Origin of the sequence: Agrobacterium sp. D14, from assembly GCF_001526505.1 — a bacterium.
GTDB lineage: Bacteria > Pseudomonadota > Alphaproteobacteria > Rhizobiales > Rhizobiaceae > Agrobacterium > Agrobacterium leguminum.
Genome location: NZ_ASXX01000063.1, coordinates 114,711 through 230,053, shown reverse-complemented (window position 1 = coordinate 230,053; position 115,343 = coordinate 114,711). Strand labels below are relative to the sequence as shown.

At 60.7% G+C, this 115,343-nt stretch carries 98 protein-coding genes, 1 tRNA gene, 3 pseudogenes and 1 riboswitch (2 of these 103 cut by a window edge); of the genes and pseudogenes, 44 read left to right on the top strand and 58 right to left on the bottom strand.

All coding sequences use genetic code 11. The features are described from left to right. Window positions 1-474 carry the 3' portion of a L,D-transpeptidase gene (locus L901_RS23990; protein WP_059760722.1) on the top strand. The gene continues 303 nt to the left of window position 1, outside the view, so the window shows 474 of its 777 coding nt (coding positions 304-777); its start codon lies off the left edge, out of view; it ends in the stop codon at window positions 472-474. 250 nt (window positions 475-724) lie between these two features. Then, window positions 725-1,396 (top strand): outer membrane beta-barrel protein, encoded by a 672-nt coding sequence (locus L901_RS23985; protein WP_059760720.1) that lies wholly within the window; start codon window positions 725-727, stop codon window positions 1,394-1,396. Between the two features lie 210 nt (window positions 1,397-1,606). Here the strand turns inward: L901_RS23985 and glcF are convergent, their stop codons facing one another. The 3 genes from glcF to L901_RS23970 form a co-directional block, all read right to left on the bottom strand. Then, entirely contained in the window at window positions 1,607-2,908 is a 1,302-nt protein-coding gene (gene glcF, locus L901_RS23980; protein WP_059760718.1) for a glycolate oxidase subunit GlcF, read from the bottom strand. Window positions 2,909-2,911: 3 nt separating this feature from the next. Beyond that, a complete protein-coding gene (gene glcE, locus L901_RS23975; RefSeq protein ID WP_059760717.1) occupies window positions 2,912-4,126 on the bottom strand; it encodes a glycolate oxidase subunit GlcE in 1,215 nt (404 codons plus the stop codon). A gap of 241 nt (window positions 4,127-4,367) precedes the next feature. Next, window positions 4,368-5,801: an FAD-binding oxidoreductase gene (locus L901_RS23970; RefSeq protein ID WP_059760715.1), complete on the bottom strand. Its 1,434-nt coding sequence runs from the start codon at window positions 5,799-5,801 to the stop codon at window positions 4,368-4,370. A 110-nt stretch (window positions 5,802-5,911) separates the two neighbouring features. On the opposite strand from L901_RS23970, the gene L901_RS23965 reads away from it, so the two are divergent. Further along, a complete protein-coding gene (locus L901_RS23965) occupies window positions 5,912-6,811 on the top strand; it encodes a LysR family transcriptional regulator (RefSeq protein ID WP_059760713.1) in 900 nt (299 codons plus the stop codon). A gap of 146 nt (window positions 6,812-6,957) precedes the next feature. On the opposite strand, the gene L901_RS23960 is transcribed toward L901_RS23965, so the two are convergent. After that, window positions 6,958-8,232: a DUF3422 family protein gene (locus L901_RS23960; RefSeq protein WP_020812658.1), complete on the bottom strand. Its 1,275-nt coding sequence runs from the start codon at window positions 8,230-8,232 to the stop codon at window positions 6,958-6,960. Between the two features lie 397 nt (window positions 8,233-8,629). On the opposite strand from L901_RS23960, the gene L901_RS23955 reads away from it, so the two are divergent. The 7 genes from L901_RS23955 to L901_RS23925 all read left to right on the top strand — a co-directional run bounded on the left by L901_RS23955 (window position 8,630) and on the right by L901_RS23925 (window position 16,249). After that, window positions 8,630-9,403, top strand: coding sequence for a FadR/GntR family transcriptional regulator (locus L901_RS23955; RefSeq protein WP_059760711.1), 774 nt, complete (start codon window positions 8,630-8,632; stop codon window positions 9,401-9,403). A gap of 103 nt (window positions 9,404-9,506) precedes the next feature. Then, a complete protein-coding gene (locus L901_RS23950) occupies window positions 9,507-10,853 on the top strand; it encodes a glycosyltransferase family 1 protein (RefSeq protein WP_162144093.1) in 1,347 nt (448 codons plus the stop codon). After that, complete coding sequence (locus L901_RS23945) at window positions 10,850-11,620, top strand: HAD family hydrolase (RefSeq protein WP_059760709.1); 771 nt, start codon at window positions 10,850-10,852, stop codon at window positions 11,618-11,620. Before L901_RS23950 ends, L901_RS23945 begins: the two co-directional genes overlap by 4 nt. 273 nt (window positions 11,621-11,893) lie before the next feature. Then, entirely contained in the window at window positions 11,894-12,334 is a 441-nt protein-coding gene (locus tag L901_RS23940) for an NUDIX hydrolase (protein WP_059760707.1), read from the top strand. Window positions 12,335-12,496: 162 nt separating this feature from the next. Beyond that, entirely contained in the window at window positions 12,497-14,002 is a 1,506-nt protein-coding gene (locus L901_RS23935; RefSeq protein ID WP_059760705.1) for an inorganic phosphate transporter, read from the top strand. Between the two features lie 17 nt (window positions 14,003-14,019). Further along, the gene (locus L901_RS23930; protein WP_059760702.1) at window positions 14,020-14,757 is read left to right on the top strand and encodes a 16S rRNA (uracil(1498)-N(3))-methyltransferase; all 738 of its coding nucleotides are present in this window, start codon (window positions 14,020-14,022) and stop codon (window positions 14,755-14,757) included. Between the two features lie 118 nt (window positions 14,758-14,875). Further along, on the top strand, window positions 14,876-16,249 hold the full coding sequence (locus L901_RS23925; RefSeq protein ID WP_004432797.1) for a glutamate--cysteine ligase: 1,374 nt from the start codon (window positions 14,876-14,878) through the stop codon (window positions 16,247-16,249). 325 nt (window positions 16,250-16,574) lie between these two features. Here the strand turns inward: L901_RS23925 and L901_RS23920 are convergent, their stop codons facing one another. Then, window positions 16,575-16,868, bottom strand: coding sequence for a DUF1127 domain-containing protein (locus L901_RS23920; RefSeq protein WP_059760700.1), 294 nt, complete (start codon window positions 16,866-16,868; stop codon window positions 16,575-16,577). Window positions 16,869-17,071: 203 nt separating this feature from the next. On the opposite strand from L901_RS23920, the gene L901_RS23915 reads away from it, so the two are divergent. Next, entirely contained in the window at window positions 17,072-18,022 is a 951-nt protein-coding gene (locus L901_RS23915) for a LysR substrate-binding domain-containing protein (protein WP_004432791.1), read from the top strand. Between the two features lie 107 nt (window positions 18,023-18,129). Here L901_RS23915 and L901_RS23910 read toward each other — a convergent pair whose 3' ends face one another. Continuing rightward, window positions 18,130-20,568: a DUF1217 domain-containing protein gene (locus L901_RS23910; RefSeq protein ID WP_059760698.1), complete on the bottom strand. Its 2,439-nt coding sequence runs from the start codon at window positions 20,566-20,568 to the stop codon at window positions 18,130-18,132. Window positions 20,569-20,934: 366 nt separating this feature from the next. Here L901_RS23910 and L901_RS23905 point away from each other — a divergent pair, with 366 nt between their 5' ends. Further along, complete coding sequence (locus L901_RS23905) at window positions 20,935-21,501, top strand: DUF6101 family protein (protein ID WP_003503226.1); 567 nt, start codon at window positions 20,935-20,937, stop codon at window positions 21,499-21,501. A gap of 78 nt (window positions 21,502-21,579) precedes the next feature. Here L901_RS23905 and ubiA read toward each other — a convergent pair whose 3' ends face one another. From ubiA to L901_RS23885, 4 genes are all read right to left on the bottom strand, one after another. Beyond that, window positions 21,580-22,533, bottom strand: a complete 954-nt coding sequence (gene ubiA, locus L901_RS23900; RefSeq protein ID WP_059760697.1) for a 4-hydroxybenzoate octaprenyltransferase — start codon at window positions 22,531-22,533, stop codon at window positions 21,580-21,582. Between the two features lie 121 nt (window positions 22,534-22,654). Then, the gene (locus L901_RS23895) at window positions 22,655-23,455 is read right to left on the bottom strand and encodes a MipA/OmpV family protein (RefSeq protein ID WP_031234593.1); all 801 of its coding nucleotides are present in this window, start codon (window positions 23,453-23,455) and stop codon (window positions 22,655-22,657) included. Between the two features lie 284 nt (window positions 23,456-23,739). Beyond that, window positions 23,740-24,996, bottom strand: coding sequence for a cyclopropane-fatty-acyl-phospholipid synthase family protein (locus tag L901_RS23890; protein ID WP_059760695.1), 1,257 nt, complete (start codon window positions 24,994-24,996; stop codon window positions 23,740-23,742). 168 nt (window positions 24,997-25,164) lie between these two features. After that, a complete protein-coding gene (locus tag L901_RS23885) occupies window positions 25,165-27,483 on the bottom strand; it encodes a Tex family protein (RefSeq protein ID WP_059760693.1) in 2,319 nt (772 codons plus the stop codon). Between the two features lie 213 nt (window positions 27,484-27,696). Here L901_RS23885 and purD point away from each other — a divergent pair, with 213 nt between their 5' ends. From purD to L901_RS23870, 3 genes are all read left to right on the top strand, one after another. Next, the gene (gene purD / locus L901_RS23880) at window positions 27,697-28,968 is read left to right on the top strand and encodes a phosphoribosylamine--glycine ligase (RefSeq protein WP_059760691.1); all 1,272 of its coding nucleotides are present in this window, start codon (window positions 27,697-27,699) and stop codon (window positions 28,966-28,968) included. 157 nt (window positions 28,969-29,125) lie between these two features. Beyond that, complete coding sequence (locus tag L901_RS23875) at window positions 29,126-29,635, top strand: plant virulence effector HPE1-like domain-containing protein (RefSeq protein ID WP_059760861.1); 510 nt, start codon at window positions 29,126-29,128, stop codon at window positions 29,633-29,635. Window positions 29,636-29,961: 326 nt separating this feature from the next. Next, window positions 29,962-31,785, top strand: a complete 1,824-nt coding sequence (locus L901_RS23870; RefSeq protein WP_020813615.1) for a methyl-accepting chemotaxis protein — start codon at window positions 29,962-29,964, stop codon at window positions 31,783-31,785. 117 nt (window positions 31,786-31,902) lie between these two features. Here L901_RS23870 and L901_RS23865 read toward each other — a convergent pair. The 11 genes and pseudogenes from L901_RS23865 to L901_RS23815 all read right to left on the bottom strand — a co-directional run bounded on the left by L901_RS23865 (window position 31,903) and on the right by L901_RS23815 (window position 42,644). After that, window positions 31,903-32,399: pseudogene (locus tag L901_RS23865) on the bottom strand (DUF523 domain-containing protein). Between the two features lie 232 nt (window positions 32,400-32,631). Then, window positions 32,632-34,784 (bottom strand): annotated as a pseudogene (glyS, locus tag L901_RS23860) (glycine--tRNA ligase subunit beta). Between the two features lie 100 nt (window positions 34,785-34,884). Then, window positions 34,885-36,822 (bottom strand): DUF2207 domain-containing protein, encoded by a 1,938-nt coding sequence (locus tag L901_RS23855; protein ID WP_059760689.1) that lies wholly within the window; start codon window positions 36,820-36,822, stop codon window positions 34,885-34,887. A gap of 21 nt (window positions 36,823-36,843) precedes the next feature. Next, window positions 36,844-38,121 carry a 3-phosphoshikimate 1-carboxyvinyltransferase gene (gene aroA, locus L901_RS23850; protein ID WP_059760688.1) on the bottom strand — a complete coding sequence of 426 codons (1,278 nt, stop codon included), beginning with the start codon at window positions 38,119-38,121 and terminating at the stop codon, window positions 36,844-36,846. Between the two features lie 87 nt (window positions 38,122-38,208). Beyond that, a complete protein-coding gene (locus L901_RS23845; RefSeq protein ID WP_059760686.1) occupies window positions 38,209-38,760 on the bottom strand; it encodes a LemA family protein in 552 nt (183 codons plus the stop codon). Window positions 38,761-38,879: 119 nt separating this feature from the next. Further along, the gene (locus tag L901_RS23840; protein ID WP_236000807.1) at window positions 38,880-39,260 is read right to left on the bottom strand and encodes a hypothetical protein; all 381 of its coding nucleotides are present in this window, start codon (window positions 39,258-39,260) and stop codon (window positions 38,880-38,882) included. 110 nt (window positions 39,261-39,370) lie between these two features. Further along, a complete protein-coding gene (locus L901_RS23835) occupies window positions 39,371-40,333 on the bottom strand; it encodes a glycine--tRNA ligase subunit alpha (protein ID WP_059760683.1) in 963 nt (320 codons plus the stop codon). A 100-nt stretch (window positions 40,334-40,433) separates the two neighbouring features. Continuing rightward, complete coding sequence (locus L901_RS23830) at window positions 40,434-40,628, bottom strand: NfeD family protein (protein ID WP_003503256.1); 195 nt, start codon at window positions 40,626-40,628, stop codon at window positions 40,434-40,436. Window positions 40,629-40,648: 20 nt separating this feature from the next. After that, the gene (locus L901_RS23825) at window positions 40,649-41,515 is read right to left on the bottom strand and encodes a S49 family peptidase (RefSeq protein WP_020813605.1); all 867 of its coding nucleotides are present in this window, start codon (window positions 41,513-41,515) and stop codon (window positions 40,649-40,651) included. Between the two features lie 91 nt (window positions 41,516-41,606). Further along, entirely contained in the window at window positions 41,607-42,407 is an 801-nt protein-coding gene (locus tag L901_RS23820; RefSeq protein WP_059760681.1) for a tRNA1(Val) (adenine(37)-N6)-methyltransferase, read from the bottom strand. Window positions 42,408-42,413: 6 nt separating this feature from the next. Next, entirely contained in the window at window positions 42,414-42,644 is a 231-nt protein-coding gene (locus L901_RS23815; protein WP_020813603.1) for a DUF2007 domain-containing protein, read from the bottom strand. A gap of 111 nt (window positions 42,645-42,755) precedes the next feature. On the opposite strand from L901_RS23815, the gene L901_RS23810 reads away from it, so the two are divergent. From L901_RS23810 to moaB, 4 genes are all read left to right on the top strand, one after another. Next, window positions 42,756-43,772, top strand: coding sequence for a polyprenyl synthetase family protein (locus L901_RS23810; protein WP_035261923.1), 1,017 nt, complete (start codon window positions 42,756-42,758; stop codon window positions 43,770-43,772). A gap of 189 nt (window positions 43,773-43,961) precedes the next feature. Then, complete coding sequence (locus tag L901_RS23805) at window positions 43,962-45,809, top strand: tetratricopeptide repeat protein (protein ID WP_082710813.1); 1,848 nt, start codon at window positions 43,962-43,964, stop codon at window positions 45,807-45,809. Window positions 45,810-45,815: 6 nt separating this feature from the next. Continuing rightward, on the top strand, window positions 45,816-46,706 hold the full coding sequence (locus tag L901_RS23800) for a 4-(cytidine 5'-diphospho)-2-C-methyl-D-erythritol kinase (protein WP_059760676.1): 891 nt from the start codon (window positions 45,816-45,818) through the stop codon (window positions 46,704-46,706). 26 nt (window positions 46,707-46,732) lie between these two features. Further along, complete coding sequence (gene moaB, locus L901_RS23795; RefSeq protein WP_059760674.1) at window positions 46,733-47,278, top strand: molybdenum cofactor biosynthesis protein B; 546 nt, start codon at window positions 46,733-46,735, stop codon at window positions 47,276-47,278. 272 nt (window positions 47,279-47,550) lie between these two features. Here moaB and L901_RS23790 read toward each other — a convergent pair whose 3' ends face one another. From L901_RS23790 to L901_RS23770, 5 genes are all read right to left on the bottom strand, one after another. Next, the gene (locus tag L901_RS23790; protein WP_059760671.1) at window positions 47,551-48,426 is read right to left on the bottom strand and encodes a dienelactone hydrolase family protein; all 876 of its coding nucleotides are present in this window, start codon (window positions 48,424-48,426) and stop codon (window positions 47,551-47,553) included. A gap of 118 nt (window positions 48,427-48,544) precedes the next feature. After that, window positions 48,545-49,573: an alcohol dehydrogenase AdhP gene (gene adhP / locus L901_RS23785; RefSeq protein WP_004440101.1), complete on the bottom strand. Its 1,029-nt coding sequence runs from the start codon at window positions 49,571-49,573 to the stop codon at window positions 48,545-48,547. 149 nt (window positions 49,574-49,722) lie between these two features. Beyond that, on the bottom strand, window positions 49,723-50,124 hold the full coding sequence (locus L901_RS23780; protein WP_059760669.1) for an MAPEG family protein: 402 nt from the start codon (window positions 50,122-50,124) through the stop codon (window positions 49,723-49,725). A 112-nt stretch (window positions 50,125-50,236) separates the two neighbouring features. Next, window positions 50,237-51,742: an IMP dehydrogenase gene (guaB, locus tag L901_RS23775; RefSeq protein ID WP_059760667.1), complete on the bottom strand. Its 1,506-nt coding sequence runs from the start codon at window positions 51,740-51,742 to the stop codon at window positions 50,237-50,239. 284 nt (window positions 51,743-52,026) lie between these two features. Then, the gene (locus tag L901_RS23770; RefSeq protein WP_059760665.1) at window positions 52,027-53,028 is read right to left on the bottom strand and encodes an MBL fold metallo-hydrolase; all 1,002 of its coding nucleotides are present in this window, start codon (window positions 53,026-53,028) and stop codon (window positions 52,027-52,029) included. A gap of 209 nt (window positions 53,029-53,237) precedes the next feature. Between L901_RS23770 and L901_RS23765 the strand changes: the two genes are divergently transcribed. Further along, a complete protein-coding gene (locus L901_RS23765; protein WP_035236057.1) occupies window positions 53,238-54,635 on the top strand; it encodes an MDR family MFS transporter in 1,398 nt (465 codons plus the stop codon). Here L901_RS23765 and L901_RS23760 read toward each other — a convergent pair whose 3' ends face one another. From L901_RS23760 to L901_RS23735, 6 genes are all read right to left on the bottom strand, one after another. Continuing rightward, complete coding sequence (locus tag L901_RS23760; RefSeq protein ID WP_059760663.1) at window positions 54,636-55,376, bottom strand: RlmE family RNA methyltransferase; 741 nt, start codon at window positions 55,374-55,376, stop codon at window positions 54,636-54,638. After that, the gene (locus L901_RS23755; RefSeq protein WP_059760658.1) at window positions 55,373-57,001 is read right to left on the bottom strand and encodes a Ppx/GppA phosphatase family protein; all 1,629 of its coding nucleotides are present in this window, start codon (window positions 56,999-57,001) and stop codon (window positions 55,373-55,375) included. Before L901_RS23755 ends, L901_RS23760 begins: the two co-directional genes overlap by 4 nt. A gap of 217 nt (window positions 57,002-57,218) precedes the next feature. Next, a complete protein-coding gene (locus L901_RS23750) occupies window positions 57,219-57,986 on the bottom strand; it encodes an SDR family oxidoreductase (RefSeq protein ID WP_059760655.1) in 768 nt (255 codons plus the stop codon). 11 nt (window positions 57,987-57,997) lie between these two features. Continuing rightward, window positions 57,998-59,197 (bottom strand): mandelate racemase/muconate lactonizing enzyme family protein, encoded by a 1,200-nt coding sequence (locus L901_RS23745; protein WP_035236078.1) that lies wholly within the window; start codon window positions 59,195-59,197, stop codon window positions 57,998-58,000. Between the two features lie 179 nt (window positions 59,198-59,376). Continuing rightward, window positions 59,377-60,525 carry a galactonate dehydratase gene (dgoD, locus tag L901_RS23740; RefSeq protein WP_059760859.1) on the bottom strand — a complete coding sequence of 383 codons (1,149 nt, stop codon included), beginning with the start codon at window positions 60,523-60,525 and terminating at the stop codon, window positions 59,377-59,379. A 54-nt stretch (window positions 60,526-60,579) separates the two neighbouring features. Beyond that, the gene (locus L901_RS23735; RefSeq protein WP_059760653.1) at window positions 60,580-61,611 is read right to left on the bottom strand and encodes an L-idonate 5-dehydrogenase; all 1,032 of its coding nucleotides are present in this window, start codon (window positions 61,609-61,611) and stop codon (window positions 60,580-60,582) included. A gap of 222 nt (window positions 61,612-61,833) precedes the next feature. Here L901_RS23735 and L901_RS23730 point away from each other — a divergent pair, with 222 nt between their 5' ends. Continuing rightward, window positions 61,834-62,595, top strand: a complete 762-nt coding sequence (locus L901_RS23730; protein WP_035263179.1) for a GntR family transcriptional regulator — start codon at window positions 61,834-61,836, stop codon at window positions 62,593-62,595. Between the two features lie 46 nt (window positions 62,596-62,641). On the opposite strand, the gene L901_RS23725 is transcribed toward L901_RS23730, so the two are convergent. The 5 genes from L901_RS23725 to L901_RS27865 are packed head-to-tail and all read right to left on the bottom strand — an operon-like array spanning window position 62,642 to window position 66,852. Continuing rightward, window positions 62,642-63,802 carry an ABC transporter ATP-binding protein gene (locus L901_RS23725; RefSeq protein WP_059760651.1) on the bottom strand — a complete coding sequence of 387 codons (1,161 nt, stop codon included), beginning with the start codon at window positions 63,800-63,802 and terminating at the stop codon, window positions 62,642-62,644. A 15-nt stretch (window positions 63,803-63,817) separates the two neighbouring features. Then, window positions 63,818-64,648 carry a carbohydrate ABC transporter permease gene (locus L901_RS23720; protein ID WP_004432685.1) on the bottom strand — a complete coding sequence of 277 codons (831 nt, stop codon included), beginning with the start codon at window positions 64,646-64,648 and terminating at the stop codon, window positions 63,818-63,820. Then, window positions 64,645-65,562, bottom strand: a complete 918-nt coding sequence (locus tag L901_RS23715; protein ID WP_059760857.1) for a carbohydrate ABC transporter permease — start codon at window positions 65,560-65,562, stop codon at window positions 64,645-64,647. Before L901_RS23715 ends, L901_RS23720 begins: the two co-directional genes overlap by 4 nt. A gap of 46 nt (window positions 65,563-65,608) precedes the next feature. Continuing rightward, complete coding sequence (locus tag L901_RS27870; protein WP_256381362.1) at window positions 65,609-66,202, bottom strand: extracellular solute-binding protein; 594 nt, start codon at window positions 66,200-66,202, stop codon at window positions 65,609-65,611. Then, on the bottom strand, window positions 66,199-66,852 hold the full coding sequence (locus L901_RS27865) for an ABC transporter substrate-binding protein (protein ID WP_256381361.1): 654 nt from the start codon (window positions 66,850-66,852) through the stop codon (window positions 66,199-66,201). Before L901_RS27865 ends, L901_RS27870 begins: the two co-directional genes overlap by 4 nt. Before the next feature lie 327 nt (window positions 66,853-67,179). Beyond that, a riboswitch (guanidine-I (ykkC/yxkD leader) is annotated at window positions 67,180-67,289 on the top strand. 73 nt (window positions 67,290-67,362) lie between these two features. Between L901_RS27865 and L901_RS23705 the strand changes: the two genes are divergently transcribed. The 7 genes from L901_RS23705 (at window position 67,363) to atzF (ending at window position 77,071) form a co-directional block, all read left to right on the top strand. Then, complete coding sequence (locus L901_RS23705) at window positions 67,363-68,436, top strand: putative urea ABC transporter substrate-binding protein (protein ID WP_059760649.1); 1,074 nt, start codon at window positions 67,363-67,365, stop codon at window positions 68,434-68,436. 60 nt (window positions 68,437-68,496) lie between these two features. Further along, entirely contained in the window at window positions 68,497-69,315 is an 819-nt protein-coding gene (locus L901_RS23700; protein WP_035263172.1) for an ABC transporter permease, read from the top strand. Continuing rightward, window positions 69,312-70,058, top strand: coding sequence for an ABC transporter ATP-binding protein (locus L901_RS23695; protein WP_059760647.1), 747 nt, complete (start codon window positions 69,312-69,314; stop codon window positions 70,056-70,058). Before L901_RS23700 ends, L901_RS23695 begins: the two co-directional genes overlap by 4 nt. Window positions 70,059-70,221: 163 nt before the next feature. Beyond that, complete coding sequence (locus tag L901_RS23690) at window positions 70,222-71,037, top strand: urea amidolyase associated protein UAAP1 (RefSeq protein ID WP_082710803.1); 816 nt, start codon at window positions 70,222-70,224, stop codon at window positions 71,035-71,037. 16 nt (window positions 71,038-71,053) lie between these two features. Then, window positions 71,054-71,704 (top strand): urea amidolyase associated protein UAAP2, encoded by a 651-nt coding sequence (locus L901_RS23685; RefSeq protein WP_059760643.1) that lies wholly within the window; start codon window positions 71,054-71,056, stop codon window positions 71,702-71,704. 4 nt (window positions 71,705-71,708) lie between these two features. After that, on the top strand, window positions 71,709-75,245 hold the full coding sequence (gene uca / locus L901_RS23680; RefSeq protein ID WP_059760641.1) for an urea carboxylase: 3,537 nt from the start codon (window positions 71,709-71,711) through the stop codon (window positions 75,243-75,245). Next, on the top strand, window positions 75,245-77,071 hold the full coding sequence (gene atzF / locus L901_RS23675) for an allophanate hydrolase (protein WP_059760639.1): 1,827 nt from the start codon (window positions 75,245-75,247) through the stop codon (window positions 77,069-77,071). The genes uca and atzF overlap by 1 nt, the downstream gene beginning before the upstream one ends. Window positions 77,072-77,297: 226 nt before the next feature. Here atzF and L901_RS23670 read toward each other — a convergent pair whose 3' ends face one another. The 4 genes from L901_RS23670 to L901_RS23655 all read right to left on the bottom strand — a co-directional run bounded on the left by L901_RS23670 (window position 77,298) and on the right by L901_RS23655 (window position 80,295). Next, window positions 77,298-78,086: a transporter substrate-binding domain-containing protein gene (locus L901_RS23670; protein ID WP_059760636.1), complete on the bottom strand. Its 789-nt coding sequence runs from the start codon at window positions 78,084-78,086 to the stop codon at window positions 77,298-77,300. A 123-nt stretch (window positions 78,087-78,209) separates the two neighbouring features. After that, window positions 78,210-78,866, bottom strand: a complete 657-nt coding sequence (locus L901_RS23665) for an amino acid ABC transporter permease (RefSeq protein ID WP_004432660.1) — start codon at window positions 78,864-78,866, stop codon at window positions 78,210-78,212. A 5-nt stretch (window positions 78,867-78,871) separates the two neighbouring features. Continuing rightward, window positions 78,872-79,675, bottom strand: a complete 804-nt coding sequence (locus L901_RS23660) for an amino acid ABC transporter ATP-binding protein (RefSeq protein WP_059760635.1) — start codon at window positions 79,673-79,675, stop codon at window positions 78,872-78,874. After that, window positions 79,672-80,295, bottom strand: coding sequence for a DUF1989 domain-containing protein (locus tag L901_RS23655; RefSeq protein WP_059760633.1), 624 nt, complete (start codon window positions 80,293-80,295; stop codon window positions 79,672-79,674). Before L901_RS23655 ends, L901_RS23660 begins: the two co-directional genes overlap by 4 nt. 419 nt (window positions 80,296-80,714) lie before the next feature. Between L901_RS23655 and L901_RS23650 the strand changes: the two genes are divergently transcribed. Next, entirely contained in the window at window positions 80,715-81,893 is a 1,179-nt protein-coding gene (locus tag L901_RS23650; protein WP_059760846.1) for a Xaa-Pro peptidase family protein, read from the top strand. 80 nt (window positions 81,894-81,973) lie between these two features. On the opposite strand, the gene L901_RS23645 is transcribed toward L901_RS23650, so the two are convergent. The 8 genes from L901_RS23645 to pxpB all read right to left on the bottom strand — a co-directional run bounded on the left by L901_RS23645 (window position 81,974) and on the right by pxpB (window position 88,869). Beyond that, on the bottom strand, window positions 81,974-82,387 hold the full coding sequence (locus L901_RS23645; protein WP_004432652.1) for a VOC family protein: 414 nt from the start codon (window positions 82,385-82,387) through the stop codon (window positions 81,974-81,976). 47 nt (window positions 82,388-82,434) lie between these two features. Continuing rightward, on the bottom strand, window positions 82,435-83,601 hold the full coding sequence (locus L901_RS23640) for a Xaa-Pro peptidase family protein (protein ID WP_120356989.1): 1,167 nt from the start codon (window positions 83,599-83,601) through the stop codon (window positions 82,435-82,437). 100 nt (window positions 83,602-83,701) lie between these two features. Then, entirely contained in the window at window positions 83,702-84,340 is a 639-nt protein-coding gene (locus L901_RS23635; protein ID WP_059760629.1) for a GntR family transcriptional regulator, read from the bottom strand. 12 nt (window positions 84,341-84,352) lie between these two features. Beyond that, a complete protein-coding gene (locus L901_RS23630; RefSeq protein WP_059760627.1) occupies window positions 84,353-85,594 on the bottom strand; it encodes a Zn-dependent hydrolase in 1,242 nt (413 codons plus the stop codon). Then, on the bottom strand, window positions 85,591-86,538 hold the full coding sequence (locus tag L901_RS23625) for a hydroxyacid dehydrogenase (protein ID WP_059760625.1): 948 nt from the start codon (window positions 86,536-86,538) through the stop codon (window positions 85,591-85,593). The genes L901_RS23630 and L901_RS23625 overlap by 4 nt, the downstream gene beginning before the upstream one ends. Continuing rightward, the gene (locus L901_RS23620; protein WP_004432638.1) at window positions 86,535-87,179 is read right to left on the bottom strand and encodes a GntR family transcriptional regulator; all 645 of its coding nucleotides are present in this window, start codon (window positions 87,177-87,179) and stop codon (window positions 86,535-86,537) included. Before L901_RS23620 ends, L901_RS23625 begins: the two co-directional genes overlap by 4 nt. Then, window positions 87,176-88,147 carry a biotin-dependent carboxyltransferase family protein gene (locus L901_RS23615; RefSeq protein ID WP_059760623.1) on the bottom strand — a complete coding sequence of 324 codons (972 nt, stop codon included), beginning with the start codon at window positions 88,145-88,147 and terminating at the stop codon, window positions 87,176-87,178. The genes L901_RS23620 and L901_RS23615 overlap by 4 nt, the downstream gene beginning before the upstream one ends. Next, a complete protein-coding gene (pxpB, locus tag L901_RS23610) occupies window positions 88,144-88,869 on the bottom strand; it encodes a 5-oxoprolinase subunit PxpB (RefSeq protein WP_059760620.1) in 726 nt (241 codons plus the stop codon). Before pxpB ends, L901_RS23615 begins: the two co-directional genes overlap by 4 nt. A 174-nt stretch (window positions 88,870-89,043) precedes the next feature. Between pxpB and L901_RS23605 the strand changes: the two genes are divergently transcribed. The 6 genes from L901_RS23605 (at window position 89,044) to L901_RS23580 (ending at window position 94,976) form a co-directional block, all read left to right on the top strand. After that, a complete protein-coding gene (locus tag L901_RS23605) occupies window positions 89,044-89,817 on the top strand; it encodes a LamB/YcsF family protein (RefSeq protein ID WP_059760618.1) in 774 nt (257 codons plus the stop codon). A gap of 15 nt (window positions 89,818-89,832) precedes the next feature. Continuing rightward, entirely contained in the window at window positions 89,833-90,687 is an 855-nt protein-coding gene (locus L901_RS23600) for a D-amino-acid transaminase (RefSeq protein WP_035263057.1), read from the top strand. Window positions 90,688-91,016: 329 nt separating this feature from the next. After that, window positions 91,017-91,997, top strand: a complete 981-nt coding sequence (locus L901_RS23595) for a TRAP transporter substrate-binding protein (RefSeq protein WP_059760617.1) — start codon at window positions 91,017-91,019, stop codon at window positions 91,995-91,997. An 81-nt stretch (window positions 91,998-92,078) separates the two neighbouring features. Continuing rightward, complete coding sequence (locus L901_RS23590) at window positions 92,079-92,612, top strand: TRAP transporter small permease subunit (protein WP_059760615.1); 534 nt, start codon at window positions 92,079-92,081, stop codon at window positions 92,610-92,612. Window positions 92,613-92,615: 3 nt separating this feature from the next. Beyond that, window positions 92,616-93,917 carry a TRAP transporter large permease gene (locus tag L901_RS23585; RefSeq protein ID WP_059760613.1) on the top strand — a complete coding sequence of 434 codons (1,302 nt, stop codon included), beginning with the start codon at window positions 92,616-92,618 and terminating at the stop codon, window positions 93,915-93,917. Between the two features lie 132 nt (window positions 93,918-94,049). Next, entirely contained in the window at window positions 94,050-94,976 is a 927-nt protein-coding gene (locus L901_RS23580; protein WP_059760611.1) for a dihydrodipicolinate synthase family protein, read from the top strand. Between the two features lie 164 nt (window positions 94,977-95,140). Here the strand turns inward: L901_RS23580 and L901_RS23575 are convergent. Next, window positions 95,141-95,217: transfer RNA gene (locus tag L901_RS23575), tRNA-His, on the bottom strand. A 316-nt stretch (window positions 95,218-95,533) separates the two neighbouring features. Here L901_RS23575 and L901_RS23570 point away from each other — a divergent pair. The 3 genes and pseudogenes from L901_RS23570 (at window position 95,534) to L901_RS27275 (ending at window position 101,228) form a co-directional block, all read left to right on the top strand. Further along, window positions 95,534-99,312 (top strand): annotated as a pseudogene (locus tag L901_RS23570) (ATP-binding protein). Between the two features lie 80 nt (window positions 99,313-99,392). After that, complete coding sequence (locus L901_RS23565; protein ID WP_059760609.1) at window positions 99,393-101,057, top strand: iron ABC transporter permease; 1,665 nt, start codon at window positions 99,393-99,395, stop codon at window positions 101,055-101,057. Next, entirely contained in the window at window positions 101,058-101,228 is a 171-nt protein-coding gene (locus tag L901_RS27275) for a hypothetical protein (RefSeq protein ID WP_156430063.1), read from the top strand. A gap of 140 nt (window positions 101,229-101,368) precedes the next feature. Here L901_RS27275 and L901_RS23560 read toward each other — a convergent pair whose 3' ends face one another. From L901_RS23560 to L901_RS23540, 5 genes are all read right to left on the bottom strand, one after another. Further along, entirely contained in the window at window positions 101,369-102,181 is an 813-nt protein-coding gene (locus tag L901_RS23560; RefSeq protein WP_004432617.1) for an ABC transporter permease, read from the bottom strand. Between the two features lie 4 nt (window positions 102,182-102,185). Beyond that, window positions 102,186-103,094, bottom strand: coding sequence for an ABC transporter permease subunit (locus L901_RS23555; protein ID WP_059760607.1), 909 nt, complete (start codon window positions 103,092-103,094; stop codon window positions 102,186-102,188). An 11-nt stretch (window positions 103,095-103,105) separates the two neighbouring features. Further along, entirely contained in the window at window positions 103,106-104,263 is a 1,158-nt protein-coding gene (locus tag L901_RS23550; protein WP_059760605.1) for an ABC transporter ATP-binding protein, read from the bottom strand. A gap of 165 nt (window positions 104,264-104,428) precedes the next feature. Continuing rightward, a complete protein-coding gene (locus tag L901_RS23545) occupies window positions 104,429-105,526 on the bottom strand; it encodes a polyamine ABC transporter substrate-binding protein (RefSeq protein WP_004432613.1) in 1,098 nt (365 codons plus the stop codon). A gap of 152 nt (window positions 105,527-105,678) precedes the next feature. Beyond that, on the bottom strand, window positions 105,679-107,094 hold the full coding sequence (locus tag L901_RS23540; RefSeq protein ID WP_059760603.1) for a short-chain fatty acyl-CoA regulator family protein: 1,416 nt from the start codon (window positions 107,092-107,094) through the stop codon (window positions 105,679-105,681). A gap of 254 nt (window positions 107,095-107,348) precedes the next feature. Here L901_RS23540 and aceA point away from each other — a divergent pair, with 254 nt between their 5' ends. Together aceA and L901_RS23530 are read left to right on the top strand one after the other, a co-directional pair. Continuing rightward, window positions 107,349-108,638 carry an isocitrate lyase gene (aceA, locus tag L901_RS23535; RefSeq protein ID WP_004432607.1) on the top strand — a complete coding sequence of 430 codons (1,290 nt, stop codon included), beginning with the start codon at window positions 107,349-107,351 and terminating at the stop codon, window positions 108,636-108,638. A gap of 84 nt (window positions 108,639-108,722) precedes the next feature. Continuing rightward, a complete protein-coding gene (locus tag L901_RS23530; RefSeq protein ID WP_004432604.1) occupies window positions 108,723-108,980 on the top strand; it encodes a hypothetical protein in 258 nt (85 codons plus the stop codon). Between the two features lie 65 nt (window positions 108,981-109,045). Here L901_RS23530 and L901_RS23525 read toward each other — a convergent pair whose 3' ends face one another. Together L901_RS23525 and L901_RS23520 are read right to left on the bottom strand one after the other, a co-directional pair. Then, the gene (locus L901_RS23525) at window positions 109,046-109,369 is read right to left on the bottom strand and encodes a hypothetical protein (RefSeq protein WP_059760601.1); all 324 of its coding nucleotides are present in this window, start codon (window positions 109,367-109,369) and stop codon (window positions 109,046-109,048) included. A 142-nt stretch (window positions 109,370-109,511) separates the two neighbouring features. Next, window positions 109,512-110,384: a LysR family transcriptional regulator gene (locus tag L901_RS23520; protein ID WP_059760599.1), complete on the bottom strand. Its 873-nt coding sequence runs from the start codon at window positions 110,382-110,384 to the stop codon at window positions 109,512-109,514. Window positions 110,385-110,469: 85 nt separating this feature from the next. On the opposite strand from L901_RS23520, the gene L901_RS23515 reads away from it, so the two are divergent. Then, entirely contained in the window at window positions 110,470-110,817 is a 348-nt protein-coding gene (locus L901_RS23515) for a hypothetical protein (RefSeq protein WP_059760597.1), read from the top strand. 110 nt (window positions 110,818-110,927) lie between these two features. Here the strand turns inward: L901_RS23515 and L901_RS23510 are convergent, their stop codons facing one another. Beyond that, window positions 110,928-112,112 carry an NAD(P)/FAD-dependent oxidoreductase gene (locus L901_RS23510; protein ID WP_059760595.1) on the bottom strand — a complete coding sequence of 395 codons (1,185 nt, stop codon included), beginning with the start codon at window positions 112,110-112,112 and terminating at the stop codon, window positions 110,928-110,930. A gap of 123 nt (window positions 112,113-112,235) precedes the next feature. On the opposite strand from L901_RS23510, the gene L901_RS23505 reads away from it, so the two are divergent. From L901_RS23505 to zwf, 3 genes are all read left to right on the top strand, one after another. Beyond that, a complete protein-coding gene (locus L901_RS23505; RefSeq protein WP_035260676.1) occupies window positions 112,236-113,672 on the top strand; it encodes a glutamine synthetase family protein in 1,437 nt (478 codons plus the stop codon). 12 nt (window positions 113,673-113,684) lie between these two features. Next, complete coding sequence (locus L901_RS23500) at window positions 113,685-114,971, top strand: FAD-binding oxidoreductase (protein ID WP_020812301.1); 1,287 nt, start codon at window positions 113,685-113,687, stop codon at window positions 114,969-114,971. A gap of 136 nt (window positions 114,972-115,107) precedes the next feature. Continuing rightward, window positions 115,108-115,343: the 5' portion of a glucose-6-phosphate dehydrogenase gene (gene zwf, locus L901_RS23495; RefSeq protein WP_035260679.1), read on the top strand. The gene runs 1,240 nt beyond the window's last position; only the first 236 of its 1,476 coding nucleotides appear in the window; it begins with the start codon at window positions 115,108-115,110; its stop codon lies off the right edge, out of view.

Here is a 115,343-nt window from a genome sequence, read left to right as displayed (position 1 = left end):
CCGGTGCGTACCCAGATCGCGCCGCAATTCCTGCCGCAGATCGTCACCTACCCGACCAATGAAAAACCCGGCACCATCGTCATCGATACGCCGAACCGTTTCCTCTATCTCGTGCTCGCCGATGGCAAGGCCCGGCGGTACGGCGTCGGCGTCGGCAAGCCCGGTTTCGAATGGGCCGGCACCCACAAGGTGACCCGCAAGGCGGAATGGCCGAGCTGGACCCCGCCGAAGGAAATGATCAGCCGCGAGGCGAGGAAGGGACACTATCTGCCGGCCTTCATGGAAGGCGGCCCGGCGAACCCGATGGGCGCGCGCGCCATGTATCTCGGCTCGACGCTTTATCGCATCCACGGCACCAACCAGCCGTGGACGATCGGCAGCAACAATTCCTCCGGCTGCATCCGCATGCGCAACGAGGATGTCACCGATCTTTACGAGCGCGTCAACGTCGGAACGAAGGTCATTGTGATATGACGGCAACGGTTCAGCCTTTCCGTCCGCCTCAGGGCCGGTGTGGCGGCGTATCCGCTTGAATTGCCGCCTTGCGGCGGTACAATCCGGCTCACTTCATCGGAATGAGACTTGGCGGGGGACGCCAGGAGCCGGACCTCTCTCAGAGGGATGATGGAACGGCCTTAAAACGGGTGGTCAACTGACCGCCCGTTTTTCGTTTCTGTCATTCAAATGTTATCAAAAAACGGTTTGGTGAATTACTGATATCAATCTGGATTCACTTCATGCGCGCCATAGTTTATTTGTTTGCGCCCTGCTGTTCAGCGGCGTTTCCTTCTCTGCCGCAATCGCGGGCGAATTTGAAATTTCCGGTTATGGCGGCTGGCAAAGCGCGCCGCACAGCGATGTGACGGTTTCCGACGGGCCGGATTTCCGGGCCGGATGGGAAGGCAAGTCGTTTTCCAATCCGCCCTATTGGGGCGTGCGCGGTACCTACTGGTTCGACGAGGGCCAGCTGCGGAATTTCGGCATCTCGCTCGATTTCACCCATGACAAGGTCTATGCCGACGACCAGACGCTCGCCCGCTCCGGCTGGTCGCATTTCGAATTCACCGACGGCCTGAACCTGCTGACGCTCAACGCGCTCTATCGTTTTCCGCTGGAATCGCTGCCGATCACCCCTTACGTGGGCGCCGGCGTCGGCATCAACGTGCCGCATGTGGAAGTGTACCGTCCCTCGGGCAAGACCTTCGAATACCAGTTCGGCGGCGCAACCCTGCAGGCGCAGGCCGGCCTCAGCTACCGCATCACCGACAACTGGTCGACCTTCGTGGAATATAAGGGCACCTATTCCTTCGTCGATGTCGATATCGACAATGGCGGCTCGTTGAAGACCGATATCATCACCAATGCGGTGAATTTCGGCGTGGCGTATAAGTTCTAGCTCTCTCCCCTCATTCCTGTGCTTGTCACAGGAATCCAGCCGACGCGCGTCTGCGCGGCGGGGAGAGTCCCTTCAGCCCAAGGACTTGGGCTGGCTGGATCCCTGTGACAAGCACAGGGATGAGGAGGGGACAAAGAAAGCCCTCACGACCCAATCTTTGCGCCACACGTTATGGCGCGCTGGATCACTGCCCTATGAGCGTACCACGCTCTAAACCGAAAGCCTCGCCGGTTTCGGCCCGCCATAGGCCCAGTCCAGCAGCTCCACCGTGTGCAGGATCGGCATATCCGTGCCGGTTCCGATCTGCGTGATACAGCCGATATTGCCGGTGGCGATGACATCCGCCCGGGTGGCCTCGATATTCTTCACCTTGCGCGCCTTGAGCCTGGCGGAAATCTCCGGCTGCAGGATGTTGTAGGTACCGGCCGAACCGCAACAGAGATGCCCTTCCGCCGGATCGCGCACAGTAAAACCCGCCGCCTTCAGCAGCTGTTTCGGCGCAAGCGTGATCTTCTGGCCGTGCTGCATGGAGCAGGCAGAATGATAGGCGACCGTCAGACCCTGGCTTTGCCCTTGCGGCAGATCGAGGGTGGCGAGATATTCAGTGATGTCCTTTGCGAGCGCCGAGACCCGCGCGGCTTTTTCGGCATAGGCCGGATCGAGCCGCAGCATGTGACCGTAATCCTTGATGGTGGTGCCGCAGCCGGAAGCGGTGATGATGATGGCGTCGAGACCGCCACTTTCCATCTCGCGCGTCCAGACATCGACATTGCGCCTTGCCGAGACGAGTGCCTCTTCCTCCCGGCCCATATGATGCACCAGAGAACCGCAACAGCCCTCCCCCTTCGGCACCACGACTTCAATGCCGAGCCGCGCCAGCAGGCGCAACGTCGCCTCGTTGATGCCGGGATCGAGCACCGGCTGGGCGCAGCCGGTGAGGATGGCGACGCGCCCACGCTTTTCGCCCTCGGCCGGCCGCTCTCCCGGACGGGTTGACGCGGAGGCCGCAGGCACGGCGGCGGGAGCGAGAGCGAGCATGGATTGCAGCGGCTTCAGCGCCGGAACTTTGGCAAGCAGACCGGAGAAAGGCCGCGCCAACCGGGCCAGATGCAGGGCCAGCCGGAAACGGGTGGGATGGGGCAGGACGGCAACCAGAAGATTGCGGATCAGCCTATCCATAAGGGGGCGCTTGTATGTCTGTTCGATATGGGCGCGGGCATGATCGACCAGATGCATGTAGTCCACGCCGGAGGGACAGGTGGTGGTGCAGGCAAGGCAGGAAAGACAGCGGTCGATATGGGTGACGACCTCGCGGTCTGCCGGGCGGCTGTTTTCCAGCATGTCCTTGATGAGGTAGATGCGGCCGCGCGGGCTGTCCAGCTCGTTGCCAAGCGTGACATAGGTGGGACAGGTGGCGGTGCAGAAGCCGCAATGCACACATTTGCGCAGGATTTTTTCGGATTCCGCCACATGCGGATCGGCCAGCTGTTCGGGCGTGAAGGATGTTTGCATGGTTCAGACGGCCCCTTCCATCGTTACGGCCATCTTGCCGGGATTGAAGATGCCCGCCGGATCGAGCTTCTCCCTGATACGCACAGAAAGCAGCGCTTCCGCCGCCGGGCGCGGTTCGAAGGCAGCGACCGTGGCGCGCACCGCATCGCTTGCCCTCACCAAAGTTGCATGGCCGCCGCCGAGCGCCCGGATCGCGCCGCGCAGCAAATCCGCCTCGGGGTCAGCCTCCATCTGCATCCAGACGAGACCGCCCTGCCAGTCGTAAAAGGCGTCGATGCCCGCTTCCATGCGCAGCGCCGCGACAAGCTGATGACCAACCGAAGGCGCGACCGATACTTTCCACAAGGGTTTCGCCGCCTGTCCGGCATAGGGAGCGACATCGCGCACCTGCCGCCACAAAAGCCTGCTCTCCTCGCCCTCCAGCAGCGCCCACGGCCCGACCCGGTCCATGACGGAAAGGAGTTTGGCCGTGCGCGCCTCCACCGAGGCGGAAAGCCCTTCCAGCCGCAGGATGGTCGCCGGGCCGTCCGGCAATCCGCCATCGATGAAACGGGAACGAACGCTTTCCGGCAGATGCGCCGCGCCGGAAACCTCGACGCTCATCGCCATCGCCGCCGCCATGATGCGCGTCGCCGCTTCATCGTCGAGCCCGGAAACGACCACGGTTTTTTCCGCAGGCGGTTTCGGCAGCACGCGGAAGGTGACTTCGGTGAGGAAACCGAGCGTGCCGAAAGACCCGGCCAGGAACTTCGACAGATCGAGCCCGGTGACATTCTTCATCACCCGGCCGCCGGCCTTGATGACCTCACCGCTGCCATTGACGAAACGGATACCCAGCAGGCTGTCGCGGGCGGCGCCCGCCACATAACGGCGGGGGCCGGAAACATTGGCGGCGAAGACGCCGCCAATGGTCGGCTCACCTTCGGTCCCCATGATCGGGCGGTGATCCATCGGCTCGAAGGCCATCATCTGGCGGTTTTCAGCGAGAGCCGCTTCGACGGTGGCGAGCGGGGTGCCGGCCTTGACGGTCATCACCATTTCGGCGGGCAGGTAGGAGACGATGCCGTTCATCGCGCGGGAAGAGAGTGCTTCATCTGCTGCGACAGCATTGCCGAAACCGGAGCGGGTGTTGCCGCCGATGATTTTCAGCGGGCTTTTACGCGCGGCGTGGTCGCGGATGATGTCGGCGACCTGGGTTTCTGCGTAGGGGGTCAGCATGGGGCGGCGGGCTCCGGGCATCCGACAGCGACGTTTGCGCGAGGGATACCCCCCTCTGCCCTGCCGGGCATCTCCCCCTCAAGGGGGGAGATCGGCAAGAGGCTGGCGCATCGTTTCAATCGCACCGTTCGAGAATTTAGCGGGAGGTCGCGGCGAGTCGATCTCCCCCCTTGAGGGGGAGATGCCCGGCAGGGCAGAGGGGGGTAAGCCACACCCACAGAGATCACAAAATTCACACCCATCATCCCCTCCCCTCCAGCGGAAACACCTTGGAAGGGTTCATCAGCCAACCCTCATCGAAAGCCGCACGCACCGCCATCTGCTGGGCAAGATCGGCCTCACCATATTGGTGGCGCATCAAATCCCGTTTTTCGATGCCCACACCATGTTCGCCGGTCAAACAGCCGCCGGCATCGACGCAGAGCTTCAATATTTCATTGCCTGCCTCTTCCGCGCGGGCCGCATCGTCGGGATCGTTGGCGTTGAACAGGATGAGCGGGTGCATGTTGCCATCGCCGGCATGAAAGACATTGGCGACGCGCAGGCCGAGGCGGTCGGTGATTTCGCTCGTCTTTTTCAGCACATAGGAAAGCTGTGAGAGCGGTACGGCGCCATCCATGCAGATGTAATCCGCGATGCGGCCGGTTGCGCCGAAAGCGGATTTGCGGCCTTTCCAGATCGCCGCCGCCTCCATGGCCGACTGGCATTCCTTCACCGTCTTCACGCCATGTTTTCGGGCAATCGCCACGATGTCGGCCAGCATGGCGTCCATTTCCGCCTCGGAGCCTTCGACCTCGACGATCAGCAGCGCGCCGACATCCAGCGGATAGCCCGCTTTGGCGAAAGCCTCGCAAATTTCGATGGCCGGCTTGTCCATGAATTCGATGGCGACCGGGATGATGCCCGCGCCGATAATATCGGCCACGCAGGAGCCGGCTTCCTCGGAGGTCTCGAAGCCGAACAGCACCGGTCGCGCGCCTTCCGGCCTGGCGATCAGCCGCACCGTCGCTTCCGTCACGATACCGAGCTGGCCTTCCGAGCCGCAGACGAGGGCGAGCAGATCGTAGCCTGCGGCATCGAGGTGCTTGCCGCCCAGTTCCAGCACTGTGCCATCCACCAGCACCATTTTCACGCCGAGCAGATTATTGGTGGTGACGCCGTATTTCAGGCAATGCGCGCCGCCGGAATTCATGCCGATATTGCCGCCGATGGTGCAGGCAAGCTGCGAGCTGGGGTCCGGTGCGTAAAAGAAACCTTCCGCGCCGGCCGCATCGGAAATGGAAAGATTGGTGACGCCCGCCTGCACCCGCGCCGTACGGTTATAAAAATCCAATTCGAGGATCGAAGCCATCTTGGAAAGGCCGATCACCACCGCATCCTCCTGCGGAATCGCGCCGCCAGAGAGCGAGGTGCCGGCCCCGCGCGGCACGACCGGAATACCGTAACGGTGGCAATATTTCATCACCGCCGCCACTTCTTCCGTCGTTTTCGGCAACGCCACGGCCAGCGGCAGGCGGCGATAGGAAACGAAGGCATCGGTTTCGAAAGGCACAAGTTCGCGCGGTTCGTGCACAAGACAGTCCGCCGGCAAAATATCCTTGAGGTCCGCTATGATGCGGTCGCGGCCTGCGACGACTTTCGCGCGCGGCTCCAGAAACTTGATCGGCTGCGTCACCGCCCCTCCTCCATGCCATCTCACCAACTGGTATTCTTTCTTTACCACTTTGAAACGGCGCAATCAAATGTTATGGATTTTTTCCATTCCGGAAACAATCGAGGGCAACTATGACGAATCTGGGCGATCTGGAAGTCTTCGCAAGCGTTGCCGCCTCCGGCAGCATGTCGCTGGCCGCAAGGGAGCTTGGTTATTCGCCCGCCGTCATTTCCAAGCGCATCAAGCGGCTGGAAGAAAAACTCGGCGCGCGGCTTTTCCAGCGCACCACACGGCAAATCTCGCTGACCGAGGCGGGACAGGGCTTTTACGAGCGGGTGCTTGCCGTGCTGGAAGGGCTGGAGGAGGCCGAGGATTTCGTCTCCGGCCGCGCCAATACGGTCAACGGCACGCTGAAGGTTTCCGCGCCGACCTCCTTCGGGCGCATGCATATCGCGCCGCATCTGAAAGGTTTCATGGAGCGGCATCCGGATCTTTCGGTCAATCTGGTGCTGAGCGACGAATTCATCGACATCATCGAGGGTGGTTACGATCTGGCCATCCGTATCGCCGATCTCAATTCCTCCAGCCTTGTGGCCCGCAGGCTGGCGCCAGTGCGCCGCGTACTCTGCGCTTCTGCGGAATACGTTGCGGCCCATGGTATGCCGGCGACAATCGAGGATTTGAAAAAGCACCGCTGCCTGCCGGCCCATAATAACGATGTCTGGCGGCTGGAAGGACCGGGCGGCGCGATGAGCATTCGCCCGGAAGGGATGCTCATCACCAATTCCAGCGAGGTGATCCGCGAGGCAGTGATATCGGGGCTCGGCATTGCGCTGCGCTCCACCTGGGATATCGGCCATGAATTGCGCAGCGGCAAGCTGGTGCAGGTTCTGCCGGGTTATGAGGGATCGCGAAACGTCACGCTCTCGGCGGTTTATCCGAGCCGGCAGTTCCTGCCTGCCAAAGTGCGGCTGTTCATAGATTATCTGGCCGGGCTTTATGGGCCTTCACCCTGTTGGGAGCAGGGTTGAAACGGGTCCACTCCCTCATCCCTGTGCTCGTCACAGGGATCCAGCCAGCCCAAGTCTTTGGGCTGAAAGGACTCTCTCCGCCGCGCAGACGCGCGTCGGCTAGATTCCTGTGACAAGCACAGGAATGAGGGAGACTGGGTTGGCCCTCAGTGCCCGCCCTCGGCATGGGAGCGGCGGATGCGGCGCACCACCCACCAGACGCCGAGGACCGCGAAGGGAACGGAGATGCCCGTGACCACGGCAGGGTCGAGCGGCAGCACATCATGGCTGATCGCCTTGGTGAGATAACCGATGAGGCCAACGACATAATAGGAGATGGCGGCGACCGAGAGGCCTTCGACCGTCTGCTGCAGGCGAAGCTGCATGGCGGCGCGCTTGTTCATGGTGTTTAGCAGCACCGTATTCTGCCGTTCCAGTTCCACATCGATCCAGCTTCGGACGAGCGCCGTGGCGCGATAGAGCTTGCGCGAGAGGTTGGCCTGCCGCTCCTCCACCGACTGACAGGTGCGCATGGCCGGCGCCATGCGCCGTTCCAGAAAGCTGCCCATGGTCTCGTGGCCCTGCACCGGGGTTTCCGCAAGCGCCCGGATGCGTTCGCGCACGATGCCGTCATAAGCGCGGCTGGCGCCGAAACGATAGAGGCTGAGCGCGGCATTGGCTTCCAGTTCGGCCGCAAGCCGGGTCATTTCCGCCAGCAGCGCATCGGCCTCGTCGCGCGCGCCGTTTTTCATGCGCTGGGTGATGCCGGTCAGGCCATCTTCGATGCGACGGATTTCCGGCGAAAGCGTCTGCGCCATCGGCAGGCCGAGCATGGCAAGGGTGCGATAGGTCTCGATATCCAACAGCCGCTGCACCAGCGCGCCACGGCTGTAATCGCTCAAGCCCCGGTCGATCACCAATATCTGCGTCAGCCCGTCGCGATCCTGCCGGAAATCGGTGAGGATCGCCGCCTGACCGTCGCGCACGTCGCTGTGACAGAGGCTGGTCGGCTCGAAGATCGTCTCCGCCTGAGACGCCACGCCATTTTCCGGGCGGATTTCAAGCCGCACGCCCGAGATCAGCGAGCCGGGCGGCGAAAAGCCGTCGCCGAAGGGATCGCCGGCAATCTCGCCGCCGAATTTTTCCGGCGCGGGGCCATCCCAGAACCAGGTCGAGAATTCGGTATGCCGCTCCCAGCGCAAGGTCCCCTGCCCCCAGGGCATGGCATGGTGGCGGGCATCGCGCTCCGGCGGCGCAACACCGCGGCTGCGCGACATTTCCGCGATGACCGAGTGATGCACGGCGGAACCGCCATCCATCATGAAGGCGAGCTGGACGATGATGCGCGAGGGTGCGAGAAGCACCGTCGGCCGCGCATGAACCTCCCCGAGCGCCAGCGATCTTTCCGGCGCGCTTGCGAAAGCAAATCTACCCTTGGCCATTGCGATATCGTCCCCGCCTGTTGCGCCGGTTTCATCAGAGCATTTCCAGGAAAAGTGGACCCCGGTTTTCCGTCCGGAAATGCGCTAAAATAAAGAGTTAGAGTGTTTTCGCGATTCGAAGAAAAGCGAAAAAACTCTAAAACATCGATCACGATGAAAACACCGCAATCGAAGCCGCTGTCATTGTTTTGATCCACCTGGCGGAAAAATCCGCCATCGTCACCCTGTCCTGCTGCTGCTTTAACAAAAGCCAATTCGAAAAGGCAGATGCCGTGTTGCCGCAGGCATGGCACGGATGAGGCGTGGAACTGGATAGAATATTTGACCAGTGCGATGCTTCGCTGATAATTTGTCCCCTATCGAAATACGGGGCGGGATTTCGCCGGAGACTTCTGCGATGGACGAAACGCTTTTTGCGCGCATCGAGCACAGCCGCACATCGCAGGAGGTGATCTTACGTTTCGAGGAACTGATCCTCGACGGCATATTGCGCGATGGCGACAGGCTGCCCGGCGAGCGCGAACTGGCGCAACGCCTCGATGTCTCGCGGCCTATCCTGCGGGAAGCGCTGAAGGAGCTTGAGACCCGTGGCCTTCTTACCAGCCGGCATGGCGGCGGCACCTATGTCGCCGATATTGTTGGCCCGGTCTTTTCCGATCCCTTGAGCGCGCTGATTACCCGCCACAGCCGGGCGACGCGGGATTTCCTCGAATATCGCCGCTATATCGAAGGCATGACCGCCGAACTTGCTGCACAGCGGGCGACGGAACCGGACAGGCGCAACCTCGCCGCCATCGTGGACAGAATGCGGGAAGCGCATGAGGCGGGCCATTTCGAAGAGGAGCTTGCGGGCGATGTGGAATTTCACAACGCCATTGGCGAAGCGGCGCATAATATCGTGCTGATGCACACGTTACGCTCCTGCTACCGGCTTCTGAGCGACGACATCTTCTACAATCGCCATCTCATCTTCACTATCGCGGGCGCCCATGACGAGGTGCTTAGACAGCATATCGCCATCCACGATGCGATTGCCGCCGGCGATCCGGCCGCGGCAAGGGCGGCGGCGGAGGCCCATATCGACTTCATCGTGGAGACGACAACCAAGGCGCACCAGGCGCGGGAATGGGACCGGATTTCGCGTCTGAGGCAGCAGCAGCGCAGCCCCTGAAAACGCCATCCGGCGAAATGCGGCACCCTGTTTTTTCAGATTTTGATGGAACCTTTTGTGCTCTTTGGTCTTTTTATCGGGTTAATTGGAAAAATTTACCAAGATGGGACCCATGACGACCACGAGCGAAACTGAACGCTATCCGCGGATAGCTCTCATATCGACGCATGGCTATGTCGCCGCGCACCCGCCGCTGGGCGCTGCGGACACCGGTGGACAGGTGGTTTATGTGCTTGAGCTTGCACGCAAACTCGGCCAGCTCGGTTATACTGTCGATCTTTATACCCGCCGCTTCGAAGACCAGCCGGAATTCGATGAGGTCGATGAGCGCGTCCGCGTGGTGCGCATTCCCTGCGGCGGACGGGATTTCATCCCCAAGGAATATCTGCACCGCCACCTGATGGAATGGTGCGAAAATGCGCTGCGTTTCATCAAGAAAAACGACCTGAATTATTCGTTCATCAACAGCCATTATTGGGATGCGGGCGTCGCCGGGCAGCGGCTTTCCGAAGCGCTGAAAATCCCGCATCTGCACACGCCGCATTCGCTCGGCATCTGGAAAAAGCGCCAGATGGAGACCGACTATCCGGAAAAGGCCGATACGTTCGAACTGGAATTCAACTTCAGGGAACGTATCCAGCACGAGCTGATCATCTACCGCAGTTGCGACATGGTGATCGCCACGACGCCGGTGCAGCTCGACGTTCTGATCGAGGATTACGGTCTGAAACGCAAGCATATCCACATGATCCCGCCGGGTTATGACGACAACCGCTTCTTCCCGGTTTCCGATGCGACGCGGCAGATGATCCGGCAGCGTTTCGGTTTCGAGGGCAAGACGGTACTGGCGCTCGGACGCCTTGCCACCAACAAGGGTTATGACCTGCTGATCGACGGTTTCTCCGTTCTTGCCGAACGCGAACCGGAAGCCCGGCTGCATCTGGCGGTCGGCGGCGAGAACATGGACGAGCAGGAAACCACGATCCTCAACCAGCTGAAGGAGCGGGTGAAAGCGCTCGGTCTCGAAGACAAGGTGGCCTTTTCCGGTTACGTCACGGATGAGGACCTGCCGGATATCTATCGCGCCGCCGATCTCTTCGTGCTCTCAAGCCGCTATGAACCCTTCGGTATGACCGCGATCGAGGCGATGGCGAGCGGCACGCCCACCGTCGTCACCACCCATGGCGGGTTGTTCCGGGCCATCAGCTACGGCCGCCATGCGCTGTTTGCCGATCCTTTCGACAAGGAAGACCTCGGCATTACCATGATGAAGCCCTTCAAGCATGAGCGGCTTTACGGGCGGCTTTCCCGCATGGGGGCGCACAAGGCGCGCAGCCTTTTCACATGGACCGGCATTGCCCAGCAGCTTCTCGCCCTTGTGGAAGGCAGAACCATGATGCCGGTTCTGGAAGAAGCCGATTGGGCCGAACCATGGAACGACGGCGATTGAGACCGCTTCGCCTTTTTTCCACCGATCTCGACGGAACCGTCGTCGGCGATAACGACGCCACGCGCCGGTTCCGCGATTTCTGGCATTCGTTGCCGGAGGGTCAACGTCCCCTTCTGGTTTTCAACAGCGGCAGGCTGATCGACGACCAGCTTGCGCTTCTCGAAGAGGTGCCGCTGCCGCGGCCGGACTACATCATCGGCGGGGTCGGGACCATGCTACACGCGAAAGAGCGCAGCGAACTCGAAAGCGCCTATAAAACCTCTCTCGGAACCGGTTTCGATCCGCAGAGGATCATCGACGTGATGGCCGGCGTGCCGGGCGTGACGATGCAGGAGGAGCGCTATCAGCACGGCCTTAAATCCAGCTGGTTCCTGCATGGTGCTGATGATGCCGCGCTTGGCGAGATCGAAGCAGCGCTTGTGGCCGCCGATATCGATGCCCGCATCGTCTATTCCAGCGACCGCGATCTCGACATATTGCCGAAGGCCGCTGACAAGGGTGCGGCGCTTGCATGGTTATGTGGACAATTGCGCATCGGCCTCGACGAATCAGCGGTCGCGGGCGATACTGGCAACGATCGGGCGATGTTCGAATTGAATGATATTCGCGGCGTGATCGTGGGCAATGCATTGCCGGAGCTCGTCTCGCTGGCGGGTCTTGACAATCGTTTTTTCCAGGCGCGAGCGACGGAAGCCGACGGCGTTATCGAAGGCCTCCGGCATTGGGGATTAAATCCCGACAGACGCAATACCGGCGATTATTCATAACGGTTTTGCGTTTCAGGACGTGAAAGCAGACAGAGACGGTATTGCCGCAATCGGCTGTTTGGCCGGGAAGCCGCCCGGTCGAAGCCCTGTTCGCACATCTTCCGCATTTTCCGGGCTTACAGGCTTCATCCGCATGAAGACAGTAGTGGGTTATGGGTCATGAGGGATTGGCGGAATTTACGGGATATCTATATTAGCAATTATCATTAGCGGGCAAAGAAGGACCTATTCGGATTGAAGATTTTGAATCGATTGGCGACAGATGTTGGCTTGATGTTGCGCAGACCGCCGCGACAGCAATATGCGGCGCTGTGCTATCGATTGTCCAAGAAGAATCCGGAGCCGGAAGTGTTGCTGCTGACCAGCCGGGATACGGGGCGCTGGGTCATTCCCAAGGGCTGGCCCATGGCCAACAAGAAAGCCCATGCGGTGGCCGAGCAGGAAGCCTATGAGGAAGCCGGTGTCAGAGGCACGGTGGAAAAGGCGCCCTTCGGTTATTACGAATACGAGAAAAAGCTGAACAGCGGCGTCAACGTGCCGTGCAGGGTTCAGGTGCATCTGCTCGAAGTTTCGGAGATGCAGGAAAGCTTTCCCGAAAAACAATCCAGACGGCTGGAATGGGTCAGCCCCCAGGAGGCGGGAAAACGCGTCAACGAGCCGGAATTGAAAGCGCTGATGCTCGCTTTCGACAAACGGATGACGCATTCGAAATAGCGCGCCCGCCCCGAACGTGGCAATGTGCAGTTTGTTTTTCCAACATGGCTTTTATCGTCTTTCCTTTTGGAAAGATGTGCGAGATGTAACAGTCTTTCTGTAAAATTGCCTTCAACCTGCGACACTGCCGGACGAAAGGGAATGCTGGCAAACGAGGTCTGAATGGCAATCAAGCCGCCATCGAATATGAAACCGACGCTCGACAAGGATCTCGACAAGATTACCCGTGTCGAAGAGGCGACGCTGCATGTCACGCAGCAGCTTGCCGGCCTTGGCGCGGGGTTCATGTTCGTTGTCCTGGCGGCCATCTTCGCCGGCGTCTTCGTCACCGGCACCGCGGGTTCGGTCATCATCATCGCCGCCGTCGCCATCGGCGCCTATATGGCGATCAATATCGGCGCGAATGACGTTACGAACAATGTCGGCCCGGCGGTTGGGGCGAAGGCCATGCCGCTTGCCGCCGCCCTCATCGTCGCCGCCATCTGCGAGATTGCCGGCGCGCTGATCACCGGCGGCAATGTGGTCGAGACCATTTCCAGCGGCATCATCAACATCGGGACCATTCCCGACAGGACCGCCTTTTCATGGGCGATGCTGTCGGCGCTTCTCGCCGCCGGCCTTCTCGTCAATATCTCGACATGGACCAAGGCGCCGATTTCCACCACCCATACGGTGGTGGGCGGAGTTGCGGGCGCGGGAATGGCCGCCTACGGGGCGAAGGCGGTCGACTGGCTTTCGCTCGGCAGCATTGCCTTCGCATGGGTACTGGCGCCCTTCATCAGCGCCATCATCGCCGTCGCCATCCTTGCTTTCATCAAGGAATTCATCATCTACCGCGAGGACAAGCTCACCTCCGCCCGGCTGTGGGTTCCGGTTCTTATCGGTTTGATGGCGGGCGTCTTCACGGCCTATCTCATCTGGGTCGGATTGCGGCAGCTCATGCATGTGTCGCTTGGCCATGCCAGCCTCACAGGGCTGGTGACCGGGCTCGTGGTCTGGCGGCTCTGCGTGCCGATCATCCGCAAACAATCGGAAGGACTGGAAAACCGCAACCAGTCGCTTCGAATCCTGTTCCAGTGGCCGCTGGTTCTCGCCGCCGGCCTGATGTCCTTCGCCCATGGGGCGAATGACGTTTCGAACGCCATCGGGCCAGTCGTGGCCATCGTGCGGGCCCTGCATGACGAGGCGGTGAGCACATCCGCCCGTGCGCCGATGTGGGTGATGCTGGTCGGTGCCTTCGGACTTTCCTGCGGTATTCTTCTTTATGGCCCACGCCTTATCCGCCTCGTCGGTGAGCAGATCACCAAGCTCAATCCGATGCGCGCCTTCTGCGTTTCCGTGGCCACGGCGCTCACCGTGCTCGTTGCCTCACGCTTCGGCCTGCCGGTCAGCACCACCCACACGGCAATCGGCGCGGTGTTCGGCGTCGGTTTCTTCCGCGAATGGTACACGCAATCGTCGCGGCGGCGTCAGGAGCTCGTTCAGGCTGGTGACGGCAGGCCCCGCCGGTCCGAAAGATATGCCGACAATCCTTCCGAGATACGCCGCCGTTATCTCGTCCGCCGCTCCCATTTCATGACGATCATCGCCGCCTGGCTGGTCACCGTTCCTTCCAGTGCAGCGCTTGCGGCGCTGCTCTACTGGCTCATGTCGTCCCTCTTTCTCTGAACCTGAAACAGAATCCCATGCGCGCCAATTTCCGGATGCAACGCCTGTATATCGAAGCCAGCCTTGCCGAAGGCGTCGCGCAGGAGGCAACAGCCGAGCAGTTCAATTATCTCGCCAATGTGCTGCGCATGACCGACGGTGCGGAAATCCTGCTGTTCAATGGTCGCGACGGCGAATGGAAAGCGAAACTTGCCTTTCCGAGCCGCAAGAAGATCGTGCTCGTCCCCCTCGAGCAGACACGGCCCCAGCCAAACGCCCCGGACCTGCATTATCTTTTCGCGCCGCTGAAAGTCGGGCGCATGGACTATCTGGTGCAGAAGGCGGTGGAGATGGGCGCCGGCCTGTTGCAGCCGGTGATGACGCAGCATGTTCAGGGCAAGATCCACAATACCGAAAAACTGCGCGCCAACGCCATCGAAGCCGCCGAGCAGTGCGGCATACTGTCTCTGCCCGAGGTGGCCGAGCCGGTGAAACTGAAGGACATGCTCGAGAGCTGGCCCCACGACCGGCGCATCATCTATTGCGACGAAGGCGATGCGGGGCAAAATCCGCTGCCGATCCTGCAAGCCGTCACGGAGCGCAAACTTGCCCTGCTGGTCGGCCCGGAAGGCGGATTTTCCGAGGAAGAAAGGGAGCTCCTGCGCAGCCTTGCCTTCGTTACCCCCATTCCGCTCGGGCCGCGTATCCTGAGGGCCGATACGGCCGCCGTCGCCGCGCTCGCGGTCATTCAGGCGGCGATCGGCGACTGGAATTGAATGGCCCCATTGCGCTTCATGCATCTTTAAAAGAAATTCATTTGCCTCCGGATACGATCCGGCCCTATCTGCCAATCATATGCCTCGCCGCAACAGAGACGTCATAACAAGGTAAGCCATGGCACGCGACACGACCGACCAGACCCCCCTCTCCTCCGTCACGGAGCTTACAGATTATCTGGCGGGCGGTTGCAAAGCTGAAGCCGACTTCCGCATCGGCACCGAACATGAAAAATTCGCGTTTTTCCGCGAGGATAACAGTCCCGTTCCCTATTTCGGCGAAGCCAGCATTTCCGCGCTTTTGAAGGGCATGCAGGAAAAGCTCGGCTGGGAGCCGATCATGGACGGTGGAAACATCATCGGCCTTGGCGAGCAGCACGGCATGGGCGCCATCTCCATCGAGCCGGGCGGCCAGTTCGAGCTGTCGGGCGCGCCGCTCGAAAACCTGCACCAGACCTGCAAGGAATCCAACCAGCATCTGGCGACGCTGCGCGAAGTGGCCGAGCCGATGGGCATCCGTTTCCTCGGCATCGGCGGCAGCCCGCTGTGGAGCTACGATGAAACGCCGCGCATGCCGAAATCGCGTTACGCGATCATGACGCGCTATATGCCGAAGGTCGGGACCAAGGGTCTCGACATGATGTACCGCACCTGCACCATTCAGGTTAATCTCGATTTCTCCTCCGAAGCGGACATGCGCCGGAAGATGCGCGTTTCCATGAAGCTGCAATCCCTGGCAACAGCGCTCTTCGCCTCCTCGCCCTTCACCGAAGGCAAGCCGAACGGCCTCCTGTCCTGGCGCGGCGATATCTGGCGCGACACCGACAACCGCCGCTCGGGCGTACTGCCCTTCACCTTCAGCGATGACTTCGGCTTCAAGGACTATGTGGAATGGGCGCTCGACGTGCCGATGTATTTCATCGTGCGCGACGGCAAATATCATGATTGCACCCATGTCACCTTCCGTCAGTTCATGAACGGGGCGCTGAAGGGCGAAATCGCCGACTGGCAGCCGACCATGGGCGACTGGACGAACCATCTTTCCACCCTGTTCCCGGATGTGCGCCTGAAGCGCTTCTTGGAAATGCGCGGTGCGGATGGCGGCCCGTGGAGACGCATCTGCGCCCTTCCCGCTTTCTGGGTCGGCCTTCTTTACGATGACGAGGCGCTGACCGCTGCCGATGCGCTGACCGCCGGCTGGAGCTTCGATGAGGTCATCGCCCTTCGCGATGCCGTTCCGGCCAAGGGTCTTTCCGCCGAGATCGCCGGCAAGCCGCTTCTCGGTCTCGCCCGCGAGGTGCTCGACATTTCCCGCACCGGCCTCAAAAACCGCAAGCGCCTGAACGGCGAAGGCCAGGACGAAACCGTGTTCCTGTCGTCGCTGGATGAAGTTCTTGCCAAGAAGACCACGCTCGCCGAAGACCTGCTTGCGCTTTACAACGGTCGCTGGGGCGGCTCCGTGCTGCCGGTGTTCGAAGAATATCAGTATTGAGGCAGTGCCGCTAAAATTGCGACGCCATTAAAAAAGCCCGGCGCGGCCGAGGGGCCTGACACCGGGCAAAGGCAGGGCTATTGGCAAATCACCCTGCGGGGAAAACTTTTCCGTTCGAAAGCAATTCCGGCGGCTGGAGGTCTGCCGGAATTGCCTGGACATTCTGGAACGTTTTAGCGCATTTCCGGACGGAAAACCGGGGCCCGCTTTTCCTGGAAATGCTTTAGAGTTTTTTCGCTTTTCTTCGAATCGCGAAAACACTCTAACTCTTTGTTTTGCCGCATTTCCGGACGGAAAACCGGGGTCCACTTTTCCTGGAAATGCTTTAAACGGTCTTGAACCGGGTCACCGCGCGGTTGCGTGCGGCGCGGGTCAGATGGGCGGTCGGATCCTCGAGCAGGCCGGTATTGAGCGCATCCCTCACATCCGAGCGCGCCAGACCGATATCGGCCAGAAGGCGATCATCGAGTTCCGTGAGGCCATTGGCCACGATACGATTGTAGATGCGCTGCAAGAACGTTTTGACGCGGAAAGCAAAGAGGCCCGCGATACGACGAAGCGTATCGTTCTGCCGGGAGGTTGCGAGTTCCAGTTCCATTCTCCGTTCTGCCGTGCGCATGACACTTATCCTTTCGTAACGGCACGATGCGGCACCGCCCCCGGCGCACCACGCGCGAGAAGCTGCCTCGGGTTGGGGGCCTGACGTTTCGCCGGCCCGGGGTTGATATTGATTTGCTGGGTGTCAAAATGTCGCAAGACTATTGATCAGTCCAACGAATGTTTCTAATGTGAGGCATCAATCATTCTGATGGATGACCATCCATGTCCGCACCTCTCGACATAGACCAGCTGCATACCTTCATCGCCATCGTCGATACGGGCAGCTTCACCAAGGCCGCAGACCGCGTTTTCAAGACGCAATCCGCCGTTTCCATGCAGATGCGACGGCTGGAAGAACGGATCGGCAAGCAGCTTTTCGCCAAGGACGGGCGCGGCAACCGCCTGACGGCGGAGGGCGAAAAGCTGATGAATTACGCCCGCCGCATTATCCGCCTCAATAACGAGGCGATCGCCGCCTTCGACGACAACCGGCTGGAAGGCATGCTGCGCATCGGCACGCCCGATGACTATGCCGACCGCTACATGCCGGAGATTATCGGGCGCTTCGCCAAGACCCATCCCAACGTCGAGCTTTATATCGTCTGCGAACCTTCGGTCAGCCTTGCCGAAAAAATGGCGCGCGGCGAGCTGGATATCGCGCTCGTCACCCATAATCCGCGCGCGCGCTCCTCGGATGTGGTGCGCACAGAGCCGCTCTGCTGGGTCGCTTCCGCCAACCATCCGCTGAAGGACGATGCACCCGTACCGCTCGCCGTCGGGCGGCGCGATTGCCACTGGCGCCAGCTTGCCTGTTCGGCGCTCGATGCCGATGGGCGGGACTATCAGGTCCTGTTCACGAGCTGGTCTTCCACCGTCGTCGCCGCCGCCGTTCTGGCGGGCATGGCCGTCTCGGTGCTGCCGGAATCGGCGCTGCGCACCGGCATGAAGGTTCTGACCGCCGCGGACGGCTTTCCACCCCTACCGCCGGTGCAGATCGGCCTGATGAAACGGCCCGGCCTCTCCCCTTCGCTGGTAAACGCCATCACCGACCACATCACCGCCTGCCTCGACAATATCTCGCCGATGAGCGTTGCCGACGAAATGGACAGCGATGTGAAGACCTACCCCAAGATGCCGCGCCTGCGCGCCGGACACATGCTGCCGGGATGGTAAGAGGATAGAACAAATCCCGGGGATGACGTCGCCTATGCGGGAGGCTTTGTCATCAGCCTCAAGCCGGCTAACCCCGCTCCTCCCGTCGCTCGTCCGCGCTTTCTCTGTTACCGCGCCCGTAGCGTGGCAACCGCCAGCAGCGTATCGGCGCTGATGCCCACCGAACCGCTGCCGTTGAAGAGCGTCATGATCGGATCGGTGGTGTTCTGCTGATTGTCGTACATGATGGTGAAACGGGCGACCAGCTTCTTGACCTTTTCCGGATCCTGAAAATCCTCGATGTCGAAATATTTCTTCATCATCGTCACCTGCGTATCGACCTCAGCATTGGCGAGTTCGTCCGGAATCCCGAAAGTGGTGTTGATGAAGCTCTGGAGCGCCGTGTCGGCGAGGATCGAGTAATAGGACGTCGTTCCGGCCGCCATGCGCTGGAAATAGAGCGCCAGGCGCACACCGGCATTTTCTTCACCCGCCTGCGTTTCCAGCGTCTGGGTGAGGTAATTGTCCAGCGTCTCGTAAAGGCCGCGCCGCGTCTGGATCAGGCTGCGGTCCTCATGAAGAAGCGTACCGTCGGTATTGAAGTTGAAGGCGGTGACGAGGCGGCGGAAGACCGGGTCCATCTCCTTGTTGACGTAGCTGTCCTTGTCATCGAGCTTCGAGGTGAAGGCCTTTTCGAGCTGTTCCTTCGTCACGCTTTCGGGATCGATACCGAGCGATTCCATCGCGAATTTGGTCAGGCGATCATTGCTCAGGAATTCCTTGAGCGTCTTGATCTTCTGCATCTCGGCCGTGAAATATTCCGATTCCTTCGTCGCCGTTTCCTTGTCCTTTTCCGTGCCGAAAGCCGATTTTTTCTTGATGTAGTCGGCCGACATGGTCTGCATCTCGATTTCCGACTGCGCCAGAACCGGTGTGCCGACGCTGCCATCGGAGGCGAAGTTGAACAGCTCCGCCAGCTTGACATAACGCTCGTCTTTCAGCGTGTAGACGAAGCTCTTTTTATCCTGCAGATCGCTGGTCAGGACCTTGCGAATATCGGCGGAATTCACCTTGGTCGGATCGAGGCCGACGGCTTTCAGCGCATAGGTATAGACCGCGCTGCTGTCGATGAAATCCTTGACGGAAGTGACGCTGGCTATATCGCTCTTGAACAGCTTCAGCGCCTTCTCGTCGGCGGCATCATCCTTGTCGTTATAATAGGTCATATAACCGCTGGTGGTGGTCGCGGTCTGTGCCGTCGTCTGGGGTGTCGTTCCGTCTGCCAGCGTTCCGTCGGTCTGGAAATTGAAGGCATTTCTCAAGGCGATATAACGCTTGTCGTTCTTGCCGACGGTCGCGATGTAGTTGCTCGGATCGCTCAGATCGCTGGTCAGGATATTCTGGATCGTTGCCGTGACGACTGTGAGGTCGTCAAGGTCGAAGGCGGTCCTGATATAGTTGAGAAGCCGGGTATCCGAGGTCAGTTCGGTTACCGTCTTGATCGAACCGATCTTCGATTCGAAATAATCCCGGTTCAGCGTGGCGACGGTCGGCGTCACGCGCGGGGCGCTGCCGATATAGGCATCCGTCAGGGCCTTGAGATTATCCGCCGTCTGCGCCTGACCGGCGGTCACCGTGCCGTCGTTCTTGAACTCGAAGGCGGTGGCGAGCTGAGCCATCTTGTTATATTGCGTGACGGTGCTGGTGAGCGTCGTCTGCTCGGCCTTGATGGCGGCGAGCTTCGCTTCCCACTCATCCTTCGGCGGCAATACCGCTTCGAGCTGGGTCAACTGGTCCTGGCGCGTCACCTTTTCCGCCTCCAGCGCCGTGCGCTCCTCAGCCGTCAAACCGGTGTCGGCGAGTTCGGTGTCGATTGCGGTAATTCGGGCGGTAACCTGCGCGTGCAGTTCGATATTGCCCTTCATCGTCAGCTTTTCGACCGCGTCATTATAGGCGGCGCCGTATTTCTGGTTGATGTAGCTGTCGGGATCGTTGATGTCGCTCGTCATCAATCCCTTGATATGGGCATAGGAATAGGTCTTCTCATCGATGCCGAAGACCTGAAAGATATAGGCGCGGGTGCGGTCGTTGCGCAGCAGCTGGTCGACATTGGTTACCGTGCCGACAATCGCCTTGTAATAACGGGTCTCTTCCGCGAGGCTGTCATCGAGATCGGTTATCGACGTATCGTAAAGCCCGATCATCTTGTCGAGCTGCGCTTCCGTCTGAACCGTCTTCGTGGATGTGGTAAAGTTGAAGGCTGCGGCGAATTCCCGATACCGCTCATCGGTGAGCTTGTTGGCGAAGCTGTTCTGGTCGTTCAGATCGCTTTCCAGCACCTTTTTCATGAAGGCCTTGGCATAGGTCATCTCGCCGAGACCGAAGGCATCCATAGCATAGGAATAGAGCTGGTAGTTGTCGAGGAACTCATCGACGCTTTTCACATTGCCGATGTTTTCCTTGTAATATGTCGTCTGCCGCTCGATGAGCCCCTGCTGCGACACGCGCGACAGGCTTGCCTTCATATCGCGGTTGATGAGGTCGTAGCTGAGATAAGTCGATACCATCCGAATGCCCCCTGGAGACCCGCGCGCCGCTTCAGACGCCGAATGCTCCGGTTTTCAATCCACCCATCGCGCCTCCATCGGGACGCACGGCAAGCCTTTGCCTGACTATGCGGGAGACGCCTTGCCCGGAGCTTGAAAGAGCACAATTTCGGCCGGGATAAAAACCGCATTGTCCCGATCTCTTTTACCTAAGCGAAACCATGCCACAGTGTGTTTTGCTAACCATTTGGGAATGCAAAGTTTTCTTAACCGCGATTTTTAAGCAGTCTCGAACATGCGGCGGATATTCTCCCGACATCAGAGGACGAAAAGTCCCGATGAGAAGACCGGAAACCGGCTCTCAGGTAAAACAAGGGTAGAATAAACATGACCAAGACCGTTCTGAAGCCCGACTGGGCCGTCGCCACTCTCAGACTCGACCCGGCACGTTTTCCGCAACAGGTCACTTATGGAAAAGGCAATGGCGCGACCGATGTCGCCGTCACTCTCGATGAACGGGGCGCCGTTCTGAGAAAGGTTCTGTCCTCTTCCGGCCTGCCTTTGTCCTTCGCTTTGCCAGCCCGCGCCTTCAAGGGCGTTGCCGCCCGCGCCATCGACCATGGCGACGGACAGGTAACGGTGACGCTGGAGCTGCACCATGACGATCCGGATCTCTGCGTTCCGCTTCTCGTCGCCCACGATCTCTGCGATATCGCCGCCGACTGGCGCAGCTGGTCCGAGGCCTACCGTATTCCCATGCTGATGGTGGAAGCCGATGGCGTCGCCCGTCCGCTGGAAGAACATCTCGGCAAGGTGCGCACCCAGAATACCCGCCCGCGCCGCCGCCATTCCTATTTCGCGGAGCGTCGCCCCCGCTTCCTCGTTCGCCGCTCCACCGGTTCGCTGGGCATGAGCATGAAGATCGAGGGCAAGGAAATCATCGCCCGAAGCTGATAATCTTCAGCCAGACAAATCAAAAAAGCCCGGCGCGGATGACGCGGCCGGGCTTTTTCATTTCGTGTTTTCACAGGCTTACGCCAATAGGAGCGGCAGGATGAGGCCTGCGAAAATCAGCACGCCGACGCGGTTGTTGGATTTGAACAACACGAGGCACTGATCGACGTCATCGATATTAAGCACCCAGACCTGCCGGAACAGCATGATGGCCGCGGCGGCAAGGCCGCTATAGGCAATGACGTTAACACCCGCGATCCAGAACGACAGGAACATCATGACAAGGGCTGTGCCATAAAGGAAAACCAGCCAGCGATGTGTGTTCTCTCCAAACAGCAGGGCGGTTGAACCGATGCCCACGGCGGTGTCGTCTTCCTTGTCCTGATGGGCGTAGATTGTATCATAACCGATCGTCCAGGCGATGGAGCCGACATAAAGCAGGACAGCCGGCCAGGCGATCGATCCGAACTGTCCCGCCCAGCCCATCGGCGCACCCCAGGAAAAGGCAAGGCCGAGGAAAAATTGCGGCCAGTTGGTGAAGCGCTTGGCGAAGGGATAGATCGCCACGAAGATCAGCGAGAATATGCCGGTGGCGATTGCGAAACTGTTGAACTGCAGGAGCACGACAAGCCCCGCAAGCGCCTGCAGGACGATGAAGAGCTTGGCCTGCGACCGGCTCACGCGGCCGGAAGGCAGCGGCCGCGAACGGGTGCGCGCCACGGCCATGTCGATCTTGTGGTCGGCGAGGTCATTATAGGTGCAGCCCGCGCCGCGCATCGCCACCGATCCGATGAAGAACAGCACCAGATGCCAGATCAGCGTCGCCCAGGAAAAGCCGCCGCTCGCCATCGCGACATTTGCCGCAAGGGCTGCGGACCAGAAACACGGCCACATCAGCAATTGCCAGCCGATGGGGCGATCCCACCGGGCCAGTTGCGCATAGGGCCAGAGGGGCCTCGGTAAAATCCGATAGACCCAGTTATTGGATGGCGCGTCGGAGACGCGATCTGACAAATCGCTGTGGTGAACCATGGGATGGTTCTACAGCATCGGCGGGAAAATCGGAATGGATTTCAGCAGTTGGCCGCACATGCAGAAAAGCCCCGCAGCGGTTTCGCGACGGGGCTTTGCAGGACGATATCTCGGCTATTTGTCAGGGCAGCGAGAAATTGAACTTGTAGCTCGCCTGAACGCCGATGATGAACTGGTTCTTCGAGCCGCGCTCGCGCACCAGCGAACTATCGGCGGCGTCACCGGTCAGGCGGCGATATTCCGCAAACGAGCCGACTTCGGCGTTTTCGGTGACTTTCCAGGTGATGGCGGCGCCGATGCCGGCGGAATGCAGGCCGCCGCCCGGGCTATAGGGCGATGGCGCGCCGGCAGCCGTCTGCGCGGCACTTACGCCGTAATAACGCTCATTGTATTTGCTGCTCACCCATGTCGCGCGCGGACCGGCGGAAATCTGAATGCCGGGGGCGATATCGGTGAAGGCATCGACGGCAACATCTCCGACCACGCCGCTATGGCTGCGAATGCCCTGACGGACTTCGCCGCGAACGCGCAGCCAGTCGGTCGGATAGGCCTCGGCGAAACCACCGAGCTCGCCGCCGCGCTTGATGCGGGTCATGCCCTTCAGATCGGACGAGTCGCCCTCGTCACGCGGGGACACCAGCTTTCCGGCAAGACCCATACTGATCGGGCCGTTGTCCAGAAGCGAAATCGAGGCGCTGTCGTTGCGCGAGGTGAAACGCGCGCCCTGGCCCTGGCGGCCGAGCGAAATGATGGGCGAGAAGCCGAATTCATTCTTGTTGTCGCCCTGATATTTCGGCGCGGTGAAACCCGCACCGCCGAGCTTCAGATACCAGTCGCCGGAAAACCAGCCTTCCGCATGGGCATTGCCCACGGCAAAAAGCGACAGAACACAGGCGGCGGCGGCCGCTGATGGCTTGAACATGAAAGAACCCCAGAAACGCTATACAGACAGGTGCCCGTAGAATTAGAGGGATTGTCTTTCCATTCCATTAACCAGCGCGGGAAGAAACGCGCCTCCTGCGGAGGGTGGCGACAAGGCCTCAAAACCCCACCTCCGTCATGCTCGAGCCTGTCCCGAGCATCTGCAACCGACGGACTTTACGCAACATGGATAGATCCTCGGGACGAGCCCGAGGATGACGCCGAGATTGCGGAGACGTTTGTCAACACTCTCCGCAATTCGGTCAGCCCTCACCTACGCCGTGGTCAGAACGTCACCTTCTCCAGCGGCGCGCGCGTCTTCTCGAATTCCAGCAGCTTCGCCTCGTTCCGCGCAATGTAGTCGCGACTATGCGGCACGGCATCGCGATCCTTGGCGAGCTGGATCTGGAAAATGTGGAAATTTTCATGGGTAAAGGCCATTTCCGAGCCCGCCAGATAAAACTCCCACATGCGGAAGAAGCGTTCGTCATAAAGCGCTACCGCTTCCGCCCTGCGCGCCACGAAACGCTCCCGCCAATGGCGAAGCGTATGGGCGTAGTGCATGGGCAGGATTTCAATATCCTTCACCAGCAGCCGCGATTTTTCGATGGCCGGCAGCACCTCGGCAAGCGAGGGAATATAACCGCCGGGGAAAATATATTTTTCGATAAATGGATTGGTCGCCAGCGCCGGATAGGGCTGGCCGATGGAATGCAGCACCATCACGCCCCTGTCGTCCAGCACTTCCGCCACCTTGTCGAAATAATCGCGATAATGGGTCGGCCCGACATGTTCGAACATGCCGACGGAGACGATGCGATCGTATTTTTTCGAAGCCGGCAGGTAGCGGTAGTCCTGCAATTCGAAACGGACATTTGCCGCAAGGCCGCGTTTGGCGGCGCGGTCGCGGGAAACGCGCAGCTGTTCTTCGCTGAGCGTGATGCCGGTCACATCCGCACCGGCGCTTTCGGCAATATACATCGCCATGCCGCCCCAGCCGGAGCCGATTTCCAACACGCTCTGGCCCGGCTCGGTCATCAGCTTGGCGGCTATGTGCCGTTTTTTCGCAACCTGCGCCTCATAGAGGCTGATGCCAGGCGGATTGAAATAGGCGCAGGAATATTGCCAGTCCTCATCGAGGAAGAGATCGAACAGCTTGGCGCTCAGATCGTAATGATGGGCGACGTTGCTCTTGTTGTGGTTGACCGGCAGATGCATCCTGATGCGGGCGGCGATGATGCGCGCCATGCCGCGCCAGATCATGCCGAAGGACAGGGCCTCGCTCAGCGTATTGCCTTTGACCAGCGCCAGAAAATCGTAGATGTCGCCTTCCGCGACCTTCGCCCGGCCTTCCATATACATTTCAGCCAGCTTCAGCGCCGGATCGGCGGCGATCTCCTGCATGGCGGCTTCGTCGGTGAAGTTCAGAACCACCTTTTTTCCCGCGCCGTTGCCGAATGTGCGGCTGCCGCCCGGGCTGTTGACGGTGAGATCACCGGTCTTGATTATCTTTTCGAGAAGAACATGCAGAGACGACGCCATGGCACCCCCAATTGCTAAGTCTCACTTATCAATTTCGCTGACCGTATTCCTTTCGGCACAAGTTTCAAGATAGTCTTATTTCAAAAAAATTGAACGATTTCATCAAGCAAAAAGCCCCGCCGGGGTGTGCGGCGAGGCTTTTTGGTAAAAAATCATTTCAACCGCAGGTCAGCGCCGCTTCATGGCTTCAGCCAGAGCGGCGGCAAGTGCACCACCGGTTTGCGACCCCTCGTTGCGCTCTTTCGGCTTGGATGTCGCGTGCCGCATGGCGCTGGCATTGCCCTTTTCGCGCATCGGCTGCGGCGCTGCCTCGCCGCCATCCTTGCGCATGGTGAGACCGATGCGCTTGCGCTTCACATCCACTTCCACGACCCGCACCTTGACGACATCGCCCGCCTTCACGACCTCATGCGGGTCCTTCACGAAACGGTCGGCGAGTTGCGAGACATGCACCAACCCGTCCTGATGCACGCCGATATCCACGAAAGCGCCGAAGGCGGCGACATTGGTGACGGTGCCTTCCAGAAGCATGCCCGGTTTCAGATCGGTGATCTCGTCCACACCCTCGGCGAAGGTCGCGGTCTTGAAGCTCGGGCGCGGGTCGCGGCCGGGCTTTTCCAGTTCGGCGATGATGTCTTTCACGGTCGGCAGGCCGAATTGCTCGTCGATGAACTTCTTCGGATCGAGCGCCTTCAACGCGGCGCTGTCGCCCATCAGCGAGCGCAGATCGCGGCCGCAGGCGGCGACGATCTTTTTCGCCACGCCATAGGCTTCCGGGTGAACCGAGGAAGCATCCAGCGGCTCCTTGCCGTTCGGGATGCGCAGGAAGCCGGCGCATTGTTCGAAGGTGCGCTGGCCAAGGCGCGGCACCTTCAGCAGTTCCTTACGGCTGGCGAAGGGGCCGGTCTGGTCGCGATGGGCGACGATGGCATCGGCAATCGAGCTGCCAAGACCGGACACCCGCGCCAGAAGCGGCGAAGAGGCGGTATTGAGATCGACACCGACGGCATTCACCGCATCTTCCACGACAGCATCGAGCGAGCGGCTGAGACGGCCCTGATCGACATCGTGCTGGTACTGACCGACGCCGATGGATTTCGGCTCGATCTTCACCAGTTCCGCCAGCGGGTCCTGAAGGCGGCGGGCGATAGAGACGGCGCCGCGCAGCGAAACATCGAGATTGGGGAATTCCGCCGCCGCCCGTTCCGAAGCGGAATAGACCGATGCACCCGCCTCCGAGACGATGACTTTGGTGGGCTTCGCGCCCGAAGCCGGCATCTGCGCCAGAAGATCGGCGACCAGCTTTTCCGTCTCGCGGCTGCCGGTGCCATTGCCGATGGCGATCAGCTCGACATTGTGCTTGCGGATGAGGACAGCAAGTTCCGCCTGCGTGCCGCGCACGTCGTTCTTCGGCGGGAAGGGATAAACCGTTGTGGTGTCCAGAAGCTTGCCGGTGCCATCCACCACCGCCACCTTGACGCCGGTGCGGATGCCCGGATCGAGCCCCATGGTGGCGCGGGAGCCGGCGGGGGCTGCCAGCAGCAGATCCTTGAGATTGCGGGCGAAAACATGGATCGCCTCTTCTTCCGCGCGCTCGCGCAATTCGCGCATCAGATCGAGCGAGAGCGACATGGAAAGCTTCACCCGCCAGGTCCAGCCAGCCACTTCCATCAGCCATTGGTCGGCGGGGCCGGCATTGCGGATATCGAAGGCGGCGGCGATGGTGCGCTGTGCGGGTTTGACCGGTGAGGGATCGTCCGCATCGACATCGATTGTCAGCGTCAGCACTTCCTCGTTCCAGCCGCGCAGCATGGCCAGCGCCCGGTGGCCCGGCACCGTCGCCCAGCGCTCGAAATGATCGAAATAGTCGGAGAACTTCTCACCCGACGCCTGCTTGCCGTCCACCACCTTGGCGCGGAAGGTGGCGTTCTGGCGCATGTAATCGCGCAGGCGGCCGAGAAGATCGGCATTTTCCGTCATGGTTTCCGCCACGATGTCGCGCGCGCCCTCGAGTGCCGCCTTCACATCGGCCACCTCGCCCTGAACATAAGCTTCCGCCAGTTTTGCCGGATCGGCGGCGCGGTTATCCCAGATGGCTTCTGCCAGCGGGCCGAGACCGCGTTCGCGGGCGATTTCGGCACGGGTGCGGCGTTTCGGCTTATAGGGCAGATAGAGATCTTCCAGCTCCGCCTTGGTGCCCGCCTGCATGATCTTGACCATCAGTTCATCGGTCATCTTGCCCTGACCGGCAATGGACTCCACGATGGAGCCACGGCGCGCATTGAGTTCGCGCAGATAGACGAGGCGTTCCGCAAGCGTGCGAAGCTGGGTGTCGTCCAGCCCTCCCGTCACCTCCTTGCGGTAACGGGCGATGAAGGGAACGGTCGCGCCCTCATCCAGCAAGGCTACCGCCGCCTTCACCTGATCGGGGCGGGCGTTGATTTCGGAGGCGATGAGCGAGGCGAGGCGGGCATTGTCTGCGGTCATAGGGGACTCTTGGGGGTTCTCTGATGTCACATCTGGAGCGGCGAACATAATGTCTGATTGTGGCGTGACAACAAGAGGCGGCAACGATTCCACAGGAAAGGCGGCGTTCAAGGGAAAGACGGGCATTTGCGGCGCTTTCTCCTTGACCTTTCGCCCCCCTGCCCTTAACGCCCCTGACACAAGGTTACTGGCGAATTTGCAGGGGTATTGACCATGAAAGTTCTGTTGATCGGTTCCGGCGGACGCGAACATGCGCTGGCGTGGAAAATCGCCCAGTCTCCCCTGCTCGATGAGCTTTATGCCGCCCCCGGCAATCCCGGCATTGCCGATCACGCGACGCTGGTAGCGCTGAACGTGGAAGACGACGCGGCCGTCATCGCCTTTGCGAAGGAAAAGGCAATCGACTTCGTCGTGGTCGGCCCGGAAGCGCCGCTGGTTGCCGGTCTTGCGGATGATCTGCGCGCCGCCGGCATCGCCACTTTCGGACCCTCGAAGGCAGCCGCCCAGCTTGAGGGCTCCAAGGGTTTCACCAAGGATCTCTGCGCGCGCTACGATATTCCGACCGGCGCTTACCAGCGTTTCAAGACCGCTGAACCGGCCAAGGATTATGTTCGTCAACAGGGCGCGCCGATTGTCATCAAGGCGGACGGGCTTGCCGCCGGCAAGGGCGTGACCGTGGCCATGACGGAAGCGGAAGCGCTTGCCGCGATTGACGACTGCTTCGACGGCGCTTTCGGCGCGGCCGGCGCCGAAGTGGTGGTGGAGGCCTTCCTCGATGGCGAAGAAGCGAGCTTCTTCTGCCTTTCCGATGGCAAGACCGCGCTGGCACTCGCCACCGCGCAGGATCACAAGCGTGTCGGCGATGGCGATACCGGCCCGAATACCGGCGGCATGGGCGCCTATTCCCCTGCCCCTGTTATGACATCTACCATGGTGGAGCGCACCATGAAGGAGATCATCGAGCCGACGATCTCGGGCATGGCCAAGGATGGCAATCCCTTCTCCGGTGTTTTTTTCGCAGGCCTGATGATTACCGCCAAGGGCCCGGAACTGATCGAATATAACGTGCGTTTCGGCGATCCCGAATGCCAGGTGCTGATGATGCGCCTGAAAAGCGATCTGCTGCCGATCCTCTATGCCACCGCTACCGGCACGCTGGACAAGGTGGAGGCGGAATGGCGCGACGATGCGGCGCTGACCGTCGTTCTCGCCTCCAAGGGTTATCCCGGCGCTTACGACAAGAACACGCCGATCGCCCATATTCCCGAGGCCAGCGAAGAGGCGAAGGTGTTCCATGCCGGAACCGCGCTGAAGGACGGCGGGCTGGTGGCGACGGGCGGACGCGTGCTGAACGTTACCGCCCTTGGAAAGACCGTCACGGAAGCGCAGGCACGCGCCTATGCGTTGGCCGACAAGGTGGAGTGGGAGAACGGCTTCTGCCGTCGCGATATCGGCTGGCAGGCCGTCGCCCGCGAAAAGGCCTGATCCTTAAGGCAAACGGGATTGGACGCGAATATTTCGTTCAATTTTTACCAAGTTTGCTGACCCGATGGAAACGAAACATCGGTAATACTTGCCGGAACATTGAATGGCGCATTGTGTCTCGATCACGAGGCCGCGCCGTCATTTCGGGGGTTTTTCGATGCGTCGTCTTTTTCTGACAGCGATTGTCGCGCTGACCGGCGGGTCGGCGATGGCGTCTTCCATCGAATATATAAACGGCGTGCATGTGGCCAATGGCAGCTTCATTCGTCGCGATTGCGCGGGCTGCAAGCCCATGAAGGGCAAAGCCGTGGCGCAGGGTTATGCCGTTCCCTCCATTGAGCCGGGCACGCAACACACGGAAATGCGCGAAGTCGACGGCAAGCGCACCCTGCTGCGCACAGAAGCCTGGCTTGGCGGCGCGCCCGTCACCTTCGTCAGCACCAATCCCGCATGGATGGCGGAAACCTCCAGCACCGCCATCGCGACCTATGACGACGCAGAACCGGCGTCGCATCCCGCTGAGACGGTTTCGACACCGGCCGGCATCGACGTGACGACGACCACGGCAGCCGTCAAGGAAATTTCCACCGAAAACGCAGCCGAACCGGCCAGCGCCTCGGTGATCGGCGCCCCCCAGTTCCCGGATTTCAAATTGCGCGGCAATTGACCGGCCGATGACGCATTTCATGACGAAGGTCAAATAATCGCGTCATCGCTGCATTCCCGAAATGGGGCCACAACCATGCGGGGAATATTGCTTTTTCTCCCGCTTATTCTGCCTGTCGGGCCTGATAAAGCTTTCGCCAATTAAATATTTATTCAAATTTTTAGCCGCTAAGTGCGTCTATAGTGCGATGCAGCACAGGATGAGGCCACGGCGCGGACACGCGCTTTTTGGCCCTTTTATCGCGCATCATGCGCCTCTCCCTTCTCCGAAACATCGGTACCGCGCGGCGTTTTCAGGCGCGCGATCCCAAACGCTTGTGAGCGCCCATGAAGAACCTTTCCATTTCCCGTCAGTTGATCGTTCTCGTGGTGGCCCTGATGGCCGCCTTCGCCGTGGCGACGTTTTACCAGCTGAAATCCGCCACCGATGCTATCTATGAGGAACGCTACGGCATGCTGCGGACGCAGGTGCAATCGGCGATCTCCATCCTGCAATCCTTCCACGACAAGGAAAAGGCCGGAACGCTTTCGCGCGACGAGGCCATGAAACAGGCTTACGCCACCGTCAGCGCCATGCGCTTCACGCCGGACGGCTATCTGTTCGGTTACGACTACGACGTGACGATGAAGTTCCATCCCGATGCCAAGCGCGTCGGTGAGAGCTTCAAGGGCAAGCCGGACAGCAAGGGTTTCGCCTATCGCGACGAGCTGGTGCGGCTTGGTCGCAATGGCGGCGGACAGACGGATTTTTACGGTCCGAAGCCCGGCATGGAAGGCAATGACTACGCCAAGAGCTCCTACGCGCTTGCCTTCGAACCATGGCAGGTGGTGGTCGTGACCGGCGTTTATATCGACGATCTGAACGCACAGGTGCGCGGCGAGGTGATGAAGGCGCTGTCCATCGGTGCCGCCATCTTCGTACTGGCGCTTGCCGCCGCCTTCTATGTCATCCGTGGCATTTCGAAGCCGCTTGGCGATATTCACCGTGCGCTCGGTGAAGTGGCCAATGAGAACGTCTCGCTCGCCATTCCCCATACCGGCCTGACGAACGAAGTGGGCATGATGGCGAAGGCCACCGCCTCGCTTCAGGACAAGGTGCGCGAGCGCCATGCCATGCAGCGCCGTGAGGAAGAACAGCAGCGGCAGCTCAATGCGGAACGCCAGAACAATCTCGACATGCAGCGCGACGAGGCGGAATTGCAGGCGCGTGTCGTCACCACCATCGGCGAGGCGCTGGAAAAGCTGGCGGGCGGCGATCTGACCGTACGTTGCGGCGATCTCGGCAATCGTTATGCGGCACTGCGCGACAATTTCAACGAGGCCCTGATCCATCTCGACGCCGCCATGGCCAAGGTGAATTCCAAGAGCATCGACATCGGTGGCTCCAAGGAGGAAATCCGCAAGGCCTCCAACGAGCTTTCGCAGCGCACCGAACGGCAGGCTGCCAATCTGGAAGAAACCTCGGCCGCTCTCGATGAATTGACGGTTGCGGTGCGCCAGACGGCGGAAGGGGCGGCAGACGCCGCCAAGCGCGTCACCACCGTCAGCTCCGAAGCCATGCGCAGCGACCGGGTGGTGGAAGAGGCGATTACGGCGATGAGCGGTATCGAGCAATCTTCCGACCAGATTTCCAACATCATCGGCGTGATCGACGACATCGCTTTCCAGACCAACCTTCTGGCGCTGAATGCCGGTGTGGAAGCGGCGCGTGCGGGCGAAGCCGGCAAGGGCTTTGCCGTGGTGGCCCAGGAAGTGCGCGAACTGGCGCAGAAATCCGCCGCCGCCGCCAAGGAGATCAAGGACCAGATCGCCCGCTCTTCCGCCCAAGTGGAAAACGGCGTGCGCCTTGTCGGCGAGGCTGGCGATGCGCTGAAACGCATCTCGGATCAGATCAAATCGGCAAACGAGATCGTCAGCAAGATCGCCCATTCGGCGGCCGAACAGGATACGACGCTGCGCTCGATTTCCTCGTCGCTCAACCAGCTGGATGTCGCCACCCAGCACAATGCGGCGATGGCGGAAGAAACCACGGCTTCGGCGGAAGCGCTCGCCGTCGACACCGAGGAACTGCTGAACCTCATCCGCGGCTTCCGCGTCTCTTCCGGCCACCAGCTTCATGGTATGGCGGAGCAGATGCGTATGGCGGGGTGATACGCCCCAGGGCCATCGATGAACAACGGCGCCGGGGGAAACTCCGGCGCTTTTCTTTTCAAGCATTTACAGGAAAAGTGGAACCCGGTTTTCCGTCCGGAAATGCGCCAAAACACTCTAACGGGTCAGCGCATCCAGCCGGTCGATATCGGCAGGCGAAAATACGGCAATACCAGCTTTTTCGAGCAGCGCCGTCGTAACCCCGTTGCCCGCGTGTTTGACGCCAGAAAACGAACCGTCATAAATCGCAACCGACCCGCAGGACGGGCTGCCGTCGATCAGAAGCGCGTATGTGCAGCCATTGGCCCTGACGAAGGCCAGTGCCCTTTCCGCGCCGGCGATAAATTGCGCCGTGACATCGCCGCCGGTCACCTCCAGCACGCGGGCGCGGCCCTCCAGCACATCGACACCGGAGGCACCCTTCTCGATTTCCGCCGGCGGGCGTGGCACGAGCATGCCGCCCGCCATCTCCGGACAGATCGTCACCAGCCTGCCCTCGCTTCGCCAGCGGTCTATCGCCGGGTGGGAGAAGGGTTTGCCTCTGCCGTCATAACGGAGACAGGCTGGCCGAGGAGGCAGGCGCTGATGAGGATTTTGGGGGTCATGTCGGTCAATCTAAAACGATCCCGGCAAGCGTGGAAGCCGAAAATACCCCCCTCTGCCCTGCCGGGCATCTCCCCCTCAAGGGGGGAGATCGGCAAGAGGAAGGCTCCCCGCAAAAACCGCGACATTAGAGGTGATCGAGAGGCTGCCGCGATTCGATCTCCCCCCTTGAGGGGGAGATGCCCGGCAGGGCAGAGGGGGGTGAACCGCGCACACTGACATGTACGGCTACCCCAACGCCCCTCACCCCGTGATCTTCGAGAAATCCGCAACCGTTCCGGTGGCTTCGCGAATGGCCTTCAGCAGCGCCAGACGGTTGGCACGGATGGCCGCATCCTCGTCATTGACGAGCACATCCTCAAAGAACTTGTCGACCGGCGCGCGAAGTGTGGAGAGCGCCTGCATGGCGGAGCGGAAATCCTCGCCCGCAACAGCCTTCGCAGCGTCGGCAGATGCGGTCTTGATCGCCGCGTAGAGCGCCTTTTCGGCATCGAGCTTCAGCAGCTCTTCCGAAACGCTGTTCGCCACCACGGTGCCCTTCTTTTCCTCGGCGGCCAGAAGCTGGGTTGCACGCTTGGCGCCTGCCAGAAGGTTGCGGCCATCCTCGCCGGTGATGAAGGCGGTGAGCGCCTCGACACGGCGGGCGATCATCAGGAGATCGTCGGATTCCGGCGTCAAAACGGCGTCGATCAGATCGTAACGCGCGCCGAGGTCGCGCAGATAGACTTTCAGGCGATCGTGGAAGAAGGAGAGAAGGTCCGGGTCCTTCGCAACGCTCAGCAGCGGAAGCCGCACGTTCTTCTCAAGCAGAATACGCACCACGCCCAGCGCCGCGCGGCGCAGCGCGAAGGGATCCTTCGAGCCGGTCGGCTTCTCGTCGATGGCCCAGAAACCAACGAGTGTATCGAGCTTGTCGGCCAGAGCGACCGTTATCGCTACCTTGTCGGCTGGCAGACGGTCGGAGGGACCCTGCGGCTTGTAATGGTCTTCGATTGCCGCCGCGACGCTTTCGTTTTCGCCCTGCAGCGCCGCATATTTACGGCCCATCAGGCCCTGAAGCTCGGGGAATTCACCGACGGCTTCGGTGCGCAGGTCGGCTTTCGCCAGAACACGGCGCGGTCCACCAGATCGGCATCGGCGCCGACAACCGGGGCCAGCGCCTTCGCCAGTTCGCGAATACGGGCCACGCGCTCACCCTGCGTTCCGAGCTTGGCATGGAAGGTGACGTTCAGCGCATCGAGCTTGGCCATGCGCTGATCGAGCGGCTTCTTGAGATCGAGGTTGAATTTCGCAGCAGAATCTTTCAGCGTTTCCAGATCGGGCAGATCGCCCTGGTCGCGGTTCCAGAAGTGGCGGGCATCCGACAGGCGGGCGCGCACGACCTTGCCATTGCCATGGATGATTTCCTTGCCGCCATCGCTCGCCTCGATGTTCGAGATCAGGATGAAGCGGTTGGAAAGGCCCTCTTCCGCACCCTGATTGCGAGTGACGAAACACTTCTGATTGGTCTTGATGGTGAGGCGGATGATTTCCGCCGGAATCTGCAGGTAGTCTTCCTCGAAGGTGCCCATCAGCACCTGCGGCCATTCGACGAGGCCGGAGACTTCTTCCAGCAGGCCTTCATCTTCCACCAGTTCAAGACCGTTGGCGAAAGCCAGATCCTTGGCGTCGTGCAGGATGATATCCTTGCGGCGCTCGGCATCGAGAATGACCTTCGCCTTTTCGAGGCTCGAGACATAATCTTCGAAACGGCGCACGGTGATCGGGCCGGGTGCATGGAAACGATGGCCATAGGTGACGTTGCCGGCGACGATGCCGTCGATCACGAAAGGAATGACCTGCGTTTCATCGTGCTCGGGGCCGAACAGGCAGACGATGGATTGCAGCGGCCGCACCCAGCGCAGACTTTCCGAACCCTTGCCTTCGATGCCGGCATAGCTCGATCCCTTCGGCATGGAGGCCGGGCCGGAGCGCATGGATTTCGGCCAGGGGAAGGAGCGGATGATGCCGGGCATCACTTCCGCGATGATCTCTTCCGCCGGACGGCCGGGCTTGTTGATGATGGCGATGTAGAACTCGCCCTTCTTCGGATCGGAAACGACCTGCGCTTCCGAGATATCATTGAGGCCTGCGCCGCGCAGAAAGCCCTCGATGGCCTTTTCATTGGCATCGGTGCGCGGGCCCTTCTTTTCCTCGCGCACATCGGCGGAGCGGGCGTTGAGGCCGCGAATATCCAGCGTCAGGCGGCGCGGCGTCCAATATTCGCGCGCACCCTCATAGGTCAGCCCTCTCTCCACCAAGGCATCGGTGACGAGTTTCTTCAGATCGCCCGCCGCCTTGCGCTGCATGCGGGCGGGGATTTCCTCGGAGCGGAGTTCAAGCAGAAGATCGGGCATGGGATCAGGACTTTATCTGTTGTCGGACGTTTGCGGTCGGCTTAGCAAGCAACGCGGCAAAAGTCACCAAGGCATTCGGTTAAATTACCGCCGGCCGGCGTTACCAGCCGCCGCCGCCACCACCACCACCGCCGGAGCCTGAAAAACCGCCGCCGCCACCGCCCGAAAAGCTGGAGCCGGAGGAGCTGACGGGCTGGGGAATGGTGGAGGCGATGGTATTGGCCATGGAGGTGGAAAAGCCGCCGATCCTGTCGCCAAAGGTTCCGTAATTGCTGCCCGCATACCAGCCGGGCGCATAACTTGCCGCTGCGGCACCGGCAGCGGCCGTTGCGAGCCAGGCCTCGAAGGTACGGCTCCACGGTTTTTCGACGCCGAGCGCCACGGCATAGGGCAGCAATGTCTCGAAATGCTGCGGCGACATGGCGGGCGCACCAGCCATGTTCATCCGATCTTTTTCCGCCAGCGTCAGATAGGTTCTGAGGCCTTCGATGCCGTCCATCAGCTTGCGGCCAAGCGGCGTCGGCGCGCCCATCAGGAACAGGAACAGCGCGTTGGTGAGCACGATGCCGCCGATGGCGGCCAGCGCCAGCGACTTGGTGTCATGCGTCACATCCAGCAGGATTTGCGTGGCGATGCCGCCAATGGCGGAAAAGGCCACGAAACCGGCAAAGGCCAGCATGACGATGCCGCCGATCCGCTTGCGCAGCGGTGCGCCGCGCGAAAACTGGCGGCCGATGCCGATCGACAGGATGCTGAAGAAGAAGGCGAAAAAGCCGAAGACCAGCACGGCGGCAATGGCGCTTTCATCCAGATCACCAAACACCAGCGTTGCGACGATGAGGGCGATGCTAAGGAAGATGCCGAAGACGGTGTAACCGGCATTGCTACGGTAATATTTGCCGCGATGTTCTTTTTCTATCGCCGCGCGGAACTGTTTTCCAACTTTTTCCACCTCCGCCCCATGGGCCTTGTCGATAGTCAGCGTCTCGCCCGAGCCGCCGATGGATGAAAGCAGCGTCTTCTGGCCGGTGGGCAGATCAGTGGCGGTTGCCTTTTCGGTACGGCGAATGACGATCGAATTCTTCAGGTCTTCCAGAACGACATAACCCTTTACCGCAAGGTCAAGGGCCGAGGCAGAGAGCGCCGTCCAGCCGGCACCGGAAAAGCCCCTGTTATCGACGTAATTGACCAGAGCCGGAGAAAGCCCCTCCGGCGCATCCCAGCGCGGCACGACCACGCCCTTCGCCGGATCACGGCCGACGGCGAACCAGGCGCGCAGGTAATAAAGCAGCACGGCGAAAAGCCCGCCGCCCGAAAGCAGGATGGCGAGATTGTCGCGCAGCCACCAGCCCGCCTCCTGCGAGGTGTCAGGCGCGGCAATCGCGCCCTTGGGCAGCTTGACGGCGACCGTCATGCCCTCGCCCACTGTGAAGGGGCGGGTGGAGGCAAAGAACACCTCGTTGCCTTCGTTCAGAATGCGCGCATCCTTGCCCTTCGCGCCAAGCGGACCGGTGAAGACGGCCGTATCGGTGGCCCTGACGCCCTGGGGCAGAGTGATGGTGGCGGAAATCTCGCCCATGGGAAATTGCCAGCCATTGCCGGTGACATTCCAGGTCAGCTCGTCATAATCGCTGAAATAGCGGATCTGCCGGGCAGTGGTGTAGGTGATCTGGAAGATATGCTCGCCGGTCGGCAGAAAACGCTCGGCGCTGCCGGTATAGATGCGGATGCCGCCGTCGATATTCTCGGTGCGCCAGTTTTCCGGCGCGCCATCGCGCTCCACCGAAACGACGTTGAAATCCACCTTGGTGCGGCGGTTATTCGCATCCAGCGCATATAGCGGGAAATCGCGGAAGATGCCGCGCTTGATGTTCTGGCCCTCAGCACGGGCGGTGATGGTTTCCGTCACCGTCAGCTTGCCATCCGCCGCCGCCTCGACAACGGAATGGTAGGAGCGGATGAATTCCTCCGCGAAGGCCGGGAAGGCCGCGCCCAGGAAGACGAACAGCGCGAGAAGTCTTGCGGCGATGGTCTTCACGGGCGGTCCCTCCTCAATGGCTCAGTGCTGCGGCTCGGCAGCGCTTTCCTTTTCGATGTAGTCGACGCCCAGCGAGGCGAGCGCTTTCCAGTAACCGGGATAGGTCTTGCCGACGCAGGCCGGATTCTGGATGGCAATACCGCCGATCTTCAGCGCCGCCAGCGCAAAGCTCATGGCGATGCGGTGGTCGGCAAAGGTATCGATGGAGGCCTTGACCGTCTGGCCCGCAAGAGCCGGATCGGCATGCACGATCAGGTCATCGCCCTCCTCATGCGCCAGACCATTGCGGATTTCGTTGAGGCCGAGCGAGACAGCGCGGATACGGTCGCATTCCTTGACGCGCAGATTGGCGATGCCGACGAAACGCACCGGCGTCTCGTTGAAGGCGGCCAGAACCGCAATGGTCGGAATGGCGTCCTGCATCTGCGAACCGTCGATTTCGGCGGGCAGGTGCGGAAACTTGGCCATGACATCATAGGCCTTGGCATCCGGCTGGGTGAATTTATCGGCCGGCGTGCCGATATCGATCGCGCCGCCGGTCAGAAGCTCGGCACCCCAGAGATAGGTGGCAGCGGAGGCATCCGGCTCGATGTGGAAATCGGTCGCCGTGTAACCCGTCGGATGCACGCGCCAGATGGCGTTGCTGACCCGCTCCACCTTCGCGCCGAAGGCTTCCATGGCCGATGTGGTGAGGTCGATATAGCCCTTCGCGCCGATTTCCTCACCCTTGAGGACGATATCGACAGGCTTGTCGCCGCAGGCGGCGGCCATCAAAAGCGCCGACACATATTGGCTGGAGAGGTTGGCGTCGATGGTGACGCTGCCCTTCGGGAACCCTGTGCCCTTGCCGCAGACGGTGACGGGTGGGCAGCCGGTCGGCGCTTCCGCCTCGACGCCGAGAGAGCGCAGGGCCTCCACCAGCGGCATGATCGGGCGTTTGCGCATGTGCTCATCGCCATCGATGATGACGGCGCCATCCACAAGCGCGGCAGCAGCGGTGAGGAACCGTGTGGCGGTGCCGGCATTGCCGAGGAAAAGCGGCTTTTCCGGCTGCTGCAGTACACCCGTGCCTTCCACCACGAAGGTAGTGGCATCAGGCTCGGTGACCTTGACGCCCATCTCGCGCAGGGCTTCGGCCATATAAAGCGTGTCGTCGCTTTTCAGTGCGCCGGTCAACCGGCTTTTGCCCCTGGCAAGACCGGCCAGGAGAAGCGCACGATTGGTGATGGACTTGGAGCCGGGCGGCTCGACCTTGCCGGAAAGCGGGTGGTCGGGCGGGGTGATGGTCAGTTCGATCATGATTGTCGTCTTGTCAAAGAATGCGGCGCGGGGCCGGATTATCGGAATTTGAACGGGAGGTCTTAAGCCGCCGGGGGAACAGTGCGCTTAGAATTTCACTGTCGGCACGGCGCGGTCGGCCGGATTGTCGATCTCGAAATAGGGCGCCTTGGCAAAACCGAACTGGCCTGCGACCAGATTGGAGGGGAAGCTTTCCACCTTGACGTTGAGATCGCGGGCGGCGCCATTGTAATAACGGCGCGACATCTGGACTTCGCTTTCGATGGTTTCCAGCGAACGCTGCAATTCCAGAAAATTCGTATTGGCCTTGAGATCGGGATAAGCCTCGGCAAGCGCAAAGAGCTTGCCGAGCGCCTGCGACAGCAGGCCTTCCGCCTGGGCGCGGCCCTCGACATCGCCTGCCGGCACGGCCTGCGCCCGGTTGCGCATGGCGATCACCTCCTCGAAGGTGCTCTTTTCATGCGCCGCGTAACCCTTCACTGTCTCGATAAGGTTGGGAATGAGATCGGCGCGGCGCTTCAGCTGCACGTCGATGCCCGACCACGCCTCTTCCTTCATCTGCCGCGCCTTGACCAGCCCGTTATAGATGAAGACGACATAAAGCGCGATTGCCGCGATGATTGCCAGCGTGATGAACATGAATTGCGATTCCCAGCTTCGTTGCGCGCACGATAGCCGCTCATTACCGCAAAGTCATGGGGCTTCGCTCATTCTGTCCGTTTTTGCCGAGAGGATAAAACCGCGACCAGTGCTGCGCGTCATTTATTGTAGACGGTGCAGTATAATCGCAGACCGGATGTTTTCCTTACAAAAACGGTGTGTGAGGCAAGCCTGTAGCCGCGTTCGGCCCAATAGTCCTTGTTCTCACCCAGATGATTCCAGCCGTCTATTCTCCAGTCGAGCATTTTCGAGTTTTGCGTGTAGTGCATGCGGACAAGCGCGCTACCGACATCGAGCGTCCGCTGGCCGCTGTCCTTGCAATCCATGCGGGTGACGATCATTCCGAAACTACGCAGTTTGTCTGCTCGGCGAAAGGCGTCATTGCCGCTCATCCATTCAGTCGTTTCGGCAGCCGCAGCGTTGCCGAGGAAACATGCAAGCATCAATACAGGCAAAAAAACTAAGCTTCTAATATTCATAATCAAATCCATCACGATGTTTCACATAACCAATCAACACAAAATAAAAGGCCGTCAAGAACGGCCTTTCAAATTCATTAGAAGCTTCGGCTTGAATCTGCCTTCAAAAATCAGGCGGCCCTGTTCCAGTTCACCCCGCCCGCATCCGTCAGCAGGAAGGCTTCGCCGCAGGCTTTCGCCAGCGTGCGCACGCGCAGGATATAGCTCTGGCGTTCCGTGACCGAAATTACGCCGCGTGCATCCAGAAGGTTGAAGACGTGGCTGGCCTTGATGCACTGGTCATAGGCCGGGAACACGCATTTGTGCAGGCGCTGATTGTCGTTATCACCGGGCGCACCGGCGGCGAGAAGCGCCTGGCATTCCTTTTCGGCGTCGATGAAATGGCGATGCAGCATGGCCGTATCGGCAAATTCGAAGTTGTGACGGGAATATTCCTGCTCGGCCTGCAGGAAGACGTCGCCATAGGAAATCTTCTCTTCGCCTTCGCGGCCGTTGAAGTTCAGGTCATAGACATTGTCGACGCCCTGAACATACATGGCGAGACGCTCCAGACCATAGGTCAGCTCGCCCGCGACCGGCGAGCATTCAATGCCGCAAACCTGCTGGAAATAGGTGAACTGCGAGACTTCCATGCCGTCACACCAGCATTCCCAGCCAAGACCCCAGGCGCCGAGCGTCGGGCTTTCCCAGTCGTCTTCGACGAAGCGCACATCGTGCAGCAGCGGATCGAGGCCGATCGCCTTCAACGAACCGAGATAGAGTTCCTGCAGGTTGGACGGGTTGGGCTTCAGAATGACCTGATACTGGTAATAATGCTGCAGGCGGTTGGGGTTTTCGCCGTAACGGCCGTCGGACGGGCGGCGCGAGGGCTGCACATAGGCGGCCTTCCATGGCTTGGGACCAAGCGCGCGCAGCGTCGTCGCCGGATGAAACGTGCCCGCGCCCACTTCCATATCGTAGGGCTGCAGCACCGCGCAGCCCTTGTCGGCCCAGTAATTGTGCAGCGTCAGGATAAGCGCCTGAAAGGAACGCTTCGGGTTCATATGGTCGGGAACATCGGTCATTGCAGTCATCGCGGCGTTAGGAGGACAAGTAAGCATTGACTTACTTCGGATGCGGACACGTGCCACGGCATGGCGTGAGGGTCAAGGTTTTATGCGTGGAGACGCCGCCTTAGGTCTCATCCTCGCGCTTCACCCGGTATTCGCCGGTTTCCGGGTCCTTGATCAGCGTGCCGATGGCGCCGGTCTCGCGTTCCTTCTCGCGCTGTTTCGATTTCGCCGAGAGCTTTTCCGCATCGCGGACAAAGCGGCGGTATAGGATGACGGATCCCACCACCAGAAGAATAATTGTAATGAGCTGCGCCATAAGGCTTTATTCCCGAGACATCATAGACCGAAACGCGACCACAATGCCTTTTCTTCGGCAACCTCCGCAAGCCCCGAGACGGCGCCGGCGGCCAGCCTTTCGGCATTCACGTCCAGAGCAGCATTCACGCCCGGCACCTTTTTGCCGAACAAAGTGCGCCCGCCGCTGACGAGCTGGAGCTTGACCTTCTCGCCGTAACGGCGGCGAAGAACCTCGCGCATGTCGCCCAGCCCGTCGATCAGGCCGAGGTCGAGGCCGCGCATGCCGGTCCAGAACAGGCCGGAGAAGATCGCCTCGTCGCCCTTCAGTTTCGAGCCGCGACGCATCTTGACCATATCGATGAAAACATTGTGGATTTCGACCTGAAGCGACTTCAGGTAATCGATATCGCCTTCCTTTTCCGGCTGGAAGGGATCGAGGATGACCTTGTTCTCGCCGGCCGTATAGACACGGCGCTCCACGCCGATCTTCTTCAGCATTTCCGGAAAACCGAAACCGCCGGAAACGACGCCGATCGAACCGACGATGGAGGTGGGATCGGCGATGATCTCGTCGCCGGCAAGCGCGATCATGTAGCCGCCGGAGGCCGCAACATCCTCCACGAAGATCAGGACCTTCTTTTCCTTTTCCTCGGCGAGCTGGCGGATGCGGTTATAGATCATCCGCGCCTGCACCGGCGAACCGCCGGGCGAGTTGAGCGAAATGGCGACGGCCGGAGCATCCTTGACGGCGAAGGCCTTTTCCAGAAGCGGCGCATAGGAGGCGAGATTGAGGGCGGGGCGGAACTGGTTGCCGCCGGCCATGATCGCGCCGTGCATGCGCACCACCGGGATGACGAGCTCTTTTTTACGAAAGCGTTTCGGCACCAGATACTTCAGAAAACCCACTACTCAATCCTCGCAGCATTTATCCGTTCGTCAGGGATGTATGTATCGCCCCGGAAAACACAATGGTTTGCGGCCGGCGGAACGGCGATATTTATGACGCGGGCCGGATTGCCCTTACATTACGCGAATAGGCGGCGCGGCCATTGTTCAGGTCATCGACGAAGGGGGTGAAGGCATGGCTGCCGGTCTCATGCATGATGAGCGGCGCGCGGAAGGACAGCCGCGCCCGCGAACCCTTGATGGCGGTGACGAGCATGCGCACCGCGTCCTCGCCAGGGCGCGGATGGATGAGGGTGATCTCGATGCCGCCGAAACGACTGCCGCAGGCGGCGATGATTTCCGCCACCGATTGCGGCCTTGAAATCAGGGAAAGTTGCCCACCCGGCACCATGATCGCGCCTGCGGTCCTGATCCAGTCTTCGAACAGGCCATCGGTCATGGCATGCGCTTCGGCCTTCAGGGCATCCGGCGTGCGACGGTCGCCCGCATCGTTATAGGGCGGGTTCATGATGACGTGATGGAAATGATCGTCGGGCAAGCCCGCTTCGGCGCGTGCTTTCGCCCGCAGGGTCACATCGGCTTCGCGCACGCTGACGCGGGCAGAAAAATCAGCATTCTCAGGCAGTTCGAGGCTGCGGCGGGCAAATTGCGCCATTTCCGGCGAGCGTTCGTACAGCGTCACCTCGGCCTTTTCGAGCCGCGCGGCAACCGCCATGCCGGCCGCACCCGCGCCCGCGCCGAGATCGGCTATCCGGCAGGCACGCTCATCCGCCACCAGCGAGGCCAGAAGCATGGCGTCCATGCCGGCCCGGTGTCCCCTGCCCTTCGGCTGGATGATGTGAAACCGGCCCCGATGAAAGGCGTCGATCGTTTCGGAAATGCCGTCGCCCACCGCCGTTCAAGCCTCTTCGTTGCGCAACTCGTCGCCGAGCCCGGCATCGATGAGAATGCGGCGGGCCTGATCGGCCCGATCTTCCTCCACCAGAAACCTTCGCGGCAAAAGACCGAGCGATCCTTCCAGAATGCTCATCGCCTGATCGGCGATGAGGCAATGGATGCCGGCATCCCTCATCAGGCTTTCGGCGAAGGAGAGCAGCACGGCATCGTTGGTACGGATCAGTTCACGCATGGATAGACCTTAAATTCCCATCTTTTTGAATGGCTAGCGGCAATTCGCCCCTTGCCGCGCAAGGCGTCAGTTTTTATTGTCGAATTCAAATTCGAACTGGAGTCCTGTCCCTTGGGCGTCGTCATACCGCTTGAAGAAAGCAAAAACAAACTCGCATCCGTCAAGCCGCTTGTCGACCTGACCCGCCCCGATATGGAACGGGTGAACCAGCTTATCCTTTCCAAGGCCGGTTCCGATGTCCAGATGATACCCGAGGTGGCCAACCACCTCATCTCTTCCGGCGGCAAGCGCCTGCGACCGATGCTGACGCTCGCCTCGGCCTCGATGTTCGGTTACGAGGGCGACAACCACATCAAGCTCGCCACCAGCGTCGAATTCATGCACACGGCGACGCTTCTGCATGACGATGTGGTGGATGAAAGCGATCTGCGCCGCGGCAAATCCACCGCCCGCACCATATGGGGCAACCAGGCGAGCGTTCTCGTCGGCGACTTCCTGCTCGGCCAGGCCTTCCGCATGATGGTGGATGTCGGCTCTCTCGATGCGCTCGATGTGCTGTCCACCGCCGCCTCGGTGATCGCCGAGGGCGAGGTGCTGCAGCTTTCGGTCGCCAAGAACATGGAAACGACCGAAGACGATTATCTTCAGGTGATTCGCGCCAAGACGGCCGCCCTTTTTGCAGCGGCGGCGGAAGTCGGCCCCATCGTCGCCAAGACCGACAAGGCGACCCGCAGCGCGCTGAAATCCTACGGCATGAATCTCGGCCTTGCCTTCCAGCTCGTCGACGATGTGCTGGACTACGGCGGCAAATCCGCCGATCTCGGCAAGAATACCGGCGACGATTTCCGCGAAGGCAAGATCACGCTGCCAGTCATCCTCTCCTATCGTCGCGGCACGCAGGATGAGCGCGCCTTCTGGCGCAACGCCATCGAAAAGGGTGAAAGCAGCGACGAGAACCTTGAAAAGGCGCTGGGCCTGATCACCAAATACAACGGTCTTGGCGATACGATCGGCCGCGCCACGCACTACGGCACCATCGCCCGCGACGCGCTCGCACCGCTGCCGCAGAGCCCCTGGAAAGATGCGCTTCTGGAAGTGATCGACTTCTGCATCGAGCGTCTGAACTGACGCCGCAGGCCGGGCGAAAGGCGGATGGAAAAGACCATCCGCCCAATGTTCCGGGCCAGCTTCTCCGCAAGGCGTGATTGTGGCCGGGGCCATAATTTCTTGCGGCGTTGCTTCAAAAAAGCCATTCTATCGTGACCAACAATGGAAACTGATTTTTCCGTGCTTCTGCACAAAGGCAAAGGTTCCCTCATGCGGCGTAAACCAGCACTCCGTCTTCTCTGCAGCGCGGCTCTTGCCGCTGCTCTCGCAATCGGCGCGGGTGCAAGCCCCGGCTTTGCGGAGACGAAGGCGACACCGGAAGACAAGGCCGTTACGTTCGATCCCGGCAAGGTGAACACCTTCTCCGGCGCCTTCCTCGCCGGGCGCAATGCCGATGTCGATCAGGATTATCCCACCGCGATCTCGCTTTACAAAAAGGCGCTGGAATTCGATCCCGCCAATACGGAAATCCGCCAGCGGCTGATGATCGCCGAACTTCTGAGCGGCAATTTCGAGGCCGGCGCCAAGATCGCCGATTCGATGAAGGACGATACCTCGGTGGAGCGCGTGACGACCATCGTGCGCGGTCTCGACGCCATCAAGGACAAGGAATTCGCCAAGGCCGAGAAGATCCTGAAATATACCGGCCCGAACGATCTCGACCGCATGGTCAACACACTTTTGACCGCATGGGCGCGCGCCGGTTCCGGCAAGCCGAAGGAAGCGCTGGCGCTGGTCAACAATATGAAGGGCCCGGGCTGGATTTCGATCTTCCAGAAATACAATGCGGCGGCCATCGCCCTTGTTTCCGGCAACAACGAGGCCGCCCGCAAGAGCCTGAACGAAGCGGTGACGGACCGCGAAGGCGGGGCAACCGCCTCCGATACCTATATGCGCGCGGTGATGGCGCTTGCCCGGCTGGAGGCTTCCGCCGGCAACAAGCAGAAGGCGCTGGATGCGATTGCGGTCGGCGACACTTTCGCACCGAATTACGCGCCGCTGAAAGCGCTTCGCCAGTCCATCGAAAACGGTGAAAAGCCGGAACAGCAGATCACCAATGCCGTGGAGGGTGCCGCCAGCGTCATGTTCTCCATCGCCGGCGCGCTGAACCGCGAAGGCGCCGAAGAGATCGTGACGCTTTATCTGCAGACGTCGCGCGCGCTCGATCCGAAGAGCCCGGATACGCTCATCCTTCTCGGCGGCCTTTCCGAAGCGCTGAAACAGCCTGACCGCGCCATTGCCTTCTACCGCGAGGTGCCGAAGGATTCGCCGATGTATCGCATCTCCGAGCTGCAGCTCGGACTGACGCTTGCGCAGACCGGCAAGGTGGATGAGGCGCGCAAGCACCTCAAATCCCTGCTCGAATCCGATCCGAAGGACATTCGTTCCTATCTCGCCTATGGCAGCGTGCTTTCGGACGCCAAGGACTACAAGGCGATGGCCGAGAACTACGACAAGGCCATCGAGGTCATCGGCTCCGTGCCGCAGAAATCCGACTGGTCCGTCTTCTTCCAGCGCGGCATCGCCTATGAGCGGCTGAAGGAATGGGACAAGGCCGAACCGAATTTCAAGCGGGCGCTGGAGCTGAACCCGGAACAGCCGCAGGTTCTGAACTATCTGGGCTATTCCTGGGTGGACAAGGGCATCAATCTCGATGAAGGCATGAAGATGATCAGCCGCGCCGTCGAGCTTCGGCCGAATGACGGCTATATCGTCGATTCGCTCGGCTGGGCGCATTATCGCCTCGGCGCTTTCGATGAAGCCGTGACCGAACTGGAACGGGCGATCGAACTGAAAGCCGGCGATCCGACCATCAACGACCATCTGGGCGACGCCTATTGGCGGGTCGGCCGCAAGATCGAGGCGGTCTATCAGTGGAACCGCGCATTGATCGGCGACAGCGACGACGTGGACAAGGCCAAGGTGAAGGAAAAGATCGCCAACGGCCTGCCGCCGGTGGAAAAGGATGCCGAAAATACCGCCAAGAAGGAAGTCGCGCCGGTGCCGCCGGCTCCTCCGGTACCGGCACCGGCTGCCACTCCGGACAAGAAATCCTGACGCCGCATGCGCGGACATGACGTTTCCGGGGCCACCGAGACCATCGAGGCGGCCCCGGCCAAGATCAATCTGGCGCTGCATGTGACCGGCCAGCGAGCGGATGGGTATCACCTGCTCGAAACGCTGGTGACCTTTACCGAAGCCGGCGACACGATCCGTATTCGCGACGCCGATGCCGATGCCGACAGTTTCTCCATCTCCGGCCCTTTCGGCGATCTTTTGCGCGCGGGCGATGGCGGCGATAACCTTGTCACCCGCGCCAGGGACCTGTTGCGCGATGCGCTTGCATCGACAGGGCAACCTGCACCCCCGGTCGCCATTCATCTTGAAAAGAACCTGCCGGTGGCTTCCGGTATCGGCGGCGGCTCGGCGGATGCGGCGGCGACGCTGCGGGGGCTTTTGCGGCACTGGCGTGCCGGGATCGCGCCGGATGCGCTTGCATCCATGGCGCTGACGCTCGGGGCGGATGTACCGATGTGCCTTGAGAGCCGATCCCTGATCGCGCGCGGCATCGGCGAGGACATCGAACGGATCACCGATCTGCCGGAACTGGCGATGGTTCTGGCCAATCCGTTGAAGGCGGTTTCGACGCCGGAGATTTTCCGGCGATTGCAGAACAAGACCAATCCGCCCCTGCCCGCCTCTGCGACAATCGGCTGGATGGATTTTCTCGCCCAAAGCCGTAACGATCTGCAACCGCCGGCTCAGGCGCTTCTACCGGAGATCGGGGAAATCATTGGGTTGTTGTCGCAGGAGGGGGCTGCGCTTGTGCGCATGTCCGGTTCAGGGGCAACCTGTTTCGGGATTTTTCATTCCCTTGAAGCGGCCAGGAAAGCGGAAACATCGCTTCGGAAGAGGCGCCCCGGCTGGTATTTTCAGGCGACGCGGACCATTTGAAAATCAGACACTTCGAGGATAAGGCCATGGCAGGCGAAAGACCCTTCATTCCCCTTGGCATTGCGGTTTTGACCGTTTCGGACAGCCGCACGCTGGAGAACGACAAATCCGGCGATACGCTCGTCGCAAGGCTGGAGGAAGCGGGCCACAGGCTCGCGGCCCGCGCCATCGTGCCTGATGACAAGGCAGCGATTGCCGGCACGGTGCGCGACTGGACGCTCTCTGAAGGCGTGGATGTGGTAATCACCACCGGCGGCACCGGCTTTACCGGCCGCGATGTGACGCCCGAAGCGCTGGAGCCGCTGTTCGAAAAGCGCATGGATGGGTTTTCCGCCCTCTTCCACCGCATCTCCTATGACAAGATCGGCACCGCCACCATCCAGTCGCGGGCAACCGGCGGCGTGGCGAACGCGACCTTCATCTTCGTGCTGCCCGGCTCGCCGGGTGCGTGCAAGGATGCGTGGGACGGTATTCTGAAAGCCCAGCTCGATTATCGCCACTTGCCCTGCAATTTCGTGGAGATCATGCCGAGGCTTGACGAGCATTTGAAGCGTGGGGCTGGGGGCGTTTAGATCAGCGGACCAGAGGTGCGTGGGGCTTCACCCCCCTCTGCCCTGCCGGGCATCTCCCCCTCAAGGGGGGAGATCGGCAAGCAGCGCCACCACCACTTCATTCGCTGACGTTGAGATGGGCGAGACCTTACCGCATATTGATCTCCCCACCTGTGGGGGAGATGCCCGGCAGGGCAGAGGGGGGTAAGCCCCACGCACCTTCGGTTCACAATATTTACGCCTTTCCGCCTCCCCTACTGGCGACAAAAACAGACGCCCGCCCAAAACCCCCATCACGCCAGATATTTCGTGAAGAACTCCGTCGTCCTGCCCCAAGCGAGATCGGAGGCCGCCTTGTCGTAGCGCGCCGAGGACGTGTCATTGTTGAAAGCGTGGTTGACGCCGTCATAGACGAAGATTTCAAAGGTCTTGCCGTTTTCCTCCAGCGCCTTCTTATAGGCATCGATGCCGGCATTGATGCGCTCGTCGAGACCCGCATAGTGCAAAAGCAGCGGCGCCTTGATGGCCGGTACATCGGCCACCGGGGCCTGCTGGCCGTAATAGGCGACGCCGGCATTCAAACCTGCCGATTTGGTGGCGAAACGGTTGACCAGCCCGCCGCCCCAGCAGAAACCGACAGCCCCGACCTTGCCATTTGCCCCCTGCCGCGCCGCAAGCCATACCCGGCCCGCTTCGGCATTGGCGACGGTCGCGTCCATGTCGAGACCGCTGAACATCTGCCGCGCCTTCTCCTCATCGGCGGGCGTGCCGCCCTGCGGTGAGAGGAAATCGACGGCAAGCGCCCTGAAACCGGCGAGCGCCACACGCCTTGCCACATCGCGGATATGGTCGTTCAGGCCACGGTTCTCGTGGATGACGATGACGGAGCCGATGGGGCCGGAAACGGATTTCGGCGTGACGAGGTAACCCTTCATCTCGCCGCCGGGGGCGGGATAGGTCACCTCCTCGGCGACGATCCTGTCGTCATCGGCCGCGATGACCGCCGCACGGGCGCTGTTGGCCGAAAGAAGCGGGGCGATGGCCGCCGCAGCTGCGCCCGACCCGGCCAGTACGGTGAGCTTTTCCATGAATTTGCGGCGATCGAGGCTGAGATGGGTATATTCATCGTAAGCGTCGATCATGGCCTGCGTGATCTTGGGCTTGTCCATCGCTCTATCCTCCTTGAACGCACGGATGCGGAAGGATAGCGCAGATCGCCCCGTGAGGAACGAGGCGGGGGCAAGCGGCGTCACACATTTACGTGAGCGCCGCCAGCCAGTTTTCACATCAGGCGGCGAGGTCCACGACGATACGGCCGTCGATCTTGCCCTCTTCCATGCGGTGGAAGATATCGTTGATGTTTTCGAGCTTGTCCCAGGAGAAGTGGGCCGCCACCTTGCCTTCGCCGGCAAAGGTCAGCGCTTCCTCCAGATCCTGCCTCGTGCCGACGATGGAGCCGCGCACCGTGATGCGCTTCAGCACCGTGTCGAACACCGGAATGGAGATGAAGCCCGGCGGCAGGCCGACAAGCGCCATGGTGCCCTTGGAGCGCAGGAAACCGTAAGCCTGCTCCATGGCCTTGGGCGACACCGCCGTCACCAGCGCGCCATGGACACCGCCGGTCGCCTTCTGCACCTGCTCCACCGCGTCAGGCGCGCGACCATTGACGACGACATCGGCTCCGAGCTTTTTCGCAAGCGCCAGCTTGTCGTCGAAAATATCGGCGGCAACGACATGCATGCCCATGGCCTTGGCATATTGCACGGCCATGTGGCCAAGCCCGCCAATGCCTGAAATGACCACCCACTCACCGGGCCTGACCTCGGTTTCCTTGAGGCCCTTATAGACGGTGACCCCGGCGCAGAGCACCGGTGCGGCCGGGCCGAAATCGAGATTATCCGGCAGGCGGCCGACGAATTTCGGATCGGCGAGGCCATATTCGGCAAAGCTGCCATTCACGGAATAGCCGGAATTCTTCTGGCTCGGGCACAGCGTTTCCCAGCCCGTGCGGCACGGAATGCAGCATCCGCAGGCGGTGTAGAGCCAGGGCGTGCCGGCGCGGTCGCCTTCCTTGATGCCGGTGACGCCAGCGCCGATCTTGGCGACATAGCCGACACCTTCGTGGCCGGGGATGAAGGGCGGATTGGGCTTGACCGGCCAGTCGCCGGTGGCGGCGTGCAGGTCGGTGTGGCAAATGCCCGTCGCCTTGTAGTTGATGAGAATTTCACCGGGGCCGGGATCCGGTATAGCCACTTCCTCGATGGTCAGCGGTTTTCCAAACGCGCGGACGACGGCTGCCTTCATTGTCTTAGCCATGACATACTCCCTAATCTCTGCTCGCCTGAAATCCTCGACGGCAGGCAGAGATTAACGGGGATGGGGCGTCATGGAATTGACCCATCGCAAATCGGAGCATTTTGCAAGGCGGGATTGTCTCACTTATGAGGCAACCTCACGGTGCTGATTTACTCCAGCGCCAACCATATGGCGAGCCATGCCCACAGGCAGACGACCAGCGCAAAGCCGATGCCGAACAATGCGCCACGCTGACGCAGGCGGTTGCTGGTGACGTGGACATAGGAATGGGCATAACGCGAGAGCACGAACAGCCATGCCAGAACGACGGTGACGATATTGTCCGCATCCGTGATGTAGAGCAGCAGGCAGGCGATGTGAAACAGCACCGGCAATTCGAACTGATTGGCGATGTTGCGGTTCACCAGATGGCTTTCGCGCGCCTCCTCGCCGCGGTCACGCAGCTTGATCGCCGATTCGCGATCCTTGAAGGTGTATTTGTTGCGCCGGACGATCAGAAGCCTGTAAAGCCAGAAGACCAGAAAGACATGGGCGATCATCGGCCAGAACATTGCGGTCGTGGGTGACATGCTTTCTTCTCCAATCATGAAAACGCTCCCCGATCCGGCATGAATCGGGGAGCGCCAAATACTCAGTATCCTTTTACGGATTCGCCTCGAAAGATCAAACCGCGCCGGGGTAGTTCGGGCTTTCGCGGGTGATCGTCACGTCATGGGCGTGGCTTTCGCGCAGGCCCGCGCTGGAGATGCGAACGAAGGTGGCGCGCTCCTGGAATTCCTTGATGTTGCCGCCGCCGACATAACCCATGGCAGCCTTGAGGCCACCTGCCAGCTGGTGCAGGACGCCGGAAACCGGGCCCTTATAGGGAACCTGACCTTCGATGCCTTCTGGAACGAGCTTCAGCGTGTCGCGCACTTCGGCCTGGAAATAACGGTCGGCGGAACCGCGCGCCATGGCGCCAACGGAGCCCATGCCGCGATAGGCCTTGAAGGAACGGCCCTGGTAGAGGAACACTTCGCCCGGGCTTTCATCCGTGCCGGCCAAGAGCGAGCCGATCATGACGGCGGAAGCGCCGGCGGCGATTGCCTTGGCCAGATCGCCCGAGAACTTGATGCCGCCATCGGCGATAACAGGAATATCAGCCGCGTTGGCGACTTCAACCGACGACATGATGGCAGCGAGCTGCGGAACGCCGACGCCGGCGACGATGCGGGTGGTGCAGATGGAGCCGGGGCCGATACCGACCTTGACGCCATCGGCGCCGGCATCGATCAGCGCCTTGGTGCCGTCGGCGGTGGCGACATTGCCGGCGATGATGCGAACCGAATTCGACATCTTCTTGACCTGCGAGACGGCATCCAGCACGCGCTGCGAATGGCCATGCGCGGTATCGACAACCAGAAGGTCGACACCGGCATCGATGAGGCGCTCGGCGCGCTCGATGGCGTCAGCACCGACGCTGATGGCGGCAGCGGCGCGAAGGCGGCCCTGCGCATCCTTGGTGGCGTTGGGGTTCAGCTGCGACTTCTCGATATCCTTGACGGTGATGAGGCCGACGCAATTGCCCTTGGCATCCACAACCAGCAGCTTTTCGATGCGGTGCTTGTGCAGCAGGCGGCGCGCTTCCTGCTGATCGACGCTGCTTTCCTTGACCGTGACCAGGTTTTCGCGGGTCATCAGTTCGTAGATCTTCTGCTGCGGATCGGAGGCGAAGCGCACGTCGCGATTGGTCAGAATGCCAACGAGACGGCCGTTCTTGTGGCCGCCGGAACCGCCGTTTTCAACGACCGGAATACCGGAAATGCCATGCGCCTTCATCAAGGCCTGCGCTTCAGCGAGCGTCGCATCCGGGCCGATGGTGACCGGGTTGACGACCATGCCGCTTTCGAACTTCTTCACCTGCCGGACTTCTTCAGCCTGTTCGATGGGGGTCAGGTTGCGGTGGATGACACCGATGCCGCCGGCCTGGGCCATGGCGATGGCGAGGCGGCCTTCGGTAACCGTATCCATGGCGGAAGACAGGATCGGCAGGTTGAGATCGATATCGCGGGCGATGCGGGTGGCGATATTCGTCTGTCCCGGCATGACTTCGGAATGTCCGGGTTGCAGCAACACATCGTCAAATGTGAGAGCGTCCAAACCAGTGGGTGTTTGAATGATGCGTGCCATGACCAAATTCCTTCATACTGAAAATGCGTGGCCGTTCCGGAACGAAAAGTTCACCCCGGCGCCCTGCAAGGATTGCTTGGAAGTTGGCGAGGGCTGGTAACACGTTCATGACAGGAAGGGAATAGAAAAAACCCGGAATTGCGTTCCGGGCTTTTTCTGTTGCTGCATTGCAGCAGACGTTAGAGCGCGTCGTGTGGATTCCTATTCCACACGACGCGCTCTAACTGCTTGTTTTTATGCATGCCGTTATCGCAAAACCGCTTAACACTTTTGTGCGACATGCATCAGATGTCGAACTGATAGGATTTCGGCACGAAACGATAGCCGGTATCCAGCTTTTCCGCGTAACCGACCGCCGGGAAAGGCATGTGATACCCAAGGAAAGGCAAACGGTCGGTGGCGATCATGTCATAGACCTTTCTGCGGGTCGCTGCCGCTGCTGCCTTGTCCATGTCGAACTTCACCTCCCAGTCCGGCCTCTGCAGCGAAAGGACAAAATGGTTGGCCGTATCCGCCGTCAGGATGAGTTGTTTGCCTTCCGATTCGACACGGAAGATCATGTGCCCCGACGAATGACCGAAGGCCGCCACGCCGGTGATCCCGGATACGACACTGGCGCCGTCGCCGATGAAAGTCGCCTTTTCCGCCAGCGGCTTGACGTTCGTGAGAACGCCCTTGTGGCCGCCTTCCGCCGGTGTGCCGACGCGCTTCTCATCCGTCCAGAAATCATATTCCGCCTGGCCGAACACGTAGCGCGCCTTGGAAAAAGCCGGAGCACCCTTTTCCATCAGCCCACCGATATGATCGCCATGCATGTGGGTCAGCACCACCACGGTCACATCTTCCGGCGTATAACCGGCGGCCGCCATGCCCTCGATCAACCGACCATTGCCCGCACCGCGCCCGGCCTCACCGAAACCGGTATCGAACAACACGAGATCGGTGCCGGTATTGACGAGGACCGGCGAGAAGGAATTGACGAATTGCTCCTTCGGCAGAAAATTGTCTTCCAGCAATTTTCCGACCGTCTCCGCCGACTGGTCGGTGCCGAAGGTCTCGCCGGGATTGGGGGCCGCGCGCGCGCCATCCTTCACCACCAGCACTTCGAAATTGCCGAGCTTGAAGCGATTGGTTTCAGGCGGCATCGCGTGTTCTATCTCCATGGAGGTTTGCGGCTGGCTGGTCTGGGCCGTTGCCGTGCGCGCCATCAACAGCGGCGCACCGAGAACGCTTGCGCCCGCCGCACCGATGATGCCGCGTCTGCTCATGCTCAAGGATTGGGTCATTATCTTTCTCCCGATATCGCCAACTGGCCGTGATCGCCAAGTGAACCATGCCAACGGACAATAGAGCGAGAAAGTTGCAAGAAAACCGGCCTCACGCAGGTTTGATCGGAACTTGAGAAATTGATAATTAACGTGTTGGCAAGCCCGCTTATCAGGCGTAGGAGGAACGGCGATATCCTTTGTCGCAGCGGAAAGCCGCAGGCAGCCTCATGAACCGCATCATTCCCCTCATCCTGGCAGTCGCTCTCTTCATGGAGCAGATGGACTCCACCGTCATCGCCACCTCGCTGCCGGCAATTGCCGCCGACCTTCATGTCGGCCCGATCACGCTCAAGCTCGCATTGACGGCCTATATGGTGGCGCTGGCGATCTTCATTCCGATCAGCGGCTGGATGGCCGATAAATATGGCGCGAAGAAAATCTTCCGTTTCGCCATCGGCGTCTTCGTGGTGGGGTCGATCTGCTGCGCGGTGTCGTCCTCGGTGTTCGAATTCGTGCTCTCGCGCTTCCTGCAGGGCATGGGCGGGGCGATGATGACGCCCGTTGGCCGCCTCGTGCTTTTGCGCACGACCAAGCGCAGCGAACTCGTCTCCGCCATGGCGCTGTTGACAATTCCGGGGCTGGTGGGACCGCTGACCGGCCCGCCAATCGGCGGCTTCATCACCACCTATTTTTCATGGCACTGGATTTTCCTGATCAATGTGCCCATCGGCGTCATCGGCATCTGGCTCTCGACGATCTTCCTGCCGGAAATCGAAACCACCAATCCGCCGCCGATGGATGGCAAAGGCTTCGTGCTTTCAGGCATCGCCGCCTCCGGCGTGGTGTTCGGCCTCTCCGTCGTCAGCCTGCCGGCGCTGCCGCCGGCCATCGGCATCGCCTCAACGATCATCGGTTTCATCTGCGGTTTTCTTTATCTGCGCCACGCCGCGCGCCACCCCGCCCCCATTCTGGATTTCCGCATTTTCCAGAACGCGACCTTCCGGGCGGCGTCCGTCGGCGGCACCGTTTTCCGCATTTCCACGGGCGCCATACCCTTCCTGATGCCGCTGATGCTGCAGATCGGTTTCGGGCTTAACCCGTTCCAGTCGGGCATGATCACCTTTGCCGGCGCAATCGGCGCGATCACCACGAAATTCATGGCCAAGCGGGTGTTTGCGGCAACGGGATTCCGCTCGACACTGATCGGGGCCGGCATCGTCGGCGCCTGCACCACGCTCGCCAACAGCTTCTTCACCCCGGAAACGCCTTATCCGCTGATCATGATCTTCCTTGTGACAGCGGGATTTGCCCGGTCCTTCTTCTTCACCGGATCGAACGCGCTCAGCTATTCCGATATCGAGGACAGTCAGGCCAGTCAGGCGACCTCGATGGCGTCGGTGCTGCAGCAGATCAGCCTGGCGCTGGGCGTGGCTTTCGCCGCCTCCATTCTAGAAGTCAGCAGCATGATGTCGGGTACGCATCTGCAGCTCGCCGATTTCCACATCGCCTTCACCATCGTGGCGCTGGTATCGCTGTTCGCCATCGTGCCGATCATCCGCATGGACGGCAATGCCGGGGCGGCCGTTTCCGGCCACCGCGGCAAGGTCTCGCAACCGGCGGAGTGATCAGTCTTCGGAAGCCTCTTCGGCTTCGGATGCGTCGGTCGGCTCGTTCTTGCGGCCCTTGAAGTGCTTCGCAAGCAGGAACATTTCCACCGATTCCGAACGTGAGGACGCCGGCTTGATGTGGAGAACCTGCTTGAAGTTCTTCTTCAGCATATCCAGCAATGCCTTTTCCGTGCCGCCCTGGAAGGTCTTGGCAAGGAAGTGACCGCCTTCCGCCAGCACCTGAACGGCGAAATCGGCTGCGACTTCGCACAGATGCATGGTGCGGATATGGTCGGTCTTCTGGTGCCCGGTGGTGGGCGCGGCCATATCCGACAGCACCAGATCGGGCGTGCCGCCAACGGCCTCCATCAGCTTTTCCGGCGCGCTCGGATCGAGGAAGTCGAGCTGCAGGATTTTCACACCGGGAATGGGATCGATCTCGAGGAAATCGATGGCCGCGACGCGGATATCGTCCTCGGTCGAATCCGTCACCTTGGAAGCGATCTGCGACCAGCTGCCGGGGGCGGCGCCAAGGTCGATGATGCGGCGCGCGCCTTTAAGGATCTGATGCTTGTCGTTGATTTCCAAAAGCTTGAAGGCGGCGCGGGCGCGATAGCCTTCAAGCCTGGCGCGCTGCACATAGGGGTCGTTGATATGACGTTCCAGCCAACGGCGCGACGAGGCCTTGAGCTTGGTCTTCTTGACCTTCTGGCCGATCTTGCGGCCGGTGCGGTTGTTGCTTGTCGGCGCCTTGCTCATGTCAAACCTTCCGTCCTGTCCTGCCGTGTCATCTGCATGCGCCGAATGCGGTTGCGCCGCCATGCGCCGTCATCCGCCATCATATCCGTCAGCAGGCCTTCGCGCAGGCCGCGATCCGCCACGCGCATGCGGCGTGCCGGCCAGCGGCGGCGAATGGCCTCGAGAATGGCGCAGCCGGCCAGAACCAGATCGGCCCTGTCAGGCCCGATGCAGGCATTGGCGGCGCGGCCCGCGAAATCCCATGCGAGCAGCTTGTCCTGCATCGCCGTCACCTCGGCGTCCGACAACCACAGGCCATCCACCTTGCGGCGATCGTATCGTGGCAGATCGAGATGGACGCCGGCAAGCGTGGTCACCGTGCCGGAGGTCCCGATCAGGTGAAAATCCTCGTGATGGGTTTGCGGCGCGAGAGGCGGGCAATGGAAGGCATCGAGCAGCCCTTCGACTTCCCGCACCATGGCAGCGAAGACATCCGGCGTCACATCGCGGCCGCCATGGCGTTCCGAGAGCGTGACGACGCCGACCGGCAACGAGGTCCAGTGGGTGATGTGGTTGGCGAGCCGGTTCGAGCGGTTTTCGCCGACCTTGATGACGGCGATTTCCGACGATCCGCCACCGATATCGAACAGCACGACCGAACGCGCCTCGCGCCCGACGAGAGAGGCGCAGCCAGACACCGCAAGGCGGGCTTCCGTCTCGCGGCTGATGATTTCGAGCTTCAGTCCCGTTTCCCGCGTCACCCGCGCCAGAAATTCCTCGCCATTCGACGCAGCGCGGCAGGCCTCGGTGGCGATGAGCCGCATGCGCCTGATCGGGCGACCGGAGAGTTTCGCGGAGCAGACTTTCAGCGCCTCGACAGCTCGATCCATGGCGTCGTCGGAAAGCCGGCCGCTCGACACCAGCCCTTCGCCCAGCCGGACGATGCGCGAAAAGGCATCGACGACCCGGAACTGGCCGGGCCGCGTCGGCTGCGCGATCAGAAGCCGGCAATTATTGGTGCCGAGATCGAGCGCGGCATACATATCCGCCGGCGGCTCCTGGCCATGCTCATGCTGGCGGCCGGCATGGCGGGCGGATAGTTCAGATTGCCGGTGCGGTTCCTGCCCGGCCCCATTGGCGCGACCATTCTGCTTGCCGACATGTTTCGGCGCATGGGTGGGAACCAGCGGACGGCCCTGTGGATCGCGGCTGCGCGGATCGCGGTGACCACGCTTGCGGTGGCGCGACTTTCGCCCTGCGCCCGGCGGCGCGGAGGATGGATTGGCAGCATCTGTTGCGGCTGGAGCCTGCGTCTGCGCGCTGGGAACTGGGGCAGCCTGCTGAGACGCACCCTTGCCGCGAGAGCGCCTGCGGCGCTTTCTCTTGCGCGGCTCGGCATCCGGCTCAAGAGCCGATACATAGGAGGAACCGGCCGGAACATCCGCGGCAACATCATGCGACAGCACAGCAGCGTCACGGGGCTGACCGTCACGCTTGTGTTTCTTGCCACGACGGGATCGCTTCGCTTTCCCTTTGTTCGCCACCGACGCCCCTTGTTCCGACGGCTTTGGGCCGTTTCCGGGGTCGATCACTGTCTTGTCCATTTCGCCGCGCACAAGCGTAGACGCTATGCTGCTGGCTTTCATAAGGTTTCGTTGGGCGGACAATACCAGCGCAAGCGATTTTAGCCAAATGGTTTTTGCCGGGCGGCGTGTGGCAAAGGCTCACACATCACCAAGGTTGCGTGACCCCCGCGCCGAATGCACGCTTTATCGATAGGAGTTTCATGTTGCTCCTCCACTGGTTTTTCTTGAGCCCGTCACGCTCTCCCCAAGCGTGACGAAACGAATTGCGGGCGCTCGCCTACAACACGGAGATCATGCCGCCATCGGCATAGACGATCTGGCCATTGACGTAGTCGGATGCGGCGGACGCAAAATAGATGACGGTTCCCGCCAGTTCTTCGGGCCGGCCCCAGCGCCGCGCCGGCGTGCGCGCCTTGACCCAGGCGTCGAATTCCGGGTTGGCGAGCAGGGCCTCGTTCATATCGGTGATCATGTAGCCAGGGCCGATCGCATTGGCCTGAATGCCCTTTTCGGCCCACTCGGCCGCCATGGCCTTGGTCAGCATCTTGATGCCGCCTTTCGCCACGGTGTAAGGCGCAACCGTTGCCCGGGCGAGTTCGGAGGTCAGCGATCCGATATTGATGATCTTGCCGGAGCCGCGCTCCGCCATTCGCTTGGCCGCCTCCCGGCCGACGAGGAAGGCCGACGTCAGATTGGTGTCTATCACCCTTCGCCAGTCGGCGCTCTCCAGCTCCAGCATAGGCTTGCGGAACTGGATGCCGGCATTGTTGACGAGGATATCCACCCGGATACCGTCCCGGTCGAACCGCTCGAAGGCTGCAATGACAGCGGCTTCGTCGGTCACGTCGAACGCCGCGGTCAGCACCTCACGACCTGTCGAGCGCATCGCCGCAGCCGCCTCTTCCAGTCGCTTGTCGTCGACGCCATTGAGGATCACCCGGGCGCCGGCATTCGCCAGCCCCTCGGCGAAGGCCCGCCCCAAACCGCGAGACGAACCGGTGATCAGCGCCGTCTTGCCGCTGAGATCGAATAGTGAAACGCTCATGACGATTCCCCTCAGAGTTCAGAGACGCGGACGGAGAGATCCGAGCGTTCGAAGAAGGACGGTTGCAGTTCAGTGCCGAGACCGGGGCCTTCCATCGGATAAACGAAGCCGCCCTCGATACGCGGAACCTCCGTCACCAGTTCGCGATACCAGCCCTTGTAAAAAGCGCGCACGCTTTCCTGGATAAGCGTGTTGGGCTGCGAAAAGCTCATGTGGATGGCGGCGGCGAACCCGACCGGGCCGATGCAGTCATGCGGGGCAAAGGGCCGGTGATAGGTTTCCGCCATGGCCGCGATCTTGCGGCCCTCGGTCAGACCTCCCGTCCAGCACAGGTCGGCCATGACGACATGGGCGGCGTCGCGGTCGAGATAGTCCTTATAGGCAAAACGGGTGCCGAGCGTTTCGGAGGCGCAGGTCCACACATCGGTGGAATGCGCGTATTCGGCAAGCGCCTGCGGCGAATTCATCCGTATCGGATCTTCGTACCATGTGGGCTTGAACGGTTCGAGAGCGCGCGCGATCTGCTTGGCAACCGGCAGGTTCCACAGCGAGTGGAACTCGACCATGATATCCATCTTGTCGCCGACGGCCTTGCGAATCAGCTCGAACGGCTTGATCGCCGTCTTCATCTGTTCCGCCGTGATGAACAGGCCGCGGTTTTCCATCGCCGGAGGATCGAACGGCCAGATCTTCATGGCCGTGATCCCGTTCGACAAAAGGTCTTCCGCCAGTTCGCCCGCCCGGTTCATGAAACCGTCGAGGTCTTCGTAAGGACCGGCTTCCTCACCCAAATTCCAGGTATCGACCGGCTTGATCTTCTTCGTCCGCACATAGCGGCTTCCGGCGCAAGTATTGTAGACACGCATCTTCTCCACGCAGAGCCCGCCCAGCATCTGGTGAACAGGCTGCCCGCACACCTTGCCGAAAATATCCCACAGCGCGATGTCGACTGCGGAAGCCGCCCGATGTTCCGCCCCCGTTGAGGCATGGGCCATCGGCAGGTTGAGCATTTCCCGGTGAAGGGCTTCTATATGAAGCGGGTTACGGCCCACCAGCCGGCTTGCCAGCGTATCGTGGATGTGGGCCTCAACGGCCGCCGCCCCATAAAAGGTTTCGCCGAGGCCGGTAACGCCCTGATCGGTCTCCACATGCACCCAGAGAACATTGGAGAACTCTTCTGCTCGAAAAGTCTTGATCGCAGTTATTTTCATCATTGCTTCCATTTCTGTCTGCCCGTCGTTTCGTTTCCAAATTGCATGGACAGGACCATCTACTTATCTCTCACAAGAAAACATGCTCCAGTCCCAAAGGCGGTTCTCATCAGCTCTCCGATGCACTGGTTCCAACGGAGAGAATCGTCACTGTCAGAAAAGCCGCCTCATCGCTGCGCTTACCATTCGGCGAGACTGCCATCCTGATGACGCCAGAGCGGATTGCGCCAGCGATGGCCTTGCCTCGCCATTTCGATCACATGCGCCTCATCAACCTCGATACCCAGGCCGGGACCCTGCGGTATTTCGACAAACCCGTCCTCGTAACGGAAGACATCCTTGTTGGTGATGTAGTCCAGAAGGTCGCTGCCCCGATTGTAGTGAATGCCAAGGCTCTGCTCCTGGATAAATGCGTTGTAGCTGACAGCATCGATTTGCAGGCAGGCAGCAAGAGCAATCGGCCCAAGCGGGCAATGCGGCGCAAGGGCGACGTCATAGGCCTCCGCCATCGTCGCAATCTTGCGGCATTCGGTAATTCCGCCCGCATGCGAAAGATCCGGCTGGATAATATCGACATAGCCGCCGGAGAGGACGGATTTGAAATCCCAACGTGAATAAAGCCGCTCGCCGAGCGCGATCGGAGCCGAGCAATGATTGGCGATTTCCTTCAGCGCCTCGAGATTTTCCGAAAGTACCGGCTCTTCGATGAACATCAGCTTGAACTGCTCGAGTTCCCTCGCCAGCACCTTGGCCATCGGCCTGTGAACCCGGCCGTGGAAATCGGCGCCTATTCCGATATGCGGCCCCACCGCATCGCGCACGGCGCCTATCGTCGCGACGATGGCGTCGATCTTGTCGTTGCCGTCGACGATCTGCAGCTCTTCGGCGCCATTCAGCTTGATCGCCTTGAAGCCCGCGGCAACGACGGCCCGCGCATTGTTCGCCACGTCGCTCGGACGGTCGCCGCCGATCCATGAATAGACCTTGATCCGGTCGCGGCACTGGCCTCCGAGTAGCGCATGGATCGGCTGGCCGAGCGCTTTGCCCTTGATATCCCAGAGCGCCTGGTCGATCCCGGCAATCGCGCTCATATGGACCGCACCGCCACGATAAAACCCGCCGCGATACATGACCGTCCAGTGATCCTCGATCAGGAACGGATCCTTGCCGATGAGGTAATCCTCCAGCTCATGCACGGCAGCCTGAACCGTCAGAGCCCTGCCTTCGACCACGGGCTCGCCCCAGCCGGTGATGCCCTCATCCGTCTCGATCTTGAGGAACAGCCAGCGTGGCGGAACGATATAGGTGGTGAGTTTTGTGATCTTCATGATAGTTGCCTTCATCTCCGCCATCGAAGCGGATCGCCGCACCCACGGTGTCTCTCAGAACGATAATTGCACCTTCATCGCCCGCGACCTGTCAGTGGCGAGCATGAACGCGTCATTCGCCTCCTGAAACGGCAATGTATGGGTTACGAGCGGTGTCAGATCGATGCGCCCGGAGTTCATCAAATCGACGGCCTGCTGGAACTCACTGTCGAAACGGAAGGTGCCGCGCAGCTGCAATTCCTTGGTGACGATGGCGTTGATCGGCAATGTAACATCGCCGCCAAGCCCGAGCTGGACGATGATGCCGCCGGCGCGGATGGCTGCGAGTGCGCCGTTGAGCGCAGCCTGATTGCCCGAGGCCTCGAACAAGATGTCGACCGTACCCTTGCCCGTGGCGTAGGGCGCAAGCGCTTCCGGCGTCGTCGCCATGTTGAGAGCCGCTGTCGCGCCGAGTTTACGCGCGACCTGCAGCGGGAATTCGCCCACATCGGTCGCGATGATCTCCGCAGCGCCCGCATTCCGCGCCACCAGCACGCACAACGCCCCTATCGGACCGCAGCCCGTAACCAGCACACGCTTGCCCAGAAGCGGCCCCGCCTGTTTCATGGCGTGCAGAACAACGGCGAGCGGCTCAGCCATGGCCGCTTCCGCCATGGTAACCGTCTCGGCAATCGGAATTGCCTGGGCGGCGCTGACGGTGATGCTCTGGCGAAAACCGCCCTGCGCATGCGGCAGGCGCATGGCGCTGCCCATGAACTGCATGTTCATGCATTGGTTATGGGCGCCCTCCCGGCAATATTCACATTCGTAGCAGGGAGAACTCGGATTGACCGACACCCGCATGCCCGGCACCAGATGTGAAACACCGGCGCCGCATTCCTCGATAATGCCGGCCATCTCGTGGCCGAGCGCCATCGGCTCACGCACGCGGATGCTGCCGGAACCGCCATGCAGGTAATAATGGAGATCGGAACCGCAAATACCTCCGGCCTTGACGGCAATCCGAACCTGACCGGCAGCCGGGGCGACGCTGGCCACGGGTTCGATCCGCAGATCCTTCTGAGCGTGAATGATAACGCCTAACATCGAATTTTCCTTCCTGATTTCGCTGTGACGGTGCCTGAGCAGCCTTCAAGCGAGACAATTTTTGGTTTGATGGTGCCTCACGCTGGCGAAAAGCTTTCTCGCCGCGCCGGTGCTTCCTTTGAAAATTCTGGAAATCTGAAATATTGAGAAATTTCCTGTCATTGCGTTTTGCAACTGACGAGACGGAACGGTAACGTCAGGCAGAATCTCGAGGAATGAAGCATGACCGGTGAAGACAAGAACGGGACGAAAGATGAGGACGGCAATCCGCAGGAGAAAAAGAGACGCAACAGCGTCAATCTGACGGAGCTTGCCTATGAGCGCATCGAGCACCTGATCATTACCTGTGAACTCAAGCCGGGCCGCTTTCTTTCCATTCAGGACTTGCAGAGAGAGACCGGATTGAGCCGCACGCCCGTGCATCAGGCAGTCAGCCGGCTGGCCGCCGATACGCTCGTGATCATTCAGCCCCGTCATGGCCTGCAGATCGCGCCCATCGACCTCGCCCGCGAGCGAATGCTTCTGCGTTTGCGGCGCGACCTCGAGCGTTTCGTCGTGTCGCTGGCCGCCGAGCACTCCACGTCCACGCACCGTTCGCAGATGCTGCACATCACCCGCATTCTGAAAGACCAGCGCGACACGATGGCGATCGGCGATTTCAATATTTTCGACCGCCGCATCGACAAGCTGATCCTGCTGGCGGCGGGAGAGCCGTTCCTCGAGCATACGCTGCGGCCGCTCCACACCCTGTTCCGGCGCATCGGCCTGATCCATCACCGCAATATCGGCGGCGCGGAAAGCCTGGCCGGAAGTATCCAGAGCCATATCGGCATACTCGAGGCAATCGCCAAGCGGAATGTCGCGCTGGCCGTCGAGGCGTCCGACCAGCTGATCGACTATGTCGACCGGATGTTCGATGCCCTTGAGAGGGACATCGATCCATCCATCCTCGATTCCAGCCTGGAATCGCTGATCTCGCTGTGAAGTATCGCCTCTTGCGTTCTTCATGATCCGGCTCCGGTGCTGAAGATTATGCGCGTAGCCGCAGGCCGGTTTCGGCGGAAAACAGAACGGCGTCATCGAGGTTGAACGCCAGCGAAACCGGATCACCGACTTTAAGCCCGGTGTACCCCTGTTCGGTGACCATGACGGCGTCCAGTTCGCCTTCCTCGCGATGCGCCGTGCGGGCATTGCTGAGCGTGACCGCAATGACGGATTCGGCGCCGATATGCTCCACCAGCGTCACCGTTCCTTCGACGCTGCCGGGTTGACGTTCAGGCGTCAGCCTGATCGCATTCGGGCGGATGCCGAACAGAACCTTGCCGCCCTCCCTGACCGCTGCCGACAGGCCCTGCGGCAATGCCAGCGCAATGCCACCGACGCTGACGACACCGCTTGCCGCATCGGCTTCGATGAGGTTCATCGGCGGCGTGCCGATAAAGCGCGCGACATAGGTATTGGCCGGATCGCTATAGATTTCGCGGGACGAACCGAATTGCTGAACGACACCGTCGCGCATCAGCGCGATCTTGGTTCCCATCGTCATGGCCTCGACCTGATCGTGGGTCACATAAACGAATGTACCGCCGATATCGGCATGCAGCTTGGAAATTTCCGCCCGCATCGACGTCCTGAGCTTGGCATCCAGATTGGAGAGCGGCTCATCCATCAGGAAGACTTCGGGCTGCCGCACCATCGCCCGGCCTAACGCGACACGCTGCCGTTGCCCGCCCGACAGGGTGCGCGGAAACCGGTCCAGCATCTCGGTCAGGCCCAGTATCTTCGCATTGCGCTGCACCATTTCCTTGACCTGCGGCGAATTCTCGATCCGCCGCCTGACAAGGCCTCCGATGATTGGCAGGTGATGCCACCAGCGGAACTGTTTCATCACCAGCGGAAACGTCATGTTCCTGCGCACGGTCAGATGCGGATAGAGCGCATAGGACTGGAAAACGAAGGCCATGTCGCGGTCGCTTGGCGGCAGATTGTCGACGCGGCGGCTGCCGATCAGTATTTCTCCGCCGGAAATGCTTTCAAGACCGGCCAGCATGCGCAGAAGCGTCGATTTTCCACAGCCCGAAGGGCCGAGCAGCACCAGAAACTCGCCGTCCGAAACGGCAATATCGATATTGCGGATAACGTCCTTTGCGCCGAAACTCTTGCTGACGCTTTTCAGGGTAATGGATGCCATTTCAAAGATCCTTTATCAGCCCTTGACGCTGCCGGCCGTCATACCGGCCACGACATAACGCTGGACAAGAAGGTAAAACAGGACAGCAGGCAGCGTGTAGATGAAGCCGACGGCCATGACGGAATGCACGGGCGTCGACAATTCGCCGACGAAACCGGCGAGCCCCACCGAGGCGGTGCGCAGACTTTCGCTGCTGATGAGCGTCTGGGCGAAAACATACTCGTTCCAGCCGTTGAAGAATGCGATGACCGAGGCGGCGGCGAGCGTCGGCCCAATCAGCGGCACCACGATCAGAAGCACCACGTCGAGCTTGGAGCACCCCTCCATGCGGGCGGCCTCTTCAACCTCGATCGGCACTGCATCGATGGCCCCTTTGAGAATCCAGGCGATGACCGGCACCGTAAAGGCGGTGTTGGCGAGGATCAGGCCGGTCAAAGTATTGAGCAGCCCGAGATCGCCGAAGATGGCGTAGAGCGGCACGACCAGCATGGCTTCGGGCAGCATCTGGGTGGCAAACAGCACGAAGCCGAGAAGAGCAAGACCGGCGAACCGGAAACGGGAGAGCGCATAGGCGGGCAGGATCGCCAGCACAATGCTCAGCACCGTCGTGCCGGAAGCGACGATCACGCTGTTTTTCAGCCATGTCGCAACCGGTATGGTCTTGAACACGTCCTGATAGACATTCAGTTCCGAAAACGACGGCAGGAACTGCGGGGTTGCCGCAAAAAGCTCCGAAGACGTGGTGAGCGATGTCACCAACATCCAATAGATCGGGAAGACAGCAACACCGAGAAGGGCAAGGACGCTGATCATGCGCAGGCTGTGCTGCCAGGGAGAGGTTTTCATGCGCGTCTCCCCTGCGCACGTTCGGCACGCTGCGATATCTTGAAGTAGATCATTGTCACGACAAGCGCGATGGCGAGGCCCACCATGCCGATGGAGGCAGCGCTGCCGAGCTCGCGATAGACGAAGCCCTGGCGGTAGAGCTCGATCACCAGCGTATTGGTCGCGCCGATCGGACCTCCCTGCGTCATCAGCCAGATCAGATCGAAACGGCGCAGCGACCAGATGGTGACGAAGAGGGCGAGCAACAGCACGGTCGGCTGAATGGTCGGCCATACAGCCGTCTTGAAGACGTTGAACCGGTCGGCTCCATCGATGATCGCAGCTTCGCGCACTTCCGATGGAACGCCCTGCAAGGCTGCCAGAATGACGACCGAAGAAAACGGAAAGATCTGCCAGATGGTCGTGATCATGATGGCAGGCAGGGCAAGCGACGGATTGTCCAGCCAGTTTTCACTGGAAAACGGCAGGCCCAGCACCCGCAGCGCATAATTGAACACGCCATATTGGGAGTTGAGCATCCAGGTGAAGATCAGTGCAACGGCAACGGGCGGCGCCGCCCAGGGCACCGTTACCAGCGCGCGGGCAATCCCGCGTCCGGTAAAGGGGTTGTTGAGAAGCAGCGCCGTACCGAGACCGAAACCGATCGCCAGCACGACGCAGAGGATCGTATAGATCAGCGTGACCCAGAGAACCTGCGCGAAATCGCTGGTTTCGAAGATGTAGAGATAGTTTTCGAAACCGACAAAGAGCTGGTCGTCGGGAGACAGCAGCGAAGTCGATGTGAAGCTGAGCTTCAACTCCTGCAGCAAGGGGTAGATTTGAAACAGCAGAAGATAAAGGGCGACAGGCGCGGCGAACCAATAAGGTGTCCACCGGCTGCCCTCGATCCCGCTGCGTGAGTCGGATGATCGCATCGACATTACTCGCTTTGTGAAAATTGCAGGTAAAGTCTGCGCCGCATCAGCGGCGCAGCACCCGTCGCTCGATCAGCCGCTGCGCGGCATCCATGGCGTCCTTGGGGTTTTCCCCGCCCTGAAGAACCTTCAGCACGCTCTCGAGCACGATCTGCTGGATTTCCGGCGTCTTCGTCTCAAGGCCCATGACCAGTTGCGGAACGGCCGTTTCGACCTGCTTGTCATAAACGGTAAGCCAGGGCTGCGCCGCCAGGTCCTCGGCGGAATATTGCGTCACCGTGCCGACGATGGTTCCCATGGCCTTTTGCAGGCCCTGCTGATTTTCCGGCTCCAGCGCCCATTTCAGGAAGGTGACGGCCGCATCCTTGTGCTTGGTATTGGCGTTGATCGACAGCATGGTCATGATCAGGCCCTGAGCCGGTGTCGGGAAAGGAGAAGGTGCGGCGGCAAAGGGAAGGTTCGGGGAATTCTGGTGGAAGATCGCCGCAACGCCGCCATTGTCGACATTCATGGCAATCTTGCCTTCCCAGAACATGCGCCGGTAGGTGGCGGCATCGGCGCCTTTCGGAATGACATCGAGATCGTAGACCGCCTTATAGGCCTCGATACCCTTGATGACTTCAGGGCTGTTTACCGTCAGATTGCCGGAAGCGTCGCTCCAGCGGCCACCAAATCCGTAGACGAAATTGCAGACGTCTGCCAGAAACCGGCCCGTTCTGCCATCGTGGCGCGATAGGCGTAACCATATTTGCCGTCACCCGTTGTTTCCTTGGCAACCTTGAGGAAATCCTCGAATGTCGTGGGCGGTGCGCCCTTGACGATATCCTTGTTGTAAAGAAGCCCGTAACCGGTGGAATCGAAGATCACGCCATAACGCTTACCGTTCACCGCGAGATATTTGTCGGGGCCGATGAATTTATACTGCGACGGATCGATAAGGCCTTCGAGGGAAAGAACGCGCCCCGACGGGACGGCTGCGAAATAGTCGATCTGGTCGAAACGGACCAGATCCGGGCCGCCGCCCCCACCCATCTGCGTGAAGACGGTGTTGGCGAAGCTGGAGAACGGGATCGCGATCGGCTCGACCTCGATCTTGTCCTGACTTTCATTGAATTTCTGAACCCACGCCTTGGCGCGGTCACCGCGACCTGCCTCGGAGAACATCGCCGCAGCAAATGTGATCTTCTCTTTCGCCTGCTGCGCAAAGGCCGTGCCCGATAGCGCCGATACCAGCAGCACGGACGCCAGGGCGCCGCGAACAATTCCACGTCTTGAATGCAGATAAGCCATTTGGATCCTCCATCCTTATACATATCCGACGGACGTTTCCTCCACCGCCGGACATGCCTCCTCATCCGCGAACTAGAATGTTGTGATATTTCACTAAAGTCAACGCTGTTATTTTGCGTTGTTGCCGGCCGGCAATTCTGAAGTGACGATGGCGACTGAATGGCCTGGTGAAAGCCACGACACGGCGGCTCGTCGAAGCTGCGCCTAAAAAATATGCTTGGAAGCCCATCGGCAAGAACACAAATCGGGCACTCTTCTTCGCATTTTGGCGAAATCGCGCGTCAAAGCCCGAAATCCAATCTGGCACGCGGTTTGCTTCGTTTGTTCCGAGTTGGCCGCTAGGGTTCCGGTGCAGGTTTGCATGACTGGTCCGAGAGCAGCCACTGTGCGAGGAGAAATCTCGCACGGATGCACGGCGGGACAAAAGCCCGGGAGACCTCGTTAGCCAAGGGATTGGCGGCGTTGGTCTATGCCGATCCCTTTTTGAGAACAAGCAAAAGGGGAATACCAATGCAGACTTTCAGAACAATCATTTCCATTTCCGCGCTGGGGGGCCTTCTTGCGCTCCCGCTGGTTTCGACAGCGGATGCTGCGCCCAAAAAGGATTTCAAGGTCGCCTGGTCGATCTATGTCGGCTGGATGCCCTGGGGCTATGCCGCCGACCATGGCATCGTCAAGAAATGGGCCGATAAATACGGCATCAATATCGAGGTCACGCAGTTCAACGACTATGTGGAATCGATGAACCAGTATACGGCGGGCGCCTATGACGCCGTGACCCTGACCAACATGGACGGCCTGTCCATTCCCGCTGCCGGTGGCGTCGATACAACCGCCGTCATCGTCGGCGACTTCTCCAATGGAAACGATGCCGTCATCCTCAAGGACAAAAAAGACCTTGCCGAGATCAAGGGCCAGAACATCAATCTCGTGGAGTTCTCCGTGTCGCATTATCTGCTTGCACGGGCGCTCGAAACCATCGGCTCTTCAGAACGCGATGTGAAAGTCGTCAACACGTCCGACGCGGACATGGTCGCCGCTTATCAGACACCGGAGGTTTCCGCTGTCGTGACGTGGAATCCGCTGGTTTCGACCATTCTCCAGAATTCCTCGGCCAACAAGGTTTTCGACAGTTCCAAAGTCCCCGGCGAGATCATCGATCTGATGGTCGCCCATACCGATGTGCTGAAGGATAATCCCGATTTCGGCAAGGCGCTCGCGGGCATCTGGTACGATACGATGAAGGTGATGACCGCCGAGAGCGCGGAAGGCAAGGCGGCGCGCGAGGCGATGGGCAAGGCATCCGGCACGGATCTTGCCGGTTTCGAAGCCCAGATGGCGGCCACCAAGCTGTTCGACAAGCCGGCGGACGCGGTCGCCTTCACGGCTTCGCCGGATCTGCCGAAGACCATGGACCGGGTGCGGCACTTCCTGTTCGACAAGGGCCTGCTTGGCAACGGCGCGTCATCGGCGGATGCGATCGGCATCGCGTTTCCGGATGGGGCCGTCCGCGGCGACACGTCCAACGTCAAGTTCCGCTTCACGACGGACTACATGGCCGAAGCGGCCAAGGGAATGCTCTGAGGACCAGCCGTACCGCGCCCCGGCACGGTCTTCCACCCTGCCATCACCCCGGAGTTTCCCATGCGCTGGATCAATTCGCGTCCTTCGAACGGCGCCCGTCTTGGACTTGCCGTCCTGCCCTTTGCGGCCGTGCTGATCGCTTACACGGTCGGCTCGGCGGCCCGGCTTGCCGAAAACGCCAATGACAAGCTTCTGCCGGGCTTTGCCGGTCTGGCCGACGCCATCAACCGGCTGGCCGTCATCCCCGATGCCCGCACGGGTGATATTCTTCTATGGACGGATACGGCCGCAAGTCTCGTCCGCCTGTTTTCGGGGCTGGGGATAGCGACCGCTATGGCGTTGGCCATCGGCATGCTGATCGGCATGCTGCCTTACGCACGATCACTGCTTTCGCCCTTCGTCGGCGCCATTTCCATGGTGCCGCCGCTGGCGCTTTTGCCCATCCTTTTCATCCTGCTCGGCCTTGGCGAAATTTCCAAGATCGCACTCATCGTCATCGGTGTGGCGCCCGTGATGATCCGCGATCTGGCGCTCAGGGCCGTCGAACTGCCGCGCGAGCAGATCATCAAGGCCGAGACGCTCGGGGCAAACTCATGGCAGATCGCGTTGCGCGTGGTGCTGCCGCAGGTCCTGCCGCGGCTCATCACCTGTCTGCGTCTCCAGCTCGGACCGGCCTGGCTTTTCCTGATCGCCGCGGAAGCGATTTCGTCCGATGCGGGGCTCGGTTATCGCATCTTCCTCGTTCGCCGCTATCTCGCGATGGATGTGATTTTTCCCTATGTCATCTGGATCACGCTTATCGCCGTGCTGACCGACTGGCTGCTGGACCGGCTGCGCCTCGCCGTCTTTCCCTGGTCGGCAACGGAGAACAAGGCATGAGCACGCTCACCATCGACAATGTCTGGAAGGAATATGGCGACCAGATCGTGCTCGAGAATGTTTCGCTCGAGATCGAATCCCGCGCATTTGTCGCGCTTGTCGGTCCGTCCGGCTGCGGCAAGACCACCTTCCTGCGCATGATCCTCGGCCAGGAGCGGCCGAGCCGCGGCACGATCCTTCTCGACGGCAAACCGCTGCCCGACGAACCGGGACCGGACCGCGGCGTCGTGTTTCAGAAATATTCGGTGTTTCCGCACCTGACCGTGCTCGGTAACGTCCTGATCGGCAAGGAACTTGCAGCGTCGCCCGTCAGCGGCAGGCTGTTCGGCACCGCCCGCCGGACCGCGATCAACGAGGCCCGCACCATGATCGCCGATGTCGGCCTTTCAGGCTCGGAAGACAAATATCCTGCCCAGCTTTCCGGCGGCATGCAGCAGCGCCTGGCGCTTGCCCAGACGCTGCTGATGCGGCCGAAAATCCTGCTGCTCGACGAACCCTTCGGCGCACTTGATCCGGGCATTCGCGCCGAAATCCACCAGCTGATGAAACGGCTGTGGAACGAAGCGCAGATGACGGTGGTGATGGTGACGCACGACATGCGCGAGGCCTTCACGCTTGCCACCCGCGTCATCGCTTTCGAGCGCCCACGGGACCGCCCGGAGGAAAAACTGCGCTATGGCGCAACGGTCACCCGCGACATTTCGATCTGGCCGCCGCGCCGGGCCGGCGGCGTCGCCGCCTGAAACGATATGCATCAGGGCCAAGCCCTGATGTCGACTGCGCAGTTGCGGATGGAGGGGCGGCTCAGCACCCTTGCCGGAATTGCTTCCGACGGCCCGCCGGGACGACCCGGCAAACAAGGGCAGACACCGGGACGACCCGAACTCAACCGCCATGGAGCACCTTATGCACCAAAGACGTTCGCCCGAAGAAATCGCCGCCAACCGCGCCCGTTATGAAGATCACCAGAAAAAGGGGCTGGAATTCGCGCCCAAGGCGCTGCCCGGCTTCAGCCTCCTGCCCGAACCCATGCTCGACGAAACGAAAATCCTTCACCGCGAAATCATTCCCGGCGGCTGGTACTGGACGACCAGGCTGCGCAGGGAAGAGGTGCTGCGCATCAGCCTCAGCCACGGCTTCTCTTCGATTGCGCTCATCGCCTGGAATGCCGCCGACACCTCGGAACGCATCAATCTGCCCGACACGATCAAGGTGCAGTGGACGACGGGGCTTTCCAAAGGCCGCGTCATCTTTTCCGACATGGGGCGTGTGATGTTTTCGATTACCGAGGACAGTTCCGGCGCGCATGACTGCCTTGTTGGCGGCTCGAACGCGCAGAGCAACGCCCGTTATGAGGGCGCACATCTGCGCGACACCCGCGATAATTTCATCAAGCTGGCGATGAAGCTCGGCCTCGACCGCCGTGACATTCCCGCCGCGCTGACGCTTTTCGCGCCAGTGCGTGTTGATGCCGAAGGCCGGTTTTTCTGGAACCCGGCCCTCCTCAACGGCGGGGACTATGTTGAGCTACGTGCGGAAATGGACATGCTGGTCGGTTTTTCCAATTGCCCGCATCCGCTCGATCCCAACCCGGCCTATGCGCCGAACCCGGTGACGGTCACCCGCCTTGCGGCCGCTCCGGTTGCCGCCGACGACCTGTGCCGGACCGCCACTGCCGAGGCCGTGCGCGGCTTCGAGAACAACGCGCTTTCCAACCTTTGAGCCGGGAGAAACGAACATGACCGATTTCATTGAAACCGTTTTGTCGCGCACATGTGAAAATGCAGCGCAAAACCACTACGTCCCGGCTGAAAAACCCTTCTCCACCTTCATCCGCAAGGGCGCCACGGTTCGTATCGAAGACACTTACGGCCAGCAGGCCATCGATACGCTGTTTTACAACGCTCGAGACTTTTCGGAACGCTACTCCAGTCAGGATACGGTGCGGGCGCAGGGCGCGGCCTATATTTCGACCGGCACGAAAATCATGTCGAGCGAGGGTCGTGTGATGTTGACCGTGACCGCCGACAGCTGCGGCCGTCACGATACCTCCGCCGGCGCCTGCTCCTGCGAAAGCAACACGGTGCGTTTCGGCCACGGGACGAAATATCTTCATGCCTGCCGGGACAATTTCGTCGCCGAGGTCGCCAGATACGGCATGGGCAAACGCGATGTCGTTTCCAATATCAACCTTTTCATGAATGTGCCCATTTCGCCCAATGGCGGCATGACCATCGTGGACGGCATTTCCTCGCCCGGCGACTACGTCGAACTGGTGGCCGAGATGGATGTGCTGCTGGTCATTTCCAACTGCCCGCAGATCAACAATCCCTGCAATGGTTTCGATCCGACGCCGATCCGGGTGCTCGTTTGGAACGGGGAGGATTGAGCCAATGTTCAAGAAAGTCCTCATCGCCAATCGTGGCGAAATCGCCGTCCGCATCATCAGAACGCTGCGGGACATGGGTATTGCCTCCGTGGCGGTCTATTCCGATGCCGACCGCTTCGCCAGGGCGGCATTGACGGCCGACGAAGCGATACGCCTCGGGCCGGCGCCCTCCGCAGAAAGTTATCTCGATGTCGAAGCGGTGATTGCCGCCTGCAAAAAGACGGGCGCGGAAGCAGTCCATCCCGGTTATGGCTTTCTTTCCGAAAATATCGGCTTTGCCGAAAGGCTGGCGGCTGAAGGCATCGTCTTCATCGGCCCGACGCCGGAAAACATCGCCGATTTCGGCCTGAAGCATACCGCCCGGGAACTGGCGCAGAAAAGCGGTGTGCCGCTGCTTCCGGGCTCCGGGCTGCTTGGCTCGGTCAAAGAGGCGCTCGCCGCCGCGGAATCCGTCGGTTATCCGGTCATGCTGAAATCCACCGCCGGCGGCGGCGGCATCGGCATGCAGCTCTGCGCCGACGATGCCGCGCTGAAAGCGGCCTTCGAGAGCGTGCAGCGAACGGCGAAAGCGAGCTTTGGCGACGCCCGCGTCTATCTGGAGCGGTTCGTGGCGAAGGCCCGCCATGTCGAAGTGCAGATATTCGGCGACGGCAAGGGACGCGTGATCGCGCTTGGCGAACGCGACTGCTCGCTTCAGCGCCGCAACCAGAAGGTTATCGAGGAGACACCCGCCCCCGGGCTTTCCGATGAGGTTCGGGCGCGCCTGCACGCGGCGGCCGTCTCGCTTGGAAAACAGGTGAATTATCGCTCCGCCGGCACGGTCGAGTTCATTTACGATCCGGCCCGCGAGGAATTCTATTTCCTGGAGGTCAATACGAGGCTGCAGGTGGAGCACCCGGTAACCGAAGCCGTCTTCGGCATCGATCTGGTGGAATGGATGATCCGTCAGGCCGCCGGCGACGATGTCCTGACCGGCGCAGAGGAGCTGATACCGAAGGGGGCGGCCATCGAGGCTCGTGTCTATGCGGAAATGCCGCATGCCGATTTTCGCCCGAGCGCCGGTCTTCTGACCGAGGTGGTTTTTCCCGAAGACGCTCGGGTCGACGGCTGGATAGAGACCGGTACGGAGGTAACGCCTTTTTACGATCCCATGCTGGCCAAGATCATCGTCACGGGCGCGGGTCGCAACGCGGCGATCGCCAGTCTCGACGACGCCCTGTCGCACACCGCGATTTCAGGCATCGAAACCAATCTCGACTATCTCAGGGCGATTGCCGGCTCCAGCCTTTTCCGGACCGGCAATGTCGCGACCACGGCGCTGAAGGATTTTCTCTTCGTGCCGGATGTCGTCGAGGTCATTGCACCGGGAGCCCAATCGAGCCTTCAGGAACTGCCTGGCCGTCTCGGCTTGTGGCATGTCGGGGTGCCGCCGAGCGGACCGATGGACGAACGTTCCTTCCGTCATGCGAACCGGTTGGTCGGCAATCACAACCACACCGCGGCTCTGGAAATCACCGTTTCCGGTCCGGTGCTCAAGTTCTTTGCGGATGTGACGGTGGCGCTTGCCGGTGCGGAAATGCCGATGACGTGCGACGGCGAACCCGTTCCGCATAACACCCCGATCACGGTCGGGGCCGGGCAGACGCTTACCATCGGCCAGATCGGCGGTGCGGGGCAGCGGGCCTATCTGGCGGTGGCCGGCGGTTTCGATGCGCCGGTCGTGCTCGGCTCGCGCGCCACTTTCGGGCTTGGTCAGTTCGGCGGCAACGCCACCGGCACCTTGCGCGCCGGCCACGTTCTTCGCCTCGCCCGCGCCCCCCAGGCCGGTGCGAAAGCCGCTTCCGAACCTGCCGACCTGACCCGCGAATGGTCGGTGGGCGTGCTCTACGGCCCCCATGGCGCGCCGGATTTTTTCCTTGAGGACGATATCGAGACCCTGTTTGCGACCGAATATGAGGTGCATTTCAATTCCGCCCGCACGGGTATACGCCTCATCGGCCCTGCGCCGAAATGGGCGCGCCAGGACGGCGGGGAAGCCGGGCTTCACCCATCGAACCTGCATGACAATGCCTATGCCATCGGCGCCATCGATTTTACGGGCGACATGCCAATCATTCTCGGGCCGGATGGCCCGTCCCTCGGCGGCTTCGTTTGCCCCGCAGTGATTGCCGCGGATGAGCAATGGAAGATGGGACAGTTCAAACCGGGCGACAAAATCCGCTTTCATCCGGTTGCGCGGGCGGAAGATCCCATTGCCGGTCCCGTCGTCAAACGCATTGGCGACAATGCCGGCTCTCCCATTCTCGGCCATCGCGATGACGGCGAGGTTTCGGTCGTTTATCGCCGGCAGGGCGATGACAACCTGCTGGTCGAATATGGGCCGATGCAGCTCGATGTCAGCCTGCGCCTGCGCAGCCATCTTTTGATGCAGGCGGTGCGGGAAGCCGGCGTTCCCGGCCTGATCGACCTGACCCCCGGCATCCGCTCGCTGCAGATTCACTACGATGGATCGCATGTGACGCGTGGCCGGTTGCTCGGCCTTCTTTCCGAAATCGAAAGCGGCATGCCTTCCGTTCACTCGGTGAAGGTGCCGAGCCGCACCGTCTGGCTGCCGCTGTCGTGGGACGATCCGGATGCGGCGCTGGCGATGCGCAAATATCAGGAGCTGGTGCGCCCCAATGCGCCCTGGTGCCCCTCGAACATTGAATTCATCCGCCGCATCAACGGTCTGGATGACGAACAGGCGGTCAAAGACAAAATCTTCGACGCCTCCTATCTCGTCATGGGGCTTGGCGATGTCTATCTCGGCGCCCCGGTTGCCACGCCTCTCGACCCGCGCCATCGCCTCGTCACGACAAAATATAATCCGGCGCGCACCTGGACGCCGGAAAACGCCGTCGGCATCGGCGGCGCCTATATGTGCATCTACGGCATGGAGGGACCGGGCGGCTATCAGCTCTTCGGGCGCACCATCCAGATGTGGAATACGTGGCGGCAAACCCCGGTCTTCGGCAAGGACAAACCCTGGCTGCTCGATTTCTTCGATCGGGTCCGTTTCTTTCCCGTCAGCCACGGCGAATTGACCGAAGCCCGCGCCGCCTTTCCCCATGGGGGTTATCCCGTCCGTATCGAAGAGGGCGAGTTTTCCTATGCGGATTACGAGGCGGAGCTTCAGAAGAATGCCGCCGCAATCGGCGCATTCAAGGCAGGCCAGCAGGCCGCCTTCGAGGCGGAACGCCAACGCTGGAAGGATGAGGGGCTCGACAGTTTCGTTGTCGATGAAGGCGTCGGTCCCGGCCTTGGCGGCGATATTCCCGACGGCTGCTTCGGCATTGAAAGTGCCGTGCCGGGCAATGTCTGGAAGGTGCTGGTGGAAAAAGGGCAGAAGGTGGCGGCAGGAGAAACGCTCGCCATCATCGAATCCATGAAGATGGAAATCACCGTCAACGCGCACGCCGCGGGCAAGGTGCGCGATCTCCGCGCCGGGCCGGGCCGCAATGTCAGGGCCGGCGACGTGCTGGTCGTTCTGGAGGCCATGTAATGTTGCCGATCATTCTCGATATCGCCTCGCTTAAAGATGCCTATGCAAAGGGGCTGAGCCCACTCGATCTCGTCGAGGAGATAATTCTTCGCATCGAGGCGTCGGACGATCCGGCGATCTTCATAACGAAGACGCCGGACGAGGATCTGCGCGCCGCCGCCCGCGACCTGCTGGCCCGCGCGCCCGGAGCCAACAGCCTGCCGCTGTGGGGCGTGCCTTTTGCCGTCAAGGACAATATCGACGTGGCCGACCTGCCGACGACGGCCGCCTGCCCGGCCTTTGCCTACCGGCCGCAACAGGATGCGACCGTCATCGCCCGGCTGAAGGCTGCAGGTGCAATCGTCATCGGCAAGACCAATCTCGACCAGTTCGCCACCGGGCTGAATGGCACGCGCTCGCCGCACGGCGCGCCGCGCTCCGTCTTCGACAAGTCTTATGTGTCGGGAGGCTCGTCTTCCGGCTCCGCCGTGGCGGTGGCGTCTGGCCTTGCCAGTTTCGCGCTCGGCACGGATACGGCCGGTTCCGGCCGCGTGCCCGCCGCCTTCAACAATATTGTCGGCATCAAGCCTACGCCCGGACTGGTGCCGAATGTCGGCGTCGTACCCGCATGCCGCTCGGTGGACGTCGTGACCGTTTTTTCCGCGACGGTGGGCGACGGTGTGGCTGTGCGCCGGGTCATGGAGGGTTATGACCCCGGCGATCCCTTCTCGCGCAGGGCAAAGCCGGCCACCCTACCCGCTGCCGGGATGCGCATTGGTGTGCTTGAGCCCGGGGAACGGGAATTTTTCGGCAATGCCGCTTTCGAGGCGCTTTATGACGCGGCTATCGAAAAAGCGAAAATGCTCGGCGCAGACATCGTCCCCTTCGACTATGCGCCGTTCCGTCAGGCCGCCGAGCTGCTCTATAACGGCCCGTGGGTGGCCGAGCGTCTGGCGGCGTTGAAGTATTTTCTGGCGACCAATGCCGGCGATTTCGATCCCACCGTAAGGGCAATCATCGAGGGGGCAAGGCGATACGATGCCGTCGACGCCTTCGAGGGACTATACGGGCTTGAGGTGCTTCGCCAGAAGGCATCGGCGGAATGGGCGAAAGCCGACGCGCTGATGTTGCCGACATCCCCGACCACCTACACGGTGGAGGAGATGCGCGCAGATCCGATCGCGAAGAACGGCCATTTCGGGCGATATACCAATTTCGCCAATCTGTTCGGTTATGCGGCCATCGCTGTTCCCGCGGGTTTCGATGCCGCGGATCATTTGCCGGCGGGTGTCACCCTGTTCGGCCCGGCCTTTTCCGACGATGCGCTGGCGCCGTTTGCCGATATGCTGCACCGCGCATTGCAGCCGGGCATGGGCAGGGACCGTAAGGCTGCCCTCCCGGAAGCTTCGAAAGTGACGGATACCGATGACGGGCTGGTGCCGATTGTCGTTGTCGGCGCCCATCTCACCGGCATGCCGCTCAATCACGAACTCACAGGCCCCGGCGGTCGGCTGATGAAATCCTGCCGCACGGCCGGCGACTACCGGCTGTTCGTCTTGCCAAATACCGTTCCGCCGAAACCCGGCCTGCTGCGGGAGCCCGGCTTTGAAGGCGCGGGGCTGGAGGTGGAGGTCTGGAGGGTGACGCCCGAAGCCTTCGGACGTTTCGTGCAGAACATTCCCGCTCCCCTCGGCATCGGCAAGGTGACTCTGGACGACGGATTACAAATCTCCGGCTTCCTGTGCGAACCCTATGCGCTCAAGGGTGCTGTGGAAGTGACAGGCCTTGGCGGTTGGCGCGCCTATATCCGGTCGATCAAACAAGAAGAAAGGAAAAGCCATGCGTGACATTTTCTCAAGATATCTGGGCATCCTCCGGCGAGCAACGGTGATGCTTTTGACTGCGCGAGCCGGAATGTATTGGGGCCGAGGACGTCGAAACGGCTAAGTCCGGTTTCATCGCAATCGCCGTTCCGGGCATCGGAGACGCCACATCGAACAGGCGACACTATCTTCGCCTGTTCGACTTTGAACGCTCCTCGCCAACCGGGAAGCGGTCTTAGCGACCGGGCGCTTATTCGAGGCTCTTGATCGGGTCTTTCGGCGCCGGATCGAAACCCACGAGTTCCACGGTCAGTTTCGCATAGGTGCCGTCGGCCACGATGTCGGCGAGCGCCTTGTTCACCGCCTTCACCAGCTCGGGCTTGCCCTTCTTGATGGCGAAACCTTTCTGGACGTGGCTGACGAAATCCGGCGTCATTTCGAGGGGAAGGCCGGAGTTCTTGATCGCCCATGCACCGGCGATCGCATCGGTAATGGTCGCGTCGATATTGCCGTTGACGAGGTCCTGCATCGCGTCCGATTCAGCCTTGTATCCTTTGACGACTGCCCCCTTTTCCTCGGCGATTTTTGCGAAGGTGGAAGAGACGAGCGCACCGACGGTCTTGCCTTTGAGATCAGCGGCGCTTTTGATGGCCGAGCCCTTCTGGACGACGATGCGCCCGCCCGATTCCAGCCAGCCATTGGCAAAGGTAACGCGCTTCTGCCGCTCTTCGGTTATATCCATGGAAGCGCTGATGATATCGTACTGATCCGCCTGAAGACCGACCAGCAGGGAGTCCCATTTGATCAGAACCGGCGTGTAGGTGAGGTCGAGGCGCTTTGCCACCTCCTTCATCACGCGGATTTCCAGACCGTCGAGCGTTCCATCCGGAGCGCGCATGCTGAAGGGCGAAAAGGTTCCTTCCGTTGCGACCTGCAGCTTCCCGGGCTCCAGCAATTCAAGCTCTGCGGCAAATGCCGGAGCGTTGGTGATGGTCGCAGCGAGTGCGGCGACGGCAAATGCGATAGATTTGAATTTCATGACTCGTTCCCTTATTGATTTTTTGCATTTTCCTGTTCGTCGGGCGGCATTGGCGTCACCCGCAGTCGATCCTGCGGATCGCTCCGCCGGATATTTCAGGCATTGCTGAGAACCGTCGGGGCCTCAGCTTGAAAGGGCATAACGGCGTTCCAGCAAGGCTGCGAGCTGTGTCAGCACCGTCGTAAGCAGGAGATAGATGACGGCCACGGCGATGTAGAACTCGAAAGGCCTGAATGTTGCGGCAATCAGCGTCTGGGCATAAAGCGTCAGCTCCACGACGGTGATCGTCGACAGCAGCGATGTATTCTTCAACGTCGAAATGGCTTCATTCGTGACCGAAGGCAGGATGATGCGGAATACCTGCGGCAGGATAATGCTGCGCATGGTTTCCGCCGGGCTGAACCCCAGCGCCAGAGCCGATTCCGTCTGCCCGCGCGGGATGGCCGACAGGCCTCCCCGGATGATTTCCGCGACATAGGCGCCGCTATTGACGCCGAGCGCCAGCACGCCGGCGGTGAAGGGCGAGAGCTTCACGCCGAATTGCGGCAGGCCGAAATAGATGATGAAGACCTGGATCAGGGTTGGCGTGCCGCGAACGAACCAGACGTAGAAGGCGGAGGCGGCACGCACCGCGCGCCATGGCGAACGATGGCCGAGCGCCGCAAGCAGGCCGCAGCCCCAGCTGACGATAATGGTCAGGATCGTCAGCCAGAACACCGTCCAGGCAGCCAGCAGAAAGCCCGGACCGTAAAGCTGCACTTCGTCGATAAAATTCGCCATCGTCGTCACGCTCCCCCGGCGCCATCTGCTGCGCCGCTGGGGGCAAGCTGGTCATGCAAAATGCGGTGAAGAAATTGCCGCAGGCGATCGCTCTGCGGATTGCGAAGAATGTCGGGTGCGCCGGTTTCAGCGATGACACCCTTGTCGAAAAAGAGCACACGCGATGAAACGTCGCGCGCAAAGGCAATTTCATGGGTCACCAGCAGCATGGTCATGCCGTCCGCCGCCAGCGAAGCCATCAGCACCAGCACCTCATGGACAAGTTCGGGATCGAGCGCGGAGGTCACCTCATCGAAAAGCATCAGGCGCGGTTTCATGGCCAGCGCCCGGGCGATGGCGACGCGCTGCTGCTGGCCGCCGGACAGGCGTGCCGGATAGCTGTGGCGTTTCTCATAAAGGCCGATGCGGGAAAGCAGGGCCTCCGCCTCTTCGACGGCCTGGCTTTTGGGTCGTTTCAGCAGCCGGACCGGAGCATGGATGACATTTTCCAGAACCGTCATATGCGGCCAGAGATTGTAACTCTGAAACACCATGCCGACGCGGGCACGCAGGGCCTGCAGCTGCGAGGGCGTCGGGAAAAATCGCGATTCCGGCCGGAAATCGAAAGACAGGTTCTCGAATTCGAGATAGCCCGACTGGGGCATTTCGAGACCGTTTATCGAACGCAGGAAGGTGCTCTTGCCCGAACCGCTCGCGCCGATGATGGATACCACCTCACCCGGTTCGACACTGAGCGAGACGCCTTTCAGAACCTCGTTTTCCCCGAAGCTCTTGCGGATATCCCGCAGGTTCAAAACCGGTCCGGTCATGGGGTCGTCTCCTTGTATTCATCGACGATCTGCACCGCGACATCCTTTGGCGTGCGGTCCACACCGTTGATCTCGGTAATGTCCTGCGGACAGGCGGACAGCACGAGCAGCAGATCCATCTCGGCCCTCAGCGCCACATGATCCCCCGCCGCGGACGACGGCGGGCGACGGTCGAGACTGCCATCGGCGTTCACCGCCACATTCATGAAAAGGTTGAGAGATGCCGGCGTCTGGGCGACGGCAAGACCCTTCTCCGCCAGCGCCTCATGGAAATTTCCGGAACAGCTGCGATGAAAACCCTCGCATCCCAGTTGCCGGTAAAGATCCGCATTGCATGGGCAGAGCAGCGTATCGTGCCGCAGGGCGGCACTGTCGCTCACCAGCGTCATCATGGCTCTTCTGCGGTTGCTGAAGACACCCATGCCGCGCTCGATGAAGATATTGCTGTTTACCGAGCGCGTATGGTCCATCGAGCTGATCTCGGATGGATCGCCTGCCGCAACAGCCCACGCATCCACGACCTGGTTTCCGTGGGAATTCGTAACGATGGCGACCTCGCCGGCCAGCATGCGATAGGCTGCGCCATGACCTGCCAATAAATTCTGCACATTTTCAGTCATCGGACACCGTTGGAAGGAATGCTGAAACCGGTGAGACGGCGGCAAGCAGGCGATAGACCCGGATCGATACCGCTCGGTCGAAATAATTTATATTCAGTATACCAACGGAATTCAATAAAGATTTTCAACTATTTATAGCAAATTTATTAGGCTAGGCGGCCATAAAACGAGCAGTAAAATGCACAAAATTGCATCATTTATGCCTCCCGCATCATTCGCTTGCACTGCCATCAATCGCGGGATACATTTGGTGTACCTAAAAATTCGACCCGGCGGTCTTCCGGTCGTAATCCGCAAATGCGGGCTTCTCCGGGAGGATCGGGCATTGATGGAAATGCTGTCCGAGTTTGCCGCAGGTCCCGGTGGATCGGCGCGCGAAGACTGCCCGGCCAAACAGCAGATTGAATGGAGTGGAACGCGTGATCCGGTATTTTACGATTGAGGAATATGAAAGCCGCTGGCAGCGGGTTTTGCGGGAAATGCAGCGCCGTGGCTATGAAACAGCGGTGGTTTTCGGCCGGGGCGGCGGCACCACGGACAATTGCGGCGACATACTCTATCTTTCCAACCACTACGCCATCAGCGGCGGCATGGATTCCCTGATATGGACCGCCCGGTCCTTTTCCGGGATCATTCTACAGCAGGGCCGCGAGCCGCAGCTTCATATCGATGAGCCGGAAGTGCGCACCGATCTCGTCTCTATCCGCGATACGCATTGTTCCAGCCATCCTTTCCGAAGCGTGGCGAAAGCCCTGGTCGAAAGGGGTATCAAAGGGCGTGTCGCAATCGTCGGCACGCAGTTCATCCCCGTCAAATATTACCAGCAATTGCTTCAGGACGCTCCAGACATTGAGTGGGTAGCCGAGGACGATCTGATCCGCTCCGTCCGGCGTATCAAAAGCCTGAAGGAACTGGAGTGCTATCGCGTCGCCGGCGAAGGCGCGACGGCCGGCCTGAACAGGTTGATGGAAGGCCTGACCGGCGGCCTTTCCGAGCAGGAAGCGGCGGGAGAGGCGGCCCGTGAGGTGGTGCGGCGCGGCGGCCGGCTGCAGATGATCGGCTGCAACCATGGCGAAACGCTGGGTTTCGACCAGCGTTTTCCACTGACCGGCTATAGCGCGGACACACCAAAGCCCGGCGACATCGTCACGGGCACCATCCATGCGGCATTTTTTCAGGGCTATTATCTCGACCCCGGCCGCACCGGCATATGTGGCAAACCGACAGCGGACCAGCGACGGCTGATCGAAGCTGCGGCCAATATCGTTCATCGTCTTTCCGACATGATGCGGCCGGGCGCGAAGCTCATCGATATTGCCGCCGAAGGCGACCGTCTGACGCAGGCCTTCGGCGGCTCGGTATCCGCCATCATGAAGAACTTCCCGTTTTATGGCCACAGCATCGGTCTCGGCTTCGAACAGCCGAGAATTTCAACCAGCATGTCGCAGCCTGAAGATATTGCCGAGGAAAACATGGTGTTCGGTATCGAATCCTTCCTTTCGCTCGACGGTGTCGGCGCGGCTTTTTATGAAGATATCATCATCGTCGGGCGCGACGGCAACGAGCTTCTGACCCGTTCGCCCAGCCACTGGTGGTAATTTTCCGGCAAGGCGACGGTCGGCATGCGGCTACAGAGTTCATCGGGGGCGGCCATCAGCCGCCGCCCTTGTCTTTTATTTTAGTGGGCGAAAACGCCGTCGAAATCCTTAAAGCCCTTCACCTCGATCGGATTGCCGCTCGGATCGAAGAAGAACATGGTGCGCTGTTCCCCCGGCTCACCTTCAAAGCGGACGACCGGCGGAATATCGAAGGCCACGCCGGCATCTTCCAGACGCTTGGAAAGTGCGAACCAGTCATCGAGAGGCAGGACCACACCGAGATGCGGCATCATCACCATATGATTCCCGACCTTGCCGGTTCTGGTAACTTCGAACGGTTTGCCCAGATGCATCGATATCTGGTGGCCGAAAAAGTCGAAATCCACCCAGGTATCGGTGGAACGGCCTTCCTCGCACCCGAGAACGCCACCATAGAAGCGACGCGTTTCGTCGAGGTCGGTGACGTGATAGGCAAGGTGAAAAAGTGAACGCATTTCGGACTCCTTTCAATTTTTAAAGGGGAATGGCCGCTATCGGGCCATCAGCGGATGGTCAGGTCACGCGGCAGGCTGGAGAGAGGTTCCGCCCCCGTCTCTGTCACGATGACCGTTTCGGATGCGCCAACCGTCCACACGCCATAGCTGCGCAGGGTGGCTGGCAGGTGGAACACCATGCCGGGTTCGATTATCCTGTCGACGCCGGTAAACAGGCTCAACAGCGCGCCTTCGCCCCAGTCCGGCGCGAAAGCGGTTCCCATGGAATAACCGATGCGTTTGCGGAAGGCGGCATTGTAACCTGCCGCGTCGATCACACGTTGCGCGGCCTCATGGGGTTCGGCACATGAAACACCGGGCCGAATGGCGGCCAGCGCCGCATCGAGGGCTTTCAACGCGCAATCCATCATCCGCCGGGCTTCGGCGGGCGGAGAACCGATCCACACGGTACGCATCAGCGCGGCGTGATAGCGCGCATGGCAGGCGGCGAGTTCCAGAAAAATCGCATCGCCATTCTCAAGCTTGCGGCGTCTCCAGGTCATGTGGGGCAAACCGCTGCGCGGCCCGGAAGATACGAGCGGTTCCATGGCCATGACTTCCGAGCCCGCCCTTGTGGCGGCGTCCAGCATGGCGGCGGCTATCGCGTTTTCGTCGGTTCCGGCGGCGCAGGCGGCAATACCGGCCGAAAGCCCCGCCTCGGTGTAACCCGCCGCCAGCCGAATGGCCTCCAGCTCGGCTGCGGACTTTATCGTCCGCAGCGGCGAAAGAATGGAGGAACCGTCCGGTATCGACGCAACACCCATCTGCTCCGCGATTTTTGCGGCAAGTACCGGAGAAACAAACCAGCCGTCCAGTTCTATGGCCGGCCGCTCGATATGCCGCTTTTTCAAGAGATCGACCAGGGCGACCGCCGGGTTTCCGCCATCCTGATAGGCGACGACGTCGTCCAGCCAGGTATTGGCGATGGATCCTGCCAGTTCAAGCTGCCGGACGAGAAGCGTCGGCTGTCCATTCACCGGCATGATCAGCGCCTGGAAAGCAAAGTATCCGGCCGTCTGCCGCCCGGTCAGCCAGTAAATGTTTTCAGGACCGGTGACGACGAGCGCTTCATGACCCGCATTGCGGATGGCGGCGCGCGCACGATCTTGCCTCGCGGCGAACTCCTCCCTGGGGAAAGAGGCATCACACCCCTGCAAATCGGCGAATTCCTGCATGAAACTGTCCATATCGTCGTGCTCGGCTTTTGCATGAGAAGCCGGCAAAAGCGTCTCAAGACCGGAATGAAGAAAGAAAAAGCGCTGGCGGGTGCCGGTTTCAGGGGCGACTCAGCCACCCCAGAAAACGGCTTTTCACGCTTTCGAAATGCGCCTCCATGGCGGCGGAAGCCTTCTGCGGATCCTGCGCCTCGATGGCGTCGATAACCGCAATATGTTCGCGTGCCTGCTCGGCAAAACGGTCATGCGTGCGGGTGATGGTGCAGCGTCGGGCGATACTGCGCATTTCGGTCAGCATGGCAGGCAAAAGCTCAAGCCCGGCGGCAGCGGCCACGGCCTCATGAAACTGGTCGTCGTCCAGCCAGAACTGATCGAAGGCCACGTTCCTGCCATCCGCATAAGCCTGCATGATTTGCCGCGAATGTTCGAGCGCCTCGGGAAAGGGACGCTCAGCGGCGCGTGCCGCCGCAGCGCTCTCCAGCAAGCGCCGTATCTGCACGATTTCCAGCAGCTGCTCCACCGTGACGGGCCGAACCATCAATGCGCCATTGGCGAGCCGCGAAATCACGCCCTCTTTTTCAAGCCGGGAGATTGCCGCCCTCAGCGGCGTGCGGGAAATGCCGGATTCGAGCGCCAGGGCTCTTTCCGTCAGAACGTCACCGGCTTTGAACTTGCCCTCCAGAATGCGTTGTTTGACATCCGTATAGGCCTGCTGGGTCAAAGTTTCCTTTTCGCTCATGCTCTCTCCCCTTTACCGAGCCGACCAGGTCTGTTGCAGAATATCAACGGCATGCGCCAGATCGGCCGGATCCATGGCCTCATCCGGGTTATGGCTGCCGTTCCAGTTCCGCAGAAAGACCATCACCGATTCCCATCCCGCCTGGGCAAATGCCGCCGCATCATGCCCGCCGCCCGATAACATCTGCCGGGGCGAGATGCCGGTCCGTTCGGCCGCAACGACTATCTGCCGGCCAAGCGCGGAGGACAGACGGGTGGGCTTGCTGCGGGACTGAACGCCGGTGACGACGCGCACACCCCTTCGTTTTTCGATCTTCTCAATTTCCTGTCGGAAAATGCCATCCACCCGGTCCAGCACCGCGTCGTCGGCGCTGCGGATATCGATGCAGAAATCCACCCGGCCCGGAACCTTGGCGAAAGCGTGCTCACTGCTCGCCGCATCCACACGGCCGAAGGTAACGGCAAGATCGTGCCCTTCCGCCAGAACTCCTTCCCAGGCCCTGTCCATGGCGACGATGAGATCCGCAAGGGCGAAAACGGCATCCGAGCGGGCATCACGCGGCGCGCCGCCCGAATGGGCCCAGACCCCTTCAATCCGCGCTTCACGGTAACGCAGGCCGCCGCGCACGCCATCGACGACGCCGAAAGCCTCACCGGCATTGTCGAGCACCGGCCCCTGCTCGATATGCAATTCGACGAAACGCGCCGGCGGCAGTCCCGGCCCGCGCAGGACGGCGTCCGGGTCGCCCCCGAGTTCCTTCATGTGCTCGGCGAGTGTTCTGCCGCTGTCGGCGCGGCGCGCCTGCATTTCCGGCACCGTGAGCCGGCCAAGCGCCGCACGTGACCCGATATAGGAGACTGGAAACCAGACGCTCTCCTCCGCTCTCGTCACCGTCACGACAATATCTGCCGGCGGGGCCTGCCCGCTTTTCACGAATGCGGTGACGAGAGCCATGGCGCCCACCACACCCGCCGTGCCATCATAGGCACCGCCCATCGGCACGGTATCGAGATGCGAGCCGATATAAAGCGGCGTGGCCTGCCGGTCTCTGCCGGGCAGCCGGGCAAAAAGGTTCAGCGCTGCATCTTGCGTAACAGTGAGGCCAAGGGCTTCACATTCTTCGGCAATCACCCGATGCGCTTCGCTTTCCAGCGCACTGTAGGAAGGCCGGGTAAAACCGGGGCCTTCCGCTGAAATGGCATTGATGCGGTCCAGCAGACGGTTGACCGTCTCTGCGATCACGGTTTGCGTCATGCCATCATCTCCTGCGGCGCATTGAGCGCGGTGACCGGGCGTTCGCCCGCAAGCGCCGTCAAAACATGCCTTGCAGAGCCGAGAGCCACGCGGCGAAGCGCTTCCAGCGTCGTGCCGCCAAGATGCGGTGTGAAAATCACCCGGCCGCCGGCGGCCAGAGGTCCGGTCGGCGCACCAGGCGAATAAACATCCAGCCCGGCTGCGGCTATGCGGCCGGTTTCGATGGCGCGGGCAAGGGCCGCCTCATCCACCAGTCCCGCCCGTGCCGTGTTGATAAGTATCGCGCCCGGTTTCACCGCTGAAATGGCCTGCTCTCCGAACAGGCCGCGTGTTTCCGCACGGAGCGGCGTATGAAGGGAAATCAGATCGGCCTGCCTCAGCCCGTCTTCAAGACTGTCAGCCCGTTCGAAGCCATCGAGATCGGCCACCCGCGGCGAATAGACCAGCACCCGCATATCCAGAGCGGCCTTCAGCATCCGGCCGAGCCCGGCGCCAATCGCCCCCCAGCCGACGATAAGCGCCGTCTTGCCGGACAATTCGGAAAAACTCTCCGTCTCGCGAAAACCATGGACCCCGGCCCTTTCGCTGCGGTCGGCAGCGGGAATACGTCTTGCGGCGGCCAGTGCCAGACCGAGCGCCAGCTCGGAAACCGAGCGGGCATTGGCGCCGGGGGTGTTGCAGACCAGAACGCCCTTCGCCGTCGCCGCTTCCTTGTCGACAGCATCATGGCCCGTGCCGTGAACGGCGATGACCCGCAGCCTGTCGCCGGCCTCGATGGCCGATGCGGACAGGCCAGCATCGCGCGTGATGACGGCATCGCAACCCTTGATCATTGCGGCCACGGTCGCCATGTCCGGTTTCGGACACAAAACCGGTTCAACCCCCGCCTCACGCAGAAGGGCGAGGCCGTCGGCATGAATAGGCTGGACAATAAGGCATTTCATGCGTCCCTGTTCCTTTCGGGAAATTGTTCCAGTTTCTCAAGAATGGCGTCGCGGGCGTGAACGATATGGCGGGCCATGAGCGAGCCTGCCCGTTCACCGTCGCCGGCGCGCAGGGCGGCAATCATCTCCAGATGTTCGTCGCAGCTTTTCAGAAAACGATCCGGCACCTGGGCATGGTCGAACATGCAGGTACGGCGCCGCAAATCCTCGATCGTGCTCACCATCATCTCACTGCCCGTGGAAAGGGCGAGCGTCCGGTGGAAAGCATCGTCCACGCGGCGCTGCTCGTCGTCCTCGCCGGGGCCATGCTGTTGCAAATGCCGTATCCGGGCTTCCAGCTCGCCAAGCTCCGGCCGGGCCATCGCCGCCTGTCTGGCGCAATGGGTCTCCAGAACCTGACGAAGGAAGAAAATCTCTTCGACCTCTTCCGCCTTCAGCCGGCGAATCTTGAGGAACCGTCCTTCCTGCGTGGCGAGACCCTCGGCCTCGATCCGCTTGATCGCCTCACGCACGGGCGTCCGGGACATGTCCAGCAGATCACCCAGTTTCGCTTCCTGCAAAGCGTCACCCGGCGTCAGCGCACCGGACAGGATCATTTCGATGATCTTCCCATAAGCCTGCTTGGCGAGCGGCTGATTCATGATGGCATACCTCCTGAAACATCATCCGTTTCCGGCTTTTCTACCAGATTTGCCAGGCGTTCGCGCAAGGCCGTGCGCTCCGCAATCAGAAGCTCTTCGGCTTTTTCCCGTGAAATGGCCGCGAAAGAGACATGTCGGCCGCTCGGAACCTGCGCAAGCCGGGGCAGATCGACGGTGGCGACCGTTGCGATTTTCGGATAGCCGCCCGTCGTCTGGCGTTCCGCCATCAGCACGATGGGCCGTCCCGACGCCGGGACCTGTATCGATCCCGCGCAGGTTCCGTCGGAGACGATATCGTGCCCGCCTTCGGCATGAACGGCGTGTCCGTCCAGCATCTGCGCCATGCGATCCCGGGCCGGAGAAACGATGAAGGAGGCTTTCAGGAAAGCCCGCTGGGTTTCGGCAGAGAAATAGTCGTCCTGTGGGCCGGGAACAATTCGGACGGGACCGCCGGACCGACGCCAGAGTTGCCGGAGCGCCAGATTGACGCCGGGATTATCCCGGCCGAGCGGCAGGCGGTCACCCGCCTGCAAACGACGCCCTTCGTAACCGCCGAGACCCGTTCGCACATGGGTGGCACGCGAACCGAGCACCGGCACGGTATCCACGCCGCCGGAGACGGCGAGATAGCCCCAGACGCAGTCGCGCAGGGCGCCGATCGAAAGCACGTCATCGGGCAAAAGAGTATAGCTCTCCCAGGGCGACAGCTTTCGTTTGCCGAGGCGGATATCGACGGCGCCTCCGGTCACGGCGATGCGTGCCGGCCGCAAAACGGAGAAGCTGCCCCCGGTGCCGCCAAATTCTATTGCCGCGCTGCTCTCGACATTGCCGACCAGCGCGTTCGCAATTCGGAAAGAAGGCATATCCATCGGGCCTGAACCGGAAACACCGGCATGGCTCAATCCCCTGCGGCCGAGATCCTGAACGGTGGCCATCGGCCCTATCTGCTGGACGACGAGGAAACTCATGAAAGCTGCGCCTCCGTGACGGGCTGGCCGGCGGCGACCGCCCGGTCAAGCTCTGCGGCCTCGTCTTCGCTCACCGGCCGAAAACGGACCCGGTCTCCGGCCTGCAACAGAAACGGCTCTGGACGATGCGGGTCGAAAAGCCGAAGCGGCGTGCGGCCGATGAAGCGCCACCCGCTTGGCCCCGGCACGGAATTGATGCTTGCCTGCTTGCCGCCAATTCCAATCGCACTTGCCTCGATCCGCTGACGCGGCGTGGCAAGACGCGGCGTATGCAATTGTTCTGGCAGGCCGCCGAGATAGGCAAAACCCGGCGCGAAACCGATCATATAGACACGATATTCGGCGGATGCGTGCAGCTCGATCAGGGCGGCAGGCGTCATTTTCTTCATGTCCGCCAGTTCCTGCAGGTCGAGCCCGACCGATCCGCCATAAACCACAGGCACATCGAAGCGTCTGGCCGGAACGCTGTTCACCGTCAGCGTCATCAGACGCCGATGCAACTCCCGGTCAAGCGCATGGCCGCGAATGACGGATGGGTCATAGATGACCATGAGGGACCGGTAGGTCGGCACCAGTTCCTCGATGCCCTCCACGGGCGTTGCAGCGAGATTTGCCGCAAGCGCGATGATGCGCTCGCTCACCGTTTCATCGATGGTATCGGCGAGTTCAACGGACAGGGCGCTGTCACCACAAGCAAGAATGCGCGGAAATTTGCCGCCCATCGATTACACTCCCTCACGTCCACGCATACGAATTCGATTCTCCCGCCAATCCTTCCTTGCTATTTCAGTATACCAATTGTATGTCAATGAAAAGATGCAATGAATGCGTGCTGCCTGATATCACGCGTATAAACTGGACGAGGCCGGGCAATATCTCGCCCGGAAAGAGGGGCTATGGCGACGATCGATCTGAACTGCGATATGGGAGAAAGCTTCGGGGCCTGGACCATGGGCGAAGACGAAGCGATGATGGAGCTGATTACCACGGCAAACATCGCCTGCGGTTTTCATGCCGGCGATCCGGTTGTCATGCGCGACACCATTCTCGCTGCCAAGGCAAGGGGCATCGCGGTCGGCGCCCACCCGTCTTTCATGGATATTTACGGCTTCGGCCGCCGCCGTATATCCGGCGAACGTCCCGAGGATGTGGAGGCCCAGCTGATCTACCAGATCGCCGCGATGCAGGGCATGGCGGCTGCGCTTTCCTGGCCCATCACCCATGTCAAAACCCATGGGGCGCTGGGCAACATGGCTGCCGTCGATCAAGATCTCGCGCAGGTCTGCATCCGGGCCATCAAGGCGGTGGATCCGTCGCTGGTCTTTATTACGCTGCCCTATTCGGAAACCATGAAGGCCGCCGAAAAAGCGGGGCTGCGCGTTGCCTGCGAAGTCTATGCCGACCGCACCTATGACGATGCGGGAATGCTCACCTCCCGGCAGATGCAGGGTGCAGTGATCCACGATCCCAACCAGAGTGTGGATCAGGTTCTGTCCATGGTCTGCGACGGCGTAATCCCGACAACGGGCGGAAAAAAACTGCCGGTGGAAGCCGCCACCATCTGCGTTCACGGCGATACGCGCGGCGCCGTGGATATGGCGCGCGCCCTTCGTTCATCGCTCGCCCGACACGGGCTGCAATTTGCTCCTTTCGCCACACCAAACACCTGATCCGGGGACGTTCCATTGACACGCATTGTATATCTGAACGGCGACTGGCTTGCCGAAGCCGACGCCAAGGTTTCCGTTTTCGACCGCGGCTTTCTGTTCGCGGACGCCATTTATGAAGTCACCGCCGTGATCGGCGGGAAGCTGATCGATTATGCCGGCCACAGCGCCCGCCTTCAGCGCTCGCTCGCCGAACTCGGCTTGACCTGCCCGCTCGAAGCGGAGGAACTTCTGGCCGTTCACCGTGAAATCGTCCGCCTGAACCACATGGACGAAGGCCTGATCTATCTGCAGATCTCCCGCGGTGTGGCGGATCGCGATTTCGCTTTTCCCGCCAATGCCACGCCGACGATAACCCTGTTCACCCAGGCAAAACCCGTGCTGGACAATCCGCGCACGGAAACCGGCATTGCCATCGCCACCATGCCGGACTGGCGCTGGGAGCGGCGCGACATCAAGACGGTACAGCTTCTCTACCCCTCGATGGCCAAGATGGAGGCGCTGAAACGCGGCGCGGACGATGCATGGCTGGTGGAGGATGGTTTCGTGACCGAAGGCAGCGCCGCCAATGCGCATATCGTCAAAAAGGACGGCACGCTGGTCACGCGCGAACTTTCCAACGCACTTCTGCATGGCATCACCCGCGGAAGCATTCTCGATCTTGCGCAGGGCGCCGGAATTGCCGTCGAACAGCGCGCCTTCACGGTGGATGAGGCAAAGGACGCAGCCGAAGCCTTCATTACATCGGCGACAAATTTTGCCATGCCGGTCGTCAAGATCGACGAAGCCATCATCGGTGATGGCAAGCCCGGCCCGGTCTCGAAGACACTGCGTGAGCTTTACATAAAAACCCGCCTCGCATCGGCGATCTGATTTTCAGCCGCATTCAGCGAGCCGCCGCCCCCGGCGGCTCTGCAGGCCTGGCCCCTGGTCGGCACACAGCGGCAACTCCTTGCCTGCCGATCCGCGCCTTTTCGGTACTTTCCCTGAAATGCAATCCACTGACGCCAGCACCGCAAAGGCTGGCGGGCAAGGGAATCCGCTCGAAATCGAACAAAGATTAATCACCTTATTGCGCCGCTCAAAAAACGCCCATATAGTCCCCTTCATTCGGAGTACGTGCTGTATACCGAAAATAACCGCGCCGCCCTGTCGCCAAGGGACAGGGTGAGCCGGAAACAATAAGTGAGGGGATCACAACCATGAAAAATGCAATTTTCGCCGGGCTGGCTTTGACGATTGCCGGCTTTGCAACCTCCGCAACCGCCGAAACCGCCTGGGACATGTCGGTCGTTTGGCCGGAAGGTAATTTTCACACCAAGAACGCGGTAAAATTCGCTGAAACCGTAAAGACCGTCACGAATGGCGAGGTCGCCATCACCGTGCATTCCGGCGGGTCACTTGGCATCAAGGGCCCGGAAGGCATGACCGCCGTGCGCGACGGCATCGTTCCCATCGCCGATATTCTGATGAGCCAGCAGGTGGGTGAAGCACCGGTACTGGGTGTCGAGACGCTGCCATATCTGGCCCCGACGATGCCTGACCTCGCGCTGCTGCACAAATTCTTCCGCCCCAAGATCGAGGAAGTCGCAACCTCGATGAACCAGAAGCTGCTTTACATGGTGCCGTGGCCGGGACAGGCCGTCTATGCGCCGAAACAGATCGAAAAAATTGAAGACGTCAACGGCCTCAAGATTCGCGTCGTCGATGCCAACGGCCATAATTTCTTCCACGCCCTTGGCGCTCTTCCCGTTCAGATGCCATGGGGCGAAGTCGTGCCATCGCTTGCCGCCGGCACCATCAACGGTGTCACGACCTCCTCTTCGTCCGGTGTCGACGGCGCTTTCTGGGAGTTCATGAAAAACATGAGCACCTTCAACTGGCAGGCATCTTCCAACATCGTCACCGTCAATCTCGATGCCTGGAATGCCCTGTCGCCAGAAAATCAGGCGGCGATCGAACAGGCATCGAAGAAACTCGAAGGCGAATTCTGGCTGGTCAGCCGGGCCGAGGACGAAACCAAGCTCGCCACCCTGAAGGAAAAGGGCATTACCGTGACGTCGCCTTCTCCCGAACTCAAGGCCGCCCTCATCGAGCGCGCCAAGCCGTTGTGGGACGATTTTCTCAAGCGCGTGCCCGATGCCGCGCCCTATGTCGAAGCCTATCTGAAGGCGCGCAACTGACTTTCTCCCGTCGGAAATGAAAGGGCAGCCGGCAATCCCGGCCGGCTGTCCGCCTCCTTCTGCGCACTCCGGAGAAACATCATGAGAAATCCAGCCAGTCCCGCATTCGCTGCCATCATAACGCCGATCGACCGGTTGACGGAGGCTGCAAACCTGCTTGCATCCCTATCTCTCCTCGGCATTTTCATTCTCATCGCCTGCGAAATCCTTCTCAGAAACCTTGCCGGCTACTCGCTGCCATTCGCCTGGGATGTCGCCGCTTACCTGATGGCCACGAGCTTCATGCTCGCCGGCGCCAGCGCGCTGAAATCCGGTTCGCATGTCCGTGTCACCGCAATAGGCGAGGCGCTTTCTTCAACCGGCGCAAGACGGCTGGATATGGTGGCATGCCTTGTCGGCCTTGTTATCTGCATTGCGCTTTCGGTCGCATTGACGGACATGGCCATCCTGTCCGCGCTGCGCGGTTCAACCTCCTCATCGGTCATCCGCATTCCGCTCGTCTATCCGCAGAGCGCGCTCGCAATCGGCGCGATCATCCTGAATTTGCAGATGCTGGCGCAGTTTCTGCGGCTTCTTCGCGGCGAAACACTTTCAACCGGCCCGGGACTGGAATAAATCATGGGAAAGATCACCTTCAGCCTGCTCGGCCTGATGACGCTCATTCTGGGTACGGGGGTCTGGATCGGCCTTGGCCTCGTTGGCACCGGGGCGGCGCTGGCCGCACTCTATCGCCCCGCTTTGCCGCTTTTCAAGCTGCTGGCCCAGCAAACCTGGAACACGCTGGTTTCGCCGGAAATGCTGGCCCTGCCGCTCTTCATCTTCATGGCGGAAATCCTGTTCCGAACGAAAATTTCAGAGGCGCTGTTCTCCGGCCTCGCCCCCTGGCTTCGGCATGTACCCGGCCGGCTTGCCCATATCACCGTTCTCGGCTGCACGCTCTTTGCATCCGTCTGCGGCTCATCCGCGGCCACCACGGCAACGGTCGGGCGCATCACCGCAAAGGAACTTATTTCGCGCGGTTATAACCGCGACCTCATCACCGGCAGCCTTGCGGGGGCGGGAACGCTGGGCTTTCTCATCCCGCCATCGACGATCATGATCATCTATGGGGTCATGGCGGAGGAATCGATCCTGAAGCTGTTCATGGCGGGCATCCTGCCGGGCCTGCTGATGGCCGCATCCTATATGGGCTATATCGGCATCCGGGCGCTGATGAATCCGGCCCTCGTCGGGGAGGCCCTCGCGCCCACCACCTTCATCGAAAAGCTGGTGGCGTTGAAGGATCTGGGACCGCTGCTGCTGCTCATCATCGGCGTGGTCGGCTCGATGTATGGCGGCATCGCGTCACCGACGGAAGCAGCCGCAGTCGGCGTCGGCGGCGCAATCCTTATCGGCGCTTTCCAGAAGACGCTGAACCTTTCGAACCTCATGCAGGCGGCGAAACAGGCGGCCGATTCCTGCGCCATGATCGGCCTCATCATGGTCGGCGCGATGTTCCTGTCGACCGTCATCGGTTATCTCGGCATGCCGCGCTATATCGCCGGCATCATCGAGGGCTGGGGTCTTTCGCCATTCATGCTCATCATCGTGCTCCTGATCTTCTACATCATCCTCGGCACGGTGATGGAAGGGCTGGGCTGCATCGTCATGACGCTGCCGATCACCCTGCCGCTGGTCATGGCGGCCGGTTACAGCAAGGTCTGGTTCGGCATATTCATCGTCATCGTGGTGGAGATGGCGCAGGTCTCGCCGCCCGTCGGCTTCAACCTCACCGTCATCCAGCGCCTGACCGGCGACAGCATGGCCCGCATTACCCGGGCGACCATGCCGTTCTTCTTCATCATGTGCGCCTTTGTCCTGCTCATCGCCGTCTTCCCGGAAATCGTTTCGATCGTTCCGGATATGCTGGCGAATAATTGACGCAAACGGTTTGCCGGCCAGCGCGCTCTCCAATGCGCAAGGCCGGCATCCCCAGACCCGGCTCCGCTGCGGTCAATTCCACGGGTTGGAACGGAACCCTTGCAACACAGGCGGCTCAAATAGGAACATGTCATGTCGCTCATAAATTCCAGTACCAAGGGTGTGTTCGTCATTGCCTGCACACCGTTTGCCGAAGACGGTTCGCTCGATGGCGAAAGCATCGGCCGCATGGTCGACTTCTATTATGAAAAAGGCACGGACGGGCTGACGATCCTCGGCATGATGGGGGAAGCACCCAAGCTCACCCTGGCGGAATCGATCGAAGTCACGAAGCTGACGCTGAAGCGTTCCGAAGGAAAACCCGTGGTGGTCGGCGTCTCCGCACCCGGCCTTGCCGCCATCGGCGAACTGACCAAGGCAGCCATGGATCTGGGGGCCGCCGGCGTCATGGTCGCTCCGCCACCCGCGCTGCGGACCGATGAACAGATCATCGCCTATTATCGCAACGTCGTCGAGACTGTCGGCGCCGACGTGCCTGTGGTGCTGCAGGACTTCCCGCTTTCCACCGGCGTTCAGATAAGCGCAAAAACGCTCGGCGTCATCTTCGAGGCCCACCCGAGCATCGTCATGCTCAAGCATGAGGATTGGCCGGGCCTGCAGAAGATCACCGACCTGCGCGAAGCGGAGGCCAAAGGCCGTCGCCGCACCTCCATCCTGTGCGGCAATGCCGGTGTTTTCCTGACCGAGGAAATGCAGCGCGGCGCCGACGGCGCCATGACCGGTTTCGCCTATCCGGAAATGATGGTGGATGTCGTCCGTCTCAGCAATGAGGGCAGATACGAGGCAGCGCAGGACTTGTTCGATGCCTATCTGCCGCTGATGCGCTATGAACAGCAGCCCGGTCTCGGCCTTGCCGTGCGAAAACATGTTCTGGCAAAACGCGGCGCCATCGCCAGCGCGACCCAGCGCCGCCCAGGCGCACCGCTGAGCGCGCTCGCCGTGAAGGAAGTCGAGACGCTGATCGAACGCCAGATGCGCCGACTGGACCTGTTGCGTTGACGGAGATGAATTCACTGCCGTTGTGACGGACCCGATCAGCGAGGCAATGCGGGAACGGCATTTCTGCTCGCTTCGCCACTAAGCCCATGGACAACAGATATACAGGGGAAACTCCCCTCTCCCGGTAAGTCACTGTGACATATAGACTTATCGGGAGAGGGGAATGGTACGGTTGAGTGGGGTCGAACCACCGACCTCAGGTGCCACAAACCTGCGCTCTAACCAACTGAGCTACAACCGCACATGAAACGCCGAAGCGGCGTCACGGGGGGTGACATAAAAGGTGTTTTCCCCATTTGCAAGTGCCTCTTCGAATTTTGCGAAAAAAGGCTGAGAAAGGCAAGTGCTTTTCAATGGGCCGGGCTGACATAAAGAGGCCGCAGCGGCCTGTTGATGTTAACTCTATTTGGCGATTCATCCGGCGGATGGTGGACCGGACCGCGCTGTGAAGTTATTTAAAATTCTGTTAACGTGATGCCTCGGCGGGTTTACGTTTAGAGCTTCATGAGGAAGCCGAAAAGCCCGCAAGGTCCGGTAGTGCCAGAATAGGTTTCGACATGCCCGCCGTCCAGTATCCCTTTATCGATATCGCAGTGCACGAACGGGTGCGTGAAGGTTTCGGGCGCGGCGCGGCCATGGCGTTGTTCTCGCTCGACCTTAAAAACGCCCTTTGGGCCAATGGCCGGGGCGCGGCGCTGTTTGGCACGCCGATGGTCTATGATTTTCTGGAACAGGGCCCGAAACCGCAGGACGTGACCTTCCGGCAACTGGCGGCCACGGCGGCGCGGCTTTCCAAAGCGGGCGACAGCCTGCCGTTTACCATTCGCATCACATCGGGTTTCCGCAGCCTTGCCGTCACCGCGCGCGCGGAAATCATCGAGGCCGAACCCGGCCAGCCCGCCATCCTGTTTTCCGCCCTCACCGACCAGGCCGCACCCGACACGGCGGAGTGCGCCCGGCGCATGATCGAAGGTTTCGACGACCCCGATATCCATATGGCGGTTCTGAACGGCGAGAACGAGATTGTCGCCGCCTCGCCCGGCTTTTCGTCGCTCGGCATCACACCGCATACCGCACGGACACTGGTGAAAATGGCAGCCGGACAGTCCGGCCATCTCGTCAAGCGGCCGGTGCCGACCGGCAAGGGTTACCTGCCCGCCGCCACCGGCCAGATTGCGGCATCGCCCGAACTGAACCTGATGTTCGTGGTCGAAACCGCGCTGGGCACACTCGATCCCGTCAATGGTTTCGCAGAAGACAGGCCGCAGGAAACGCCAGCCGCCGCCGAGCCCGCCCTGCCGGTTGCGGAGGTCGCGCCTATTGCCGCTGCAACCTCCTTCGATTCCGTGCTCGATGCCGTCGCTGGCATCGAGGATGTGGAAGAGGTGCAGGAACTGCCGGCCGATCCCGAAGAGGAAGTGGCCGCGCAGCAGGATGAGAACAGCCTTCTCTCATTGCCGGAAAACGGAGCGGAGACCCCGGCGACGCTTTCCGCGCAGGACGCCGACGCCGCTGCACATGTGGCGATGACCGACGACATCGCCGATCTTTTCGAACTCGATGAGGATGAAGCGGAGGCTCCCTTAACCGAACGGGCAATCGCCGATACCCCCACCGAAGAAGCCCGGGCCGAAGAAAGCGCAGTCGCGGACGATGAAATCGTCGAAACAGCGCCGTCAGACGCTGCTCCTGCCGCGGATGAGGAGATAACGGCGGAGGCGGAGACCGAGGAGACGGACATCGGCGCTGGCGCAGAAGCGCAGCCTTTTGTTTTCAATGCCGGTGCGCGCGCTTCCCGTTTCGTCTGGAAAATCGATGCGGAAGGACGCTTCAGCTCGATCTCGCATGAATTTGCAGAGGCTGTGGGCGCCAAGGCGGCTGCCGTGGAAGGCATGGGCTTTGCCGATGTCGCGGCCCTGTTCAATCTCGATCCCGACGGCAAGATCCGCGAGCTTCTCGGCCGTCGCGACACCTGGTCGGGCAAGACGATCTATTGGCCGGTGGAAGGCACATCGCTGATGGTGCCGATCGATCTCGCCGCCCTGCCCACCTATACGCGCTCACGCGAATTCGACGGTTTCCGCGGTTTCGGTATCGTGCGGCTTGCCGATGCCACCGAAGACCCGCATGCCACGGGCCTTACCTTCCTTGACGGCGAAGAGGCCGATCCGGCAGAAGCACTACCGCAGCCGTCTATCGAGGATGAAAGCCACGAATTGCTGGCCTTTATCGATGAGGATGACGACGAAGGCGGCGATTCCGGTGAGGATGAGGCCCCGGCAACGGACCTCGATGCGGCAGACGGCGCATCGGATGCGGTCCCTGTCGAAGAACCGCACCTTGATTATACCCCGCCGGAATTCGAAGCACCTGTCATAGCGCCGGCGCTGGAGCCAACCTATTCCGACAAGGTCGTCCATCTGGAGGAGCGCCGTTCCCGCTCCCGCGAGGGCCTGACCGCAGGCGAGCAGGCCGCCTTCCGCGAAATCGGCCGGGCCCTGGCGCCTGCGGATTCTGCTTCGGAGGAAAATTCGGACGCGGATGCGGGGATCATTTCCGCCGAACCGGCAGGACAGGATATCCAGCAGGATATCGTTGCGGATGCGCCGGAAAGCGCACCCTCAGACACGGAAACCGACGAAAAGACGACCGAACCGCCTGATGAAGACGATCTTTTTGCGGACTACGTTCGTGGCGAGCAGCCCGCGGCTATTCGCGCAGCGGCGGGTGAAAGCGGCTCTGAAGAAAAGCAGGAGACTGCAATTGACGAGCAGCCGACTGCCGATATTGCCGCCTCCATGGTCAGCCCGTCCGTTCGCCCCGCAAATGCGTTGACGGCCGAAACGCTGGACCAGATGCCTGTTGCGCTTCTGGTGCATGCCGGCGACAGGCTGATCCACGCCAATCCGGATTTCCTGCGGTTGACGGGCTATGGATCTCTCGCTGAACTGCAAGATGTCGGCGGGCTGGAAGCGCTGCTGCAGCGGCAGGATCTGGAGGACATGCCGGACAATGAGGGCGGCATGGTCGTCGTCAGCGCCGAAAACGACATCATTCCGGTCAAGGCGCGGCTGCAATCCATCCGCTGGGAAGAAACCAAGGCGCTGATGCTGTCGCTGGTGCCGCTCGAAGAAAAGCAGGCGCCGGTTGCGGCCGCCAACGAAAATATTGCGGCCGGTGACGTCGAAAATGCGGAAGCAGGCAGCCTCTCCCTCCTGCAGGGCGAAGTGGAGGAACTGCACTCCATTCTGGAAACCGCCACCGATGGCGTGGTGCTTCTGGGAGACGAAGGCGAAATCCGCTCGCTCAACCGTTCCGCCAGCGCGCTGTTCAATTATGATAATGGTGAAATCGCCGGAAAACCTTTCGTCACCCTCTTTGCCCATGAGAGCCAGCGCGCCGTGCTGGATTATCTTTCCGGCCTTGCCAATAACGGTGTCGCGAGCGTGCTGAATGATGGCCGCGAAGTGATCGGCCGCGAGGCATCCGGCGGCTTCCTGCCGCTGTTCATGACCATTGGCCGGCTTAAATCCTCGCATGGCTATTGCGTTGTCATCCGTGACATCACCCAGTGGAAGCGCACGGAAGAGGAACTGCGCAACGCCAAGCGCGCGGCGGAAACCGCCAATGCCCACAAGACCGATTTCCTCGCGCGCGTCAGCCATGAAATCCGCACGCCGCTCAACGCCATCATCGGCTTTGCCGACATGATGGCGACTGAACGCTTCGGGCCTATCGGCCATTCGCGCTATGTGGAATATTCCAATGATATCGGCCGCTCCGGCCGGCATGTGCTCGATATCGTCAATGATCTCCTCGATATTTCGAAGATCGAGGCCGGGCAGATGGATGTGGATTTCATCGCCGTGCCGCTGAACGAGACGGTGGCCGAGGCGGTGTCGCTGGTGCAGCCGCAGGCCAATAACCAGCGCGTCATTATCCGCACGGCCCTTGCGCAATCTGTGCCGCAGATCGTCGCCGACCTGCGCTCGATCAAGCAGATCGTGCTGAACATCCTGTCGAACGCCATCCGTTTCACGCATCAGGCGGCCAGATCGTCGTTTCCACAGCCTATGAAGCCAATGGCAGCGTGTCGCTGCGCATTCGCGACACCGGCATCGGCATGACGCGCGCGGAACTGGAGCAGGCCATGAAGCCGTTCCGGCAAGTGGCCTCTTCCGGCAAACGTGTGCGGGGCGACGGCACCGGACTCGGCCTGCCGCTGACCAAGGCCATGGTGGACGCCAACCGTGCGAATTTCTCCATCACCTCAACGCCGAATGAGGGCACGCTGGTGGAAATCAGCTTTCCGTCACAGCGGGTTCTTGCCAACTGAGGTCATGCGGGCGTAGCAATGCGAAAGCCGCCGGCTGAAGGATCAGCCGGTTAAGGCTTTTTGCAAGACAGCAGGCTCGCATGCCCATGACGGCTCCCCTTCCCGCGACAAAACGCGTTTCGCTATTGCCGATTGCGGCCATCATTGTCGCAGCCATTGCCGCCATGCCCATTCTGGCGATCTTCTGGCTGGCGCTGACCGGCAGCACGGAGGGGTGGCAGCATCTTCTCTCCAATGTTCTGCCGCGCGCCGGCTTTCGCACCTTCATGCTGCTGGGGATGACGGCCGCGACGACGGCATTTTTCGGCATTGCCTGCGCCTGGCTCGTCACTACATTCGAGTTTCCGCTGCGGCGGCTGTTGTCCGCAGCACTTGTCCTGCCGCTTGCCATTCCGTCCTACCTGGCAGCCTATGCGTTCGGTGAGTTTCTCGACTTTACCGGCCCGGTGCAGAGCGCCCTTCGCGCGGCCTTCGGTTATCACAGCATCCGCGATTACTGGTTTCCGGATATACGCTCGCTCGGCGGTGCTGTCATCGTTCTGAGCTCGGTACTCTATCCCTATGTCTATCTCTCGGCGCGCGCCGCCTTTTCCATGCAAGGGCGGTTTGCGGCTGATGCAGCCCGCACGCTTGGCGCAAAACCTCTGAATGTGTTCTTCTCCGTGCAATTGCCGATGGCGCGGCCGGCGATTGCCATAGGCCTGTCGCTGGTCTTGATGGAGACGCTGAACGATATCGGCGCGGTCGAATATCTCGGCGTCCAGACGCTGACCTTCACCATTTACGAGACCTGGCTCAATCGCGGCAATCTTGCCAATGCGACCCAGATCGCCGCCGTCATCCTCATCATCGTCGGTGCACTGATCGTCATCGAACGCAACGCACGCGAAAAACAGCGCTTCGGCGCGCCGAAGGCGACAAGCATGGCGCAGCGCCATCGGCTGAAGGCGCTGACCGGCTGGCGGCGCTGGTGCGCCGGCCTGTTCTGCTTCGTACCCGTGGCGAGCGGATTCTTCATTCCGGTGATCGTGCTCGGCGGTTACGCAGCAAAGAGGCTCGATGCGCTGTTCTCCCCGAAGCTTCTGAAAGCGCTCGGACACAGTCTCGAAGTCTCGCTTTCCGCCGCCTTCGTGACGCTGATTGCCGCTTTTGTGTTTTCCTATGCCATCCGCACCGAGCGCTCGCGTACCTCCAAGGTCGCCGCCCGCTTCGGCTCAATGGGATATGGCGTGCCGGGAACCGTGCTCGCCATTGGCGTGCTCATTCCGCTGGCCAGCCTCGACAATGGCGTCGATGGACTCATCCGTACACATTTCGGTTTTTCCACCGGGCTGCTGCTCTCCGGCACCGCCTTCGCCATCATCTACGCCCACGCCGTGCGCTTCATGACCATGGCGGAAGGCACGCTCGATGCCGGTTTCCAGAAGCTTTCGCCACATATCGACATGGCCTCGCGGACGCTTGGGCGCAACCGGGCGCAAACGCTTTTCAAGGTGCTGTTGCCCAACATGCGGCCCGCGGCGCTGACCGCCTTTCTGCTCGTCCTGATCGAATCCATGAAGGAACTTCCGGCCACGATCCTGCTCCGGCCTTTCGGTTTCAACACGCTGGCCACGCTGGTTTATGAGGATGCGTCCCGCTCAAGGGTGCAGGATGCGGCCGTGCCGGCGATCATCATCATCATTGCCGGGCTTATTCCCGTGCTTCTCGTCTCGAAATCGATGGATCATCCGGAAAACCGCTGAATGGCACGGGCCTTTTGCGGCAAAAAGAAAGGCGGCCTTGCGGCCGCCTGGATGAGTTGTGCTTTTCAACGAGAGAAAGGGGGACAATCTCGCCAGATGGAAATTATCAGTCCCGGCTATCAAAAATTTGACGGCCCTGCGTTGGGTTTACTTTCCGCCAACTCCTATTAACAAGCGGTTAAAACCAAAATCGATCAATTACCGACGAAAATTCCTATTCTGAGACCGTAAAGCGCCAAAACTAAATTAACAGTTTCTACTTTTCTCGCGATTTCAACAGTAACGCGTAAAAATCGACGCAGGATATTCGATCAGTTCCGCGCCGCCGCATGTTCGTCCCGCATCCGCTGCAGTTCGGTACGTTTGGAAGCGATGGAGGCGACAATCACGCCGATGGTGACAAGCCCGATCAGGATCGTGCAGATGGCGTTGATTTCCGGCGTCACACCGAGGCGAACCTGCGAATAAATCTTGATCGGCAACGTGGTTGCGCCGGGGCCGGTGGCGAAGCTGGCGATCACCAGATCGTCCAGCGACAGGGTGAAGGCCAGCATCCAGCCGGCAATGACGGCGGGGAAGATGAGCGGCAGGGTAATGCGGAAGAAGGTCTTGACCGGCGGGCAGCCGAGATCGAGCGCGGCTTCCTCGAGACTGCGATCGAAGGTCAGGAGCCGCGACTGCACGACGATCGCCACGTAACACATGGTGAAAGTCGTATGGGCGATGACCACCGTCCAGAAACCGCGATCCACGCCGACGGCCACGAAGAGCAGCAGCAACGACAGGCCGGTGATGACCTCCGGCATGACGAGCGGCGCATAGATCATGCCCGAAAACAGCACCCGGCCCGGAAACCGCGCGAACCGCGTCAACGACAGCGCCGCCAGCGTTCCGAGAATGGTGCCGATGGTGGCGCTGAGGATACCGACGCGCAACGTTACCCAGGCCGCATCCATCAGCCCCTGGTTAGACCACATGGAGCGGTACCATTGCAGCGAGAAACCACCCCAGACGGTGACGAGCTTCGAGGCGTTGAAGGAATAAACGATCAGGATGATGATCGGGATATAAAGAAAGGCAAAACCGAGGGTGAGGACGGTGATGTCGAATTTTCCGCGTTTCATGGCCTCACCCCACCTTCTTCTGCTGGTTCTGGAAGATGGCGATAGGCACCACCAGCAACAGCAGCAGCAGCACGGCGACGGCGGAGGCCAATGGCCAGTCGCGGTTGCCGAAGAATTCCGTCCACAGCGTCTTGCCGATCATCAGCGTCTGGGCGCCGCCGAGCAGATCGGGGATGACGAATTCCCCTGTTATCGGAATGAAGCAGATCATCGAGCCGGCCACGACGCCCGGCAGCGACAGCGGGAAGGTGATCTTCCAGAAGGCTTTCCATGGCGGGCAACCGAGATCGGCCGCCGCTTCAAGCAGCGTATTGTCGAGCTTTTCCAGCGCCGAATAGAGCGGCAGCACCATGAAGGGCAGATAGGAATAAACGATGCCGATGAAGATCGCCGTCTCGGTGCGGAAAATATTGACCTGCTGGTCCGGTCCGAGAAAACCGAGCCATTGGAACAGCACCGTCAACAGGCCTTCCGGCTTCAGAATGCCGATCCAGGCGTAAACGCGGATCAGGAACGAGGTCCAGAACGGCAGGATCACCAGCATCACCAGCGTCGGGCGAATGGAAGACGGCGCGCGCGCCATGGCCAGCGCCATGGGATAACCGATCAGCAAAAGCAGAAAGGTGGAGATGAAGGCGATGCGCAGCGACGACAGATAGGCGTCGATGTAAAGCGGGTCTTCCGTCAGGAAGAGGTAGTTTTCGAAATCCAGTTCGGAGAAGAAGGCGCCGAGCTTCGAAAACCCTTCGAAGACCGGCGTATAGGGCGGCATGGAGATTGCCGTATCCGACAGCGATATCTTGAGAATGATGAAAAACGGTGCTGCGAAGAACAGCAGCAGCCAGAAATAGGGAACCGCGACGACCAGCCAACGCCAGGGGCTTTGCCGGTTTTCGGGAGTGGTGATCGCCATGAAAGCCTCCCTCAGCGTGTCAGGACAAGACCTGAATCCGGTTTCCAGTTCAGCCACACCATATCGCCGAAGGTGATCGGGCGATCGACGAGACGCGAGACATTCGCCTGCGCGGCACGGATGACACGGCCATCGGCAAGCTTGACGATGAAGACCGAGAAGTCGCCGAGATAACCAATATCCCAGACCTCACCATAGGCGGAATTGACGCTGCTGTCGGCTGGCTGGTCGAGCGAGATGCGGACTTTTTCCGGGCGGATGGCGTAAGCCACCTGACTACCGTTTGCGGCAGCACATTCCTGCTCCACCGCAACCTTCAGCCCGTCGCAATCAAGCGTCACCAGACCGGGTTTGCCGATATCCGAGGCGTTGGCGACAACCCTGGCGTCGAAAATATTGATGTCACCGATGAAGTCAGCCACGTAGCGCGTATTCGGCGCTTCGTAAATCTCGGCCGGCGTCGCCACCTGAACGACATTGCCCTTGTCCATCACCGCAATCCGGTCCGACACCGTCATCGCCTCTTCCTGATCATGCGTGACGATCAAGAAGGTGAGGCCGAGATTGGTCTGAATGTCCATCAGCTCGAATTGCGTTTCCTCACGCAGCTTCTTGTCGAGCGCGCCGAGCGGCTCATCGAGAAGAAGCACCTTCGGCCGCTTGGCAAGCGACCGGGCGAGCGCCACGCGCTGCCGCTGGCCGCCGGAAAGCTGGCTGGGCTTGCGTTTGGCGAATTCACTGAGTTTGACGAGCCGCAGCATTTCCTCGACGCGCGAGGCGATTTCCGCTTTTGGCAGGCCGTCCTGTTCGAGCCCGAAGGCGATGTTCTTTTCCACCGACATATGCGGGAAAAGCGCATAGGACTGGAACATCATGTTGGTGGGACGCTTATAGGGCGGTACGCCGGAAATATCCTTGCCCTGCAGCAGGATGCGGCCCTCGGTCGGTTCCTCGAAACCGGCCAGCATGCGCATCAGCGTTGTCTTGCCGCAGCCGGAGGGGCCGAGCAGCGAGAAGAACTCGCGTTCATAGATATCGAGCGTCAGATTGTTGACGGCGACGAAATCGCCAAAACGTTTGGTGACGTTTTCAAAGCGGATGAAGGGCACCGCATCGGGATTGTCCCAAGGGCTAAATTTGCGTTTGACCGGCCCCAGAGTTTTCGCCATTCACCCTACCCTCAAATCCCGTTGGTCTTGTAGATTTGAGCATCGGATTTTCCGACTTTCGGTCCGATGCTTTGAGGCGGGCGACGCCGGCAGGTAACGGAACCTGCCGGCAAAGGATCAGAGAAACAGGCCCGCCGGCCGTTCCTCAACCAGCGGGCGGAAGTGTCAGCTGCCGGTCTTTATCTGCGTCCAGACGCGGTTCAGGACGCGCTGTTCCTTCGGTCCGTAAGGCGAGATGGTGAAGAGCTTCTTCAGCGTCTCGGCATCGGGATAGACCGCCGGGTTCTTGGCGACGGACTCATCCATCAGCGCCTGCGAGGCGAGGTTGCCATTCGCATACTGAACATAGTTGGAGGCCTTGGCGATGACTTCCGGCCGCATCAGATAATTGATGAAGGCGTGGGCTTCCTCGACATTCTTGGCATCCGCCGGGATGGCAAGGTTGTCGAACCACATATAGGTGCCTTCCTTCGGAATGACGTAGTTCACCTCGACGCCGTTCTTGGCTTCCTCAGCGCGGCTTTTCGCCTGCAGGATATCGCCCGACCAGCCGATGGTGATGCAGCTGTCGCCATTCGCCAGTTCATCGATATAGGCGGAGGAATTGAAGGTCTTCACATAGGGGCGGATCTTCATGTAGACGTCGCCGCCCGCCTCGAGATCGGCGGTTTCCTTGCTATCCGGATTCTTGCCGAGATAGTTCATGGCGATGGCGAAGGTCTCGTCCGACGCATCGAGAATATTGATGCCGCAGGATTTGAGCTTTTCGGCATTTTCCGGCTTGAAGAGAATATCCCAGCTGTCGACCGGAACATCGCCGAGAGCGGCCTTCACCTTGGCGACATTATAGCCGATGCCGGTGGTGCCCCACATGTAGTTCACGGCATATTCGTTGCCGGGATCGTATTTGGCCAGACGCTCGGAAACCTCGGGCCACATGTTCTTCAGATTCGGCAACTTGGACTTGTCGAGTTTCTGGAACACGCCGGCATTGATCTGGCGGGCGAGGAAGGGCCCGGTCGGCACCACGACATCATAACCGGAGCTGCCGGCCAGAAGCTTGGTTTCCACGAGTTCGTTGCTGTCGAAAACGTCATAGACGACCTTGATGCCGGTTTCCTTGGTGAAATCGGCAAGGATCGATTCGTCGATATAATCCGACCAGTTATAGACGTGGACGACCTTCTCCTGGGCCATTGCCGAGCCTGCTGCAACGAGCGCGGTGGTGAGAGCCAAGGTCAGGCGGAGAGAACGGTTTTTCATGATGTCTCCTGTTAACGCATCCTCACGATGGGAGCGTGATCCCCTTTTTTGGGAGAGACTAGAAAGGAAAACAAAAGGGAGCAAGCGGGAAATGTGCAGCACAGCATTTTCAACCAAATGTGTTCCGGCCACAAAAAAGCGAATGGAAACACCTACTGGAAGTCGAAAACACTGAGGCCGGTCACCATTTCATCGAGCCCGAGCGGCCGCGTCAGCGGCGCTTCCGCTCGCGACAGACAGCCCTGCCTTTCGCACAGCCGGCACGAAGGCCCAACGGCGACGGGCGCAGCACCCGAGGCGGCCGGGCCATAGACGGTCTCTGCGGCCTGGGCGAGATCGCAGCCGAGAAGCACGGCCGTTCGCCGCACCCTTTCGCCGAAACCCGCCTGCGGACCTTCCAGCGTGCGCGACACTGTGAGAAACGCGTCGCCATCCGGCATCTCCACCGCTTCCACCAGCACCTGTCCCGGTTGGGCAAAAGCGGCATGAATATTGAGACGCGGACAGAGGCCGCCAAAACGCGCCCTTGGAAAACCGTTGGCCCCTGCAAGGCGGAAACGGTTGCCGGCATTGTCGATCTCCATCAGGAAAAACGGGATCGCCGCGGCTGACGGCCGTTGCAGGCTGACAAGACGGTTGGCTGCCTGTTCGAAAGAAACGTTGAAGCGCGACCGCAAAACCTCGAGATCGTATTTCGCCCGCTGGGCGGCGCTCAGGAATGCGCCATAGGGCATCATCAACGCATGGGCGGCGTAACGCGCCAGTTCGAAGCGGGCGATGCGCCTTGCCTCCTCCCCTTTCAGACCGAGCCCTTCAAGCTCCGCCCCGATTTCTTCGCGAAGCGCCAGAAGACAGGTCTCCATCGCCATTTCCCGCAATTGGTCCGGCTGCGACAGGCGTTCGGATAAAAACAGCCGCATCGAATGGCGGTCATAACGCCGCCTGAGATTCGGCATGGCATGAACCGGCAGGGTGCGGACCACGATGCCGTGGTTTTTCTGAAGCCATGCACGAAGGCCGGAGGCGAGATCCTCGCCCGCCGACAGGTGTTTGTGGAGTTCTTCCGCCGCCGCGTCGATGGCATGGAAATAGGCCGGCCGATTTTCAAAGACGTGGCGCACCTCGTCGATCGGCAGGCGGGTGGAGGAGAGCGCCGTCTCATGCCCTTCCCGCGCCAGAAGATCGGAGAGATCGGAAAGGCGCTGCGCCTGCTCCCTATAGGCCCGGTAAAGCTTGAGGACACCGCTTGCCGCATTGGGCGCGGCATCGGCAACCTCGATCAGTTCCTGCGGCGATGGCACTTCACCCGAAAGCAACGGATCGGCGAAGACCTCGCGCAGCTGCCCGGCGGAACCGGCGCTTTCGCCCTGCAGGTCATCCAGATCGACCTTGTAGACGGAGGCAAGCTTCAAAAGCAGCTGCACCGTCAGCGGCCGCTGGTTGCGCTCGATGAGGTTGAGATAGGACGGCGAAATCGCCAGCGCCTCGGCCATGGCCGTCTGCGTCAACCCAAGACCATTGCGAATGCGGCGCACGCGCGGGCCTGCAAAAATCTTGTTTTCCGACACCGCCTCGCCTCCCGTGCCTGCGACTCATACAAATCTATTACAAATTCGCGTGATGCAGGACTTTTACAAAATTTACAATTTTACATCCCCACCCTGTCATGCACTCTACAGGATAACCTCTTTCAAGTCACTGTTTTTATGTTTGTTCTGGCACTCAAATCTCGAAAAATGTAAATGTAGTCACATCAAACGGCGCCATATGATGTTGAAGAGGGCCCGTTACGGAAACCGCATTTATCATGGGAGAGAGAAGTATGACGGATTTTTACAAACTTGTTCCGGGCGCACCGCAGGGACGTTTCGATGGCATCGAGCGCACCTACACCGCAGCCGACGTGGAACGGCTGCGCGGCTCCGTCGACATCCGCCATTCGCTGGCCGAGATGGGCGCGAACCGGCTGTGGAAGCTGATCAACGAGGAAAATTTCGTCAACGCGCTCGGCGCGCTTTCCGGCAACCAGGCCATGCAGATGGTTCGCGCCGGACTGAAGGCGATCTATCTCTCGGGCTGGCAGGTTGCGGCGGATGCCAATACGGCGTCGGCCATGTATCCGGACCAGTCGCTTTATCCGGCCAATGCCGCACCGGAGCTTGCCAAGCGCATCAACCGCACCCTGCAGCGCGCCGACCAGATCGAGACGGCGGAAGGCAAGGGACTTTCGGTCGACACCTGGTTCGCGCCGATCGTTGCCGATGCGGAGGCCGGCTTCGGCGGGCCGCTCAACGCCTTCGAAATCATGAAGGCCTTTATCGAGGCAGGTGCTGCCGGTGTTCATTATGAAGACCAGCTGGCATCGGAAAAGAAATGCGGCCATCTCGGCGGCAAGGTGCTGATCCCGACGGCGGCGCATATCCGCAACCTGACGGCGGCGCGGCTTGCGGCGGATGTCATGGGTGTACCGACGCTGGTTATCGCCCGCACGGATGCGGAGGCCGCGAAGCTTCTGACCTCCGACATCGACGAGCGCGACCGTCCCTTCGTGGATTACGATGCCGGCCGCACCGTCGAGGGTTTCTATCAGGTAAAGAACGGTCTTGAGCCCTGCATTGCCCGCGCGGTTGCCTATGCGCCCTATTGCGACCTGATCTGGTGCGAGACATCAAAGCCGGATCTCGAGCAGGCGCGCAGGTTTGCGGAAGGCGTGCACAAGGTGCATCCCGGCAAGAAGCTCGCCTACAATTGCTCGCCGTCGTTCAACTGGAAAAAGAACCTCGACGACGCGACGATTGCCAAGTTCCAGCGCGAGCTGGGCGCGATGGGCTACAAGTTCCAGTTCATCACGCTTGCCGGTTTCCACCAGCTGAATTTCGGCATGTTCGAACTGGCGCGCGGTTACAAGGACCGGCAGATGGCGGCCTATTCCGAGCTTCAGGAAGCGGAATTCGCAGCCGAGGCCAATGGTTACACCGCCACCAAGCACCAGCGCGAAGTCGGCACCGGCTATTTCGACGCCGTGTCGCTCGCCATTTCCGGCGGCACGTCCTCGACCACCGCCATGAAGGAATCCACCGAGCACGACCAGTTCCGCCCGGCGGCCGAATAAAATCGAAAAACTGTCCTTCCCGGTGACGGGAAGGGCTTGCAAACCGGATCAAGAACCCCAACCAATAATGAGAGGAGAAATGCCATGAATGCCCATAACCCCATCAAAACCCACGTCAAGGAACGCGCCGAGGAGCAGTCCTCCGCCATGACGCAGGATCAGCAGGCCGCCATCCGTATGCTGGCCAATGATCTACACCGCCTCAACCAGGCCGTCATGAAAGCCGTCGAGGCCGGCGTTTCCGTCGAGCTGGTCCGCTCAGCCCGCCACCATGGCGGCGGCGGCAACTGGGGGGATCTGCTTATCCCCGTCATCGTCGCGCAGGGGCGTGACGCCGCCTGAAACGAAAGACCGGAACATCATAATCGATGCTCCGGTCTTCAATGCAAACGTCAGAAGTGGCCGCCTCAGAAACTCGCCGATACGGAAACGCCGATGCTTACATTGACGCCCATCGCCTCGACGTTACCCTGGAGTTGAGGCGCATAGGGAGCGAAGCAGGCAAGCTGCGTCAGGGGAATCGGGTTCAAAACGGCGGGAGATTCCCACGCCAGATGCATCGCCACACCCCCCACGAGCTTTTCCCAGCCTGCGATCTTGGTGCCTGCGGCTCCCGGCGCAATTGCCGTGACAGATTGCGAAAGAGCATCGGCAACGACTGCCGCGAGACCCTTGCTGACTGCTGCATAAAAGAGCTTTGCTGCTTCTTCCGGCGTTCCTGCTGCGGACATCGCATTTACATATGATGCTGAAATTATCATGGCGGCCTCAACCTAAAGGGGTTAAACTTACAAAAGGCAACCTATGGATATTTTGACGCACACGCAACTATAAATTATTTAAAATTATTTATGCAACTAAAAGTAATTTCACCTATGCGGGGCGGCTCTTACGTCCGGCATATAGATCGGAATGGCTCTTGATCAGACGGGTCATCCGATCCGCCACCGCCCTGATATCGCGGCGGTGGCGGTCGTCATTGTTCATGACGATCCATTGATTGTGGCGAAGGGTTTCCAGCTCGTCACCTTCCCGAACGAGGCGCGCATCGGCATCGCCCACGAAACAGGGGAGCACCGCGACCCCCGCCCCGGCCAGCACCAGATCGAGAAGCGCCGTCGGCCGGTTCACCGTTACCACGATCTCGTTGTTACGATTTTCATGCGGCCAGCGCAGATAGGTTGAAATGGCGTTTTCCTCCGCCACCGCCAGCCAGCGGTCGGCGACGGAAACGGCGGCGTTGCGCAGCCTGTAGGGCGCATAAGCCACCTCCCCCGTTCGGATGGCGGCAAGGTTCTTTTCCTGCGGCTCGAAAGCGCGGATGCCGATATCGTTTTCGCGATGGGCCAGAGACGCCCTCTGTTCGGCAATGAAAAGATCGATGCGGAAATCGTCGCGATCGGTGCAGATGGCGGAGAAATTTCCGGTCAGCAGCCAGGCGTTCCAGGTGCCGACGGCAATGCGCACGACGGACGAGGCCGACGACGCCTTCTGCCATCCCTCGATGTCCCTTGCCGCATTCTCCATCGCCTGAAGCCGGTCGAACAGCGTACGGCCATCCGCCGTCAAGGCGTATCCCGTCTGGCTGCGCTGGAACAGCGCCTTGCCGATACGCTCCTCCAGCTCGACCATGCGCCGCCCCACCGTCGCGGGACTCAAGCCCGTCAGCGCCGCAGCACCCGTCAGGCCGCCGCTGCGTGACACATCGAGGAAAAGCTGATAGGAATCCCAGGTGACGTTTTTCATGGGTGAAAAACGTAGCGCATTTTCTTGCGCAGATAAATCAAAAAACGGCGCGCATCATGGCCCTCCGCATTAGAAGGAGAGCGACATGCACGCGATTTTTGCAGCCCGCATTATCATCGAAAACCAGCAACCGCGCACACGGCACGAAGCCATTCTGCAGGAAGAGAAGTTTTATGCCGATATGGCCGAGGCATCTCGGCCGTGGCGGCTTTTCAGCGCGCTTGTGAGCCGGATGAAGGCAAAGAGCCGCGGATCAGTGAAAGAGGGCGATCAGGGCTGCCAGAGCCCCGGCGGCGATGAGGCTCAGGCGAAAGGCCAGCTGACGGCTCTCGTTGTCGGTGCGGGCGATGGCAATGGCGCGAGGGCGGCGATGTGCAGATCTGTTCATGCGCGGGTTCCTGACGAAAAACTCAACCGACCCATGCCCTGTTGAGGGCCTCCAGCAGGACATCATGTGCAGCGGGATCATTGAGCGATCCGGCCTTGCTGGCATTTGGTCAGGATGACTCCGCGCCCGTTAACAAGGCATTAACGGGCGCGGCCTCACGCGAATTCGCCGGCCGCCTGCCCGGAGGCCCATGCCCACTGGAAATTATAACCGCCGAGCCAGCCGGTCACATCGACACATTCGCCGATGAAATAGAGGCCGGGCACGGACTTCGCCGCCATGCTGCGGGAATCGAGGCCGGTCGTATCCACGCCGCCGAGCGTGACTTCCGCCGTGCGATAACCTTCCGAACCGGCGGGCTTGATCTGCCAGTCCTGCACCTCGCCCGCCAGCTTCGCCAACACCTTGTCGGACATATCCGCCAGATGGCCGCTGAGACCGGATTGTTCGACGACGTGCTGGGCAAGCCGTTTCGGCAGGATTTCCGACAGAGCCGTCTGGGGCGACTGGCGGCCGCTCTTCTGCTTCGCTTGCTTCAGCAGCGCGGCTATATCGCGATGCGGCTCGAGCTTCAGCCGGACCACATCACCTTCGCGCCAGTAGGATGAGATTTGCAGGATCGAGGGTCCGCTCAAACCGCGATGCGTGAAGAGCAGCGCTTCCTCAAACGAGGTCTTGCCGTGGAAAACCTCGGCCGCAACCGCGACGCCGGCAAGCGGGCTCAGCTTTTCCAGCGAGGCGGGATCGAGTGTCAGCGGCACGAGGCCCGGACGAGTCTCGATGAGCTTGAGGCCGAATTGTTCGGCGATCTGATAGGCAAAACCGGTCGCGCCCATTTTCGGGATCGACTTGCCGCCCGTCGCCACAATGAGGCTTTCCGCCTCGATAACGCCGGCGGATGTCGTGACGCGGAAACGGGCGCCATCATGGGTGACGGCCGAGACTGACGTTTCGAGCCGCAGCTTCGCATTCACCGCCTGCATTTCGCCAAGCAGCATACGGATGATGTCCTTGGCGCTGTCATCGCAAAAGAGCTGGCCGAGCGTTTTTTCATGCCAGCCGATGCGGTGTTTTTCGACAAGGGCGATGAAATCGCGCGGCGTATAGCGGGCGAGCGCGGATTTGGCGAAATGCGGATTGGCGGAGAGATAATTCTTCGGCCCGGCATGGATATTGGTGAAGTTGCAGCGGCCGCCGCCAGAGATGCGGATCTTTTCGCCCGGCGCTTTCGCATGGTCGAGAATGACGACGGAGCGGCCGCGCTGGCCGGCGCGGATGGCGCACATCATGCCGGCGGCGCCCGCCCCCAAAATCAGCACGTCACATTTCTCTGTCATCATTCCATCCGATCCGTTTCCTTTCCTCTTTTCGAAGTGCCGCCGCTTGTCAATGGCGCTTTCCCCCTCGCCAATTGCCAAACTACGGTTATGATGGCGCCAGTCGAAACACAGACCCGGTGATACATGCCCGCCAAGAAAACCATGCTCCGCCCGAAGAAACAGGCAACCATGGCAAAGACACCTCCCCTCGACCTTTCCTCCCCCCGTGGCGTTTCCTCCTGGCGCGAAGCCGCGCAATGGCTGCGAGCGCGCGGGATCGAAGACATAGAATGCATCACGCCCGACCTTGCCGGCGTTCCGCGCGGCAAGATGATGCCGACGGCGAAATTCACGGGCGACACCTCGCTTGCCCTGCCCTCCGCGCTCTACCGCCATACGATCTCCGGCGAATATCCCGATGAGACCGCCAATTTCCGTTACGAACCGCGCGACAGCGACCTGAAGCTGGTGCCCGATCTTTCCACCCTTTCCGTCGTGCCCTGGGAAACGGACCCTACCGCGCAGGTGATCTGCGACGTGGTCGATGCGGAAGGCAATTTCGTGCCCTACACGCCGCGCAACGTGCTGAAGAATGTGCTTTCGCTCTATACCGAAAAGGGCTGGAAGCCGGTCGTCGCGCCGGAAATCGAATTCTACCTCGTCGCCATGAATGACGACCCGGATTATCCGCTGCATCCGCCGAAGGGCCGGTCCGGCCGCTCCATCGTCGGCGGGCAGAGCTATTCCATCGCCGGCATCAATGAATTCGACGAGCTGATCGACGACATCTATCATTTCTCCGAAAAACAGGGCCTCGAGATCGATACGCTGATCCACGAGGAAGGCCCGGCGCAGCTGGAAATCAACTTGCGCCATGGCGACCCGATCGAGCTCGCCGACCAGGTGTTCCTCTTCAAGCGCACCATCCGTGAGGCGGCGCTGAAACACGGCATCTACGCCACCTTCATGGCCAAGCCCATGCAGGGCCAGCCGGGTTCGGCCATGCACATCCACCAGTCGGTGGTGGAGATCGACAGCGGCCGCAATATCTTCTCCAATGCCGATGGCAGCCCTTCGAAAGAATTCTTCTCCTTCGTGGGCGGCATGCAGCGTTATGTGCCGAACGCGCTCGTCATGCTGGCGCCCTATGTGAATTCCTATCGCCGCCTGACGCCCGACATGGCCTGCCCGGTCAACAATGCCTGGGGTTACGACAACCGCACGACCGCCTTCCGCGTGCCGATTTCCGGCCCGCAGGCGCGGCGTGTCGAAAACCGCCTGCCGAGTTCGGACGCCAATCCCTATCTCGCGCTTGCCGCCTCGCTCGGCTGCGGCTGGCTCGGCATCGTCAACAATATCGAGCCGACCGAACCCACCGCCGATACGGCCAATGAAGGCTCCATCGAATTGCCGCGCGGTCTTCTGGAAGCCGTGGCGCTGCTGGAAGGCGAAGAGCAGTTCGACCGGGTGTTCGGCCATGAATTCGTGGGCCTCTATGCCGGTCTGAAACGCGGGGAGTTCGAGACCTTCATGCAGGTCATCAGCCCCTGGGAGCGGGAATTCCTGCTTCTCAACGTGTGAGGAACCCCGAGCATGACATGGCAAAGCCCGATTGCGCCGGGAATTTCCTGGTATCAGGCAACCGTTGGCGAGCGGCCGGACTATCCCGCTCTCGACGGCTCGAAAGAGGTGGACGTGGCCATCATCGGCGGCGGTTATACCGGCCTTCAGGCCGCCTGTAACCTCGCCGAAAACGGCGTCTCCGTCGCCCTCATCGAAGCACATCGCTTCGGCGATGGCGCTTCCGGCCGCAATGGCGGGCAATTCGGCACCGGCCAGCGTTCCTTCCCCGACGAGATGGAAGAAGAGATCGGTTTCGAGCAATCGAAGCTGCTGTTTGACATTGCCGAGGACGCCAAAAACTACCTGCGCGGCTTCGCCGTCAGCCGCGGCATCGACATGGAATATCTTCCCGGGCAGCTCTATGTGGCGCACAAGGCCGCCTACGAGGACGATTATCGCCGAAGCGTCGATGCGATGAACAACCGCTATGGCTATCCGCATATTTCCTACATGGAACGTGCAGAAGCACGCAAACGCGTCGGTTCCACCCATTATTTCGGCGGCACGCGCGATACCGGCACCGGCCATATCCACCCGCTGAAGCTGCTGGTCGGGCTGGCGAAGGCGGCGAAAGCGGCGGGTGCCGGCATTTATGAAATGACGCCGGCGAAATCCATCCGTCAGGCGGGCGGCAAGACCATCATCGACACGCCTTTCGGTACGATCACCGCGCCGCGGGTGCTGATCGCCACCAATGCCTATATCGGCAATCTGGAACCGGTAACGGCCGCCCATATCATGCCGATCCGTTCCTTCATCGGCGCCACCGTGCCGCTGGATGCGTTTCCCGACATCATTCCCGACCGGGAGGCCGTGGCGGATTCGCGGTTCGTGGTGCGCTATTTCCGCAAGACGGCCGATAACCGGCTGCTGTTCGGCGGCCGCGAAGCCTATACGGCCGATACGCCCCGCGATATTTCCAGCCACATCCGCCGGCAGATCGCGGAAATCTATCCTGCGCTGAAAGATATAGAGATTAGCCATTCCTGGGGCGGCTCCGTCGGCATTACCCTGCCGCGCAAAGTCTTCGTGCGCGACGTCATGCCCGGCGTCACCTCCATCGGCGGTTATTCCGGCCATGGGGTGATGCTGTCGAATTATTGCGGCAAGCTCTATGCCGATCTCGTTCTCGGCAAAAAGGACATGCTGGCGCCCTTCGCGCAGCTGAAGGTGCCCTCTTTCCCCGGCGGGGCGTCGCTGCGCGCGCCGCTGCTTTTCCTCGCGCTCTCCTGGTACGCGTTGCGAGACAGGTTTTAGGCCAATGTTTACAGACTGTTGCCGGCGGCGGACGAGTTGCCGGAAGCAAAATTCATAATTTCACATAACTGAGTCTGGCATTTTTAAATCGATTAGATTATTGATGCCCCAACCTTTGAAGATCGAGAGAATCGATATGAGCAGTCAGATCATTCCTGTTGAACCTTTTGATTGTGTCGTTTTCGGCGGCACGGGCGATCTTGCCGAGCGCAAGCTTCTGCCGGCCCTTTATCACCGGCAGGTCGAAGGCCAGTTCACGGAGCCGACCCGCATCATCGGTGCGTCGCGCTCGGTCATGACCCACGAGGAATATCGCAAATTCGCGCAGGACGCGCTGAAGGAGCACCTGAAGGCCGGCGAATATGACGATGC

Excerpts from the sequence above, each read along its gene's own strand:
- glcF (WP_059760718.1), bottom strand. The coding sequence starts at position 2,908 with ATGCAAACATCCTTCACGCCCGAACAGCTGGCCGATCCGCATGTGGCG.
- glcE (WP_059760717.1), bottom strand. The coding sequence starts at position 4,126 with ATGCTGACCCCCTACGCAGAAACCCAGGTCGCCGACATCATCCGCGAC.
- L901_RS23965 (WP_059760713.1), top strand. The coding sequence starts at position 5,912 with ATGACGAATCTGGGCGATCTGGAAGTCTTCGCAAGCGTTGCCGCCTCC.
- L901_RS23960 (WP_020812658.1), bottom strand. The coding sequence starts at position 8,232 with ATGGCCAAGGGTAGATTTGCTTTCGCAAGCGCGCCGGAAAGATCGCTG.
- L901_RS23955 (WP_059760711.1), top strand. The coding sequence starts at position 8,630 with ATGGACGAAACGCTTTTTGCGCGCATCGAGCACAGCCGCACATCGCAG.
- L901_RS23950 (WP_162144093.1), top strand. The coding sequence starts at position 9,507 with ATGGGACCCATGACGACCACGAGCGAAACTGAACGCTATCCGCGGATA.
- L901_RS23940 (WP_059760707.1), top strand. The coding sequence starts at position 11,894 with ATGTTGCGCAGACCGCCGCGACAGCAATATGCGGCGCTGTGCTATCGA.
- L901_RS23935 (WP_059760705.1), top strand. The coding sequence starts at position 12,497 with ATGGCAATCAAGCCGCCATCGAATATGAAACCGACGCTCGACAAGGAT.
- L901_RS23930 (WP_059760702.1), top strand. The coding sequence starts at position 14,020 with ATGCGCGCCAATTTCCGGATGCAACGCCTGTATATCGAAGCCAGCCTT.
- L901_RS23925 (WP_004432797.1), top strand. The coding sequence starts at position 14,876 with ATGGCACGCGACACGACCGACCAGACCCCCCTCTCCTCCGTCACGGAG.
- L901_RS23920 (WP_059760700.1), bottom strand. The coding sequence starts at position 16,868 with ATGCGCACGGCAGAACGGAGAATGGAACTGGAACTCGCAACCTCCCGG.
- L901_RS23915 (WP_004432791.1), top strand. The coding sequence starts at position 17,072 with ATGTCCGCACCTCTCGACATAGACCAGCTGCATACCTTCATCGCCATC.
- L901_RS23910 (WP_059760698.1), bottom strand. The coding sequence starts at position 20,568 with ATGGTATCGACTTATCTCAGCTACGACCTCATCAACCGCGATATGAAG.
- L901_RS23905 (WP_003503226.1), top strand. The coding sequence starts at position 20,935 with ATGACCAAGACCGTTCTGAAGCCCGACTGGGCCGTCGCCACTCTCAGA.
- ubiA (WP_059760697.1), bottom strand. The coding sequence starts at position 22,533 with ATGGTTCACCACAGCGATTTGTCAGATCGCGTCTCCGACGCGCCATCC.
- L901_RS23895 (WP_031234593.1), bottom strand. The coding sequence starts at position 23,455 with ATGTTCAAGCCATCAGCGGCCGCCGCCGCCTGTGTTCTGTCGCTTTTT.
- L901_RS23890 (WP_059760695.1), bottom strand. The coding sequence starts at position 24,996 with ATGGCGTCGTCTCTGCATGTTCTTCTCGAAAAGATAATCAAGACCGGT.
- L901_RS23885 (WP_059760693.1), bottom strand. The coding sequence starts at position 27,483 with ATGACCGCAGACAATGCCCGCCTCGCCTCGCTCATCGCCTCCGAAATC.
- purD (WP_059760691.1), top strand. The coding sequence starts at position 27,697 with ATGAAAGTTCTGTTGATCGGTTCCGGCGGACGCGAACATGCGCTGGCG.
- L901_RS23875 (WP_059760861.1), top strand. The coding sequence starts at position 29,126 with ATGCGTCGTCTTTTTCTGACAGCGATTGTCGCGCTGACCGGCGGGTCG.
- L901_RS23870 (WP_020813615.1), top strand. The coding sequence starts at position 29,962 with ATGAAGAACCTTTCCATTTCCCGTCAGTTGATCGTTCTCGTGGTGGCC.
- aroA (WP_059760688.1), bottom strand. The coding sequence starts at position 38,121 with ATGATCGAACTGACCATCACCCCGCCCGACCACCCGCTTTCCGGCAAG.
- L901_RS23845 (WP_059760686.1), bottom strand. The coding sequence starts at position 38,760 with ATGTTCATCACGCTGGCAATCATCGCGGCAATCGCGCTTTATGTCGTC.
- L901_RS23840 (WP_236000807.1), bottom strand. The coding sequence starts at position 39,260 with ATGAATATTAGAAGCTTAGTTTTTTTGCCTGTATTGATGCTTGCATGT.
- L901_RS23835 (WP_059760683.1), bottom strand. The coding sequence starts at position 40,333 with ATGACTGCAATGACCGATGTTCCCGACCATATGAACCCGAAGCGTTCC.
- L901_RS23830 (WP_003503256.1), bottom strand. The coding sequence starts at position 40,628 with ATGGCGCAGCTCATTACAATTATTCTTCTGGTGGTGGGATCCGTCATC.
- L901_RS23815 (WP_020813603.1), bottom strand. The coding sequence starts at position 42,644 with ATGCGTGAACTGATCCGTACCAACGATGCCGTGCTGCTCTCCTTCGCC.
- L901_RS23805 (WP_082710813.1), top strand. The coding sequence starts at position 43,962 with ATGCGGCGTAAACCAGCACTCCGTCTTCTCTGCAGCGCGGCTCTTGCC.
- L901_RS23800 (WP_059760676.1), top strand. The coding sequence starts at position 45,816 with ATGCGCGGACATGACGTTTCCGGGGCCACCGAGACCATCGAGGCGGCC.
- moaB (WP_059760674.1), top strand. The coding sequence starts at position 46,733 with ATGGCAGGCGAAAGACCCTTCATTCCCCTTGGCATTGCGGTTTTGACC.
- L901_RS23790 (WP_059760671.1), bottom strand. The coding sequence starts at position 48,426 with ATGGACAAGCCCAAGATCACGCAGGCCATGATCGACGCTTACGATGAA.
- adhP (WP_004440101.1), bottom strand. The coding sequence starts at position 49,573 with ATGGCTAAGACAATGAAGGCAGCCGTCGTCCGCGCGTTTGGAAAACCG.
- L901_RS23780 (WP_059760669.1), bottom strand. The coding sequence starts at position 50,124 with ATGTTCTGGCCGATGATCGCCCATGTCTTTCTGGTCTTCTGGCTTTAC.
- guaB (WP_059760667.1), bottom strand. The coding sequence starts at position 51,742 with ATGGCACGCATCATTCAAACACCCACTGGTTTGGACGCTCTCACATTT.
- L901_RS23770 (WP_059760665.1), bottom strand. The coding sequence starts at position 53,028 with ATGACCCAATCCTTGAGCATGAGCAGACGCGGCATCATCGGTGCGGCG.
- L901_RS23765 (WP_035236057.1), top strand. The coding sequence starts at position 53,238 with ATGAACCGCATCATTCCCCTCATCCTGGCAGTCGCTCTCTTCATGGAG.
- L901_RS23760 (WP_059760663.1), bottom strand. The coding sequence starts at position 55,376 with ATGAGCAAGGCGCCGACAAGCAACAACCGCACCGGCCGCAAGATCGGC.
- L901_RS23755 (WP_059760658.1), bottom strand. The coding sequence starts at position 57,001 with ATGAAAGCCAGCAGCATAGCGTCTACGCTTGTGCGCGGCGAAATGGAC.
- L901_RS23750 (WP_059760655.1), bottom strand. The coding sequence starts at position 57,986 with ATGAGCGTTTCACTATTCGATCTCAGCGGCAAGACGGCGCTGATCACC.
- L901_RS23745 (WP_035236078.1), bottom strand. The coding sequence starts at position 59,197 with ATGAAAATAACTGCGATCAAGACTTTTCGAGCAGAAGAGTTCTCCAAT.
- dgoD (WP_059760859.1), bottom strand. The coding sequence starts at position 60,525 with ATGAAGATCACAAAACTCACCACCTATATCGTTCCGCCACGCTGGCTG.
- L901_RS23735 (WP_059760653.1), bottom strand. The coding sequence starts at position 61,611 with ATGTTAGGCGTTATCATTCACGCTCAGAAGGATCTGCGGATCGAACCC.
- L901_RS23730 (WP_035263179.1), top strand. The coding sequence starts at position 61,834 with ATGACCGGTGAAGACAAGAACGGGACGAAAGATGAGGACGGCAATCCG.
- L901_RS23725 (WP_059760651.1), bottom strand. The coding sequence starts at position 63,802 with ATGGCATCCATTACCCTGAAAAGCGTCAGCAAGAGTTTCGGCGCAAAG.
- L901_RS23720 (WP_004432685.1), bottom strand. The coding sequence starts at position 64,648 with ATGAAAACCTCTCCCTGGCAGCACAGCCTGCGCATGATCAGCGTCCTT.
- L901_RS23715 (WP_059760857.1), bottom strand. The coding sequence starts at position 65,562 with ATGCGATCATCCGACTCACGCAGCGGGATCGAGGGCAGCCGGTGGACA.
- L901_RS27865 (WP_256381361.1), bottom strand. The coding sequence starts at position 66,852 with ATGGCTTATCTGCATTCAAGACGTGGAATTGTTCGCGGCGCCCTGGCG.
- L901_RS23705 (WP_059760649.1), top strand. The coding sequence starts at position 67,363 with ATGCAGACTTTCAGAACAATCATTTCCATTTCCGCGCTGGGGGGCCTT.
- L901_RS23700 (WP_035263172.1), top strand. The coding sequence starts at position 68,497 with ATGCGCTGGATCAATTCGCGTCCTTCGAACGGCGCCCGTCTTGGACTT.
- L901_RS23695 (WP_059760647.1), top strand. The coding sequence starts at position 69,312 with ATGAGCACGCTCACCATCGACAATGTCTGGAAGGAATATGGCGACCAG.
- L901_RS23690 (WP_082710803.1), top strand. The coding sequence starts at position 70,222 with ATGCACCAAAGACGTTCGCCCGAAGAAATCGCCGCCAACCGCGCCCGT.
- L901_RS23685 (WP_059760643.1), top strand. The coding sequence starts at position 71,054 with ATGACCGATTTCATTGAAACCGTTTTGTCGCGCACATGTGAAAATGCA.
- uca (WP_059760641.1), top strand. The coding sequence starts at position 71,709 with ATGTTCAAGAAAGTCCTCATCGCCAATCGTGGCGAAATCGCCGTCCGC.
- atzF (WP_059760639.1), top strand. The coding sequence starts at position 75,245 with ATGTTGCCGATCATTCTCGATATCGCCTCGCTTAAAGATGCCTATGCA.
- L901_RS23670 (WP_059760636.1), bottom strand. The coding sequence starts at position 78,086 with ATGAAATTCAAATCTATCGCATTTGCCGTCGCCGCACTCGCTGCGACC.
- L901_RS23665 (WP_004432660.1), bottom strand. The coding sequence starts at position 78,866 with ATGGCGAATTTTATCGACGAAGTGCAGCTTTACGGTCCGGGCTTTCTG.
- L901_RS23660 (WP_059760635.1), bottom strand. The coding sequence starts at position 79,675 with ATGACCGGACCGGTTTTGAACCTGCGGGATATCCGCAAGAGCTTCGGG.
- L901_RS23655 (WP_059760633.1), bottom strand. The coding sequence starts at position 80,295 with ATGACTGAAAATGTGCAGAATTTATTGGCAGGTCATGGCGCAGCCTAT.
- L901_RS23645 (WP_004432652.1), bottom strand. The coding sequence starts at position 82,387 with ATGCGTTCACTTTTTCACCTTGCCTATCACGTCACCGACCTCGACGAA.
- L901_RS23640 (WP_120356989.1), bottom strand. The coding sequence starts at position 83,601 with ATGCAGGAATTCGCCGATTTGCAGGGGTGTGATGCCTCTTTCCCCAGG.
- L901_RS23635 (WP_059760629.1), bottom strand. The coding sequence starts at position 84,340 with ATGAGCGAAAAGGAAACTTTGACCCAGCAGGCCTATACGGATGTCAAA.
- L901_RS23630 (WP_059760627.1), bottom strand. The coding sequence starts at position 85,594 with ATGACGCAAACCGTGATCGCAGAGACGGTCAACCGTCTGCTGGACCGC.
- L901_RS23625 (WP_059760625.1), bottom strand. The coding sequence starts at position 86,538 with ATGAAATGCCTTATTGTCCAGCCTATTCATGCCGACGGCCTCGCCCTT.
- L901_RS23620 (WP_004432638.1), bottom strand. The coding sequence starts at position 87,179 with ATGAATCAGCCGCTCGCCAAGCAGGCTTATGGGAAGATCATCGAAATG.
- L901_RS23615 (WP_059760623.1), bottom strand. The coding sequence starts at position 88,147 with ATGAGTTTCCTCGTCGTCCAGCAGATAGGGCCGATGGCCACCGTTCAG.
- pxpB (WP_059760620.1), bottom strand. The coding sequence starts at position 88,869 with ATGGGCGGCAAATTTCCGCGCATTCTTGCTTGTGGTGACAGCGCCCTG.
- L901_RS23605 (WP_059760618.1), top strand. The coding sequence starts at position 89,044 with ATGGCGACGATCGATCTGAACTGCGATATGGGAGAAAGCTTCGGGGCC.
- L901_RS23595 (WP_059760617.1), top strand. The coding sequence starts at position 91,017 with ATGAAAAATGCAATTTTCGCCGGGCTGGCTTTGACGATTGCCGGCTTT.
- L901_RS23590 (WP_059760615.1), top strand. The coding sequence starts at position 92,079 with ATGAGAAATCCAGCCAGTCCCGCATTCGCTGCCATCATAACGCCGATC.
- L901_RS23585 (WP_059760613.1), top strand. The coding sequence starts at position 92,616 with ATGGGAAAGATCACCTTCAGCCTGCTCGGCCTGATGACGCTCATTCTG.
- L901_RS23580 (WP_059760611.1), top strand. The coding sequence starts at position 94,050 with ATGTCGCTCATAAATTCCAGTACCAAGGGTGTGTTCGTCATTGCCTGC.
- L901_RS23565 (WP_059760609.1), top strand. The coding sequence starts at position 99,393 with ATGCCCATGACGGCTCCCCTTCCCGCGACAAAACGCGTTTCGCTATTG.
- L901_RS27275 (WP_156430063.1), top strand. The coding sequence starts at position 101,058 with ATGGCACGGGCCTTTTGCGGCAAAAAGAAAGGCGGCCTTGCGGCCGCC.
- L901_RS23560 (WP_004432617.1), bottom strand. The coding sequence starts at position 102,181 with ATGAAACGCGGAAAATTCGACATCACCGTCCTCACCCTCGGTTTTGCC.
- L901_RS23555 (WP_059760607.1), bottom strand. The coding sequence starts at position 103,094 with ATGGCGATCACCACTCCCGAAAACCGGCAAAGCCCCTGGCGTTGGCTG.
- L901_RS23550 (WP_059760605.1), bottom strand. The coding sequence starts at position 104,263 with ATGGCGAAAACTCTGGGGCCGGTCAAACGCAAATTTAGCCCTTGGGAC.
- L901_RS23545 (WP_004432613.1), bottom strand. The coding sequence starts at position 105,526 with ATGAAAAACCGTTCTCTCCGCCTGACCTTGGCTCTCACCACCGCGCTC.
- aceA (WP_004432607.1), top strand. The coding sequence starts at position 107,349 with ATGACGGATTTTTACAAACTTGTTCCGGGCGCACCGCAGGGACGTTTC.
- L901_RS23530 (WP_004432604.1), top strand. The coding sequence starts at position 108,723 with ATGAATGCCCATAACCCCATCAAAACCCACGTCAAGGAACGCGCCGAG.
- L901_RS23525 (WP_059760601.1), bottom strand. The coding sequence starts at position 109,369 with ATGTCCGCAGCAGGAACGCCGGAAGAAGCAGCAAAGCTCTTTTATGCA.
- L901_RS23520 (WP_059760599.1), bottom strand. The coding sequence starts at position 110,384 with ATGAAAAACGTCACCTGGGATTCCTATCAGCTTTTCCTCGATGTGTCA.
- L901_RS23515 (WP_059760597.1), top strand. The coding sequence starts at position 110,470 with ATGCACGCGATTTTTGCAGCCCGCATTATCATCGAAAACCAGCAACCG.
- L901_RS23510 (WP_059760595.1), bottom strand. The coding sequence starts at position 112,112 with ATGATGACAGAGAAATGTGACGTGCTGATTTTGGGGGCGGGCGCCGCC.
- L901_RS23505 (WP_035260676.1), top strand. The coding sequence starts at position 112,236 with ATGCCCGCCAAGAAAACCATGCTCCGCCCGAAGAAACAGGCAACCATG.
- L901_RS23500 (WP_020812301.1), top strand. The coding sequence starts at position 113,685 with ATGACATGGCAAAGCCCGATTGCGCCGGGAATTTCCTGGTATCAGGCA.